This window comes from Microbacterium sp. VKM Ac-2870 (assembly GCF_015350795.1).
In the GTDB taxonomy this organism is placed as follows: Bacteria; Actinomycetota; Actinomycetes; order Actinomycetales; family Microbacteriaceae; genus Microbacterium.
The window spans coordinates 1-112,224 of the sequence record NZ_JADKSH010000005.1; the positions used below are offsets into that span (position 1 = coordinate 1).

A 112,224-nucleotide genomic window follows, 5' to 3' on the forward strand; every position below is an offset into this window, starting at 1 on the left:
TCGATGGTGTTGCGCTGACGGGTTGAGTTCACCAGCGTGTTTTTCGCGAAGGAGCTCGACCGCCCCTGACCGTGATGGTCCGGTTCATCAACGAGTACCGGGATCGTTTCGGGGTCGAGCTCATCTGCCGGGTCCTGCGACCGGCAGTCCAGGGGTTCCTTACCTCCCGCGCTATCGCGCCGCCGTCGGTCGAGGACCCTCGGCCCGCCAGCTGCGCGACGACGTGCTCGTCCCCGAGGTTGCCAGGTTGCATGCGGAGAACTACAGCGTTTACGGGCGCCGGAAGATGCGTGCGCTGATGCGTCGGCAGGGGTGGGACATCGGCCGCGACTAGACCGAGCGCCTCATGCGCCTGGCCGGAGTGGAGGGCGTAAAGAAATCGAAGCGAGTGTTCACGACACGCTCCGACAAGACGACGCTGCCTAGCGATCTCGTGAACCGTCGCTTCACCGCGGCGGCGCATCGTCGGCTGGAACGTCGCGGCCACGCTTCGCGCTGAGATCCTCCCGATGCAAGCCCTCGATATGGCCGCCTGGGGCGCTGGCGACGACCTCACCGGGCTGACGCATCATTCGGATCACGGGTCGAACTACACGGCAATGGTCTACACCGACCGCCTCGTCGAACTCGGCGCCGTCCCCTCGACCGGGACGGTCGGCGACAGCCACGACAACGCCCTCGCCGAGGCGATCAACAACCTCTACAAGACCGAGCTCATCCGCCAGCGCGGCCCCTGGCGAACGGTCGAACAGGTCGAACTCGCGACCCTCGAGTGCGTGTGGTGGTGGAACAACTCCCGCCTCCACGGCGAGCTCGACATGCACACCCCCATCGAAGTCGAGGACGCCTCCTACGCTGACCAAAAATCAGGCCAGCCGGCACCCGCCGGACAAGGCTCCCCATAGGAACGAAAGTCAGGCCGATTCAGTTCCCTCACGTCATCCAACTGCGGCGCGGCCGAGGACCAAGGCCGAGTCGAGCCGCATTCAACTGACAGCGAGGGCACTCGAAAATAGTACGATTGATAGAGTGCTCAGTAAGGCGTATTGAATGATTGATATCCACCAGTAGCGCGGCATGGGAACTCGGTTGAGACGGCTCTCAACTTCGACTTCATGCGAGGTCGAAGGAAAGACAATCTCGCGTCGAAAGCGGACTCGCGATTCTTCCGGTTCCCGAAATCGTCGGATGAGAAGCCAAAATATCGCAAAAACGGCGACGAGAGAAGCACAGACAGTCAACGCCACGGAGAGCGAAGACGGCGAGCGCGGCGCGCATCCGTCTGATAGATAGGTCACGACGCTAATGACCCCGTAGATCGTAGCGCAGACTCCCGCCAGTGCCGCAGACCACGGCACGATCAGTCGAGAATAGAGCCTCTCCGGCCTTGGGCCAGCAGCGTAGTTTCGACGCGCCCACTCCGTTATCCAGTCACCGCAAATGGCTATGCACAGACCCGCCATCAGCACCGTCAAATACGGCCATGCGACCTCGCCGCAAATCGTTGACATAAGCGCCTCAGAACCTAACCGTCAGCATCATTGAAACTTGAAAGTAAACATCAGGGAGCATCCCGCACCTACACCTGCAACAAATCCACTCGTAGTTCCAAAAGCGGTGCCAATGCCCGCCTTATCGGCAGCATATGCTTCCCCTCCGCCAGTGACACCCATCACAAAAGCGGCACTGCACGACAGGTTTATTCCATTGTAGAGGTTCGGTACCGCTCCTTGGGAAGAGCTAGCCGCGAAGGAAAGGGCGTGAGGAACGAATCGGTGACAGCTGATCGTTAGTGCCGGGAGGCGCTGGCGGGGAGGATGTCATCATGCCCGGTCCTTATCCCAGAGAGTTTCGCGAGGACGTTGTCGCGGTCGCTCGTAGCCGTGAGAGCGGCGTCACGATCAAGCAGATCGCGACCGATTTCGGTATCAGCGAAGCGACGCTGCAGAACTGGCTCCGTCAGGCCGATGTCGAGGACGGCAACCGTCCCGGCCAGACCGCGGCCGACGCCGCCGAGGCGCGGGAGTTGAAGAAGCGGATACGGCTCCTCGAGCAGGAGAACGAGGTCCTCCGCCGTGCGGCGGCGTATCTGTCGCAGGCGAACCTGAAACTCGGTGGCTCCCCAAAATGACGTACCCGCTCGTATCTGAGCTCGCCGACGCGGGGATTCCCGTGACGGTGTCGTGTCGGGTCCTCAAGCTCGCTCGCCAGCCCTACTACCGGTGGCGGAACGACCCGGTGCGGGATGCGGACGTGCTCCGCGCGTATCGGATCAACGCGCTGCACGACGCGCACCACGACGATCCGACGTTCGGCTACCGCTACCTCGCTGACGAAGCGCGGCGTGCGGGGTGGCGGATGAGTCGGCGGACGGCGTGGAAGCTGTGCTCGCAGGCCGGGATCCTCTCCTCTGCGCAACGCCGCCGACGCGGGAAGGGCAAGAAGGCCGGCCCGCCGGTGTTCGACGACCACGTCCAGCGCGTGTTCCGCGCCGATGCACCTAACCGACTCTGGCTCACCGACATCACCGAGCACCGCACCACCGCCGAGGGCAAGCTCTACTGCTGTGCGATCAAAGACGTGTTCTCGAACCGGATCGTGGGCTACTCGATCTCGGATCGGATGACCGCGACACTCGCCGTCGACGCGCTCCGCAACGCCGTCGCCCGCCGCGGCGACGTCGCCGGTTGCATCCTGCACGCCGATAGGGGCAGCCAGTTTCGGAGCAGGGCTATGGCCCGCGAGTTGCGCCGTCACGACATGGTCGGATCGATGGGCCGTGTCGGTGCGGCCGGGGACAACGCGGCGATGGAGTCGTTCTGGTCGCTTCTTCAAACGAACGTGCTCAACCAGCAGCGGTGGGCGACGCGGCAAGAGCTGCGCCTGGCCATCGTCGTCTGGATCGAGCGCAAGTATCACCATCAACGAGCCCAAGACACCCTCGGCGGGTTGACGCCCATCGAGTTCGAAGCCAAGCTAACCAAGCCGCTCACACTCGCGGCCTAAACCAAACCTGTCACCAGTTCGATCCTCACGCCCCCCATTCGCCACCCGAGAGTCCGCACCGGCGATGGCGACACCGATTCCTCAGAGCTCGGGCAAGCTCCCCAGTAGCTGCCACCTTTCGCGCTCAGCCGTTCATGCGATAAGAGCAACAAACCGGCGAAGTTCGCGCACGTGCCGTCGATCGTTCGGATCGACACCGCGATCGAGCACTGCGGACACTCGGACACGGGGCAGCTGGAAGCTGATGAATGGCCCCCGAGGAAGATCATCGTCGAGCACGAGCTCGTGATCCTCAAGATCCACTCGGTAGAGCCAGCCTCGGCCTATTCCGGGCATCCGCGTCGTCCAATCGGCCGCGAACGCGGCAGCAAGAGCACGCTCCGTGGTGACATACACGAGGTCTTCCGACGTCATTACGCGCGTGAATCCGGCAGCTTCGGACCTCTCGCGCATGCTCGGCATGCCCGACAGGGACGGCGGAAGAATCCAGCCGCCGGGGCGTAGATCGGGCGCACCACCATGGAAGAGCGACACGCGGCCAGCCCTCACCTGAGAATCAAGCAATCGCAGCTCAGTCGTGTCCACGCGCTCACGCTACGCCGACCGGGCTCGGCTCGGCTCGGCGCAAATCAGGCCAGGAGCAAGTCGCGCACCACGGGTCGCAACCGCGGGTGATCCTTGGCGCGCCCGTCACAAGATGGCCACGCGGCACGTCGGAGGACTGTGCGAAGGTCACCGCCAGCCGGCGAGGAACGGTGTGGCTTGGGTAGGTGATCGACGGCGTTTAGGCGAGTTCGCCGCGAGGATCGCCCACGGCTGCCGCTCCGCGGCGGCTACGAGCCGCAGAGCGGATGGCGGTCCCGCACAGGATGACACCGGTTAGCACGCCGGCAGGTGCGGCGAGCAGGCCGAGGTAGAGGGGCACCGTGCCTAGGAAACCAGCGACGAAGCCGATAGTGAGGGCCCAGTCCCGCGTCATTCCGCCGCGCTGAAGACTCGGCGCGGTCGCTACGGCCACGGCAATGCCGACGAATGCAGCACTCAATGCGCCCACCGCCCACAGGCTCTCCACGTTTGGGATGACGCCGCCGCCATCTCGAAGAGCTGCAAGGTTCAGGGTCGCCAAGGCCGCGAGCGCTGCGAATGCAGACGCGAGCGCCGGCACAACGGTGCGGACGCTCCATCGCCAGTCAGTAGCTGCACGAAGACTCCAGACCGACACACTGAGCAGGAGCGGACCGACGAAGAGCCACAGCGGATTACCTACCGCGTTGTTACCGCCCAACGCAAGGATGTACCCCACCGCGAGCGCAACCGTTCCGAGCGCAGACGCGGCAATCGGGAGGATATGGCGAGTGCGCTCGAAGAGACCAGCAGCTCGCATCGCCGCCCGCTCTTCTTGGCTGAGCTGTGTGGAGTCGGAGTGCTCACAACGCTCCATATGTAAATCAATGAGCGCAGCCCCGTGCGTTTCGCGCCACCTCCGCGGGTACCAGCGAAGCATCCGTTCGACATCGCGCTCGATTGTGCTCATGCCGTGACCGCCTTCCCGTTAACTTCCCGAAGTCGTCGCTGAGCTAGCTGAGCCTGAGCTGCGAGCTGGTCGGCGCGGCGCTTCAGTATCTGCATCCCGTCTGTGGACAGCACGTAGTAACGCCGCGTGCGCTTGTGCACGACTTCCTCACCGTCGGGAAGAATCCAGCCCTTACTCGCCATGGATTCCAGCGCGGCGTAAAGAGTGGCGATGGGGAGAGACTTCTCGAGCTGGTCTTCCGCATCGCGTAAAAGACCGTAGCCATGCCTGCGGCCCGAGGCCAGCGAGGACAACACAGCGAACTGCAGATCAGTGACGCTCATGTCACGCATCGTATCAGACATATATTCCGAGCGCTCAGAATATATGGCGAAGTGAAACTCTGACTGAATTGAGTTACCCCAAGCGGGCTGCCGCCCAGCGCCGAGCCATGGACGGTGGGCGCACCACAACGCGCGCGGGTCAACCGACGCGCACCGATCGAGGAGGATCGTTCGCAATGAAGAGACGACTGCATGCGGGACTGTGCATGACAGCAATTGGAGGGTTGTTGGTTGCCTCGCTTGGCGCAACGGCGGCCGTCGCCGCGGAGAAGCCCGGCGACGATGTCTTGAGCGCCCTCGCCGCAACCGCCCAGACCGACGAAGCTCCCGATGTCCTGTCGAGCACTGCCGACCCTGCCAGTGTCGGTGTTACCGTCCCGGGCAACTCCTCCGACCCCATTGTCATCGCATCGGGTGACGCAGCGATAGAAGTCACTCTTCCCGGCGCTGCAGCTGATGCGGTCACGATCGGGGACGGCCTTGTGGGCTTCGACGGTGGAGATGGGTCGACGTCCGTTCCAGTCGCGAAGATGGACGGTTCAGTGCAGCTGATTTCCGTTATCGACGGCCCCTCTAGCCCCACGGACTATCGATACGAGTTCGACTTGCCCGCTGGAGCTACGCTCAACCGCGTCGAGGATGGCGGCGTGGCGGTGAAAGCTGCAGACGGAAGTGTGCTCTTTGGCGTACTTGCGCCCTGGGCTGTCGACGCCAACGGCGACGCTGTAGCCACCAGTTACACCATCGTCGGCAACGCTCTCGTTCAACACGTCGCTCACGGATCGTCGAGCGCTTACCCGGTCGTTGCAGATCCGTGGCTAGGAGGCACATGGGTCGAGTCGTGGTCCTGGTACAGCGGCGCTACCCGCATCGCGATGACGCCGACTCTGTTCGCGAAGGCGGCGTGCCCGGGCAACGTCGTCTGCGCCGCCACGTGGCAGGGAGTAGCCCAGTCCGAGCTCGCCAACGCGCAGGTAACTAGCGGCAACGAGGCGAAGATCAACCGCGCCACGACCGGCAACCAGATTGGCTGCCACATGGTCGGAGGCGCCTTCAAGTCTCCGTGGAACCTCGAAACTGACGCCGCAGATAAGGGCCTGCTCGGTTTCATCGCGTCCGCCTGCAACTAAACACGACCAGCTCGGTGGCAGCCGGGCGTTCTCTCGGCTGCCACCTTCGCGAGGATGAGCAGACAGCTTTCAGCGCGTCACGTTATCCACCCACCTTCGGCGTCCGCAATCGGTATCACCGGGGTGGGCATCTGACGAGCTAGCTTCGCCGCGAATGCTGGCCACCCGCGACCAAGCCTGACCAGGGGAGCGCTCCTCCAGCCAGTGCTATTCGCCACCCGAGAGTCCGCACCCGCGATGGCGAACCGGTCGTCCGCGTGCAGTGAGCGGGTTTCCGTCGGACGATCGCCTACTCGAGAACCTTCTGCGCCTCTTTGCGTACCCACGTGCGGTCATCGTGGACGAGTCCGCCGAGCACCGAAGCGGGCAACCGCACCTTTCGCTTCCGGAGCGCCGACACGGCGTGCCCATTGACGTCGCGATCCGCCAACAACCCCAACAAGACCTGATTCGCCTCCGGATGCTTCGACTTGGCGAACCCTAACACGATCATCTCCCGTCCCCGCCCGTACCGAACATCCGTGGCCAGTTCGACCAGCTCGTCGAAGTATGCATCGTCCCAAATGATCTCCAGAGCGCTCCCCGTAGCCCACCGTGCTCCCAGATTGGTTGGGGCAGATGCGCGGCGGAAGAACCGAATGAGCGCAGGAATAGCGACCGGCTTCGCCCATGGCACACTCAGTGCCCGGACGATCTCCTGTGCTTTGCGATCATCCGTCTCTCGTTCCAGAGCATCCACCAACACGGGGATGGCGCTCACATATCGGATGCCAGAACGTCGCAAATTTGCGAGCGACGAATATGCGTACCCAAGGTCTAGGAGTTCAGCGAGAACTCGCTCTTGGCCGTGGGGCTGGACACTCACAGCAACGACCTCATTGGGTGGACCACCCACGGATAGACCCACGTCGATCATGTCGCTCGCATGGTCTACATCCATCAGCTCTCGTTGCCGCCGCGAAGTCGGATCTGCACCGCGGGACGGGCCATCCGAACTTGTGCGTCGACGGGCGCGAATACTCCAGTACGCGACTGCGCGCCGACGAGATCACACCTTCCCCGTTTCGTAGGCGAGCCTGCCAGCCTCCTCCTCGATTTGCAGGTAGTCAGCGATTCGAGAAGCGATGCCCTGATTCTCAGCGTCGATCGCCATCAGCTTGGGTATCGCCCATTCGACCCCTCCCCCGATACCGATTACGCGGTTCTGGACATCCGATCGCCGCTCTGCGGAGACGTTCGGGAAAAGCACCCGGAAAACGTAACGCCCTGAAGGTTGTGTCACGCGGCGGAGATTGAACGGACCTTCCGAAGTCGTCTCGGTCTCGACAATGTCTCCGAGCGCGACGTTGTAAAGGAAGAAGGGCACGCAACATACCTCGAATGTGGACTCGGTCAATTGCCGGCACCACAGCTGCTCAAATCTGCCCTTCTCCGGCAGTGACGCGACGATGATGAAGTTGGCGCGCTCTCGCCACAGAGGTTCCGGGTGAGCAGTGTACTGGTTAGTCATTTGGGTCATTGTGGATCTCTCCACCACGAGGGCGGTCACGCGCCCCGATAGTCTGCGGGCGGTGTCACCGGATAGTCACGCCCACCTTTGGATGCGTTGCAATGCGGACAGGTCGTCTGCGCGTTCTCCAATGTTGTGTCGCCTCCCCGCGACCTCGGAACCGAATGGTCGATTTGCGGACTGTCGGTATCCATCCGGCAGTAAACACAAGTACTCGGATTCTCATTCCAGAGCATTCACCAAGACGGGAATAGCGCTCACGTATCGGATCCCGGAGCGTCGCAAATCCGCCAGCGACGAATATGCGTAGCCAAGGTCTAGGAGTTCGGCGAGGACTGACTCTTCGCCGTGGGACTGTTCACTCATGGGGTGGGCGACCATACGGACGAGCCAAGGTCGAGACCCGCGCCAATCGCACAGCTCACACCTTCCGCATGGGTTGCCACACGACGGCTGCCTTACTGGTTTCCTCCGTCCATCAGCTGTCACCACTCTCGATACTTACGCCTCCTAATCCGTCACCGGGTTGCAAGGCCCTGGTCGCCAGCCAAAGCTGCCCGGCAACTCCCCAGTAGACCGACATGTCCGTGAGCTCCAGGTTCGGGACAGTATCCGCCCCTCCGAGGAACAATGGGACTCGATAACCAACGCAGTCATCATGACTGATCGGCAGCGTCGGTCTCGACGCATCCACCCACTCCGAGAAGAAGCCGGATGCAAGAGCCGCGTCTTCGTATCTGTGCAGTGTTGAGTCGTGGAACTCGTCGAACGTCGCGGGGATCGTCAAAACCTCTCCTGTTCCGGGTTCAACGAGAAGCACCGATTTGAAACGTGCATCCTCCGCGAGCGTGACCTCGAAGCCGAACTGACGCCCGAGCCAGTCGAAGGCGAAGGGGCGGATGTCAGTCGCCGGGAACATTTCTGAGATCCGCTGCGCCGCCGCAGGCCCCGACCGGTCGTCATGAACGCGGTAGAGACCCCCGCGGAACGAGGCGCCTGCGAACTCATCCATGAATAACGAGTATCCAGGCACCGTAACCAGCATTTCATCCCGCCAGGGCGCACCTCGGCTCGGGAGGACGTCGCGTCGTGTGCCGAACACCCTTCGGAACTCATCGAACATGGGTCTCCTTGCCTATCAACATATTCCTACCGAGATCACGCACGTGCCCGGCGCAGTGCCTCGCAGTTGGGAGGCTATCTGAGCTCCGAGACTTCGGTTGACTGAAGCGTCTAGGGGGCTGAGATTCGACAGGTGGTTCGAACCGCCCAATTGCAGATCGATGACGTGATCTACGTCGGCACCGGGTGGGACTTCAGCGCCTGAACCTCGGAAGGTCGAGGTTGCGGAAGTGCGCGGCCGTCAGCAACGCATAGTCCTTGCTATCAGCGAGGTTCAACACAACCGGCTCGATAGCTGACCACCTCGCCACGACCCACCCCTTCGAAGTGTTGCGTATGGAGTACCCCTAACGGGACTCGCTGCGGTCACCCTATACGGAACAGCAGACACAGCAAGAGGCGGGCCGCGCCGGCACCACCTGCGGGTGTTCGTTTAGCGATCCCCAAACGAGTATCACCGGCTTGCTAGACGCCCGTGTATCCCAGCAACCCGCCGACACGGATGCCAGGCGACTTGGACGGTGGGGAGGCTGAAGTTCGAGAGAAAGTCAGAGGCGTTCTCGAGGGACCGGCTTCGTGGGTCGCCCCTGCGGTCTGTCGACCCGGCCAGCCGGACCGAGTACAACTGAGCAGTTCGTCACGAGTTTCAGCCCTTCGCATGATTGACACGCAATGGGCACGCGCGTTGAATACGAACCATGACCGGAGCCCCGCGCGCCATGTTTTGGTACTACCTCGCAATTGGCGTGATCGCCGGAGTCATGATCGTTCTCCCGATGTATCTGCCACTGGCGTGGACAGGGCCGATCGCTGTGGGCGGCGCGCTTCTCATTTGGTTGATCGATCGCCTCTTCTTCGGCGGAGCCAGACCGTCGCGGTCTGGTTCCAGGCGTGACCAGCTGCCGTACATGCTGTGTCTTGCTGCACTATTTATCGGCTCCATGGCGCTTTCGTGGACGGTTCTGCGGGCGAACGGCATGTACTGGATTGGCTGGATCCTTGCCGCCATGACAGCAGCACTCATCGTCTTTCTTGGCCCCGTCATTCAGAAACGCGCTCGACCGAGCCTCCAGAACTAGTCCTGAAGGCTCGGCCGATATCGCAACGGATGTCTACACGGTGCAGGAGACGGCCAACCCAACCGCCGCTCCTGAACCCACCGCGACCCACGCGACTGCGGTCTCGGGGGGGTAGATGACCAGCATCAAGCCGCCGTAGATGGCCAGTGCGCACCCCCAGGGGAACGGGGGCACGCTGCTGTAGTAACCCCCGCCGTTGTAGACCAGCGGGTAGTTCGCGACCATGTTCCCGTTGATGTACTTCTGCAAGAAGCTGCCCTTGCAATCGGTAGTTTGCTCCCCGACGTACAAGGACCAGCTGTTCCCATCGGGCATCTGACAGATGTACTCGTACTGGCCGGTATCCATCGGGTGCAAGGTGGTGTCCTTTTGCGCACTGGCTGGTTGCGATGGGGTCGTGGGGGGCGCGGAGCTATGCACTCCGTCGAGAGGGGCTGCATTCGCGGCTGTAGGTGCCAATGCAGAAAGCACCACCACCAGACCCACGATGAGGCTCTTGAGTTTCATCGTCTTCTCCTATCCGAGGGGCGATTCTGTGACGTCTTCGATGGCGTCGTGCCCTCGGCGTGAAGCTAGGTGCTGACCAATCGGTCAGGGAACACGGTGGCATCGACCCGTGAACAACTCGCCAAAAGTCGATGCCCTGACCGGGCGTTCAGTTCCTACGTTGAACGTGGAGGAAGACAGATGCACCGAACGCACGCGAATCTTGCTGATCTGCCCGCTCTCGTCCCTGTAGCTATCTCTGCAGGTCAGGACAACGCGCTACCGGAGATCCTCGACGCTGCGGTGCGTGTGTTTGATGAGCGTGGATACAGCCACGCGAGCATCAGCGAAATCGCCGAACGCGCTGACGTCTCGAAATCCCTGGTGTGCTATTTCTTCCCGTCGAAAGCGTCGATCGCTGTAACGGTGATCAATCTGGCCTACCCAGATGGCGTCTTCATGGGCGTGGAGCGGACCGAGGAGGACCCCCTAGACGCGATCATTTGGTCGGCGCATCATGTCACGACGAACGCGTTTCGCAGCCCTTTGGCGCGTGTGGCGCTTGCCCTTCGGGATCACCCGGATGTGCGAGGGTGGCCTGCACCCCCGAGCTACTGCGGGTGGCTTGGGAGAATCACCGACTACCTCGTCGAAGCGCGTTCCGGGGGTCGCATCGATCCCGCTGCGCCGGCGCGCCGCGAAGCACGACTGATTCTCGGGGCAATAACAGGAATCATCACCCTTGCACGCAGCACTGGAGATGTCGTGAACGTCGTTGCCGACGTGGTCGAAGTCACTCAGGACCGCCTAAACCTCCTGGAGACTCGCGCGCCCCAGCATGCACCTGGTTGAGACCGAGTGTCACACCACGGAAAGTAGTCCTTCGGTGCACCCGGACGCGGCCATCCTGGCGGGATGCCTCTTTCGTGTCATACGCAACCAGCCGTAGGCGATTCTGGCTCTCGACGCATCTTCCGGCCGCGAGGGGTTCCGCCCCCGACGTCGACGAGGCCGGGCAGCTCGTCCGCGTACTGGCGGTCGAGGCGTTCATTAGCGGCCATCGTTATACGACCCTGGGGAGTTGCTCCCGACTCGCGTGTATCGAGCGCTTCGACGCGAGAGCGAACCAGTTGCTGGACGACGTGGCAAGACGTCCCGCTGACGATCCTCAAACGAGCGGCCGGTACGCGTGCTGCCCGCAGCACGCGGGCGGGCAGCCGAAGCGGGGCCGCCCGAAAAGAGCCGCTACGGGTTTCGCGCCGGTTAGGTTTCGGGCGTGAGTTCTGGGCGGCCTCTCATCGGCGCGTCGCCGTCGAGATCGACGTCGACCGAGGCCTCCCAAAAACGATCGTTTTCGGCTGGCTCTCGAATCAGAATTGCGAGAGCTGTTCCATGAACTCGTCGGCCATCGCGACTTGCCTGCTGAGCTTCGCTCGCCGCTCTGCGGTCTCGTCGCGGATCGCGTCGAGCCGCTTCCGAAGGTCAACGTCATTCGGAGATGCGGCGAGGGCGTCGACGACGTCCAGCAGTTCACGCATCTCGTCGAGGGTGAACCCGAGCGGCTTCATCCGACGGATGAGAAGAATGCGCGCGATGTCAGCGTCGGTGTAGAGCCGAAATCCGCCCTCGGTGCGAGCGGATGGTGTGACGAGTCCGATTTCGTCATAGTGCCGCAGGGTCCGGGAGGACAACTCGGTGCGCTCGGTGACCTCCCCAATACGGGCGGTTTCTTCGTGCATCACGACGGCATCCTTTCCGATCGCCGTACTGCGTGACCCTGTTTGCGAGCACCAGAATCGCGGACATGGCGTCAGCGTCTGGGAACGAGTACCGTCGCTCGTCGACCTCAACTGAGACTCGCAGCTCGAGCAAGGGCCACACCTTGCCGTGAGCCGAGCCGGCAGACGCGCGCCATAAGCGCTCGACTTGCTCCGGGTTGCCAATGTCGCCATCGGAGAGATGGTTCCGCACCTCATTTGCCGCGGCCGTGACGAGCGTCAGGTAAGACGGGTCATCGACCTTGACGCCGTAGCTCTCGAGAATCTCGAGGAGACCTAGCCGCTGCTGCTTCAGGGCTTCTTTGCGCTCCGGGTCCACCTCGGCTTTCCGCTGCTCCGCCCAATCAGCGAGAACGAGCGACAAGTGACGACGCAGCACCTCGCGCGAATCACGCGAGGCCATGACCCATACAGCTTGAGACGCGGACTCGAGCGCCGCACGCGCGAGCGTCTGAGCCGGCCGCGCCTCGTGATGCACGGCCGCGTCGGGGTGAAAGGACAGCGGCGCCACGAAATCTGCCCACATGCCCAAGTGCTCGAGCGCTGACGATAAGTACGAGCGACACCACATCTCGCATGACTGCGGCAGATGATCATCGATGGTCCTAAATGGTGACCCATCGATGGCCGGCGGCGTCTCGGATAGTAGGTCGCGCATCAACCGCGCTGACTGCGCCACCTCAACCCACGGGCGCGACTGCTCACGATCGATCGGGATCCGGTTGGGAACATCGTCAGCTTTCACGGCGCGAGCGTAGCGTGACTCTTGTCGGCTGAGCCGAAGGCCCTGAGTTCGAGCTGCTTCGGCGCCTCCACTGCCTCAGACGAGCTCGCTGACGAGCTGCTGGATCCGTGCGCGGATGTCGTCGCGGATGGGACGGACGGCGTCGATGCCCTGGCCGGCGGGGTCGTCGAGCTTCCAGTCCTCGTAGCGCTTCCCGGGGAAGAAGGGGCACGCGTCGCCGCATCCCATCGTGATGACGACGTCCGAGGCCTGCACGGCTTCGGTAGTGAGGACCTTTGGCTGCTCGGCGGTGATGTCGATGCCCAGCTCGGCCATCGCCTGAACAGCGGTGGGGTTGATCTGGTCGGCGGGCATCGACCCCGCGGAGCGGACCTCGATGCGGTCGCCGGCGATGTCGCGAAGGAATCCCGCGGCCATCTGGGAGCGGCCGGCGTTGTGGACGCAGACGAACAGGACGGAGGGCTTGGTGTCAGTCATGGTGGCTCCGGTCAGCGGGTGGTAGTGAGTGTGGCAAGAAGATCGTCGACGCGGCGGGCGATGTCGTCGCGGATCGCTGCGACGCCTTCTGCGGAGGCGAGGGCGGGGTCACCGACGGTCCAGTCCTCGTAGCGGACGCCGGGGATGATCGGGCAGACATCACCGCAACCCATGGTGATGACGACGTCAGCTGCGCGGACTGCGTCATCGGTCAGCGGTTTCGGGAACCGCGGTTCGTCGTCGCCGGGGGTCAGCTCGTCGATGAGGGGCTGCACATGGGGGTGGATCTCAGCGGCCGGGGTCGATCCAGCAGAGCGCGCCACAACGGCGCCGCCCGAGCGCTGATTCACCAGCGCCGCGGCGAGCTGCGATCTACCTGCGTTCGCGACACAGACAAACAGCACCTGCGGCTGTCCCTGCGTGCGGTCACGGGTGATGTCGGTGAGTCGTTGGCGCGCGAAACGTTCGGTGAGCGACAGCAGGTGGTTCTTCACCCGAGCGCTTTTGGCCAAGGCCGTGTACGACTCGCGGACGATCGTCGCCACCAGGCTGCCGTCGAGCTGGGGGTAGTCCTGACTGAGCGCTTCGGCGAGGTGGGTGAGAGCGTCGTCGACGTTCTCGAGCCCCGCGTGCTCAGCGCGGACGGGGGCGACGGCGGCGGGCGCGAACGAGTCCAGCAGCGTCGTCACGGCCGGGCGAAGGGCCGGGGCGATCCGGTACCAGACCCACGTGCCACGCCGCTCGGAGGTGAGTACGCCGGTGTCGCGGAGGACCTTGAGGTGGTGCGACACGGTGGGCTGGGACACCTCGGCCAGTTCCGCGAGGTCGCACACGCACGATTCACCGCGCGCGTCGGTGGCGATCGCGGAAAGCATCCGCAGCCGCAGCGGATCGGATAGCGCCTTCAGCGTGGTGGCGATCGCGGCGGCCGCGTCGTCCCCGATCGCGTGCGTTGGGGACGGGGCGCAAGTATCTTCTGCGGTGGTGATCGTGGCGCTCATCATCGAGTCCTTTCCAGGGCAGGTTCGGGAATCGCGTAGGGGTCGGTGTGGAACCATGCCCGCGCGGCCCACAGTGAGACGTAGACCAGGCCGACGAGCACGGGGACCTCGATCAGTGGCCCGACAACACCGGCGAGGGCTTGCCCGGACGTGGCGCCGAACGTGCCGATCGCGACGGCGATGGCGAGTTCGAAGTTGTTGCCGGCCGCGGTGAACGCGAGCGTCGATGAGCGGGCGTAGCCCAGGCCGAGGGTCTTACCGGTGATGAGGCCGGCGAACCACATGACGGCGAAGTACACCAGCAGCGGGACCGCGATCCGCACGACGTCGAGCGGCCGTGAGGTGACCTGTTCCCCCTGGAGGGCGAACAGCAGCACGATCGTGAACAGCAGGCCGTACAGCGCCCACGGTCCGATCTTGGGCAGGAATGAGCCCTCGTACCAGGCGCGGCCCTTGCGGCGTTCCCCGATGAGACGGGACGCGAACCCGGCGACCAGTGGCACGCCGAGGAAGATGAGCACGTTGAGCGCGATCTGCCACACGGACACGTCCAGGCCTTGGCTGTCGAGGCCGAGCCAGCCGGGGAGGACGGTGAGGTAGAACCAGCCGAGGATCGAGAACGCGATGACCTGGAACACCGAGTTGATCGCAACAAGCACGGCCGCAGCTTCCCGGTCACCGCAAGCGAGGTCGTTCCAGATCACGACCATGGCGATGCAGCGTGCGAGGCCGACGATGATCAGTCCCGTCCGGTACTCGGGCAGGTCCGGCAGGAACACCCACGCCAGGGCGAACATCAATGCAGGGCCCGCGATCCAGTTCAGCGCCAGCGACGAAACGAGGAGCTTCTTGTCGCCGGTCACGGCGGCGACCTTGTCGTATCGGACCTTCGCGAGCACCGGGTACATCATGACCAGCAACCCGAGCGCGATCGGAATCGAGATCCCACCGACCTCAAGGTGTGACAGCAGTTCGGACAGCCCCGGGATGAACCGGCCCAGGAGGATGCCGCTGCCCATCGCCAAGCCGATCCACAGCGGTAGCCACCGGTCGAGGGTCGAGAGGCGGCGAGTAGCGGGTGCTGCGTTGCTCACGCGAAAGCCTCCGCCAGTTCGGGGACCTCGTGCGCGGCGAGGTAGTGCTGCGCGTCCTGTGCTGCCGCGCATCCGGTCCCGGCAGCGGTGATCGCCTGCCGGTAGGTGTGGTCGACGAGGTCGCCGGCGGCGAACACCCCGGTGAGCGAGGTGCGCGTGGACGGGTGCTCCACCAGCACGTAACCATCGGCATCGGTGGTGACCTGGCCGGTGACGAGTTCGGAGCGAGGGTCGTGACCGATAGCAACGAACACGCCCGTCACGGGGAGGTCACGCTCAGCACCGGAGACGGTGTCCCGCAGGCGAACTCCGTGCACCTTCTCTTCCCCCTGCAACGCAGTGATCTCGCTGTTCCACGCGACGTCGATCTTCGGGTGCTCCAGCACCCGCTGTGCCATGATCTTCGACGCTCGGAACGAGCTGCGGCGGTGCACGACGGTCACATTCCGAGCGAACCGGGTCAAGAACAGTGCCTCCTCCATGGCCGAATCACCGCCACCGACCACGACGATGTCCTGGCCCCGGAAGAAAAACCCATCGCACGTCGCACACCACGACACGCCATGACCCGACAGGCGCTCCTCGTCGGGAAGCCCGAGCTTCCGGTACGCCGACCCCATGGTGAGGATCACCGCGCGGGCGTGGAACGTCTCCCCGGCGCCCGTCTCGATGACTTTCGTGTCGGATTCGAGATCGAAGCGGATCGCGTCGTCGAGGAGGATGCGGGCGCCGAAGCGTTCGGCCTGCCGGCGCATCGTGTCCATCAGCTCTGGGCCCTGGATGCCATCGACGAACCCGGGGAAGTTCTCCACCTCCGTAGTCGTCATAAGCGCACCGCCCGCGGTGACAGAACCCGCGATGACGACGGGGGCGAGCCCGGCCCGCGCCGCGTACACCGCCGCCGTGTAGCCCGAGGGGCCCGACCCGACGATGACCAGCTCAACCTCTTGAATCGACATGTATCTATATTGACAGGTGCCTATGCAGGACGCAATCCTGATCATCGACACCGCAACGTACCGAGGAGAGCCGCATGAAACCGACCGTCCTGTTCATCTGTCAGCACAACGCCGGCCGCTCTCAGCTCGGCGCCGCTCTCCTCGAGCACCTTGCAGGGGGCCGCTTCACCGCAGCATCCGCCGGTCTCGCCCCGGCCGAGACGGTGAACCCTGCCATCGCCGCGACCGTTGCCGAGCTGGGAATGGACATCACGGGGCGCGTGCCCCGCGCGGTGACGCCTGCTGACTTGGAGGCTGCCGATGTCGTGGTTCTCATGAAGCCCGGGTTGGCGCTGCCCAGCGCTCCGCGCGGGGAGGTTCTGGAATGGTCCTTCCCCAACCCCGAGTCCTGGGATGCCGACGCTGTCCGTCCGTTGCGCGAAGCGGTGTCCAACAAGATCCAGTCGACTCTCCTTACGCGCTGAGTTGACAGTAAGGGGGCAGGCCGCCGGCCTGCCCCCTCTGCGTTCTCATACCGATGCCGGCGCCCGTCCGATCTGCAATACCGGAGGCGCGCAGCACGCCCCGCCTAGCGACGCCCCGGATGCATCAAACAGCCCTGCGCCGCCGCAAACACCAGTGTCCGGGAGGACGAGCTCGACGCGGCGGGCGGCTTCGCGGTCGCCCGCAACTTCAGCTGCAACGCTCCGGACTTGCTCGTACCCGGTGAGCGCGAGGAATGTCGGCGCACGGCCGTAAGACTTCGCCCCGACGAGGTAGAAGTCAGGTTCGGGCTGGGCGAGGTCGGCGGCGCCGGTCGCGGCGACGGACCCGCAGGAGTGGACGTTCGGATCCACCTCCGCGGCGATCCGAACCGGCGCCTGCAACGTCGGGTCGAGCTCCAACCGCAGCTCGGAGAGGAACGACAGGTCGGGGCGGAAGCCAGTGAGCACCACCACCCGGTCGGCCGTGAGAGTGCGACCGTCCTCCGCGACTAGGACGGGGCGCTCACCGTCACGGGTCACGCGTTCGACCCGGAACCCGGTGACGAGGGATACCAGGCCGGCATCGACGTGCTCTTTCGCTTTGATCCCCAGCGCGCCGCGTGCGGGCAGCTCGTCAGCGTCGCCCCCACCAAAGGTGTTCCCGACGGCCGCACGGCGCAGCGCCCAAGTCACCGTCGTCGACGGGTCCCGGCGAGCCATGCGCGCAAGGGCCAGCACGGCCGTCACGGCCGAGTGCCCCGAACCGATAACAACGGTGTGCTTGCCGGCGAAACCAGCACGGTCACGAAAGTCGGGGATGCGGTACGAGAGCAGGTCCGCGGACGCCGCCTCACCGATGGCGGGGAGCCCGTCAGCTCCCGCCGGGTTGGGGGTCGACCAGGTGCCGGATGCGTCAATCACAGCTCGGGCTTGCACCCGATACTCCTCCCCTTGAGCAGGCGAGACGTGAACGGTAAACGGCTGATCCCCGCGGCCAGCATCAACAAGGCGGTCCCGGCCGAGCCGTGAAACTCCCGTCACCCGGGCGCCGAAGCGAACGCGATCACCCAGGGCCACAGCCAAGGGCGCGAGGTATCTCTCGATCCACTGGGCCCCAGTGGGGTACCCCGTCGTCGGAGCTTGCCACCCCGAGCCGTCCAGGAGACGAGCGCCTGCCGCGTCGATCAGCTCAGGCCACTCGGAAAACAGCCGCACGTGCCCCCATTCCGCAACCGCAGCCGCAGGAGAACTGCCAGCCTCAAGCACCACAACGGGCACACTTCGCTCAAGCAAATGCGCAGCCGCGGCAAGACCCTGAGGACCCGCGCCGATCACAGCCACCGGCAAGACGTCTTCCACAGCAACCTCAATCATCCATTGACGAACATCGATGGGTAGAGCATCATCGATACATCGACGACTGTCAATACGACGTGAGAGGATCGCAGTATGACTGCACAGTTCCCGCTCCTTGCCCCCGCGGGAAGCGAATCGTGCTGCGCTCCGGTGGCCGGGGCGGTGATCTCGCTTGAAGACGCTGAGCGCACCGCTCGAACATTCAAAGCACTCGGCGACCCTACCCGCGTACGCCTGCTGTCCTTGATCGCCGCATCCGCTGACGGGGAGGCGTGCGTCTGCGATCTCACCGAGCCCGTCGGCCTATCGCAGCCGACCGTGTCACACCACATGAAGCAGCTCGTCGACGCCGGTCTCGTTACCCGCGAGCAGCGCGGCCGATGGGCCTACTACCGCGTCATCACCGACGCTCTCGACGCCGCATCCCGCGCCCTCCGCGCATGAGCGACATCGCGGTACGGGCCCTGACCGAGAGGGACTGGCTCGAGGTGGAAACGATCTACCGCGAAGGCATCGCCGCCGGAAACGCGACGTTCGAAAGCGAGCCCCCATCCTGGGCCGGCTTCGACCAAGGAAAGCTCCAGGTTGGCCGACTCGTCGCCACCGATCCCGCCGGCTCAGTCCTCGGCTGGGTTGCCGCATCCCGCGTCTCTGCACGCGAGGTCTACCGCGGAGTCGTAGAACACTCCGTCTATGTTGCCGATCGAGCCCACGGGCGCGGCGTCGGCACGGCACTTCTCACCTCCTTCCTGCGCGCAGCTGACGCCGCTGACATCTGGACGGTGCAAGCAAGCATCTTCCCCGAGAACACCGCCAGCCTGGCCCTTCACGAGCGTGCCGGCTTCCGCCGCATCGGCCACCGCGAACGCATCGCGTACATGACCTACGGCCCCTGGGCTGGCAACTGGCGCGACACGATACTCATCGAGCGCCGCCGCCCCTGAGGCACGTCAAAACCCCCTGCCGAAACCGTTTGTCCCGAAACCGGGTTTCGATACGGCCCTGAGTTTCGGCGGGCTTCCGCGGCGCACGACTCGACCGTCCCAGAAACGATCGTTTTTGGTACGGCTGGAATCGCTAGGGTGGCGCCATGGCGACTATTCTCCGCACCGTTCACTGGACCGTGCTTCCACACGTCGGTGACCCGATCGCGCTAATTCAAGCGGCAGTCGAGCCCACCGACTTCAGCGTGACCTCATCGACACCGACGTCGATCGTGATCGACGTCCCGCGAGCGATGCTGAAAAACCGGTGGGCTGCAACCATCACCGGCATGCTCTCGCCGCGTGGCGGCGGCACTGACATCGAATGGACGATCGACGGGCTCGGCACAAAGCACTACGAGCACATGGTGACGATCGCGGATGGGATGCCAGAGGGGGCACTGGACGACCACGGCATTCCGGAAGCCGTCTCCAAGATCGCTCTCAAACTCTTTGGACGCAAGGAGATTCGCCATCTGGCGAACGTCCTCGATCGGGGCGAATTCGTCTCCGCGGTCGGCGTCGGCAACCTTGGCGGCAAGATGGGAATCGTCGCGCTCACAGACCGCCGGCTGTTGTTCCTGGAAAAGAGCATCGGCAGCGAGAACCTCGTTGAATTCTCTCTTGCTTCGATCGGCGCCCTGTCTCTCGGGAAGAAGATGGGCGGCGAGACGCTGTCCATCACCCACTCCGGAACTTCCGCGACGATCACGACGCTGGGCCACGGTCAAGGTGACGGGATCGTTCGGAAGTTCCGTGAACTGAAAGCTCAGCAAACAGCCGGCCGCCCAGCAGCGGCTCCAGCAGCCGACCCCATCGCCCAGATTGAGCGTTTGGCCGAGCTGCGCGACAAGGGCATTCTCAGCGAAGACGAGTTCCAGGCACAGAAGACCCAACTCCTCTCCAATCTCTGACTACGTCCACGAGATCGCGGCGGTGCGCAAACCCGCGGCGATGATGCAGAACCGATCGGTTGCACCACACGGGGAGGCCGCGACGGGCACCTCGAGCTCCGCAAGTAGTCCCGCGTCCGACGACCGCCCTATCATCCGTGCATGCCAGATGCATCGCTGCGAGCACAGCTGCAAGAACCCCGCACACACCGCAGGGTCCGCGACCGATGTCGCTACTACGGCCTCACCATCGACGAGTTCTTCGATATGTGGGATCAGCAAGGCGGTTGTTGCGCGCTCTGCCAGTGCACGCTCACACTCCGCAACGTGCGCATCGATCACGCCCACGAACCCCAACGCCACGAAGATCGAGAGTTACGTCGCGCAAATGTGCGCGGCCTCTTGTGTAACGGGTGCAACACCGCCCTCGGTCGACTCGAACGCATCGACATCGACGCTGAAAACGAGTGGCTCGCGACCGAGATCCGCGCCGCACGGGACAAAATCGACCAATACGAGAAAGCGATCCCCCTCTTCGTTGATCGAGTTCACCGATACCTAGGAGGAGAGCCGCCACCTCCAGACGAAAGCCCTCAACCCGAGCTGCTCGCTCTCGCGCGCAAGCTCCCCTGGAGGGACACCAGGTGGGCAGAGGACGGCTTCGACATCGGAGCAGGCGTGATGGAGTTTGTCTCCTACCGCGCTGCGGTGGTCACGGCACGATCGCAGACCAGTGAACTCTCTTGTAGCGCACCCGACCAACATGGATCGTGTGAAACGGCACGCCGAGCCACGCAGCAGTGAGTTCGCGGGGTCTGCCGTGTTGTGGAAGACGCCCCATGCGGGGTGATCCGGTGGCACATAAGCCACCCGGCACCCACCCGGGGCCTGCTTGCTGATCACACTGACCAGCGAGAGATAACAGACCCAAAACGACGAGTGCGGTTTCGACTCACCGAGGCGCTCCCCGTTATGGGGGTCCATTTGAGAGCAATATTTGGCCAGCGCCGCTGATGCGGGTTGCCCGAGGCGGAGGACGCTCGTGGTCACACGTGCACCGCCGCGGTTAGTGCGCTCCTCGCGACCAGCTCACGAGGCATGCCCGAAGGCCGTATCGATCGCACCGGCGGCGCCGACGATGATCGGCAATGCGCGCGGGGTCGAGATGTACCCTGCGGTCGTTCTTGCGTCTGCGTGACCAGCCTGGGCCTGGCTGTAGATTCGTCCGACAGCCTCATCGACCACGGTCAGCACAGTGCGCCGCAGTGTGTGGAAGGTGAAGTCATCCAGGTCAATTCCGGCCACTTCGAGAGGTTCTCTGTACTCAAGCTTCAGCGAAGCGAGGCGGGCGCGTATATAAGCCGGAGACTGCTTCGCGCCGCGGAGGCCTTGCAGGAGTGGCGCGTCCGGGCCGCTACGTGTCGCAATGGACCGGCACTCGTCGACGACCGCACGCGCCCACGACGGCAGCTCCAGTATTCGTGCCTGCTCGTCGTCTTTCAGCTCGTTCGCCCGGAAGGTCTTCCCCGCCACGGTGACGATCGTGCCTGTGACCGCCAAACGCAACGAGGGCACGTCAGTGGTTTCATCCATCAGGAATCCGCCTACCTCTCCAATGCGACAGCCCGTTGCCAGCCGAGCTCGATCGCTAGGCGCAACTGCGGGCCTCTCCGCGGCCCCGATTTTCTGCTGTCCTCCCAGTGACGCATACAGTCTCGCAACACGACCACCTGCGCACGAGTGAGGGCCTGTCTCTGCCGCTTTGTTCTTCGAAGGCCTCGGCAGATCCCTCGCCGGATTGAGCGGTATCGCACCCATGCTGGCCGCGAGCCCAAGAGAGTCCCGGAGGGCGCGAAGTATGTGCAGACGGTAGGAAACCGAGTAGCCGATCGCACCCTTGACCCGCCGTGTGCGGTGCGGCGCCTCGCGCATCTCCTTCATGAAGTCGCGCAGTTGAGGCGTGGGGATGTCACCCAGACGCAGCGCGCCGATGCGCGGGACGATCACGCCTCGCGCTGTGCGCGCGTAGGTCTCGACCGACTGCGGCCTCTGCGCATTCCCTTCGTCCGCATCGCCGAGAGTCGCGATCCACCGCTCGATTGCTTCCTCCAGTGTGGTGGCTGGCGACCAGATGTCTCCGAGATACAGGAGCGAGGCTGCTTTCGTCCTGAGCTCTGCCTCTACCTCCTCGCATGTGTCACGCACGGCGACAACGCGCCTCGGCTTGTCCGCAGCGTCGCGCGTTCGCGCGACTCCCCGCACCTTCCCCGGATGGCGCTCATAGTCCCATTCGATTCGGCCGATATTGCCTGGCTTGATTCGCGCCGGCGCCATCAGCTCGCAATCCGATCGGTCGACTGCTCGCAAGCTTCCAGCCATCGCAGGACGGAGACGGCACGGTAACGGGGCTTCTTACCTTCGAGGATGAATGGCGGACCGCCACCATCCTTCCTCCATCGCTGGATCTTGCGGACGTGGAAGCCCGTGCGCGCGGACAGCTCCACCTCGTCCCACATCTCGAACGGGTCGAGATCAACACTCGTATCGCTCATGCCCACCACATGCACGGTGCCGGGCGAGTTGTGTCGGAGAAGCCTGGTTAGGTACAGCGACGTATGCGCGAGGGGTCGCCGAACGCCCTCAAAATGGGCCCTATTCGCCACCCATTCGCCACCCGTAAGCAGCTTTTCCTCCATGAACCGAGGCGTGCACTCCATGACCGATCGCCGTCCTCCCGCATGATTTCGCGGAAGTCAGCTGGTTTGGGTGTCAGATAAAACGGTGCCGGCTACAGGACTTGAACCTGCAACCCCCGTATTACAAGTACGGTGCGCTACCAATTGCGCCAAGCCGGCGGGGTCCGGGTGTTCGGACGACTACGGGAAGCCCCGCGACTAAGAGGGTACGTGATGCCATATGTCGCACGCACATCGACAGGGCTCTTGCTGATGATTCTGCAATGATCACAGTATGCGCAGAACCGGTTTCACCGTCGTCGTCGGAATCGTGGCGATCATCCTGACGGGATGCACGACGGCACAGCCGTCGCCTCGCCCACCGACCGCTTCGCACACGCAGCCGCCGAGCGCATCCGCTCCCATCCCCACACCCACACCCACACCCACACCCACACCCAGCCTTACGTCGAACCGCGCCGCGTTGGTCATCTCGGCGACCGATGTCACGCTGCTTGATGAGAGTGGCGAGGTAGAGGCGCGGCTGAAACTCAAGGGCGAGGATCCCACCCCGTTCGCTGAGGCGATCAACACCGCAGCCGGGGCTGCCGGTGTCGCAGCGACCACGCCCGGCGGACCCGAGGGCGCGAAGTTCACGTCTACCTTCACGTGGGACACCCTGAAGATCAGCACCTTCTTCAGCCCTGACGAGTGCGACGCTGGCTGCCGAGGCACGTTCGTCTACGTCACCGCCCCCAGCGTCGGAACGTTGCCGATCCACACCACATCCGGCATCTTCGTCGGCGAGACCGTCGACGATGCCAAGGAGCGGGGAGCTCAGCCCACGAGCGATCTTCCACTCGCGTCCGACCCCGAGGACCCTTCTCTCATCAACTCAACGACGGAGGCGACTCGAGTCGTCATCCTGGATGCGGATCAGGGAGTGATCACGCACATCCGCGCGGGCGACGGGTACAGCTCACTCGGCGGCATGTGATCCACGTCCGCACGGTCGGCTCGTCCATCGTGACGGACGCCTCAGACCACGCGGCGGCACGGCCTCGCGGGACCTACGGCGCGCGCGTCGGGGTGACGGTGGGCGTCGGGGTCGCCGTCTGCGACTTGTAGTACGCGCCGCTCGCGCTGGTGAGCACGAACTGCGAGAACTCAGCGGCATCCGACATATCGCCCACGTACTGCTGGCCGTTGACGACCACCATCGGCGTCCCGGTGAGCGTCAACCCGTTCGTGCCGGGGATGCCGCTGATCGCGCGCTCGGTGGCACCCTTGACCCACGTCGAGTACGACTCGGTCTCGATGCACTCGCGGAGCTTCTTCGGATCGTCCGACCCATTGGCCTGCGCGAGGTCGGCGAGTTCCTTGTCGGAGAACCCGTCGGAGTCGACGGCCGGCTGTCGGGTGAGCAGTTCGTTGTTGAAGCTGAAGAACTTCGACGGGTCGAGCGTGGCGACGCAGGCAGCCGCGCTCGCGGCGCGCAGCGAGTACTTCGTCCCGTTCGACTTCGCCGTGAGCATCGACACGGGGTGGTACGTGAGCGTGGCCGCACCGTCAGTCACCCACGAGGAGAGCTGCTTGGCATTGGCGAGCTGCCACTGCCGTGCGGCCGGCGACAGGTAGTCGACATACACGTGGATGTTCACGACGGATGCCGATGCGGACGGAGTCGGTGCGGGCGTCGCGGCCGGCGCCTGGGCGGCATCGGTAGGAGCGGGGCTCGACCCGTCGGGGGGCGTTCCCGCCGAGACACCCGTCACGGACGTGACCGCGAAGCCGTCTCCGGTCGCGTCGTCGGGCTGCAGCTGGGGCCGATCCGCGTTGGAGCGGATCGCCCATGACACCGCGACGGCCACCACGACCACCGCGGCAACGACTCCGACGGTCAACGCCGAGCGGCGGATCACGCGCGCACGCGACTGCTTCGCATGCACGAGCTGAGCCTTCTCGCGCACCGCGTCGCGGCGGCCTGCGGGCGTGGGCTCGTTCGGGGTGTCGTCGTGAGACATGGGACCTTCTGACAGAAGCAAATTCGAGGGCGTGCCACCGCGCGTCGGGATTGTCGCGAACGGGGCATGGCGATGGTGTCGATCGTAGCCAGCCCGCCTGTGAAATCCCCAGACGAACCCTCCTCCTCGACCACCGAGATGGTGCCATACTGAGAGCGCGTCCATCGAAGGGCGTGCGGGTCAAGCCCCCGCTCATTCCATCACTACGGATCGTCCGGCACGTACCTGCCGGTGAAGGAGAAGAAAACATGGCGTCCGTCACGTTTGACAACGCAACCCGCCTCTACCCGGGCGGCACCCGCCCCGCGGTCGACAAGCTGAACCTCGAGGTCGCCGACGGCGAGTTCCTGGTTCTGGTCGGCCCCTCCGGTTGCGGTAAGTCCACCTCGCTGCGCATGCTGGCCGGCCTCGAAGAGGTCAACTCGGGCCGCATCCTCATCGGCGACCGCGATGTCACCGACATCCCGCCGAAAGACCGCGACATCGCGATGGTCTTCCAGAACTACGCGCTCTACCCGCACATGACAGTCGCCGAGAACATGGGCTTCGCCCTGAAGATCGCCGGCGTCGGCAAGGAAGAGCGCGCTCAGCGTGTGCTCGAGGCCGCCAAGCTGCTCGACCTCGAGGAGTACCTCACCCGCAAGCCGAAGGCGCTCTCCGGCGGTCAGCGTCAGCGCGTCGCCATGGGTCGTGCCATCGTCCGTCAGCCGCAGGTGTTCCTCATGGACGAGCCGCTGTCGAACCTCGACGCGAAGCTCCGCGTGCAGACGCGCACCCAGATCGCCTCGCTGCAGCGCCGTCTCGGCGTCACCACGGTCTACGTCACCCACGACCAGACCGAAGCCCTCACCATGGGTGACCGCATCGCGGTGCTCAAGGACGGTCTCCTGCAGCAGGTCGGCACGCCGCGCGACCTGTACGAGAAGCCGAACAACGTGTTCGTCGCCGGCTTCATCGGCTCGCCCGCGATGAACCTGTTCCCGGTCGACCTCGCAAGCACCAGCGGCATCCAGTTCGGCACCGCCGTCGTCGACGCCGACATCGATCGCCCGACGAGCGGCACGCAGGTCACCGCGGGTGTGCGCCCCGAGGACATCATCGTGAACCCGGCCGACGGCAAGGGCCTCTCGGTCACCGTCGACCTGGTCGAAGAGCTCGGCGCCGACGGCTACCTCTACGGTCACACCGACGTCGCGGGCAAGCGCACCGACATCGTCGCTCGCGTCGACGGTCGCAGCCACCCGAACGCCGGCGAGACGGTCGTGCTCGCCCCCGTGCCGCACCACGTGCACGCGTTCGACATCGAGTCCGGCGAGCGCCTCACCAAGAAGGCGATCGCCTCGGCCTGATCCCACGAAGACGCGGCGCGGGTGGCCCAGGTTCCCAGCGAACCGGACCCCCGCGCCGCGTCGTCCGTCCCCCCGACGAAAGCGAAGACCGGCGTGGTCCACTCCCTCACGATCACTGCAAGCAGCGTCGACGCCGGGCTCCTCGCCCTGCCCTGGTCAACTCCCCTCGACGAGTGGGGCAAGGACACGATCGTCTCGCTGCCCAAGGGCCTCTCGCGCCACCTCGTCCGCTTCGCAGATCTCTCCGGTCGTGTCGTCGCGGTCAAGGAGACCACTGGCGAGATGGCGCGCCGCGAGTACGACATGCTGGGCGCGCTCGGCCGCCTCGACGTGCCGTGTGTCGAACGCGTCGCCGTGATCGACGGCCGTCGCACCGCCAAGGGTGACCCCCTCCCCGCCGCGCTCGTGACCGCCCACCTCAAGTTCTCACTCCCCTACCGGGCCCTGTTCACGCAGGTGCTACGGCCCGACACCGCCGGCCGCCTGGTCGACGCGCTGGCCGCCCTCCTCGTGCGTCTGCACACGACGGGCTTCTTCTGGGGCGACGTGTCGCTGTCCAACACGCTCTTCCGCCGCGACGCGGGCGCCTTCGCCGCCTACCTCGTCGACGCCGAGACCGGCGAGCTGCACGAGGCCGGACTCACGCGCGGGCAGCGTGAACACGATCTCGACGTCGCCCGCACGAACATCGCCGGCGAGATCATGGATCTCGAAGCCGGCGGCCGTCTCGAGGGCGGAGTGGATGCCGTCGCGGTCGCCGACGGCATCATGTCGTCGTACCACTCACTGTGGGCCGCCCTCACCGACAAGGAGAGCTTCGCGGCGGGCGAGGCGTGGCACATCACCGAGCGGGTGAAGCGCCTCAACGATCTCGGCTTCGACATCGGCGAGATGTCGATCCGCACCACCTCCGACGGCACGACCGTCTCCATCCAGCCGAAGGTCGTCGACGCCGGTCATCACCAGCGCCGCCTCCTCCGGTTGACGGGCCTCGACGTCGAAGAGAACCAGGCTCGCCGCCTGCTCAACGACATGGACGAGTTCCGGGCGCGTGTGTCTCGCCTCGGTTCGGACGAGGAGATGGTCGCGCACGAGTGGCTGACCCGAGTGTTCGAGCCGGTCATCAAGGCAATCCCGTGGGACCTGCGCGCGAAGCTGGAGCCCGCAGAGGTGTTCCACCAGGTGCTCGAGCACCGATGGTACATGTCGCAGGCGCGCGGTCAGTCGGTGCCGATCGCCGAAGTCGTTTCGTCGTACATCGACAACGTGCTGCGGTACCGTCGCGACGAGGCCACGGTCATGGGGCCTCCGACCGAAACGATGGCCATTCCGATCGTGACGTCGGCGATCTCGACGATCGACGACGACGAGGATGACGACGTCGACTGGCGTGACCTGGTCTAGAGCGGTTCGCCTCGCTGCGCTCACTCAACGGCCGGGAGGCTGCACGCGGCCGAAACGCCGCGTGCCGCGTGCCGCGTCAGTATCCGACGGTGAAGCGTTCCCGCGAGTGCTTCGGGTTCTCGATCTCGTCGAGGATGGCGACCGCCAGATCGGCGCCGGAGATGAACGACTCCCCCGCGGCATCCGTCACGATGACGTCGCCGCCGTCACGGTAGATGCCCGTGCGCTCACCCGGGTTGAAGGCGCCGAAGCCACCGGCCGGGTGCACGAAGAACCAGTCGCGCCCGGTCTGCTCGGTCTGCAGGTCTTCGAGCACCCCGATCATCTCGAGCGCTTCGGCCTTGTACTCCTCGGGAAAGCCCATGTCGACCACGCGCGCCCCGCCGGGAGCGACGAGGCTGCCCCCGGCGCCGCCGATAACGCCGAGGCGAACGCTCTCCGGGAGAACCGTGTTGAGTGACTCGAGGTTGGGCCGCACGAGCCCTTCCATCGCGCCGCGCGGAGCAACCGCGCTGATGACGACGTCGACGCCCTCGAGCTGGGTGACCAGACCGGGGATGTCGAGCAGCGTGCCCTCGATGTAGGTGGCGCCCGGCACGCGGTCGGCGGCGACCGAGCGGGCCACCGACAGCACGGTGTGCCCTCGGTCGACGGCTTCGGAGACGATGTGACGGCCGGCGAAGCCGGTTCCGCCCAGTACAGCGATGATGGCCATGTCGGTCAGTCCCTTCGTTCGGTGCTGCGTCACTCGGCGGCGGCGCGGATCGTGGCGACCTGGTACAGCGCGACGGATGCCGCGATGCCGGCGTTGAGCGATTCGGTGGCGGCCGAGATCGGAATCGAGACGATCTGGTCGCACGTCTCGGTGACGAGCCGCGACAGCCCCTTGCCTTCCGAACCGACGACGATGACCACGGGTCGATCGGCGAGTTCGAGCTGCGGAAGCGCAACGTCACCGCCGCCGTCCAGGCCGAGCACGAACACGCCCTGCTTCTTCAGATCCTTCAACGTCGTCGTCAGGTTGGGTGCCATGGCGACCGGCACGCGGGCCGCGGCTCCCGCGCTCGTCTTCCACGCGGCGGAGTTGACGCCGGCAGAACGACGCTGCGGAATGATCAGCCCCTGACCTCCGAATGCCGCGGTCGAGCGGATGATCGCGCCGAGGTTGCGCGGGTCGGTCACGCCATCGAGGGCGACGAGCAGAGGCGTCTGGCCCTTGTCGATGATCTGCTCGAGCAGGTCTTGCGGGTGCGCGTACTCGTACGGCGGCACCTTGAGGGCGACGCCCTGGTGCACACCATCGAAGCCCGCCATGCGGTCGAGCTCAGGGCGGGTCACCTCCATCACGGGGATGCCGCGCTGGGTCGCGATAGACAGCATCTCCTTGACGCGGTCGTCCATCTCCACACGCTGCGCGATGTAGAAGGCGGTGGCGGGAATGCGCGCCCGCAGCGCCTCCAGCACGGAGTTGCGCCCGGTTACGTTCTCGGTCTCGTCACCGGCCTTGGACTTCGGGGCGCGCGATTGCGTCGGCTTCTGCCCGGGCCGCCCCTTGCCGCCCGCCGCGGCGTAGCGCTCGGCCGCAGCCTTGCGCTTGCCGGCGACGTGCCAGGCGCGATCTTCCGCCTTGGGCGTGGGGCCTCGGCCCTCGAGCGCTTTGCGCCCGAGACCGCCCGTGCCCTTGACGGGGCCTTTCTTCTTACCCTTACCCGCAGAGGGGTTGCCCGGCTTAGCCATCGTTCAGACTCCAATGTGTCCCGTCGGGACCGTCTTCGAGGACGACGCCTGCCTCCGCGATCGCATCGCGGAGGCGGTCGGCTGCCGCCCAGTCTTTGTTCGCGCGCGCCTCGGCGCGCTGGGTGATCATCGCCTGCAACAGGCCGTCGAGGGCCCGCGCCTGCGCGTCGTCGGTGTCACCGCGCCAGCGCGGATCGGTGGGGTTCATGCCGAGCACGCCGGTCATCCGGCCGACCTCGACGAGCGCACGAGCGGCACCGTCGCGATCGCCGGCGTCGAGGGCAGCGTTGCCGGCACGCACCGTCTCGTGCACGACCGCGAGGGCCTGGGGCACGCCGAGGTCGTCGTCCATCGCGGCGGCGAACGCGTCGGGGAGGTCGGCGGCCACGAGAGGCGTGCTCGTCCCCAGCGCCCGCGCGGCGCGCTGCTGGAAGGTGCGAATGCGGTCGAGAGCCGCCTCCGCCTCATCGAAGGAGGCGGGCGTGAGATCGAGGTTCGAACGGTAATGGGCCGCAGCGAGGGCGTACCGGATGACGAGCGGGTCGCGCTCGATGAGCACATCCGCGGCCAGGAGGTGATTGCCGAGCGACTTAGACATCTTCTGATCGCCGACGGTCACCAGACCGTTGTGCACCCAATAACGCGCGAAGGCATCGCCGGCTGCGGTCGACTGGGCGAGTTCGTTCTCGTGGTGGGGGAAGCGCAAGTCGATGCCCCCGCCGTGGATGTCGAACGAGCTGCCGAGGTAGCGCCGGCTCATGGCTGAGCACTCGATGTGCCAGCCAGGCCGCCCCGGACCCCACGGGCTCTCCCAGACGGCATCCGCCGGCTCACCCGGCTTGGCGCCCTTCCACAGAGCGAAGTCGCGCGCGTCGCGCTTTCCTCGCGCATCGGCATCGGCTGCGGGCTCCATCGCGTCGATGCTCTGGTGCGTGAGTGCGCCGTAGGCCGGCCACGAGCGCACATCGAAGTACACGTCACCGGCCGCCGCATACGCGTGGCCGCGGGAGATGAGCGTCTGGATCAGCTCCTGCATCTGCGGAATCGACCCCGTGGCGCGCGGTTCGTAGGTCGGCGCGAGAATGCCGATCGCGGCATACGCGCGGCCGAACTCCCGCTCCATGCGGTACGCGAGCGCCCACCACGGCTCGTTCTCCGTGGCGTTCTGCAGCACCTTGTCGTCGATGTCGGTCACGTTGCGAACGAAGGTGACCCGCCCGAAGCGTCGCGCCAGCCACCGCCGCAGCAGATCGAACGCGAGCGCTGCGCGCAGGTGGTGGATGCCGGGGCCCGACTGCACCGTCGGACCGCAGACGTACATGGTGACGTGGCCGGGGCTCTGCGGCGCGAAGTCGCGCAACGCCTGTGCCTGGGTGTCGTAGAGCCGGACTGTCACCGCTCCAGCCTACCGGCGCGCGCAACGCGCGACAGCGGCGGTGACGCGGCGACGACGATCACGCCCGCCCGCCGCGAAGGCGGCCCCCCTTCAGCGGGGGAAGACGACCGCCACCGCGAATGCCGCGACGCCCTCGCCCACGCCGGTGAAGCCCAGACCGTCGGTGGTCGTCGCCGACACCGAGACCGGCGCGCCCAGCGCCGTCGAGAGGACAGACTCGGCCTCGGCGCGGCGCGCGGCGAAACGCGGTCGGCGTGCCTGCACCTGAACCGATACGTTGCCGATCTCGAAGCCGGCGGCCGTGACGAGCTCCCGCGTCCGGGCGAGGAAGACGTCGGCGTGCGCCCCGGCATACTGCACCTCTTCGGTGCCGAAATGCGTGCCGATGTCGCCGAGTCCGGCCGCCGCCAGCACGGCGTCGACGATTGCGTGAGCCACGGCATCCCCGTCCGAGTGACCGTGCAGGGCCCGCTCGCCGGGCCAGGCGACCCCGGCCAGCCAGAGGTCCCCCTCGCCACCGAACGCGTGCACATCGGTGCCGACGCCGACCCGCGGCATCGGCACGCCGCGGCTCGGCGCGGCCGCGCCGAGCACGGCACGCGCTCGATCGAGATCGGCGGGCGTCGTGATCTTGAACCCACGTTCGTCGCCGGGAACCGTCCACACGGCGGTCCCCGCGCTCTGCACGAGGGCCGCATCGTCGGTGTGATCGCGGGATGCCGCGGCGTAGGCGGCATCCAGGATCTTCCGCGAGAAACCCTGCGGGGTCTGCGCCGCCGCGAGCTCGGAGCGGTCGACGGCTTCACGGACGGCGTCGCCGTCGACCCGCTTGACGGTGTCGACGACAGGGAGCACCGGAAGCACCGCGTCTTTGCCGCTTTCGAGGGCGGCGATGACCCGGGCGAACACGTGGGGCGGTGTCAGTGCCCGGGCGGCGTCGTGCACCAGAACCCGCTCGACATCCGGCCACACCGCGCGCAGACCCGCGGCCACCGATTCCTGTCGCGTGGCTCCGCCCGCGACGACCGAGACAAGGTCATGGCGCTCCCCCGCCGCTTCGCGCGCCTCGGTGAGCGCATCGCCGACACGGTCTTCGGGCGCGACGACGATCACCTGGGCGAGCGGCGCGGCGAACACGCCCGCGAGCGCGTGACGCAGCACCGTGTGCGCATCCAACCCGACGAAAGCCTTCGGCGCTCCGGCGCCCAGCCTCTGCCCGGATCCCGCTGCGACGACGATGACGGCGGTGCGCGGAACGGGAACCAGCTCAGAGCTCATACCTCCGACCCTACCGACGCCACGACGGCTGGGCCGCGTGGCCCCTGCGGCGTCCGGCGCAAACCGACGGCAGGAGCGGCCGAAGTCACGCCCCCCTCATGGAGGAGTCAGCGACCGGGCGACCGGATCAGCTGGCGAGGACCTCGTCGAGCACACCCGAAGCATGCTCTTCATCAGCCTTGAGCGCGAGAGCGATCTCGGAGACGAGGATCTGGCGCGCCTTGGCAAGCATGCGCTTTTCCCCGGCCGACAGTCCGCGGTCCTGATCGCGACGCCACAGGTCGCGAACGACCTCGCTCACCTTGATCACATCGCCGGACGCGAGCTTCTCGAGGTTCGCCTTGTACCGGCGCGACCAGTTGGTGGGCTCTTCCGTGAACGGCGCGCGCAGCACGTCGAACACCTTCTCGAGACCGTCCTTGCCGATCACGTCACGAACGCCGACCAAGTCGACGTTGTCTGCAGGGACCTCGATGATGAGGTCTCCCTGCGTGACATTGAGCTTCAGGTACTTCTTGGTCTCGCCCTTGATGATCCGGTCCTTGACCTCGATGATCGTCGCGGCCCCGTGGTGCGGATAGACGACCGTCTCGCCAACCTCAAAAAGCATGCAGTTATGTCCTTTCGGCAAAGTCCAGAATACCACAGCCGGCATACGCTAAGGTTCGCCGACTGACCGATGACCCCCTCGAAGATCAAGGGCGTCCCCGCTCCCGGCATAGAATGGGCACACACCGACTCGTCCAGGAGGATCCGTGAACACGCGCCGTCTCGCGTCCGTCGCTCTCGCCGCCGTTGTGGTCCTCTCCACGGCCGGCTGCAGCATGATCTCGCCGCAGGCCACGACCATCAGCTACTCCGCGGCGGAAGGCGTGAACATCACGCACTCGGCTCCGCTGAAGGTGCGCAACGCACTGTTCGTGGCGAACGAGAAGGGCACCGAAGCCAACTTCCTCGCCGCGATCGTCAACGACACCGACAGCGACGAGACTCTCCTCGTCGGCGTGGACGGATCGACGCAGCGTGTGCGCGTTCCCGCCCGATCCACCGTGAGCCTCGGCTTCGACGGCGCCGACCCGCTCCTGTTCACCGGGCTGTCGTCCAAGCCGGGAACCGATGTGCGCACGTCGTTCCAGTCCGGCACCGGCGAAGCGGTCGAAGATCGCGTTCCCGTCCTCGACGGCACGCTCTCCTACCTCTCCGCGTTCGTTCCGTCGAACTGACCGGCGACACCGCGGACGGCTGAGCCTCTACCGCTCGGCGCGCCGCCCGCGGTTCCCGCTCACGCCTCGAATCGGTAGCCGAGGCCGCGCACGGTCAGTAGCATGACCGGCTCGCTCGGATTGCGCTCGATGCGCGAACGGATGCGTTTGATGTGCACGTCGAGCGTCTTGGTGTCACCGAAATAGTCGCTGCCCCACACGCGGTCGATCAGCTGCCCGCGGGTCAGCACGCGACCCGCATTGCGCATGAGCACCTCGAGCAGCTCGAACTCCTTGAGCGGCATGGGGATCGTCTGACCGTCCACAGCGACCGTGTGCCGATCGATGTCGAGCACCACGCGCCCACCGTCGACGATGCTGTCGTCCAGACCCAGATCGGGTCCCTCACTGCGGCGCAGCACGGCGCGCATGCGCGCCAGTAGTTCGCGCGACGAGTACGGCTTCGTGACGTAGTCATCTGCGCCGAGCTCGAGTCCGACGACGATGTCGACCTCGGAGTCCTTCGCGGTCAGCATGATGATCGGCACCTTCGAGGTCATCCGCACCATGCGGCACACCTCAGTTCCCGGCATCCCGGGCAGCATGAGGTCGAGCAGGATGATGTCGGCGCCGCGCGCGGTGAAGGCGTCGAGGGCGGCGGGCCCGTCTTCAGCGATCTCCACCTCGAACCCTTCGCGGCGCAACAGGTAGGCGAGAGGATCGGCCAGGTCCGGCTCATCCTCGACGATCAGGACGCGTGTCATCGCTTCTTGTCTCCTTTCGCCCGCGCATCATCGCGGGCGGCTTTCTTCTTGCGCTTCTTCTTGACCGGAAGGTCATCGGGCGGGGCGACGGCGGGTAAACGGACGGTGAAGGTCGACCCGCGACCAGGACGCGACCAGACCTCGACCTCGCCGCCGTGGCGCTGCACGGCGTGCTTGACGATCGACAGGCCCAGTCCGGTGCCTCCGGTGCGTCGCGAGCGCGCCTGATCGGCGCGGTAGAACCGCTCGAAGACCCGCTCCTGCTCGTCTTCGGGGATGCCGATGCCGCGATCGGTGACGGCGATCTCGACGACGTCGCCGTCGCTCTTCACACCCACCCCGACCTGGCCGCCCTGCGGTGAGTAGGCGATGGCATTGGCGACGAGGTTCGCGATCGCCTCGGTGAGCACCTGCACGTCGCCGCGCACGTAGGCGTGGCGCGAACCCCCGCGCGCGACCGTGATCGCGGCGGAGTCGGCGGCGACCGACTGCGACTCGATCGCCGCGGCCACCACCTCGTCGACAGAAACGTCGCGCAGCTCTGTGAGGTCATCGGCGGACTGCAACCGCGAGAGGTTCATGATGCGCGACGTCAACTGGCTCAGCCTCGCCGCCTCGGCGCTGAGCCGACTGGCGAAGTGGCGGACCTGGTCGGGGTCGTCGGCGGCGGATTCGACGGCTTCGGCGAGCAGGCTCACCGCGCCGACCGGCGTCTTCAGCTCGTGGCTGGTGTTCGCGACGAAATCGCGGCGCATCTCCTCGACACGCTCTCGTTCGGTGATGTCGCGGACGACGATGAGGATGAGCCGGGGAGTGATCACGCTCGCCCGCGCCGAAACGAGCCGCGGTTCGACGCCCCGCTTCAGGCGCATGGTCTGCGTTTCGGGGGTTTCGGTCCGGCGCACGGTGCGGGCGAGCGCCCGCAATTCGTCACCGGGCAGAGCGAAATCTTCGTGCATGCCGAACAGCGTCGCCGGCGCCGACACGGCGACGATCTGCAGCGAGGTGTCGACGACGACCGCCACCTCGTCCATCCCCTGGAGAACTGCCGCGGTGCCGTCCGGCAGAGCCGTGGATGCCGCAACCCGTGCACGGTCGCGCGCGCGCAGCGCGATGAGCACGAGCGTCGCCACGCCACCGCCGAGAACGAGGCCGAGGATCAGCGCGATCACCGGCTGCAGGGAGTCCATGTTCCCAGCGTAGGGTGGACGGACACCGCAGATTCACGTTGCGGATGCTCACCCGAAACCGGGGCGGCAACGTTCATCGCTGCGGCACCGATCGTTAACCTTGGCCCGCGATGATCACCGGGTCAGCGGATGGCACTGTGCCTCCCCGCGCGAAGAGAGGTCTCCTGATGCGCGAAGTTTTCCACCAGTCGCTCGAAGACGTGCAGGCCCGTCTCGTGGAGATCGCCGAGTTGGTCACCGAGGCGATCGACAAGGCCACGCGCGCGTTCGGCACGAGTGACGTCGCCCTGGCCGAAGAGGTCATCGAGGCCGACCAGATCATCGACGAGAAGGCCGTCGCTCTCGACGAACTCGCGATCCAGATCCTCGCCCGCCAGCAACCCGTCGCCCGCGACCTGCGCATTGTCGTCGCCGCCCTCCGGGTGAGCGCGTCGCTCGAGCGCATGGGCGACATCGCGGAACACATCGCCCAGCTGACGCGCATGCGCTTCCCGGAGCGCGCCATCCCCAAGGGCTTGAAGGGCACGTTCACCAAGATGGGCGAACTCGACGTCGAGGTCGCGAAGACCCTGACCGAGCTGCTGCGCACCGAAGATCTCTCCTTCGTCGAGACGCTCCGTACCCTCGACGACAAGATCGACGACCACCACCTCGCCGTGTTCGAGAAGGTGCTGAGCGAGAACTGGCAGGGCGAGGCGGGAGCCACGGTCGACGCGACCCTCGCCAGCCGCTACCTCGAGCGCTTCGCCGACCACGCCGTGTCGGTCGCCAAGAAGGTCGCCTACCTCGCGACCGGCGACTGGACCCCCGACACCGACACCATCGCCGTCATCATCGCCGAGGGCGAGTCGGTCGACGACGCCCAGTAGGTCATCGCCGCCGCACGCAGAGGTCTGAACGACGAAGAGGGGGATGCCGGTCGGCATCCCCCTCTCGCGTTGTCGTGAACGGCCCGCGTCAGCCCTTGCCCTGGCTTGCGACCGCGGCGGCACCGGCAGCGGCGGCCTCGGGGTCGAGGTACTCTCCCGGCGCGACAGGCATGAGGTCTTCGCCGAGGCGGTACACCAGCGGGATGCCGGTGGGGATGTTGAGCTCGGCGATGTCGGCGTCGCTGATGCCATCGAGGTGCTTGACCAGGCCGCGCAGCGAGTTGCCGTGCGCGGTGACGAGTACCGTCTTGCCGGCCTTCAGGTCGGGGACGATCTCGTCCTCCCAGTACGGGATCAGACGGTCGATGACGATCTTCAGCGACTCGGTGCGGGGCACCTCGCCGTCGATGCCTGCGTAGCGCGGGTCGGCCACCTGGCTGAACGGCGAGTCGTCGGGCAGCAGGGGCGGCGGCACGTCGAACGAGCGGCGCCACAGCATGAACTGCTCCTCGCCGAACTGCTCGAGGGTCTGCGCCTTGTCCTTGCCCTGCAGGTCGCCGTAGTGACGCTCGTTCAGGCGCCACGAGCGCTTGACGGGGATCCAGAGGCGGTCGGCAGTGTCGAGCGCGATGTTCGCGGTCTGGATCGCACGGCTGAGCAGCGAGGTGTGCAGCACGTCGGGCAGGATGCCGGATTCCTTGAGCAGCTCACCGCCGCGCGCGGCTTCGCCGCGACCCTGCTCGGTGAGGCGGACATCCACCCACCCGGTGAACTGGTTGGTCTTGTTCCACTCGCTCTGCCCGTGGCGGAGGAGGATCAGCGTGTAGGGCGCGGTCATACCCGCCATTCTATCGGCGACGGCACTGGCATCATGGGGGGATGCCGCCGGAGAAAGCACCCGCTCGTGGTGTGGTCGGGCAGATCACGCGCGGCACGACCAACACGAACCGCTTGCGTCGCATCGACCGGTGGATCGCGCGGCATCCGGTGCTGCGCCGCGCCGCCGATCCGTTCGTGATCGACCTGGGCTACGGCGCCAGCGCGGTGACCGTGCTCGAACTGGAGCAGCGCCTTCGCCGCGCCCGCCCCGACGTCGAGGTGCACGGCCTGGAGATCGACCCGGCACGGGTCGAGAGGGCACGCACGCAACTCGCCGAAGTGCGCGCGGGCTCGACCTCGTTCGCGCCCGACGCGCACGTCTCCTTCGCGCGCGGCGGGTTCGAAGTGCCCACCCCGACGGGTCGCCGCCCCGCGGTACTGCGGGCGTTCAACGTGCTGCGTCAGTACGACGAGTCGGAGGTGCGCGGCGCGTGGTCGCGGATGTCGGCGCGGTTGGATGCCGACGGCATCCTCGTCGAGGGAACGTGCGATGAGCTGGGACGTGTCTGCACCTGGCTGGAGATCGGCCACGATGCCGAGCCGCGCACCCTGACGATCTCGCTGCGCCTCGCCGGGCTGGCGGCACCCTCGATCGCGGCCGAGCGGCTGCCGAAGGCACTCATCCACCACAACGTGCCCGGCGAACCGGTGCACGCTCTGCTGCGCGCGCTCGACGATGAGTGGACGCGCGCTGTCGGCACGGCATCCTTCGGGCCCGTGCACCGCTGGCGCACGACCCTCGACGCCCTGCACACGGCGGGCTGGCCGGTCGGCGGGCGTTCGCGCTGGCGCCTCGGCGAGCTCACCGTTCCCTGGAGCCTGGTCACCCCCGCACACTGAGCGCGGCCGGACGCAGGCAATCGGCCCGCGGCAGGACGTTCGTTCCCGTCTTCGCCTGTTCTCGGCAGATCGCCTGCTTTCGGGAGGCGACCGGGACCGCTCAGACCCGCGGGATCGCGGCCCGCGCCTCGTCGGCGGGCATGCCGGCCGCGGTCATCAGGTCGACCGCGAGCGGGCGCAGCGCACCGATCAGGGTCTGGTCGACGGCGGAACTGCGACCGGCCAGCACGCTCGGATCGAGCCGTCCGGCGACGGCGCGGATCGCTTCACGGGCCGCCGGTTCGTACGAGATGTCACCCAGCGCGTCGGAGATCAGTCGCGCGCCCGCCGCAAGCTCGCCGAGCAGATCGGCGGCGATCGGCCGAGGATGCCGGTCGTCGCACAGGTACACCACACGGCGGCCGATGACGCGGAGGTTTCGGGTTGCGAGGTCCAGGTGCAGGCGCACGCGCTCCTGACGCTGGAACTCGGGGCGTTGGCGCCGAAGGAACGGGGAGATCCGCGCGATCTCCGAGCCGGACTCCACTCCCGCACGCCACTGGTCGACGAGAGACTGCAGTCCGCGTGCCTTCGCGAGGCCGCGCTCGGCGCGGGCCGGGTCTCCCCGACGGAGCGCCTGAACCAGGGTCGTGATCGCGCTGTCGAACGCGGCCAGCAGCTGGGTGCCCTCGCGGGTCACTGTGCGCAACGGGCTGCGCGGCAACAGCGCCGTCACGAGCAGCGCCGCCACTCCCCCGACGATGCCGTCGATCATGCGGACGAACGGCACGCTGACCGGGATGACCATGACGATCGCCGACTGCACCGCCGCCGCGATGGCGAACGCCGGCTGCGGCGAGAGGAAGCGGGCGACGACGAGCGAGGCAGCGAGGGTGAGTCCCAGCTGCCACCAGCCGATGCCGGCGACGAGGACGATGAGCTCCGCCACGAGGATGCCGACGACCATCCCGATCACGGTCTCGAGCACCCGCCGCGGGCGTGCATCGCGGACGAGCCCCAGGCTGGAGACGGTGACCGTCGCCGCGAGCAGCGGGGCCGCATGCCCGAGCACGTAGTGGGCGAAGGAGAACGACGCGGTGGCCGCCACGACGATCTGCACGATCGCCGGGCCGGATGCGAGGACGCGGTCGATCCCGATGCGCGGATGCCAGCGGGCGCGCCAGCCGGTCACGATCGCCGCCGTCTGCGGCGCGAGGTGCTCAGGGTGATCGGGCGGCGGCGAATCGGCGGCGGACACCGGGCTCAGCGGCGCCGGGAGAGCCGCGGCATCCGCGGGATCGATGCCGTGCGGCCGGCGTCGGGGGCAACGATGACCTCCTGGGCCGCCGAGACGCGCCCATCCTCGACGGCGACCGAGAGGTCGGCCTCGACGGGGGTCGTCCGCTTGACGTACGCCAGCGCGATCGGACCCTCTTCGTGGTGGCGCGCGACCGACGTCACAGCGCCGACCACCTCGTCGCCGAGAAGCACGTCGGCACCGGGTTCGGGTAGCTGTGCGTCACTGCCGTCGAGTTGCAGCGACACGAGGCGGCGGGGCGGATGCCCCAGATTGTGGACCTTTGCCACCGTCTCCTGCCCGCGGTAGCACCCCTTGTCGAGGTGAACGGCGGTGCGCAGCCAATCGGCTTCGTGCGGCAGCGCACGGCCGTCGGCTTCGGTGAGGGCGCGCGGCCGCCACGCGGCGACGCGCAGGGCGTCGACGGCCATCCATCCGGCGACGGGCTGGGTTCCCGATGCAGCAGACGCAGCCAGCCGGGCAGCGTCCTCGACGGTGACGATCGCCTCCGCCCAGTCGTAGGCCTCGCCGGGATGCGGTGACGCCGGGGCGTAGCCCCATCCTCCCGCGCCGACGACCGGCCACGGATCGCGCCAGACCGCGAGCGACGGGAGTTCCGCGACGGCCGCCGCGGTGCCGCCGATGACGCGCAGGCTGTCGGAGAGGTCGTGCGGATCGACACGCAACCGGAACCGCATGCGGACGAGCCAGGTGTGCAGCGCGCTCGCGCGGTCGCGGTCGACGATGAGCCAGGTGCGCTCCCCGTCGTCGATGACGGATGCCGCGTGCTCCACATGCCCCTGCGGATCGAGGACCAGAAGTTCGGTGCTCACACCGGGGGCGAGAGCAGCGAGCGCCTGGGATGTGATCGAGTCCAGCCAGGTGAGGCGATCGACACCGTCCACGGCAAGGACGACCCGGTCATCGAGCGGTGCCAGTGCACGCCCTGCCGCCAGCTCCCGCTGCTCGCGGGCCGGCGCGGCGACGTGAGCGAGCCCGCGCTCGTCGATGACGGCGCCGGCGACGCGGTCGAAGGGATTGCCGATGGGGACGGAGTCGGTCACGGCGTGGTCACTCGACCCGGGCCAGACGTGCGGACGCATGCGAGGCGAGCTCGCCGCCCAGCGCGGCGATGTCCCACGCCCACAACAGGTGCCCGTCGACCAGTCCATACATGCGGGTCGCGGCGGTGTACACCTTCGCGCTGGCCGGGCGCACGACGGCATCCGTCGCGAGATCGATACGCGGGCCGCGCACCTGGCCGACGTACAGTTCGCTGACGCCGTCAGCGTGAACGATCGCGACCTCTAGGTCGAAGCCGCCCTCGCCGTTGCGAAGCGCCTCGACGTCGTCGGCGGTGCGGGGCGCATCGCGCGGAGTGGATGCCGGCAGAAGCCCAGGGCCCGCATCTGCCGCATCGGCGGCGCGGGCCAAACGCCAGTAGCCTGTCTCGGCGACCAGAGGGGTGCGAACGTCTTCGTCGCCGATGAGCCAGGCGTGGGCGGCGTAGTTCACGTAGTCGCCACCGTCGTGGCTGAAGCTGACACGGTGAGCGAACTCCCCGCTGAAGGAGGAGCCATCGGCCTCATAGTCGATGACGCCGGTGCCTTCCCAGACACCCAGCAGCCACGACAGTGGAACGAGATCGGCCGGCAGGTCGGTCGGCAGGTCGAGCATGATGCTCAGCGCTGGCCGCGGTAGAGGTTCTTGATCACGACACCCGACACGAAGACGATCGCGACCGAGGCGAGCGCGAGCAACCCGACGAAGAACAGTTCGAGCGCAACGAGGTCCATGTGCTCACTCTACCCTTCACAGGAACAGGCTGGAGAGACCGAGACCCAGGCCGATCAGACCCATGACGACGAACGCGCCCAGCACGCTGGCGGCCATCCTCCGGAGAAACCCCTGCGAATGTCCCTGCACCAGTTGCACGACGAACGCCAGAATGACGCAGCCGGCCATGCCCACCGGCATCCACGCCGCGCGCCACTCAGCGGGGGCAGCGATGCCGATCACGATGGCGATCACCGCAGCAGAGGCCCAGACCGCCACGATGCCGCCATAACCGGCGCGAGGCGCCAATCCGGGAAGCGTCATGCGTCCATTCTCACCGACGCGGGCGGTGCGCGCACGCACCCCGTGACGGGCGGCGCGCAGAGGGGGTTCGGGCGGGTTCTAAGATGGGGGCACGGTTCGGGCGTCCGCACCGGAAGGGACCCCATTGGCTCAGCTGCTCGTCTTGAGTTCCGCCCCGGGCGGGGGTCCCGTCCTGCCCGCGCTCGAGCTGCTCAGCCATCGGGTTCGCCAGATCCCCGCCGAGCCCGCGCAGTTGGTGAACGCCCCCAGCTGCGACGTCATCTTCGTCGATGCCCGCACCGATCTGGTCGGCGCGAAGTCGCTGTGCAAGATCCTCAACACGACCGGCCTGGACGCACCGCTCGTGCTCGTCGTCACCGAGGGCGGTCTCACCGCCGTATCGACGGACTGGGGCGTCGACGACGTGATCCTGGTCGGCGCGGGACCCGCCGAAGTGGATGCCCGCATCCGCCTTGCGGTCGGACGTCAGTCGGCGGCGCAGGTGTCCAGCCGCATCCAGACCTCCGGCATCACGATCGATGAGTCCTCGTACTCGGCGAAGGTGCACGGCAAGCCGCTGGATCTCACCTACAAGGAGTTCCAGCTTCTGCACTTCTTCGCGACGCACCCGTCCCGGGTGTTCACGCGCGAACAGCTGCTGAGCGAGGTGTGGGGCTACGACTACTTCGGCGGCACCCGCACCGTCGACGTGCACGTGCGGCGACTGCGGGCGAAGCTCGGCGATCTCGAGCAGCTCATCGGCACGGTCCGCAACGTCGGATACCGCTTCAACGTGTACGAGGACGACCAGATCCCGACCTCACGCGAGTCTTCGCAGACGTGAACCCGTACGTCGCGGCTACCGCGCGCAGAGCGGTTAACGCGACGGTCACCTGGCCCTGACATGATGATGGAATGATCGACACCGACGTTCTGGACACCGGGCTGGGCGACGAGGACGACGACGACTTCGACGAGATGGTCGAAGACGGCGACGCCCAGTTGCCCGAGCACCGCTACATGGATCGCGAGCTCAGTTGGCTCGCGTTCAATCAGCGTGTTCTCGAGCTCGCCGAAGACCCGTCGCTGCCGGTTCTGGAACGCGCGAACTTCCTCGCGATCTTCGCCAGCAACCTCGACGAGTTCTTCATGGTGCGCGTGGCCGGCCTCAAGCGCCGTATCCTCACCGGCCTCGCCGTGCCGACGAACGTCGGCCGGTCTCCGCAGGATGTGCTCGCCGACATCTCGGATGCCGCGCACGCCCTGCAGCTGCGCCAAGCGAGCGCCTGGCTCGACATGGTTCAGCCGGCTCTCGCCGATGTCGGCATCGAGATGGTGTCGTGGGACCAGCTGTCGGCCGAAGACCGCGGCGGGCTCTCCGACTACTTCCAGTCACAGGTGTTCCCGGTTCTCATGCCGTTGGCGGTCGACCCGGCTCACCCGTTCCCTTACATCTCGGGCCTTTCGCTCAACCTCGCGATCCGCATCCGCAACGCCAAGACGGGGCGCCAGGAGTTCGCACGCCTGAAAGTGCCCCCGATGCTCCCCCGCTTCGTCGCCGTTCCCGGCGAGCCCGGTCGCACGCGCTACCTGCCGCTGGAGCAGCTCATCGCGAACCACCTGGGCGATCTGTTCCCGGGCATGGAGATCCTCGAACACCACACCTTCCGCCTCACCCGCAACGAAGACGTGGTCGTCGAAGAGGACGAAACGGAGAACCTGATCCAGGCACTCGAAGCCGAGCTGCTCCGCCGCCGGTTCGGCCCGCCCATCCGCCTCGAAGTGACCGAGGACATGGACGACGTCACGCTCGACCTGCTCATCGCCGAGCTCGACATCACCGAGCAGGAGGTCTACCGGCTGCCCGGCCACCTCGACCTGCGCGGCCTGTTCGACCTGGCACGGATCGACCGGCCCGAACTGCGCTTCCCGGCGCACGTGCCGACGACCGCGCCGGCGTTCCAGCCTGCCGAGCAGAACGGACGCGCGGACCTCTTCGCGGCGATCCGCAAGGGCGACGTGCTGGTGCACCACCCGTACGAGTCGTTCACGACCAGCGTCGTGAGCTTCCTCGAGCAGGCCGCCCGCGACCCGCACGTGCTCGCGATCAAGCAGACGCTCTACCGCACGTCGGGTGACAGCCCGATCGTCCAGTCCCTGATCGACGCCGCCGAGCGCGGCAAGCAGGTGCTGGCGCTGGTCGAGGTGAAGGCTCGGTTCGACGAGGCCGCGAACATCGTGTGGGCGCGCAAGCTCGAAAAGGCCGGCGTCCACGTCGTCTACGGTCTGGTCGGATTGAAGACCCACTGCAAGCTGCTACACGTCATCCGCGAGGAAGACGGCATGCTCCGCAGCTACAGCCACATCGGCACCGGCAACTACAACCCGAAGACCAGCCGCATCTACGAGGACTTCGGACTGTTCACGTCCGATGAGCAGGTGGGACGCGACCTCACGCGCCTGTTCAACGAACTCAGCGGCTACGCGATCGAGAAGAAGTTCAAACGTCTGCTCGTGGCCCCCCTGCACCTGCGCAAGGGACTGCTGCGACAGATCGAGAACGAGCGTCATCACGCCCTGGAGGGCAAGCCCGCCCACATCCGCATCAAGGTCAACTCGATGGTCGACGAGCAGATCATCGATGCCCTCTACCGGGCCAGCCAAGCCGGCGTGCGAGTGGATGTCTGGGTGCGCGGGATCTGCTCGCTCAAGGTTGGTCTTCCGGGCGTGAGCGACAACATCACGGTGCGCTCGATCCTCGGTCGCTACCTCGAGCACTCGCGCATCTTCGCGTTCGCCGGTGACGGCAACCCCCAGGTCTTCATCGGCAGCGCCGACATGATGCACCGCAACCTCGACCGTCGCGTCGAGGCGCTCGTGCGGGTCGTGGCGCCCGCGCAGATCAAGGAGCTCGTCGATCTCTTCGATCTCGCGATGAGCGACGAGACCAGTTCGTGGCACCTCGAGGACAGCGGCGAGTGGCAGCGACACAGCCTGGATGCCGCGGGGAAGCCGCTCATCGATCTTCAGGAACGCACGATGACGCAGGTGCAGCGTCGGCGGCGGGCCCGGGCCGCGCGATGACCGACACCGCGGTCTACGCGGCGGGTGGAGTCCTGTGGCGGGTCGTCGACGGCAAGCTCCGAGTGCTGGTGATCCATCGCACGGCCTACGCCGACGTCACCCTTCCCAAGGGCAAGGTGGAGCCGGGCGAGAGCCTCGCCGAAACCGCGGCGCGTGAGATCTTCGAAGAGACCGGAATCCAGGTCGCCCTCGGCATCCCGGTGGGTGTCTCGCGCTACCAGATGCCGAACAAGCGGCAGAAGATCGTGCACTACTGGTCGGCGGAGGCGACGGATGCTGCCATTCGCGCTTCCGCGTTCGTCCCCAACAAGGAGGTCGCCGCCGTCGAGTGGATCTCCCCTCGGAAGGCGCTCACCAAGCTCTCATACCCGGTCGATGTGGAGATCCTGGAGGAGTTCCTGCGCTACGTCGACGACGGCGTACTGAGCACCTTCCCCATCGTCGTTCTGCGGCACGCGAAGGCCCTTGCCCGCGAGGACTGGGACGGCGCCGATGCGGCGCGCCCCCTGACCGCCCGCGGTGCGAAGCAGGCGGCAGCGGCCGTCGGACAGCTACGCGCCTTCGGCGTGCGCAAGATCGTCTCGAGCGACGCGGTGCGCTGCGTCACGACGGTGACGCCGCTGGCCGCGGCTCTCGGCAAGCAGATCCACCGCACCTCGGCGCTCAGCCAGGATGCGTGGGAGGACGGCACGTCGGATGTGCGCGCGGTGATCGGACGACGCGTGCGTTCCCGCAAGCCCGCCGTGCTCTGCAGCCACGGTCCGGTGCTTCCCGGGATCATGGCGGAGCTGGCACTGGCAACGGGCACGCTCCACGGGTCGTATCTGGGCAGTGCTTCCGCACTGGACACCGCCGCCTTCTCCGTCGTGCATCTGTCGGCGACGAACCCGGGGTCGGGCATCATCGCGATCGAGACGCACGAACCGAAGCTGTAGACCGTGGAAGGGCTCCGCCTGGCGTGGGCACCGGTCCCCTCCTCCCGCGATGGCCGGCGGACGGTCGCGTGGGGTCTGCTGCGGGGGCTGCTGGCGGATGCCGGCACGCCGTCCGCGGAGCTGACCAACCCCTGCCCGACGTGTGGTGGCCCGCACGGTCCGGTGCAGGTCGACGACAAGCGGTGGTTCGCCTCGGTGACCTACGCCGGTGCGACGGCGGTCGTCGGCATCCTTCCGCGGGCCGGTACGGCGGGCTTCGCCCTCGACGCCGAACCGCTGCACGATTCCGTGCGAGAAGCGGCGGGCGGTGCGCCCGGCGGGCTGCGGCGGTGGGTACGCGTGGAGGCCGCCCTCAAGACCACCGGTTTCGGCCTGCGGGTGGACCCGGCATCCATCCACGTCGTCGCGCGGGACGACAGCTCTGTGTGGAGCGCCCACGTGCCCGACGAGGCGCGACAGGGGCTCGTCGCCGCCCGCGGTGAAGATCTCTCCGGGCCGCCGGGAATCCTCCTCTGCGCCGCGCGGATCCCCCAGTAGCGGAGCGGGAGCGGAGCGGACCACGACATCGTGCGTCGTGGTCCGCTCCGGCTCACTTTCAGCGCTCGTCTTCCCTGGGACGACGCGCCAGCGTCACCGCGGAGCCGATGGTGAGCACCAGCCCGGCGATCAGTGCGATCGCCGTCGCCGTCAGGAGCCACGGCGACGCGGGCGCACGCGACGCCGACTCGATGCCCAGCGTCACGGCGAGAGCCACGCCGACGAGACAGATCACCGCCCCGACGACCGCGAACAACCGCAACACGGTTGTAGAGAACATGACCGGTCCCCTCACTGACCCCAGCAGCCGACGCCGCCGGTGACGTACACGTTGAGATAGATGGCCTGCTTCTCGCGGCTCGCGGCCTTGCAGATGGCGATGATGCCGGCGCCTGCCGCCACAAGGCCTCCGGCCGCGGCGACGATACCGCCCGCCGGCGCACCCGGACCCGTGGCAGCAGCAATGACGCCACCGACGGCCGCGACCGCGCCGCCCCCGCCCGCGATGGAGGCCATCAGAAGATCTGTATCGCACGAGTCGAGCGCGGTCTGCCAACCCCATCCCCAGAAGCCCGTGTAGCCTCGCGCCCCCGAACACGTCGCCGCGGCAGCAGCGACAGTGCGCGCCTGCGGCGTCGTCTGGGCATCGACCGCCGCCGTCAAGCCGACGACGCCGTTGCCGGCGGCGGTGTACGTCGCCGCGTAGTCTGCGACGTCGGACTCGCCCACCCCGGCCGCGAGAGCCGCTTCGGCGTCGAAGACTCCCGTCGCCCTATCGGTCGCATTCTCCAGCTGGGAAAGCGCCCGCTCTTGGGCAGCGGAGAGCTGCGAGACGGGGCCGTTGAGGGGTTGTTGCTCGGAGGGAGCTGACGCGGGATTCTCGGCAGCCGTCGCGGGGCTCGCCGTCAGGAGACCTCCTGCGACCAGGGCGGCTCCGGCGAGAATCGCCACCGGGCGCAATTGCAGTTTCATGATGACCTTCACTTCCGTATCGATGTTCTTCCGTGTGCCGCCGGGAGCGGTGGCTTCACCGTAGGCGACGCCCTCCCGGCCCTCAAGCGTGCGCTCGGAGCCGACCACACTCAATCACCGGAGCCGGGAAGATCCTTTTCCGCCTCTGATCAGGAGAATCCAGCGAGGCGTCGCGACGCGCGCGCATCCGAGGTCGTAGACGAAGGTCGGTGCTCACGTGGTCGATCGGATGCCCGCGGGCATCCGGGCCGCCCGGGCCGGCGCTACGGGCGCGGAAGCGGGGGCAGCGCGGTTCGGTCGAGCCACGGAGTGAAGACGTCGTCGAGGTCGCGCCCGGCGACGCGGGCGGCCAGAGCGCGGAAGTCGTCGGTCGTCGCGAGGGCGTGCCGGTAGGTCTCGACCCACTCGCGGAGAAGGCGCGAGAAGACGACGTCGCCGACGGCGCATCGCAGGGCATACAGAGTGAGCGCGCCGCGCTTGTAGACGCGGTCGTCGAACATCAGGTCGGGCCCCGGATCGGACAGCAGAAGGTCCTGCGGCAGCTCGTGGAGGCGCGCGTAATGCTTGGCGGCCTTCTGCGCGACGGTCGGCCCGCCCGAGGCCTCGAACCACAGCCACTCCGAGAAGCACGCGAACCCCTCATTGAGCCAGATATCGCTCCAGCGGCCGATACCCACACTGTTGCCGAACCACTGGTGCGCGAGCTCGTGGGCGATGAGACGCTGCTCGTCGGGGACCAGGTGGTTGCGACCGAAGACCGCGAGTCCCTGCGCCTCGAGGGGGATCTCGAGTTCGTCGTCGGTGACGACCAGCGCGCAGTCCTCCTGCGGATACGGTCCGAACGACGCCGCGAACAGCTCCAGCATGCGCGGCACCTCGGCGAATGCCCGCGTCACCTCGCGCCGCAGCGACACCGGAGCGAACACCCGCACCCCGTCGCTGTCGTCGAGAGCCATCTGCTCGTACGCACCGATGTGCACCGCGACGAGGTAGGTCGCGATCGGCACGGACGACTCGGCCGTCACCGTGACCCGCCCGCCGCTCAGCGACGTACCGGTGGGCCTGCCCGTGAGGACGGGGAGGTACCCGGCATCCGTCGTCACCGACAAGCGCAGTGGCGCACGGGCATCGGGGCGGTCGTTGCAGGGGAACCACGTCGGGGCGCCGGTCGGCTGCGACGCGACGAGCGCGCCGTCTTCGAGCTCTTCCCAACCGATGGTGCCCCACCGCGAGCGCCGCGGCGCGGGCGCTCCGGCGTACGCCACGTCGATCGAGAACCGCTCCCCCGCCTGCAGCCGGTGCGGGAGGGTGACGCGCAGCTTGCGTGGACCCTGCGAGAACCGGGTGCGACGGTTGCCGTCGACCCTCACGCGCGTGGCACGCAGGCCGACGAGGTCGATGCTCACCGCCGAGACGGGCACGGTCGCCACCGCGTTGATGATCGTGCGCCCCTCGAGGCGGTTGGTGCGCACACGGTAGTCGATCTCGACGTCGTACGATTCGACGTCGAACGAGGGGTCACCGCTCTCGGGGGTGTACGGGTCGTGACCGCTCACGAGATCGACTGGTAGACGCGCACCTTCACCGCGTGCCAGGGACCGATGGGGTTGCCGCTCCAGCGGGAGCCGACCGGAACCGTCTCGCCACGCATCACGAGCGATGCCGGGCCCACCGTCGCGTGGGCGCCGATACTCGCCGCGGGCAGGATCACACTGTGGGGGCCGAGCGTGGCTCCGGGCTCGAGTTCGACGGTGTCCATGCTCATGATTCGATCATGGAACAGGTGGGTCTGCACAACGCACCCCCGGTTGACGGTGGATCCGTCGCCGAGGGTGACCAGATCGGGCTCGGGCAGCCAGTAGCTGTCGCACCAGACGCCGCGCCCGATCGTCGAGCCGAGCGAGCGCAGCCAGACCGCGAGGGCGGGCGTTCCTGCGGCGGCGCGGGCGAACCACGGCGCGGCGACCATCTCGGTGAAGGTGTCGGACACCTCGGTGCGCCAGACGAAACTCGACCAGAGCGGGTGCTCGCCCGCGCGGATGGGGCCGACGATCAGCCATTTGGCGAGGGTCGAGATGCCGGCTGCCACAGCGCCGGCCAGGAGGAGAACGATGCCGGAGAGAAGGATGGCTCCGGCGAGACCGATGACCTCGATGAGCCCGGCGAGCGTGAAGACGACGACGAGTCCCATCGCACAGGTGACCACCACGGGAACGAACCGACAGAGCTCCCACACCGCCCGCGCCGCCCGCAGCCGCGTCGGCGGCCGATAGGTGCGCGATTCGTCGCCTTCGGCCGAACGCCGGCGCAACCGCACGGCGGGAGAACCCAGCCACGACGACCCGGGCTTCGCTTTGGCGGGGGCGGACGACAACACCGCGACAAGGCCGTCGCGCGGGACCCGATGGCCGGGCGCGGCCATGCCCGAGTTGCCGAGGAACGCCCGCTTGCCGATGCGGACGGGACCGATGCGCATCCATCCGCCGTGCAACTCGTAGGACGCGACCATCGTGTCGTCGGCGAGGAACGCACCGTCCTCGATGCGCGTCAGCGACGGGATGAGCAGCACCGTGGATGCTTCGACGTCACGGCCGACCTCTGCGCCGAGCATGCGCAGCCACACCGGGGTGAACAGGCTCGAGTACAGCGGGAAGAGGATCGTTCGTGCCGAGTCGAGGAGGCGCTCGATGGTCCACGCCTGCCACCCGATACGGCTGCGCACCGGATGGGTGCCCTCGTGCAGCCCGATCGAGAGCAGTCGAACGGTCAGCACGACGACGCCGGCGAACACGACGCCAGCCACGATCACGCCGGGCACCAGCCACGCCAGCGCACCCCCGAGGGCGGCGGCAAGCGTCGGCGCCCCGTCGATCCCGCGTGCCACGACCAGCGCACCGGCGGCGAACGACACGAGCGGCAGCAGCGCGAGCGCCACCGCCGACGCGGCGTACGCCCACAGCCAGCGCGTCGGCGCCGGCGCACGGTCGGAGGGCCACTGGGCCGATTTGCCGCCCACACGAACGGCGGGCGATCCTGCCCACGTCTGGTCTGCTCGCACGCGGCCGAACACCGCCGAGCCGGGGGCGATCTCCGCACGACGCCCGATGCGCGTTCCCGGAGCGAGGGTGCTGCGCGAGCCCACCGTTGCACCGGCGCCGATCCGGATGCCGCCGATGCGAACGACATCGCCGTCGATCCAGTAACCGGAGAGGTCGACCTCGGGTTCGATGGCGGCCCCATCGCCGATGTCGAGCATGCCCGTGATCGGCGGGAGTGCGTGCAGGTCGACGCCGGCGCCGATGCGCGCGCCCAGCGCACGGGCGTAGTAACTCACCCAGGGAGCCCCGGCCAGACCCACGGCATCCACCTGGTCGGCGATCTGCTCGGCCAACCAAAGACGGATATGCACCCAGCCGCCGCGCGGGTAGTCACCCGGGCGCACCCCGGCGAGCAGCAGCCGCGCCGATGCCGCAGCGATCGCCATGCGGCCGAACGGCGTGGAGAAGACCAACAGCCCGACCAGGAGCACCCACAGCGGCGCGTCGGGAAGCACCTCGAAGCCCGGGAACAGCTGCAGGATCGCCGATGCCGTCAGCAGATAGAGCATCCACCGGATGCCGGAGAGGATGAACAACGGCACGGCGAGGATCGTCTGCGCCCACTGCGCCCGACGGGGCGTCGGCTGCGGACGGTGGAAGTCCGTGGCGGCGTCCTCCTGCAAACCGGTGCCGAGGGCTTTGGCCATCGCGCCCAGCCGGGGAACGTCGTAGATGTCGGCGACCGAGAACTCCGGCACCCGCGTGCGGATACGCGACACGAGCTGCGCGGCGGCGAGCGAGCCGCCGCCGAGATCGAAGAAATCGGTCTTGCGATCGGTGACCGGCATGCCGAGCACGGCGTACCACTGCTGGGCGAGCCACGCTTCGCCCGGCGAGAGGTCCGACGCGGGCAGTTCTACATCGGGCAGCGGCCAGGGCAGCGCGGCGCGGTCGACCTTTCCCGACGTACGCACCGGCAGATCGTCCACGACCGCGAGCAGCGGGACCATCGGCGCGGGAAGTCGGGCAGCCAGGTCGGCCCGGGCAGCCAGCCGATCGAAGTCGGGTGCGGCGGCGAGATAGCCGACCAGCACGGGAACGCCGGCTTCGGTGGTGCGCACCGCTGCCGCAGCCCCGTTGACGCCAGGCAGCTCTTGGAGAGCGGCCTCCACTTCACCGAGCTCGATCCGACGACCGCCGACCTTCACCTGGTCGTCGGCGCGCCCCTGGAAGATGAGCCCCTCGGTCTCGAACCGGACGAGGTCGCCGGACCGATAAGCGCGCTCCCAGCCGAGCGTCGGCATGGGGGCATACTTCTCGGCATCCTTCGCCGGGTCGAGGTAACGGGCCAGTCCGACGCCGCCGATGATCAGCTCGCCGACGCCGCCCTCCGCGACCGGGGTGCCTTCCGCATCGACGACGGCCAGCGTCCAGCCATCCAGCGGCAATCCGATGCGCACGGGAACCGAACCGTCCAGCGGCGCGGCGCACGCGACGACTGTCGCCTCGGTGGGGCCATAGGTGTTCCACACTTCGCGGCCGTCACCGACGAGCCGGGCGGCAAGCTCAGGCGGACACGCCTCGCCACCGAAGATCAACAGGCGGACGTTCTCGATCGCGTCGGCGGGCCACATCGCCGCGAGCGTGGGCACCGTGGAGACGACGGTGATCCCCTGGCGCAACAGCCAGGGCGCCAGATCTTCCCCCGAGCGCACGAGCGACCGGGGCGCGGGTACCAGACAGGCGCCGTGGCGCCATGCCAGCCACATCTCCTCGCAGGAGGCGTCGAACGCGACCGACAGCCCTGCCAGAACGCGATCGTGGGCGCCGAGGGGCGCGTGCTGCACGAACAGGCGCGCCTCGGCATCCACGAAGGCGGCCGCCGCGCGGTGATTGACAGCGACACCCTTGGGCACCCCGGTCGAGCCGGACGTGAAGATGATCCATGCGTCGTCGTCGACGGTCGGGGGCGGCACGGCGATGATCGCCTGGGTGGCCGGATGGGGGGCTGTCCCCTGGAACAACGCGGTCGCGGCCGTCACCGACGCATCCGCGCGCGCCGGCTGCTCAGAATCTTCTTCGCCGGATCCGGATGCCGGGGCGAACTCGCCCTCTCCCGTGATGACGCCGCGCACGCGCGCCTCACCGAACACGAGCCGCGCCCGTTCGTCGGGGTCATCCGCGTCGACCGGCACGTATGCGGCCCCCGCGGCGATGATGCCGAGGATCGCGATATAAAGCTCCTTCGAGCCCGACGGCATCCGAACGCCGACACGATCGCCACGCCGCACTCCGGCGTCGTGCAGCCGGGCGGCCGTCGCACCGACGCGCGCCATCAGCTCGCGGTAGCTGAGGGCACCAGAGCCGTCGTCGATCGCGGATGCTTCGGGATGGGCGAGCGTCGTGGCGCGAAGGATGTCGAGCAGCGTGCGCGCGGGCGGGGCGACGGCGGATCTGTCCAGTGCGCTCTGCGCGGATGCCGTCACGTCAGGTCAGCAGCTCGATCAGCTGCGCCTTGGTGAGACGCGAGTAGCCGGTGCGACCATCCTGTCGCGCGCGCTCACGGAGTTGCACCACCGTGAGCGCGGCGAGATCGACGGCGGACTGTGTGACCGCGGCGCTGTCGCTCGCAGTATCGGCAGCCGGCGCGGCATCCTCTGCCGGCGAATCGGTGGTGTCGGCGGGCTCGCCGATCTCCGCCGCGAGCGCCTGTTCAGCGGCGAGCGCTTCCGCCTCGGCGCGGGCTGCGGCCTTCTCGGCCTGTCGCGCCGACTTCTTCAACGACTTCGCCTCGGCCGCCTCGACAGCGGCGCGCTTCGCGGCACGGTCTGCCTCGTCGGCGGCGCGACGGGCCTCGGCGCGAAGACGCGCCTTGCGGTCGGCCGCGGCGATGGCTTTCGCGACCGCACGCTCCAGTCGCTGGATGGCTCGCTCCGCCTCGCGCGTCACCTTGCGCGGCGTGCGTCGGATCTTCTTCTTCGACGCATCCGCGGCATCCCGGGCCTCATCGATGTACTCCTCGAGCCCGGCCGCCAGCTTCTTGGGGAGCCGCTTGGCGGCCTTGGCCGCAGATGTCGCCGCCGCAGCGGCTTCGGTGATCGCCTCGCGGGCGGCGCGTTCTGTCTTGCTCGGGGTGCCCATGAAGCACATCGTAGGCGTGTCAGGTGAACCGATGGGGAACCTGAGCCCCCGGAAATCACGGGATCGCACGCCATCGTTAACCCGTCGTTCACCTCCACAGCGCCCCCCGGTAAGAGTCGCTGTCTACCGTCGGGGCGTGCCCTGCACCGGGCCGCATTCCCACACAACGTGAAGGATTCACAGTGAAGCTCACCCGTATCTCCCAGCTGGGCGCGATCGCGGCCGTCGCCGCCATCGCCCTCACGGGCTGCGCGTCGTCCGGCGGCAACACGCCGGCCTCGAGCGCGAGCCCCTCCGCCACCAGCTCCGACGTCGCCTTCCAGATCGACCCGACCCTGGCCGGCACCATCACCGCGGGCGGCTCGAGCGCTCAGTCGAACGCGCAGGCCGCGTGGACCACCGCCTACAACGCGACCGCCAAGAGCGTCGTCATCAACTACGACAAGTCGCAGGGCTCCGGAGGCGGCGTCACCAACTTCCTGAGCGGTGCGTACGACTTCGCCGGCTCCGACTCGCCGCTCAACGCCGATCAGACCACCCAGTCCAAGGCGCTGTGCACCGAGGGTGGCATCAACATCCCGATCTACCTCGACGGTGTCGCGATCATCTTCAACGTCCCCGGTGTCACCAAGCTTCAGCTGAGCGGCGAGACGATCGCCAAGATCTTCGCTCTGCAGATCACCGACTGGTCCGACCCGGCCATCACGAAGGACAACGGCACGGCCCTGCCCGCCGGCGCGATCACCACGGTGGCGCGCTCGGACGGCTCCGGCACGACGCAGAACTTCACCAACTACCTCGCCGCCACGCAGAAGTCGGTCTGGACCTTCCCCGCGGGTAAGGACTGGCCGGTTGAGGGCAACGTGTCGAAGCAGAAGGGCGGCTCGGGCGTCGTCGAGGCCGTGAAGGCCGGCTCCGGCACCATCGGCTACGCCGACCACTCCGCCATCGGTAGCCTGAACGCTGCCTCGATCGTCACCAACGGCACGGCCGTCGCGTACAGCGGCGACGCTGTCTCGAAGACCTTCGAAGCCGCCGCGGTCGACAACTCGAACGGCGTCCCCGGCGACCTGTCGAAGAAGTTCGACTACACCAAGCTGACGGCGGACTCGTACCCGATCCCGCTGGTCTCCTACGCTGTCGTCTGCTCCACGTTCAAGGACGCCAAGCAGGCCAAGCTCGTGACGTCGTACCTCGGCTTCGTGACCAGCTCGCTCGGCCAGTCGGTCGCCGAGAAGAACGCCGGCTCGGCGCCGCTTCCCGCGTCGGTCCTCGCGGCCGCCGCGAAGACGCTCGCCGCGATCAAGTAATACCCTCGTCCTGGTCCGGTCTGCGCAGCGTGAGCCGCGTAGACCGGACCTGGCTGAGCAGGGTCGTCGATTTTCGGATCGACGATCCCGCTGAGCCGGACATCAGCCCGGACTCTGCGATCTTCCCGACCCGAGGAGAACACATGACCCTGCCCGACCTGGGGGTTCGTCGTGGCTGACGTCGCCACCGCACCCGCGCAGAAGCCGGCATCCAACATCGTCGGCAAGCGTCGCGCCGGCGATTCCGTGTTCCTCGGCTTGTCGACCACGGCTGCCGTGTCGATCATGATCATCCTCGCCGGCGTCGCCATCTTCCTGATACTCAAGGGCCTGCCCGCCATCACCGCGAACTGGGGCGAGGGCGACCTGGCCGGCTACCAGAACAAGAACTGGTCGAGCTTCTGGGACTACGTCGCCCCGCTGCTGTGGGGAAGCATCTGGGCCGCGCTCATCGCGATGGTGCTCGGCACTCCGGTGGCGATCGGTATCGCGCTGTTCATCTCGCACTACGCGCCGCGGCGCATCGCCGGCTTCCTCGGGTACATCATCGATCTGCTGGCCGCGGTGCCCTCCATCGTGTTCGGGCTCTGGGGCATCATCGTCATGCGCCCGCTGCTGCTGCCGCTCGCGGACTTCCTCAACGAGTATTTCGGCTGGATCCCCCTGTTCCAGGGTCCGGTGTCGAGCACCGGGTCGACCATGCTCGCCGGTGGTGTCGTGCTCGCCGTGATGATCCTGCCGATCGTCACCTCCATCACCCGGGAGATCTTCCTGCAGACCCCGCGCCTGCATGAAGAGGCAGCCCTTGCGCTCGGCGCGACGCGGTGGGAGATGGTACGTCTGGCCGTCATCCCCTACGCCCGCAACGGCATGGTGTCGGCCACGCTGCTCGGACTGGGTCGCGCCCTCGGCGAGACGATGGCGATCGCCCTCATCATCTCCCCCAGCCTGATCTTCTCGGTCGCACTGCTCACCGACGGCTACAACTCGCAGACGATCGCCGCCAACATCGCCCTGAACTTCCCGATCGCCACTGACCTGCAGCGCTCCGCCCTCATCGGCACGGGCCTCATGCTGTTCGTCGTCTCGCTCGCCGTGAACATGCTCGCCCGGTACATCATCGGAGCGACTGGTCCCGGAGCGAAGGGCCGCAAGAGAGGAAAGCGCTCGTGACCGAGCTGACCACGCCCTCGGCCGCTGTGTCGACGCCTCCCCTCTCGCTCACGAGCGGACAGCTGCCGCGGTTCATCGAACCCATCGTGCTGGCCGTCTCGCTCGTCGTTATCGCCGCACTGCAGCTCGTTCTCGGCGGCTTCAACGTCGCGACCTGGCTCGTCTTCAGCGCCGCGGTCTACCTGATCGCGATCGGCGTGTTCTCTGCCATCGTCGAGGGTCGCCGTAAGTCGACAGACCGCGTGATCCGCGGCCTCGTGACCACCGCGTTCATTCTCGCGGTCGCCCCGCTCGTCTCGACTCTGTGGACCGTGTTCTCCAAGGGCATGGGCGTCATGTCGTGGGACTTCCTCACCAAGGTCGGCGGCACCACCTTCGATCCCAACACGCTCGCCGTGGTGTCGACCCCCGGCGCCCTCCAGGCGGTCGTCGGCACCCTGATCATCACCGGTATCGCGGCGCTCATCTCGGTGCCGATCGGCATCCTGGCGGCGGTTTACCTGGTCGAGTACGCCCAGCCGAACAACCCACTCCGACGGGCCATCACATTCCTGGTCGACGTGATGACCGGCATCCCGTCGATCGTTGCCGGTCTGTTCGCGTTCTCACTGTTCGCACTGATCGTCGGGCCCAAGGCGTTCAGCGGCTTCTCGGCATCCATCGCCCTCTGCGTGCTGATGATCCCGATCGTCATCCGCTCCACCGAGGAGATGCTGCGCCTGGTGCCCGAAGACCTGCGCGAAGCGTCGTTCGCCCTGGGCGTGCCTCGGTCGATCACGATCATCAAGGTCGTGCTGCGCACCGCGGCGAGCGGCATCATCACCGGCGTCGTGCTGGCCGTCGCCCGCGTCATCGGCGAGACCGCCCCGATCTTCATCGCGGCGAGCTTCACCGACAACTTCAACTCCGACCCGTTCAGCGGCCCCATGCAGACCCTCCCCGTCATGGCCTACACGGCCTACAGCTTCCCGGGGCAGGACATCGACGCGTCGCAGGCCCAGGCCTGGGGTGCCGCGCTGCTGCTGGTCATCCTCGTCGTCATCTTCAACCTGATCGCCCGGATCGTCGCGATGGTTTTCGCGCCGAAGGCACGCTAAGCAAGGAAGGCACCAGTGTCCAAGCGCATCGAAGTCGAAAACCTCAACGTCTACTACAGCGATTTCCTCGCCGTCGAAGGCGTCTCCATGGAGATCGAGCCGCGCGCCGTCACGGCGTTCATCGGCCCCTCCGGCTGCGGGAAGTCCACGTTCCTGCGCACGCTCAACCGCATGCACGAAGTGATTCCGGGAGCGCGCGTCGAGGGCAAGGTCCTGGTCGACGGCGATGACCTGTACGGCCCCGGGGTCGACCCGGTGCTCGTGCGCCGTCACGTCGGTATGGTCTTCCAGCGGCCCAACCCGTTCCCCACGATGTCGATCAAGGAGAACGTGCTGGCGGGCGTCAAGCTGAACAACAAGCGCATCTCCAAGAGCGACGCCGACGCCCTGGTCGAGCGTTCGCTGCAGGGTGCCAACCTCTGGAACGAGGTCAAGGACCGCCTCGACAAGCCGGGCGCCGGCCTGTCGGGTGGACAGCAGCAGCGTCTGTGCATCGCCCGCGCCATCGCGGTGTCGCCCGATGTTCTGCTGATGGACGAGCCGTGCTCCGCGCTCGACCCGATCTCGACGTTCGCGATCGAGGAGCTCATCCAGGAGTTGAAGACGGAGTACACGATCGTCATCGTGACCCACAACATGCAGCAGGCATCGCGTGTGTCTGACAAGACGGCGTTCTTCAACATCGCCGGCACCGGCAAGCCCGGAAAGCTCATCGAGTACAACAACACCGACACGATTTTCACCGCACCATCGGTGCAGGCCACCGAAGACTACGTCTCTGGCCGCTTCGGGTAAGCCGCGGCGCCGCAAGAGCCAGCACCCGAACTGCAAGGGTTTCTTGGCGACACGCCGTTGGCCGCGGCAAACTCAGCGTGTGTCGCCGCAGGCGCCTTGTCGTTCTGTTCGTGCCCGTGAACGGCGTCGGCTCCTGCACAGCCGGCGCGGAAAAGACCCTGTCCACGGATGCCGCCGCACGCGCCGCCTGCGATCTCCGCGGCGTTCAGGGTATCGGCATGTGCGATGGACCTCCGGCCGTGTTCACGACGGCGCAACTACTCGGCACCGGGATGTCGCGAGCGCAACTGCGCACTCAGCTGACGGCGGGCGTCCTGGAGCGTCGACGCCGCGGCGTGTATACGGGCGCGGGCTCGTGCCCGGACGCCTCAGCCGTTGCCGCGCACGGCGGGCGGCTCGCCTGCGTTTCGGCTGCACGGCACCTGGGCCTGTGGGTACTGACCGCCGACGTGCGCACCCACGTCTGGCTCTGCGATGGCCAGCGGACCTATCATCCGGACGCCTGCGAGTGCGTCGAACACTGGGATGACGGACCGCTCGGAGCACCCGGGACGACCCCCTCGATGCCCCGCCTCCTCCTCCAGATCGCGCGGTGCCAGGGCATCGAAGAGTTCTTCGTGGTGCTGGAGTCGGCGATGCGACGGGGAATGCTCGACGAACAGGGCCGACGTTGGTTGTCTCGACGCGGCAATGCCGACGTGCACGAGGCATTGTCGCTCGCTCGCGACGATGCCGACAGCGGACTCGAGTCACTGCTGCGCTGGCGGCTCCGTCACCTTCGACTGCCGGTGAGAACACAGCAGCGCGTGGTGGGCGTCGGAACCGTCGACGCACTCATCGGTGATCGGCTTCTCATCGAGACCGATGGAGTCGACAATCACGATGGCGCCTCCCATCGCCACAAGGACCTCGTCCGCGATGCGAACGCCGCGATCTGGGGCTTCGTCACACTCCGCTTCGACTACGCGATGATCGTGCACGACTGGCCCCTCGTGGAGGCGGCGATCCGCGGCGCGCTCGCCACGCTCGCGCAGACGACGGGGCGCGGGCTCGCACCGAACCGCAAGCCCCCGCGGGCGACGCGCCGGTGAGAGGCCGCTGGGCGCGGCGTGTCGCGGTCGATCCCTTGCAGTTCGGTTCCGACGGGGTGGGCAGAAGTCGCCCGGAGCCGAAGCGCTCAGTCGCGCGGGCTGAGCAGATAGTCGTTGATGGATGCCGTGAACGCGGCATCCATCGGCATGTCCACATCGTCGATCGCAGTGATCGGCGCTGCCAGGCGCACGCTCGAGACGAGCCACGCGGCATCCGCGGCAGTCAGCTCCTCGACGCCGATGGTCACGTACCCGGTGTCGAAGCCGCGCGCCGCGAGGTGCTCGAACAGACTCGACTGCGTGGTGCCGTGCAGGATGCCGGCGTTCGGCGCAGGGGTGACGAACACGTCACCGCGACGCAGGATGAGCGAGGCGGTGGGCGCCTCCAGGACGAAGCCGTCGCTCGTGGTGAAGATGGCATCGTCGGCGCCACGGCGATGTGCTTCGCGCAGCGCCGCCATGTTGACGGCGTAGGAGAGCGTCTTGGCGCCGAGCAGCAGCCACGGCGCCCGCGCGGGGATGTCGAGCGCGTAGCCACGGTCGAGGGTGACCACCCGGATGCCGCGCGTGCGCGCCGTCGAGAAGTCAGCGGCCGGTGCGGCCGTGACCCACGCGGTCGGGGTGGGACCGTGCTCGATGCCGCGGCTGAGGATCAGCTTGATGACGCACTCCCCCGCGCCGCATGCGGCGGCGGCGAGCGCGACGGCCTGGCGCCACTGTTCGGCGTGGGGCTCGGGCAGATCGCAGAGGTACGCAGAATGGGCCAGCCGAGCGAGATGAGCCTCGACCTCCTGCGCGTGTCCATCGACGACGCCGATGGACTCGAAGATGCCGTCGCCGCGCTGCGTACTCAGCTCGCCGACGGTGAGCGCCGGCGCCGCCGGGTCGACCTCGGTGAAGGTGGCAGCGAAGTCGGAGCGGCCGTCGGCGGAGTCGGCGGGATCGATCATCAGTGCGAAGTGCCAGGCCATGCACCGAGCCTAGACCCGCGGGAATAGCCCGCAGAGGCGGTCCGTTACACTGGTCGAGTCGGGCCGCAGTAACCCCGGGCTCCAATATTTGCCGCTCCGAGCGGCCTTCCGCCGAGAGGCGTTTCTGCGGCCCGGCACTTCTCTTTTCTGGGCCACCCCGCTCGGGGAGCGAGCGCAGCACATCGAAACGCGCCGCATCACAGGTCAGGTCAGCGCTTCGCGCCGCCACAGTCCCGCACACGCCGTGAGGTCTCCGGCGTACGTGTCCAGACGCAGGGCCCGCGTGGTGAACGTGCTCGCCCGCTCCGGCTCTGTCGCGTCGTAATCGTCCGCGAGATCGGCGGCCCCCGCGGCTTCCACACGGCAGAACGAGGCCGCACGGTCGAGCGCAACGGCGAAGTCTCCGGTGAAGACGCCACGCAGGATCTCGTCGACGAGCGTCATCAGCTCATCCGGCCCGGCCGGAGTGGGCGCGCCGGCCACGACATCGTCGACCGACTGCAGCACCGCGCGACCGCGCTGGTACAGCAACGCCGCCGTGGCGGCATCGTCGCGCACCATCAGCTGCAGCAGATAGAGGCGCCACAAAGTTCCGGGCAGAGACCGTGCGGGCGAATGAGACCACAACTCGGCGACCGTCTCGAGGCCGTGCGCATCGGTGAAGGTGACGAGGCGCTCGACGACGGCATCCGTCGGCTCATTGCGCACGCGCATAAGCAGGGCGGATGCCGTGGCGTGGGCGATGCGTGAGACGTCGGCCGGGTCGGTGGACCCGTAGCGACGGTCGAACGCGTCCGCGGGTCGACGGACAGGGCGATGGTAGTCCCGGGGGTCGTCGCTCATCGTTCCAGGCTACCGGTGGCTCTCACCCGCCGGGCCGGCGGTGAGGGGCGCAGACGGGGGCTGTCAGGCGGTGGGGATTGCGATCACGGGCTTGGTCGTGGGCTGACCGTCCGGAGAGCCACCGGCCTGCTCGATCGTGACCGCGATCGTGTCACCGGGTTTCATCGTTCCGCTCAGCTCGGCCGTCGTCTTGGCGCCGGAGGCATCGAACGTCCCCGCCGCGATCGGCTGGTCGCCGCGCACGAACCACAGCTCATATGTGCGGTCGTTGGGGATGTCGGGCAAGCCTTCCGCCACCAGGACGACCTTGCCCACGCTCTGCGACCAGTGCGCCGTTGCGGCGCCGCCCTGGAAGTCGACCTGGGCGGACGACGCGTCGGGGGCGGACTGGATCTGCTCGAGCGCGGTGACCGCCGCGGGCGTGCGCCAGAGGTTGCTGACAGCGCCGGTGCCCCATCCGATGCCGACGAGCAGCACGATCGAGGCGACGAGGGCGAACAGCCCGCGGCTCCATGCACGCCGCTGCACTGTCTGCACCACATCGGTGGGCGGCGCGACGTCTGCGGCGTTGTCGGGGACGTCGGCGGTGTCGGTGGTGTCGGGAACGTCGGCGTCGGCCTCGATGGCTCGCATCAGCCGTGAGCGCAGATCGACCGGCGGAGCGACGGGTGCGATTGCGTCGGCCAGGATGTCGACCGCTGCCGCGTCGAGAGCGACGAGGTCGTGCCATTCGGGGTGGTTCGCGAGGGCATGGCGATAGGCGCGCTCGTCGTCAGGTGACAACGCGTTCATCGCGTGTCCTGCCGACAACTCGGCGAACTCGTCCGCGCCGATCTCTCGGAACTCGTGGTCGCTCATGACGTCACCCCCATCTCCTGCCTCAGGCGCGACAAACCGTCACGCATTCTCGTTTTGATCGTCCCCAGAGGCGATCCGACCAGTGCGGCGATCTCGCTCTGAGAATATCCGCCGACGTAAGCCAGAAGCAGAGCTTCGCGCTGAGCATCCGGAAGGGCATCCATCGCTCTCGCCACGCGCCTGCTCTCGATGCGCAGGGCAACCTGTTCGTCGACGCTGTCCTGGCCCGTATTCAGTTCACGCAGACCCGCTTTCTCGTCGCGTTCTGTGCTGGCGCGTGTCGACCGTACGCGGTCGACCGCACGTCGATGAGCAATCGTGAGGACCCAGGACCGTCCCTGACCCTTGTTCGGAACGAACCCCGAAGCGGATTGCCACACTTCCAAGAAAACGTCCTGGAGCACTTCTTCGCTGAGAGCGCGGTTGACGAGCACACGCAGGATGAGACCGAACGCCCGCGGAGCGAGCATGTCGTAGAGCTGACCGAAGGCGGCGCGGTCACCCGCGGCGGTGCGCACGAGCAACTCACCGGCATGATCTCGCGCCGGTGAGTCCTCGGGTACGTCCACACCGTCGATGACCATCCCTCTCAGCATGCCTCATCCCCGTCGCTCCTGCGTGCAGCGCGGCCGTCGGCCGTGGACACCGGATCGCGGCCCTGAGGCGACGCGACTCGACATTTCGCATATAAGGGGGAGGCGATCGGGCGGGCAGAGAGCAGTTCGGACTTTTTCCCATCCGATGTCGACGGGGCTCCGAAGGACCTGTCGAGACCGCACCTGGCGGCTCGGCAGGACTACCACCGCACATGGAGGACATCATGCTCAGCAGCACGAAGAAGATCACCGCAGCCCTCACGCTCGCCCTCGCCGGCGCATTCGCTCTGTCGGCGTGTTCGTCGGGAGCGTCGACGCCCGCCGCGACCACGCCGCCCGCCATGAGCCAGGAGACCAAGACGGCGTCGCCCACCGCCATGGACCCGGCCGCGAACCTCGTCGGTGCCGGTTGCGCCGACTACGCGAAGTCGGTTCCGTCGGGCGCGGGTTCGGTCGCGGGCATGTCGAAGGATCCCGTGGCCGTGGCCGCGTCGAACAACCCGCTGCTGACGACCCTCACCGCCGCGGTGAGCGGCAAGCTCAACCCCGACGTCAACCTGGTCGACACCCTGAACGGCAGCCAGTTCACCGTCTTCGCTCCCGTCGACTCGGCGTTCGGCAAGATCGACGCGGCGACCATCGACTCCCTGAAGACTGACAGCGCCACACTGACCAAGATCCTCACGTACCACGTGGTCCCCGGCCAGCTCGCCCCGTCGCAGATCGACGGCACGCACAAGACGGTCCAGGGCGGCGACGTCACCGTCACCGGCTCGGGAGACAACATCATGGTCAACGGTGCCAAGGTCATCTGCGGTGGCGTCCAGACGGCGAACGCGACCGTCTACCTCATCGACACCGTTCTGATGCCCACCAACTGATCGCTTTCCCAGACCCCCCGGGCGAGACCGCCGGCGCTTTCCGCGCCGGCGGTCTCGTCGCGTGCGGGCAGTGTCGTCGGGGACGCTACGCTGGAGAGACAGGGGCCTCTAGCTCAGTCGGTAGAGCATCGGACTTTTAATCCGCGGGTCGTGGGTTCGAGCCCCACGGGGCCCACCGCATCAGCGGCAAACGTCACTCGTGTGCTCACCCGCAGCACGGAGGAACTCTCGGCCGCAACGGGATCTCACGGCCCGATTCCGCGTTCGCCAGCGAGCGTCGGGCCTATCCTGCACGAGTGGGGTTCTCACCGTGGGGCGCGGCCGTCGCTGCGTCGATGCTCGCGCCGAGCCTGCTCCTCTGGCCATGGCCACCGCGCACATCGATGCCCCCGTCGCGCGTACCTCGCACGCTGCTCTGGCTCGAACGGATCGGGCAGTTTCTGTGCGTGACTGTTGCGGCGCTCGTGTTGCCCGGGCCTCTCATCGCGGGATGGGCAGCGCCTCTGTTGCTCGCGGCGGCGGCCTACTACGCGCTGTGGGCGCGATACCTGTTCGGCGGGCGAACCACCGCGCTGCTGTTCGAACGCTGGTGGATCGTTCCGATTCCACTGGCCGTGTTCCCAGTCGCGGTGTTCCTCAGCGCGGCGGCGTGGCTCAGCAACCCCTGGCTGGCCGTCAGCGCGATCGTCCTCGCCGCCGGACACCTGCCTGCGTCCGCACTCCGCGCGCGTGCGGATCGAATGCGCGGCTAGCTGCCCTGCACGTTCTGCAGAACCGCCTGCATCACCTGGGAGACCACCGAGGTGATCAGCCAGATCGAAGCGACGAAGCTCAGGGCCGTCGCCGCAATCCACGTCCACAGCGGCGCCGATCCGCCCGCGACCGTCCGTCGACGCAAGACGACGGCGCGTCCGATCATGTAGACGGCCGCCCCCGGGCTGAGAAGCACGAAGAACGACCAGGCCCAGCTGAACGGCGCCACCACTCCGCGACGCTTCAGCTCCCGCCAATCGAGCCAGCTGAAGAGAACGAACGCCGCGTAGAAGAGCCAGGCGACGAGCGCGATCACCCACGTATGCGCCTGCCAGGACAGCAGTTCGCCCACCGCACGCGACCCACGCGACATCGCCGTCACGGCAGAGACATAGCCGTTCCAGTCGATGAGGAAAATCGAGAGCATCGGAAGCACGGATGCCGCGACAGCGAGCCACACCCAGACGGTGGTCGTCGACACGTCGACCACCGGCGGAGTCGCCGACGGACCGGCGTAAGCCGGAGCCGAGGGGTAGGCGGATTGCACGGGCGTCGCAGGCACGGCGACCGGTGCGACCGGTGCGACAGCGGGGGCGTTGGCGGATGTCGGAGCGTATTCGCCGAAGCGCGGGGCGGCGACCGTCTGAGCCGTCCACTGCGTGCCGTCCCACCAGCGGCGGGCCGCGGCGTCCGCGGGGTCCGGGTACCAGCCGGCGGGGGCGCTCACGACGCCGCCCCCACGAGCTCGGCACCCGCGTGTGCGAGTTCGGCGAGCGCGGCATCCGAGGATTCGGGGGCGACGCCAGCGACGAGTTCGGTCAGCACGCGCACGTGCAGGCCGTGCTCGATGGCGTCGAGCGCCGATGCGCGCACGCAGTAGTCGGTCGCGAGGCCGGCGACGTCGACCTCCGTCACACCGTGGGCGCTCAACAGGGCCGACACCTTCTCCCCCGCATCCGTCGTGCCTTCGAACAGCGAATAGGCGGGCATGCCCTGTCCTTTCTTCACGTGGTGGGTCACGGCATCCGTGACGAGTTCGGGGTCGTACTCGGCACCGTCCGTTCCCGCGACGCAGTGCGCGGGCCAGGTGTCGACGAAGTCGGGCTCGGCGTCGGTGGCGAAATGCCCACCGTTGTCCGTGTGTCCCTCGTGCCAGTCGCGCGACGCGACGATCATCGCGTAGTCGTCGGCGTGTGCAGCAAGGTGCACACTGATGGCCGAGGCGACCGCGTCACCGCCCTCGACGGCGAGCGCACCGCCCTCGGTGAAGTCGTTCTGGACGTCGACGATGAACAGTGCTCTGGTCATACCCCGAGGCTACCCCTCGACGTTTCGACCGCGCGCTCACAACTCCGGAGAATCGGCCCGTTCGGCCCGCCGCGACCGGCGTGTCGCGGGTGCGGTGACCGGATGGGAGGAGTTGTGAACGGAGTCGGCCGATGCCCGCGACAGACTCGACGGCCACCAGATGACCCTCCCGAGGTCGTATGCGGCGGCGGGCACGAGCAGCGAGCGCACCACGAAGGTATCCAGCAGCACGCCGAACGCGACGATGAAGGCGAGTTGAGCCAGGAACAGGATCGGAATCACTCCGAGAGCGGCGAACGTGGCCGCCAGCACGAGCCCCGCCGAGGTGATGACGCCGCCGGTCGCCACGAGCCCGCGGAGGATGCCGGGACGCGTGCCGTGCCGCTTCGATTCCTCGCGCACGCGCGACATCAGGAAGATGTTGTAGTCGACGCCGAGGGCCACGAGGAAGACGAAGCCGTACAGCGGCACGGCGGGATCGGCCCCCGGGAAGTGGAAGACGTTGTCGAACACCAGTGCGCTCACACCGAGCGCCGCACCGTAGGAAAGGATGACGCTGAGGATCAGCAGCACGGGCGCGATCACGGCGCGCAGCAGCAGCATGAGGATCAGCAGAATCACCGCGAGGATCACCGGGATGATGAGCGTGCGATCGCGGATCGAGGTGTCGTTGGTGTCGAGATCGATTGCGGTCGGTCCCCCCACGAGCGCGACCCCCTCACCGAGGTCGGAGGCGAACGTCGCACGCAACTCGCGAACCGTCTGCTCGGCCGCCAGAGAGTCGGCCTTGTCGGAGAGCGTCGCCACCAGCAGCACATCGCCGTCGACCACCGTGGGCTGCGGCGGCGTGGAACTCGGCGGCCCCGCGAGCGTGTAGACCGGAGCGCCGTTCTGCACGGACACGCCGATCTGGCCCGAGGGAGTGTCCTTCGCCGTCGCCGCGACCGACTCGATCCCGGTGTCGGCGGCAAGCGCGGTCACGGCCTGCGCGACCCGGCTCTCCGGGACGACGACATACGCCGGACTGCCCGACCCGGCTGCGAAATGCTGGGCGAGCACGTCCTGTCCCTCGCGCGCCTGCGACGCTCCGAGGACGAGATCGCTCTGCGGCACACCGTCCGCTTTCAGCTGCAAGACCCCCACGGATGCCGCGAGCAGCACGACGGTCGTGACGATCCAGACCGGTCGTGCGTGTCGGGCCACCAACCGCGCCTGGCGGGCCCAGAAGCCGCGCACCGGCGTCGAAGGGTCGCTGACCAGACGCTCGGCGTTGTCGCCCGGGTCGCCGTCGGATGCGTGCGGGATGAACGGCCAGAAGGCCGTGCGGCCGAAGAGTGCGAGCAAGGCAGGCAGGAAGGTGAGCGCGGACAGCACCGCGAACGCGATGCCGATCGAGGCGATCGGACCGAGCGCACGATTGCTCGCCAGGTCGCTCAACAGCAGGCACAGCAGGCCCGCGATGACGGTACCGCCCGACGCGAGGATCGGCTCGAAAGCACCGCGCCAGGCGGTGACCGTGGCATCCCATCGCTTCTTCCCCGTCCCGATGGCCTCGCGGAAGCGAGCGACATACAGCAGCGCATAGTCGGTCGCGGCGCCGATCACCAGAATGAACAGGATGCCCTGAACCTGACCGTTCAGCACGAAAATGCCGGCCTTGGCCAGCCACCAGACCGTCAGCAGGGCGACGCACAGCGCGAAGGTGGAGGTCAAGAGGACGAGCACGGGAAGCAGGGGCGATCGGTACACGATCACGAGGATGATGAAGACGGCGCCGAGCGCGACGGCCAGGAGAAGACCGTCGATGCCCAGGAATCCGGCGACGAGGTCGGCGGTGAACCCTGCAGGGCCGGTGACCCAGGCGTGCAGATCCGCCGGGAGAGCGGCGTCGATCGCGCTCCGCACGGCGGCGACCGTGTCGGCGACGTTGCCCGTCGTCGAGATCGGGACGAAGAGCTGCACGGCGGCGCCGTCATCGGACGGCAGCGCGGGCGAAAGCTGCCCGACCCCCTCGACACCTTCGACGGTCTTCGTCAGAGTGGTGATCTCGGTGAGCTGGCTTGCCGTGAGCTTTCCCTCTCCGGTCACGACGACGACCGCGGGAATGCTCTCTCCCCCGGTGAACTCCGCGAGGCGCTGCTGCACCTGCGTCGATTCGGCCGACGACGGCAGGAACGATGACTGGTCGTTGGTGGCGACCTCATCGACCTTGCCGAAATACGGTCCGCCGATCGAGCCGCCGACGAGCCAGATCAGCACCAGCAGAACAGGGATGCCGATGCGCAGCCAGCGCGTGGGCATGTCGATTCGACTCCTCATGTCGCTAGCTTATCTAGTGATAGCCTGCGACGCCATCATCCGCGCAGGAAGTACAGCACCCAGCCTGCGACGAGGCTGAGGACGCCGAGCGCGAGCATCCCGGCGGCCGACCACACGAGCGCGCGCAGGCCGGGAGACCGTCGCACCAAACGCATTCGCCCGCGCCAGCCATGGCGATACCAGATCGCTGCGGTCTCGGCATCGGCGAGCGCCGCGGCGTCGGCCGGTGTCAGCGGCGCACTGTTCGCGTCACCGTCGGCGTCGAACCAGCGCACGACAGGATGCTCTCCGTCCCGGTCGACGATGGCCGATGCCGGCAGCCACGTCCCCTCGGCCGCCCAGACGCCGAGCGCGACGACGGCGAGCACCACGAAGGCGCCGAGTCCGATCCAGGTGAACACCTCGACCACTGCGTCGATCGCGTGATCCATGGTTCTCCCTGCGGAAGGAGGAAATGGAGCCGCCTAAGGGAATCGAACCCTTGACCTATTCATTACGAGTGAATCGCTCTGCCGTCTGAGCTAAGGCGGCGCAGGGAGCCGGAGCGCCATGCACGATGTCCGATCTTACAGGGTCGTGGGCTCGGCCGCGAACCGGACGCGTGTGGGATACCCGGGGCGGTGTCGCCGTGTTACGAGCCGATTCCACCTCGCGTCTACCGTGTGCCTACCGTCGATGAGGCACCGCGATGAGGCGAGCGCGGACAGCCGACGATCCGGCCTCCCCGTTCAGCGCGGTGCCCCGACACACAAGGAGCACCACCATGTCCAGAAAGTCCCTGGCCGCAGCATTGGCCATCCCGCTCGTCTTGCTGTTGAGCGCCTGCGCCTCCGGCGCGGCGTCGCCGTCGGCCGGTACCGGCGACGCATCCGCGCCCGTGCGCATCGGCGTCGTCGGGGCCGGAGACCCCTACTGGGAGACGTACAAGGAGGCCGCGGCCGCCGCGGGCATCACCGTCGACATCGTCAACTTCGATGCCTACGATCAGCCCAACCCGGCACTGTCGGCAGGCGAGCTCGACCTCAACCAGTTCCAGCACATCATCTACCTCGCGACCTACAACGTGAAGGCCGGCGACGACCTCGTCCCGGTCGGCGCCACCGCGATCTACCCCCTGGGGCTGTACTCGACGAAATACGCGAAGGTCGCCGACATCCCCGCCGGCGAGACGATCGCCGTGCCCAACGACGAGTCCAACCAGGCACGCGCCCTGTTGGTGCTGCAGTCGGCCGGACTCATCACGCTCAAGGACGGCGGCTCGATCTTCTCGGCCGTGGCCGACATCGAACCGGGCTCCAAGGTCAAGGTCGAAGCGGTGGCCGCCGACTTCACCGCGTCGTCCCTGCCCGATTTCGCCGGCGCCGTCGTGAACAACGACTTCGTCAAGAAGTCCGGACTCACCAAAGACCAGTTGCTCGCCCAGGACGACCCGACAAACGCGTCGGCCTTCCCCTACGTCAACATCTTCGCCGCCAAGGCGAAGGATGCCGACAACCCCACATACGCGAAGCTCGTGCAGATCTACCAGCAGACCAAGGCCGTGCAAGACGGCGTCAAAGAGGCATCCGGCGACACCGCCGTGCTCGTCACGACCCCTGTCAGCGACCTGGTCGCCTCGCTGAAGAAGACCGAAGACGATATCCGCACCCAGCAGTGACGCCGATGCGGGCGGCCCGTCCTGATCGATGGACCGCCCGCATCTGCCCGCTGCCGTCACCTCCACGACCGGAATCCCATGAGCCTCATCCGATTGACATCGGTCACGAAGACCTTCCCACCGCCTTCCCCCGGCACTCCCGCCGTGGTCGCCGTCGACGACGTCTCCCTCGACATCGAAGCCGGAGAGATCTGCGGCATCATCGGCTACTCCGGCGCGGGAAAATCGACCGTGCTGCGCCTGATCAACGCCCTCGAGACCGCCACATCGGGCTCGGTCGAGATCGACGGCGCCGACATCACGCGCTTCGGAGAGCGGGAGCTGCGTCGACTACGCAGTGACATCGGCATGATCTTCCAGCAGTTCAACCTCTTCGACTCCCGCACGGTCGCCGGCAACGTCGCGTATCCGCTGGAGGTCGCCGGCCGGCCGCGCGCCGAGGTTCGGGCACGTGTGAGCGAGCTTCTCGAGTTCGTCGGGCTGGCCGACAAGGCGCGTAGCTATCCCGAACAGCTCTCCGGCGGCCAGAAGCAGCGGGTCGGCATCGCGCGCGCGCTGGCGACCACCCCGCGCATCCTCCTCGCCGACGAGGCCACGAGCGCGCTCGATCCCGATACGACGCAGGAGGTGCTGTCGCTGCTGCGGCGCGCGAACGCCGAACTCGGCATCACGATCGTGGTGATCACCCACGAGATGGACGTCATCCGCACCCTCGCCGACCGCGTGGTGGTGATGGAGCACGGCCGCGTCATCGAAAGCGGCAGCGTCTTCGACATCCTCTCGGCTCCGCAACAGCCCGCCACGGCCCGATTCGTGGCGAGCATCATCGAGGATGTCCCCGCCGCCGAGGCGCTCCGCGTGCTGCGCAGCCGGCATCCCGGACGCCTGATCACGATCGACGTGCGTGAAGGGCGCGCCGCACAGGCCGACGTCTTCGCGACCCTGGCGGCCCACGGCGTGCGCTTCGAAGTCGTCCACGGCGGCATCAACGACATCGGCGGCCGCGTCTTCGGGCACCTGACGCTCGCGGTCAGCGGCGAGGCGGATGCCGTGGATCGCGCGATCGTCGCGGCATCCGCCTTCGCCGCACTCACCGAGGAGGACCCCCGTGGATAGGCTCATCACCCTGCTGCCCCAGCTGTGGGAGGCCACGCTGGAGACACTCTATGTCGCCAGCGCGGGGCTCATCCTCGGTGGACTTTCCGGGCTCATCATGGGCATGGCCTTGTACGCCACACGCGCCGGCAGCCTCTTCCCGAATCGTGCCGTGTTCGGCGTCCTGAACGTGATCGTCAACACGTTCCGGCCGATCCCGTTCATCATCCTGCTGGCCGCGGTGCAGCCGCTCGCCCGCGGCGTGGGGCTGCCGGGCATCGGGGCGCCGTTCGCGATCTTCGCGATCACGATCGCTTCACTGTTCGCGATCAGCCGCATCGTCGAGCAGAATCTCCTGACTGTCCGCCCGGGGGTGATCGAGGCGGCGCGCGCCGCGGGTGCGAGCCGCTCGAGGATCCTGTTCCGCCTGGTTCCCCGCGAGGCCCTCGGCCCCCTGGTCCTCGGCTACACGTTCGTCGTCGTCGCGCTCGTCGACATGACGGCGATGGCCGGCGCCGTCGCGGCCGGCGGCCTCGGCGAGTTCGCCATCAACTACGGCTTCAAGCAGTTCAACCCGTGGGTGACGTGGTCTGCGGTGCTCGTCATCGTGGTCATCGTGCAGCTCGTGCAGTTCGTCGGCAATGGGCTCGCACGACGGATTCTGCGCCGCTGACTCAGCAGGTGAGACCGTTCTGAGGCACCGTGCCGTTCACGAAGTAGTCGTCCACGGCGCTGTCTACGCACGTATTGCCCTTGTTGTAACCGGTGTGACCCTCGCCCTGGCGGGTGATCAGCACCCCCGACGACAGCTGCTGCGCCAGCGACACCGACCACGCGTAGGGCGTCGCCGGGTCGTTCGTCGTGCCGACCACGACGATCGGCGCGGCGCCGTCTGCCGTGATCTTCTCGCGCACACCGGTGGGCGGGTACGGCCACACTTCGCAGACGTCCACACCCTGCCAGTACGGGGCGATGGTCGGAGCCTTCTGCTTCACGAGCGCGTCCGCGGCATCCTTGTCGGCCTGTGAGGTGTCGAGCGGATAGTCCATGCAGTTGTAGGCGCGGAAAGCCTCCGTCGAGTTGTCCTCGTACGTGCCGTCGGAGCGGGCGTAGTAGAAGTCCGCGAGCCGCAATGCCGTGTCGGCGTCGCCTGCCAGCGCATCCGTGAGCGCCTGGCTGAGGTACGACCAGCTGTCCTGGGAGTACAGCGCCGCGATGATCGCGGTCATGAGCGTGTCCGCACCGAGTTTGCGACCATCAGAGCCGGTCAGGGGCACGCGGTCGACGCTGGCCAGGAGCGTGCCGAGCGATGCCATCCCCTCATCGACACCTCCGGAGAAGGGGCACGCACTCCCCTGGAGGCAGTCGGCCATGTACGCGCGCAGCGCGGACTCGAAGCCCACCGCTTGCGTCGTGCTGACGTCGAGGCCCGACACCGACGGATCGATCGCGCCGTCGAGCACCACCCGGCCCACGCGGTCGGGGAACAGCTTCGCGTAGGTTGCGCCGAGGAACGTGCCGTAGGAGTACCCCAGGTAGTTGAGCTTCTTGTCGCCGAGCACCGCGCGCAGCAGATCCATGTCGCGGGCCGCGTTGTCGGTGGTGATGTAGGGCAGGATGCCGCGACTGTTCGCCTCGCACGCGTTCACGAAGTCGTGGTTGCGCTTCGTGAGCTCGTCGGTCCAGCCTTGGCTTCCCCGCGGATCGGCGGGGATGTCGAAGAGGTAGGCATCCATTGCGGAGGGATCGAAGCACCGTACCGCGGTCGAACGGCCGACGCCGCGCGGGTCGAAACCGATCACGTCGTAGGCATCGGACAGAGCGGAACCGACGGCGAACGACGACGACTGCGCGATGAGGTTGTAGCCACTGGCACCCGGGCCGCCCGGGTTGGTGAGCAACGACCCGATCGCGTTGCCGTCGGTTGCCGCCCGGCGGATGACGGCGAGATCGATCGTGCCGACCGAGGGATCGGTCCAATCCAGGGGCGCGGTGACCGTCGTGCAGTCGTAGCTGCCGGCATCCGTCCCGCTGCACGAGGCCCAGTCGAGCTTCTGCTGGTACAGCTGCTCGAAGCCGGCGGGCGCGCCGTCGAGATCAGGCTCACGACTCGGGGCTGGCGTGGCGACGCTCTCCGGAGGGATAGCGGCGTACAGGCACCCGGTCAGCATGGTCGTCGCTGCGGCGAGCGCCGCGATCGCGACCACCACACGGCGGACGAACGGTCGACGGGAACGGTGGGATGTCTCGGTCACAGGGTCCTCCCGCTCGCGACAGTCACGAGCATGCTCTCCAGGGCCAGGGTGGGGGCAGCGTTGCCCTCCAGGTTGGTTCGGGTCTGTGCGATCGCGTCGAGCACGACGAGCGTGCGCGGGGGCGCCCACGCGTCGGCCAGTGCGGTCAGATCGGCGGCGAGCTCACGGTTGATCAGATCGTCTCGACGACCGAACTGGATCATCAGCACGTCGCGGAACAGCGATTCCAGGTCGGTGAGCACGCGATCGATGCCGTCGCGCAGACTGCGGGTGGCGCGGCGCTTCTGGTCGTCTTCCAGCGCGGACAACTGGCCGCGCACCGCCGGAGGGGTCGCGGCGCCCGGCGCGATGCCGAGGGTGCGCAGCAACGCCTCGCGCTCCGCCTCGTCGCGCTCGGCGGTGAGGGCTTTCGCATCGTCGGTGGCCAGCTGGACGATGCGGGCAGCTGTCTCGACCGCTCCCCCGACACCGCGCACGGACAGCACGGCGCGGAGCGTCTCGTCGCGCCGCTCGCGTGCCGACTCGTCGGTGGCGAGGCGCACCGCCATGCCGATATGCCGTTGGGAAAGGCGGGCCGCCTGCTCGGCGGTGACGTCGTCGACACCGGTGCGGGCGACGATCAGACGCGCGACATCGGCGACATCGGGCTCGCGAAGGCGCAGCGTGCGCACACGGGAGCGGATGGTGGGCAGAAGGTCTGCCTCGCTCGGGGCGCAGAGAATCCAGACGGTGCGCTCGGGCGGCTCTTCCAGGGCCTTCAGGAGCACGTTGCTGGTGCGCTCGACCATGCGGTCGGCGTCTTCCATCACCATCACCCGGTAGCGGCCGAGCGATGGCGAGAAGTATGAGCGCTCGACAAGGGCGCGGGCGTCTTTGATCGAGATGATCACGCCCTCGGTGCGCAGAGCGGTCAGATCGGGATGGGTGCCCGCCAACACCTGCCGCATCGCCGCATCGTCGCCCGGCTCGGCGATGAGCGCGGCGGCGAAAGCGTAGGCGAGGGTGGAGCGCCCGGATCCGGCCGGCCCGGTGATCAACCATGCGTGGGCGAGTTGGGCGGGATCGGATGCCGCGGCCTGCAGCTGAGCGAGCGCGTCGTGCTGCCCCCACACCTCTGCCCACGGCAGTTGCTGCCCCACAACCTCGCCGTCTGAGGTCGGGGCGGCGGCGGTCATGCGCACCAGCCTACGATGCGCCACCCCCACCCGCTCGCGCACCGCACCCTTTCGCCCGTGCCGTCACGATTCGACGCGACGGATCACTCCGGTTAGGACGATGCGTCGCAGCTCGCGAAGAAGGCGGCGACGCGGTTACGCACAGCGGCGGCGAGAGTGTCGGCCGGTTGCGCAGCGTCGAGCACCAGGAAGCGCGCGGGATCGGCGGCGGCCAGGGCGAGAAACGCCGTGCGCACACGCTCGTGGAACTCGCTCTTCTCAGCCTCGAGCCGGTCGAAAGGCTTGTCCGCGGCATCCAAGCGCCGACGAGCGTCGGCCGGGTCGAGATCGAGCAGCACGGTGATGTCGGGCAATGCGCCCTCCGCGGCCCAGAGCGACAGCTCGCGCACCTCACCGGCATCCAGCACACGCCCGGCCCCTTGGTAGGCGACCGACGAGTCGAGGTAGCGGTCCTGGATCACGACCTCACCACGTTCGCGCGCGGGTCGCACGACGGTCGCGACGTGCTGAGCACGGTCGGCGGCGTAGAGCAGTGCCTCGGCGCGCGGCGCCACCTCGCCCCGGTGATGCAGCACGATGTCGCGGATCAAGACCCCGACCTCCGTGCCGCCGGGCTCACGCGTGCGGATGACCGTTCGCCCCTGCTCGCCCAACCAGGTCTCGAGCAGAGTGGCCTGCGTGGTCTTGCCCGTGCCGTCACCGCCCTCGAAGGTGATCCAGAGCCCCTCGGTCATTTCTTCTTGGCGGCCGGCTTGCGCGTGGTGGTGGCGCGCCGCGTCGTGCGCTTGGGGGCGGGACCCTTGGCGCGCTTGTCGGCGAGCATCTGCACCGCGACCTCGAAAGTGATGTCGTCGGGAGTCTGCCCCTTGGGGATCGTCACGTTGGTCGCGCCGTCGGTCACGTACGCGCCGAAGCGGCCGTCCTTGATGCGGATCGGCTTGCCCGAAACCGGGTCTGCCTCGAACTCCTTGAGAGAGCTCGCGGCGCGGTTGGCGTACTTCGGCTGCGCGTAGATCTCCAGCGCCTGCTCGAGAGTGATGTCGAAGATCTGGTCTTCGCCCGTCAGCGAGCGCGAATCCGTGCCCTTCTTCAGGTACGGACCGTACGGGCCGTTCTGCGCGGTGATGGGTGTCTCGGTCTCGGGGTCGACGCCGACGGTGCGCGGCAGAGAGAAGAGCTTGAGCGCCGTGTCGAGGTCGATCGTCTCGGGCGACATGCTCTTGAACAGCGACGCCCGGCGCGGCTTGGGTGCTTCCACCTTCTTCTTCGCCACGCGCTTCTTCGGCGCCGTCTCGGCGGCGTCGACCACGGGGGTGGGCTCGGGTTCAGGTTCGGCCGGAAGCACCTCTTCGAGGTAGGGGCCGAAGCGACCGTCCTTGACCACGATGTCGCGACCGTTGTCGGGGTTCTGCCCGAGCACGCGGTCACCGGCGATGGGCGCGTCGATCAGCTCGCGGGCCTTCTCGGGCGTCAGCTCGTCGGGTGCCAGATCGCTCGGGACGTTGACGATGCGCGTCGTGCCGTCGCCGTTCGGCACATCGAGGTAGGGGCCGTAGCGGCCGAACCGGAGGGTCGCGACCTCACCGATCTTGGTGGAGTTGATCTCGCGGGCGTCGATCTCACCGAGGTTGTCGAGGATGTGGCGGAGGCCCACGTGGTTCTCGGAACCGAAGTAGAACTCCTTGAGCCACGCCACCCGCTGCTGCTCGCCGCGCGCGATGGCGTCGAGGTCGTCTTCGAGCGCCGCGGTGAAGTCGTAGTCGACGAGGTCGGCGAAGTGTTCCTCCAGCAGACGCACCACGCTGAAGGCCAGCCAGCTCGGCACGAGCGCCTGACCTCGCTTGCTGACGTAGTCGCGGTTGATGATGACGTCGATGATGCTGGCGAACGTAGAGGGGCGGCCGATGCCCTTCTCCTCGAGCGCCTTGACCAGCGAAGCCTCGGTGTAGCGGGGCTTCGGGCTGGTCGCGTGACCCTTGGGCTCGACATCGCGCAGGTCCAGCACATCGCCGACGGCGAGGGACGGAAGCGACTGGTCGTCGGCCTTGTCGGCGTCGCCCCGCTTCTCGTCGCGGCCCTCTTCGTAGGCCTCGAGGAAGCCCTTGAAGGTGTACACGGTGCCGGATGCCGTGAACGACGCGGTCGTGCCCGCGGCATCCACCTCGAGCGTGACAGTCGTCGTCTCGTACTTGGCGTCGGACATCTGCGAGGCGACGGTGCGCTTCCAGATGAGGTCGTAGAGGCGCAGCTCGTCGCGGTCGAGGGCGGCCGAGACCGATGCCGGGGTGCGGAAAGCGTCACCCGAGGGGCGGATCGCTTCGTGCGCTTCCTGCGCATTCTTGCTGTTGTTGCGGTAGCTGCGCGGGTTCGCCGGCACCGCCTTGTCACCGTAAAGCGCGACAGCCTGGGTGCGCGCCGCCGTGACCGCCTGCGTCGACAGAGCGGTCGAGTCGGTGCGCATATAGGTGATGTAGCCCTTCTCGTAGAGCCGCTGCGCGACGCCCATGGCGTGCTTCGCGCTCATCGACAGCTTTCGACCGGCCTCCTGCTGGAGGGTCGAGGTCGTGAAGGGGGGCTTGGGGCTGCGTGTGCCCGGCTTGGCTTCGACGGCGGTGACCGTCGCCTCGCCGCGCGCCTCGATCGCGGCGGCGAGTTCACGCGCCTGCGACTCGAGCAACACGACCACAGCTTTTTTGAGTTCACCGGCATCATCGAAGTCGGTGCCGCGGGCGAGAGGCGCGCCGTCGAGGCGTGCCAGACGCGTCGCGAACGACTCGGCACCGGCGGCGGCGAGCGCTTCGACGTCCCAGTAGGAGGCCGACACGAACGCCATGCGCTCGCGCTCGCGATCGACCACCAGTCGGGTGGCTGCGGACTGCACGCGGCCCGCGGATGTGCCCTGACCGACCTTGCGGCGGGTCACGTCGGAAACGTCCCAGCCGTACAGGCGGTCGAGGATGCGGCGGGTCTCCTGCGCGTCGACGAGAGCGAGATCGAGCTCGCGGGTGTTGTCGACGGCAGCGCGGATGGCGTCTTTGGTGATCTCGTGGAAGACCATGCGCTTGACCGGGACCTTGGGCTTGAGCGCCTCGAGCAGGTGCCACGCGATGGCTTCGCCTTCGCGGTCCTCATCCGTGGCGAGCAGGAGTTCGTCGGCGTTCTTCAGAGCGCGCTTGAGCTCGGCGACGGTCTTCTTGCCGCGCTCGCTCTCCACATATAGAGGAGTGAATCCGTTCTCGATGTCGATGGAGTACTTGCCCACCGACGTCTTCTTCAGTTCGGCGGGGATGTCCTTCTTGTCCGCGAGGTCACGAATGTGACCGACCGAGCTGAGGACCTCGTATCCATCGCCCAGGTATCCCTGGATCGACTTCATCTTCGTCGGCGACTCGACGATGACGAGCTTCTTGCCCCCAGAACTCTTGACAGCAGCCACGTGCGTCCTTTCTCCGATGCACACCATACACACCGCCCGGCGTAGAGGACGCTGGGAGCGAGGTGCCCGCGCGCCACTCACCCGCCGGCCGAGTCGGCCGGCCCGGCCCGCGCCCGGGCCTCGGCGACGAGCAGTCCGGCGCCGAGGCGCACCCGCACGGTGGCTGTCACATCGGTGAGGGTGCACGCCGCGAGTTCGGCACCGCCGGATGCCGCGACCTCACCCGCCCTCTCGCACGGAACGCCCGATACGGCCCCCGTCGCGGCGTCGGCGGCCGCCAGCGCCGCGCCGTCGGCGATGCCGGCCGCGCGTGCCGCGTGGAAGGATGCCGTCCCCACCGCGCCTATGCCGATGGCCATCGTCGACGCCACCACCAGCGCGCCGACAGCGGATGCCGTCCCCGCCATCAGGGCGCTCCCCTCGCGTGCGACATCGCCTCCACCGCGACGCTCACCGCCCGCCGTCGAGCGCGCATGATCGGGCGTGCAGGTCGGGTAGCGGCACGGCGATGCTCACCGACGCCGACGCGGCCACGCAGACGAGGTCGCCGTCCGCACCGACGCCGTCGACGCGGCCGCCGGAGATCGCATCCACGATCTGCGCCGCCCGGTCGGGCTCGCCGCGCGCCGCGAGGCGAGCAGCTTGGGCGACCGCCTGCTCGAGCCTGACCTGACGGCCGAGGGCTCCCAACGCCCCGACGGTCAGCGCGATGAGCAGCACGACGGCGGGCACGATGACGGCGAACTCCGCGGTCGCCGATCCGCCGTCATCGCGCCAGCGCATCACGCAACCGTCAGCGCACGACGCACGAGATCGGTCAGAATGCCGCGCACCTCGTCGCTGCGCATGATCACGACCAACAGGCCCGCGAACGCGACCGCCGCCATTGTGGCCACGGCGTACTCGGCCGTCGCTGCGCCGGTTTCGTCGGCGTAGAGGCTGCGAACACGGCGCCGCGTCAGCGGCGGAAGGGGCGGTGCCGCGGAACGCGAGTGCACGAGCGGGGAAGAGTGAGACATGGGAACTCCTTTGATCGGCGATGGATGAGTGGGCACATCAGACGGCCGACCCCGTCGCGGATAGACCGAAGATCGACATCGACGGGGGCTCGGCAAGGGCGGGAACCGCACCGCTGAGCACCGAGAGCAGCATGGGCGCGACGCCCAGCAGCAAGAAGGCGGGCAGGGTGCACAATCCCATCGGCAGCAGAAGCTTGGCGCCCAGGCGGGCAGCGCGCAGACGTCCCTCCGTGCGTGCGTGGCGGCGCTCCTCCGCGGCGCTTGCCCGCAGCAACTCGACGGCGGGAGCGCCGGCGCGCTGCGAGAGATCGAGCACCCCTCGGATGCCGGGGGTCGGCTCACCCCCGCCGGCATCCGTCATGGCAGAGATCGCGCGCTCCACCGACACGCCTCCCGACAGGGCGATCGCGACGATGTCGCTCTGCACCCCCGCGAGGCGAGCGCCCGGCTGTGCCCGAGCAACGAGCCGCGCCGTCCACCCACGCGCCGCGAGCATCAGCCCGAGCCCGGCGAGCAGGCACGCCACACCCGCGGGTTGGGTGATGACAGCGCCGATATCGAACCCGAGCAGCAGAGCCAGGGCGATCGCCACCAGCGGAAGCCACGCGACGAGGCGTGCGGTCGCTGTCGGATCGGCCAGCGCGACGGCGACATCGTCGCGCGTCTCCTCGGCATCGCGGAGAGCGTCGGCGAAGCGTCGCAGACTCGAGGCCAGAGGCGCTCCCACAGTTTCGGCGACCTGCCACGCAGCGGCGACATCCGACCACGGACCCCCCTCGGCACGGAGGGCCGACGCGGTCCCCATACCCACCGACACGGGGACGACCCGCTCGGCGACCGGGTCTCCGTCCTCGGCAAGGAGCTGCCACGCATGCGACGGCGCCACCCCCGCCTCCAGCAGCACCGCGATCTTGCGCACGGTCATGGCGGCTCCGAGCACGGGAGCGTTCCGCGTGCGCCTCATGTCAGTGCCTCCATCCGAAGGCGGCCGCCATCGTCGAGCTGCGGTCGAGCGAACCCTGCGATGCGCCGGATCCCGTCACCTCCGCGCTCGACATGCACGACGACGCCGATCGCACTGACCACCTGACGCGCGATGGCATGGTCACTCATGCCCGCGAGCGCACCCAATGCCTCAAGACGGGCGGGCAGGTCTCTGATGCTGCCGGCGTGCACGGTTCCCGCCCCACCGTCGTGCCCGGTGTTCAAGGCGGTGAGCAGCTCACGCACCTCCTCGCCTCGACACTCGCCGACGACGAGGCGATCCGGTCGCATGCGAAGTGCCTCCCGCACGAGCCGCGCGAGCGGCACGGCGCCGGCTCCCTCCAGGTTGGGCTGTCGAGCTTCCAAACGCACGTGATGGGGATGACCGACACGCAGTTCGGCGACGTCTTCGATCGTCACGATGCGCTCGTGGGCGGGCACGCGGCCGAGTAGCGCCGACAGGAGCGTCGTCTTGCCGGCGCCGGTCGCACCCGACACGAGGATGTTCTCCCGGGCGGCCACCAAGGCTTCCAGCCGCTGCAGCGTCACCACGTCGCACAGCCCCCGGTCGGCGAGCTCACCCAGATCGGGGACATCGACCTGCGGCAACCGGATCGAGATCGCCGCTCCCGAGCAGGCCACTGGCGGCAAGACCGCATGCACGCGCGCGCCGTGCTCCCAGCGCACATCCACGAGCGGAGAGCCGTCGTCGAGATGCCGCCCTCCGACCCCGATGAGGGCGACGGCGAGCGCGCGCAGTTCGTCCGCGGCGGCGTGCCATTCAGGCACATGCACGACGCCGTGCCCGCGATCGACGAAGAGGCCGTCGCTGCCGTTGATGAACACGTCGGTGACAGTCGGGTCGCTCAGCACGTCGCGCAACGGGTCGAGGGCCGGATGATCCGGCAGAAGACGCGGCGCCGATCGCACCCCTGGCGGCGACGCCGCGACGTCGATGGCCGCAGCGACCGACGTGCGGCGGGACCCAACCGGCGACGCCGACACCGTCTCGTCAGCCAAACCCACCCGGCGCACGGCTTCGGGAACGCTGCGCGGTTCACGGCGGCGGACGACGAACGATTCGGGCATGCCCCGACGCTAGAAGCGCCCGGCATCGCGAGCGCCGGCCAGACCGGCATCCGTGGAGAGGCCCGACCGCGGGCCGGATGGGGAGGAAGCGGTGTGGGCATCGCTGCCCACACCGCTTGCACGTCGCAAGACGTCACGTGTGAGGGCGGCATCCCATCGGGGGAACGGGATGCCGCCACGCAACTTCCGGAATCGGGGGTGGTCGGAAGTTGCGCCGCCTGAATCGAAGTTCGGCCGCACTCAGCATACGCAGGCGAGCCGCCACGCTCCAATCGAAAACGCTCGAAACGGCTGATATATCGGTGAAACCACCACCCCCACTTCCGGAGGTGGTGAATCACCGGTCGCCGTCGCTAGATTTCGGGAATCGTCCGGGACGCTGTCCCGTTCCCGCCGCAAAGGAGCGCGCAGATGAGCAGCCAGATCGACCACCTGCTGACCGAGACCCGCAGATTCGCCCCGTCCGCCGAGTTCACCGCGAACGCCATCGCCGACGCCGAGCTCTACGCCCAGGCTGACGCAGATCGGGAGGGCTTCTGGGCGGAGCAGGCCCGAGCGCTGCACTGGCACTCGCCGTTCACTGAGGTACTGGACTGGACCAACCCGCCGTTCGCGCGCTGGTTCGCCGACGGCGAGCTCAACGTGGCCTACAACTGCCTCGACCGTCATATCGAGGCCGGCAACGGCGACCGCATCGCACTGCTGTGGGAAGGCGAGCCCGGCGACGAGCGACGGATCAGCTACGCCGAACTGACCGAAGAGGTCAAGCGCGCAGCGAACGTGCTGCTCGATCTCGGGGTCGGACCCGGCGACCGCGTGGCGATCTACCTGCCGATGATCCCCGAGGCCATCGCCGCGATGCTCGCCGTGGCGCGGATCGGCGCCATCCATTCCGTGATCTTCGGCGGCTTCTCGGCCGACAGCCTGCGCTCACGCATCGACGACGCGGGCGCCAAGCTCGTCATCACCGCCGACGGCGGGTACCGCAAGGGTCGCATCTCCCCCTTGAAACCCGCCGTCGACCAGGCACTCGGCGATCGAGGGAACGGCCCTCAGGAGACGGTCGAGCATGTGCTCGTCGTCCGTCGCACCGACAACGAGGTGACATGGACCGAAGGCCGCGACGTCTGGTGGCATGATGCGGTGCCCGCGGCATCCGCCGATCACGAGGCGACGCCGTTTCCGTCCGAGAACCCGCTCTTCATCCTCTACACATCCGGAACGACGGGAAAGCCCAAGGGCATTCTGCACACCTCCGGTGGCTACCTCACCCAAGCGGCGTTCACGAACCGCGTCGTCCACGACATCCACCCGGAGACCGATGTCTTCTGGTGCACGGCCGACATCGGCTGGATCACCGGCCACTCGTACGTGACGTACGGACCGCTGGCCAACGGGGCGACCCAGGTGCTCTACGAGGGAACGCCGGACACCCCGCACCCGGGTCGCTGGTGGGAGCTCGTGGAGAAGTACGGCGTCACGATCCTCTACACCGCACCGACCGCGATCCGCTCGTTCATGAAGCTCGGTCGCGAGATCCCACAGAAGTTCGACCTGTCGTCGCTACGCCTGCTGGGCTCGGTGGGCGAGCCGATCAACCCGGAGGCGTGGATGTGGTACCGCTCGATCATCGGCCACGACACGGCGCCGATCGTCGACACGTGGTGGCAGACCGAGACCGGGGCGATCATGGTGTCGGCGCTGCCCGGCGTGACCGAGACCAAGCCCGGATCGGCGCAAGTGCCCCTGCCCGGCATCGGGGTCGACGTCGTCGATGACGAGGGCAATCATGTCGGTAGTGGAAACGGTGGGCTGCTGGTCGTCACGAAGCCGTGGCCGTCGATGCTGCGCGGCATCTGGGGCGATCCGGAGCGTTTCGTGGAGATCTACTGGGAGAAGTTCCAGGACAAGGGGTTCTACTTCGCGGGCGACGGCGCACGGCTGGATGAGGACGGTGACGTCTGGTTCTTGGGCCGCGTCGACGATGTCATGAACGTGTCGGGGCACCGACTGTCGACGACCGAGATCGAGTCGGCCCTGGTCGGCAACGACGCCGTCGCCGAGTCGGCCGTGGTGGGCGCGTCCGATGAAACAACCGGCCAAGCGGTCGTCGCCTTCTGCGTCCTGAAGGAGTCGTTCCTCAAGTCGCACGATGTCGAAGGCATCGTAGACACGCTTCGCCGGTGGGTCGGCGAGCAGATCGGCCCCATCGCGCGCCCGCGCGATGTCTACATCGTGACCGAGCTGCCCAAGACCCGCTCCGGCAAGATCATGCGACGGCTGCTCCGCGACGTCGCCGAGGGCCGCGAGGTGGGTGACACGACGACGCTGGCCGACACCATGGTCATGTCCACGATCCAGTCGAAGATCAGGAAGAAGTAGGGCGCCAGCTGTGACGGCGGCGCGGGCTCAGCTCGCGCCGCCCTCCTGTGCCGCACGACGTCGGCGGATCTCCGCTTCCAGCCGCGCTGCGTGCTCTTCGCGCTCCAAGTCCGCCAACTGCTGCTCGGTCGTCCGGGTGTCAACGGGGCGGGATGCCGGTGCGGACTCCTCCGACTCCTTCGACCACCGGCGCGGGTCGCCGAAGCTCATGGCCTCGGGAGCGCCGCCCCACTCGCGCCCGAGCGCGAACCAGAGGACCGAGCCGACGAGCGGGAGCAGGACGATGAAGATGATCCACGCGAACTTCGGCAGAAAGCGCACCTGATCGTCGCGACGCGTGATCGCGTCGATCAGGGCGAGGACCATGACCGCGAATACCAGCAGAGCGAAGATCGGCACCATCCCACTCTGTCGGCCGGCTCCGATCGGCGCAACGCCCCGGTTCTCTCCCACGCTCACGGAATCACGCGAGGTCGCACGCTCGCTCGGTGATCACACGAACGAGAAGACGACCTCGACCTCGACCGGGCTGTCCAACGGAAGCACCGGCACTCCGACCGCCGAGCGGGCGTGGCGCCCGGCCTCGCCGAAAATCTCGCCCAGCACCTCGCTGGCGCCGTTGATGACACCCGGTTGGCCGGTGAACTCGGGTACCGAGGCGACGAAACCGGTGACCTTCACCACCCCGGTGAGACGCTCGAGATCGCCGACGACCGCCGCCGCTGCCGCGAGCGCGTTGAGTGCGCTCTGCCGGGCGTAGCCCTTCGCGGCGGATGCCGCAACGAGCGGCTCCGCGTCACCGACCTTTCCCACGGCGGGCAGCACACCGCCGACCATGGGGAGCTGTCCGGAGGTGTAGACGAGGTCGCCGTGCACCACGGCCGGCACATACGCCGCCACCGGCGGCACGACAGAGGGCAGCTCGATGCCGAGCTCGGCGAGGCGGGCCGCGAGGCTCATGCGTCTTCCCCGAACTGCTGGGCGGCGACCGCGGCGGCACCCAACCCGGCGTTGGCGGCACCGCCGCCGGTGGGACGCTTGAAGTAGGCGACGAGGCCACCCTCCGGTCCAGGAACGACCTGAACGAGCTCCCAGCCCTGCTTTCCCCAGTTGTTGAGGATCGCGGCGGTGTTGTGTATCAGCAGGGGGGTCGTGAGGTATTCCCACGTGGTCATTCGAACTCCCGGAATCGGCGCGGCATGCGGGGGCGCGCCCCGGTGCACCGAGGGATCCCCCAGGGTTCTCCCTTACCATCAACCCTATGCCCCAACTCAAACGGACGGCCACCGGTGTGCTCGGCGGCCTTGCGGGACTCGTCGGTCTGAGCGCCGTGGCCGGCATCCTCATCACCGCCACCGTGACCCCCGCTATCGCTGTCTCCGGCTATGCCGCGACAAGTGCGCTCGACACGTTCGAGAACATGCCGGGCTTCCTCCAGATCGACCCGCTCATGCTGCCGACGGAGATGTACCGCAAGGACGCCAGCGGCAATGACGTCGTGATGGCCGAGTTCTACGACCAGAACCGCATCCCCGTGACGTTCGACCAGGTCAACCCGGTGATGTACGACGCGATCATCTCCAGCGAAGACAAGAACTTCTACACCCACGGCGGTGTCGATCTGCTGGGCACGGTAAGCGCTCTGGTGGGCAACGCATCGAACGGCTCCAACCGTGGTGGCTCCTCGATCACTCAGCAGTACGTGAAGAACGTGCTGCAGCAGAACTGCGAGAGCAAGGCCACCAACGACGACGAAGTGGCCGCCTGCTTCTCGTCGACCACCGCCAACGAAGGTGCGGAGGGATACCAGCGCAAGCTTCAGGAGATGCGCTACGCGATCCAGCTCGAGAAGCAGTACTCCAAGGACGAGATCCTCATCGGGTACCTCAACATCACGAACTTCGGCGGGCTCGTCTACGGCATCGGCGCCGCAGCCCAGCACTACTTCGGTGTCGCGGCATCCGATCTCACCATCGCGCAGGCGGCCACGATCGCCGGTATGGTGCAGGCGCCGAACGTCTACCGCATCGACAAGCCGGAGGGTTCGACCACCGATAAGGCCGGCAACGCGATCAACAGCGCTGCCGATGGATACTCTCTGACGCTCGATCGTCGCAACTACGTGCTCGGGCGCATGCTCGACAACGGCAAGATCTCGCGGGAAGAGTACGACGCCGCGATGGCGACGCCGATCACGCCCAACATCACCAACCGCAGCCAGGGCTGCCAGAACGCGACCGGCGCGGAGTTCTACTGCGAGTACGTGCGCACGGTTCTTCTGAAGGACCCGGCCTTCGGCGCCGACGATGACACGCGCGCGGCGAACCTTCGACGCGGTGGCATGAAGATCTACACCACGCTCGACCCGACGCTGCAGGACGAGGGGCTCAAGGCGATCTCGATCGTGCCGGCCCACGTGGACTACATGAACCTCGGCGCCTCCGCGGTGCAGGTGGAGGTCGGCACCGGCCGCATCCTCTCGATGGTCCAGAACCGTCCGTTCTCGACCGATGATGCCGCTGTGAATGCCCCCACCACCCAGGTGAATTACAACGTGCGCCAAGAGAACGGCGGCGGCGGCGGCCACTCCGCGGGCTCGACGTACAAGATCTTCAGCCTGCTGAACTGGCTCGAACAGGGCCACTCGGTCAACGAGACGCTCAACGCTCGCATCGGCCCCAAGAAGGTGGACCAGTGCGATGGCACGATCCAGAACGTGGTCGCCGGCAACAACGGCAACGGACAGATCGGAAACTTCGAGAACAATCCGGGCTACGTCGGCACGGTGTACAACTTCACGCGCGACTCGCTGAACTCCGGCTTCCTCACGATGGCGGAGAAGATCTCCGTCTGCACGACGAACCGGCTCGCGATGAAGATGGGCGTGATGACGGGCAGCGGCGGACCGCTCGACACGACGAACTTCGCGTACAACGTGCTCGGCGATCAGGCCGTCGCTCCGATCGACATGGCACAGGTCTACGCCTCCGTCGCCGCGAAGGGGTCGCTGTGCCCCTCGAAGGCGATCGACAAGGCAATCGACGCTCAGGGCAAGGACATCACCCCGCAGATCACCTGCCAGCCCGCGATGAGCGAAGCCGTCGCGGCGACGGCCGCGTACACGCTGCAGGGCGTCATGACCGGTACCGGTTCGGGTGCGCAGATCGGCGATGGCGTGCCCGTCTTCGGCAAGACCGGTATCCACGAGTACCTGCACACCTGGATGGACGGTTCGTCGACGAAGGTCGCCACCGTCGTCTGGGTCGGCAACGTCGAGGGCACCGACCTGCTGAGCGACCACTCCGAGAACGGATATGTCCTGTCGAGGATCCGCAACTCGATCTGGCCGGCGATGCAGGGGGCCGCGAACGCCAAGTACGGCGGCGACCGCTTCCCCGATCCTGATGCCGCCCTCACCAAGCGCCAGCTCACCGACCTCCCGTCGGTGATCGGAATGACCGTCGACCAGGCGCAGCAGACGCTGAGCACTGCCGGGTTCTCGGTGACCGTCGGCGACGCCGTCGACGGCACCGAGGCGGTGGGCACGGTCATCCAGCAGGATCCCGGCGCGGGCAAGGTCGCTGGCGGAACCACGGTGACGATCCGTCCCAGCAACGGTCAGGGCATCGCGGTCCCGGGCGTCAGCGGCAGACCCGCGGAAGCCGTGGCGACCCTCAAGTCGAAGGGCTTCACGAACGTCGGCCAGCAATGCACCGCGTCGCCGACGGCCTCGGATGACGGCGACGCGGTGACGGGAACCAACCCCGCCGCCGGCACCATCGTCAACCGCGCGACGCAGATCACCGTGCAGTACCAGGCAAAGAACTGCGGCGGACGCCCGTGACGCCCGGTCGTACCGCCCTCGCTGCCGTCTCGGCGGCGGGGGCGGTCGCCGTCGGTGCCACCGTCTGGGGCACCTGCATCGAGCGTTTCCTGTTCACCGTGCGCCGGCATGAGCTCGCGATTCTGCCGGCGGGTTCCCCCTCGGTGACCGTGCTGCACCTCTCCGACGCGCACATGGCGCCGTGGCAGCGCCGTAAACAGGAGTGGATCGCTCAGCTGGCAGAGCAGACCCAGCCCGATCTGGTGATCAACACCGGCGACAACCTCGGCCACGTCGATGGCCTCCTCGGCATCCGCGCCGCCTTCGACCCGCTGCGAGGCGTACCGGGGCTCTTCGTCCACGGATCGAACGACGTGTGGGGGCCGTCGGCGCGCAACCCGCTCCGGTATTTTCGCGGGCCGTCTCACGGTGCACACAGCGCCGAGCGGCTGGACACACCCGCCATGGACTCCTACTTCACCGATGATCTCGGCTGGACGAACCTGAACAACGCCGCCGCGATCGTCGACGCGGCAGGACTGCGCATCGAGGCGTTCGGCGTCAGCGACGCGCATCGCGGCTGGGATGATCTTGCGGTGCTGCCGTCCGCGATCGAGGCTGCCCGGCACCCCCGTCCCTTCCGGTCCGCTCCCGAGGCCGACCTCGTGCTCGGCGTGACACATGCGCCCTACCAGTACGTGCTGGATCGATTCGTCGAGCTCGGAGCCGATGCGATCTTCGCCGGCCACACGCACGGCGGCCAGGTGCGCATCCCGTTCTCGCCGTCGGCTCTGGTCGCCAACTGCGACATTCCCCTCGACCAAGCGCGGGGGCTCAGTTCCTGGTCCGTCGACGGCCGACGTGTCCCGTTGAACGTATCGGCCGGCCTCGGCCATTCGATCTACGCACCCGTGCGATTCGGATGCCGGCCCGAGGCGTCCGTGCTGACGCTACACGCCCGAAACTGATGAGGCGGAAGCCGCGCCTCGATTCGCTGCAATCGGCCTCGACGGGGTAGACTCGGGGGGTTGCCACGGGGTGTGGCGCAGCTTGGTAGCGCGCGTCGTTCGGGACGACGAGGCCGCAGGTTCAAATCCTGTCACCCCGACAGCAGAGAGGCTCTGCCTGGACAATCCGGGTAGGGCCTCTCTTGGCTTACTCACCGGATGGGAGCACCCGATGACCACCCCCCGCCTGATCGCTTTCGATCTCGACGACACCCTCGCGCCGTCCAAGAGCGCGATCGATCCTCGCATCGGTGAGCTGCTGCTCGAACTGGCCGCGCGGGTCGAGGTGGCCATCATCTCCGGTGGACAGTTGCAGCAGTTCCAGAGCCAGGTCGTCGATCGGCTTCCGTCTGCGGATGCCGAGACGCTCTCCCGTTTCCACCTCATGCCCACGTGCGGGACGCAGTACTACCGGCTCGAGGCCGACGGCGTCCGCACCGTCTACGCGCACGCGTTGACCGACGACGAGAAGTCGCGCGCGTTGGCCGCCGTCGAGGAAGAGGCACGCCGCCTAGGCGTGTGGGAAGCCGAGCCGTGGGGCGACATCCTCGAAGACCGTGGCTCGCAGATCACCTTCTCGGCACTCGGCCAGAGCGCGCCGCTCGAGGCGAAGATGGCGTGGGATCCCACCGGCGAGAAGAAGAACGCTCTGCGCGACGCCGTCGCCGCGCGCATCCCCGACCTCGAGGTGCGCTCGGGAGGGTCGACGTCGGTCGACATCACCCACCGCGGCATCGACAAGGCCTACGGCATGCGCAAGCTCGCCGAGGTCACCGGCATCCCGCTCGATGACATGCTCTTCGTCGGCGACCGGCTCGACGAGCACGGCAACGACTACCCCGTGCTCGCCATGGGAGTCACGTGCCAGGCGGTGGAGGGTTGGGAGCACACGGCCACGTACCTCGCCGAGCTCATCCCCACCCTGCCCGCTCGCTGAGCGCGCCCGCCCGGCTCACGCCCCAGCGATGACCGCCGTCGACGGCGCAGGCATCCCTGCGTCGGCGTAGTAGGCCGTGATGTGCGCGCGCACGAGCTCTCGCGCCCGCGCGGCGTCGCCCGCGTCGATCGCGGCGAGGATGTCGCCGTGCTCGCGGTGCAGGCGCGTCACGGTCGCGTCCCAGTCGTCGATGCGGCTGGCGCCCGTGCGGATGTAGTTCTCGATGGTGGTGCGCAAACCGGCCATCGTCGCGGCGACGACCACATTGCCGGCCGCGTCGGTGAGGCGCAGGTGGAACTGGGCATCGAGAGCCAGAAAGTCGTCGGCGCTCAGAGCGGCGTCATCCATCGCCGCGAGCGTCATGCGCGCCTCCGCGAGGTCGGGTTCGTCGAGACCCGCCAGATGGGCCACCGCCCACTCCTCCAACAGCAGCCGCGTCTCGTACACGTCGGGGATAGGGAAGCCGTGCGCGGCGACCTGCAACCGCAGCAACTGCGCCAGCCCGCCATGCGGCGTCGCCGTGACGATGGCACCGGCCGTCGGCCCTGAGCCGGTGGCGGTGCGAATGAGACCCATCACCTCGAGCACCCGCAGTGCTTCGCGAACGCTCGATCGGCCCACGCCGAGCGTGGCGGCCAATTCCCGCTCCGGCTGCAGCCGGTCGCCCGGGCCGAGCGCCCCGCTCAGCAGATCTGCTTCGATCTTCTCGAGGACCACGCGCCATGCCCGCGCCGGAGTGTTTTCCGTCGTCACTGTCCCGTCCCTGATACGCCTATATGGTCAGGCCACACTACCGCACCCCGCTCGGACCGGCAAAAACACGCCGCGCTGGGCGCTCGCCGGCTCTAGTGTCAGATCATGGATCCACTTCTGATCGTCATCGCCACCGCGGCGCTCGCGAGCGCGTTCTGCTGGGTAGCCTCGCTCATCACGAAGGACACGTCGTGGGTGGACAGGCTCTGGTCGATCGTTCCCGTCGTGTACGTCTGGATCTTCGCCGGCGCCGCGCTGGCGGAAGGGCAGGATGCTACCCGCCTCGTCCTGATGGCCGTGCTCGTGACCGCATGGGGAGCACGCCTGACCTTCAACTTCGCCCGCAAGGGCGGCTACTCGGGTATGGAGGACTACCGCTGGGCGATCCTGCGCCGACGGATGTCGCCGACGCTCTTCCCTCTCTTCAACCTGTTCTTCATCGTCGTGTACCAGATGACGCTGCTCGTGCTCATCACTCTGCCCGCTGCGGTCGCCGCGGCGCATCCGTCGGCACTGACAGCCGCCGACATCGTTCTCGCGACCCTCTTCGCCGCCTTCCTCATCGGCGAGACGGTCGCCGACCAGCAGCAGTGGCGCTTCCACGAGGCCAAGGCACGTGGGGATGCCGAGGGCTTTCTGTCCACCGGGCTTTTCGCATACAGCCGGCATCCGAACTTCTTCTTCGAACAAGCTCAGTGGTGGGCCCTCTACGCGATCGGCGCGACCGCGGCGGTGACCGGAGGCCGTGGGTTCTGGGGCGGCGCGCTGAACCCGACGATCATCGGACCGGCGCTACTCACTCTGCTGTTCGTCGGGTCCACGGTGTTCACCGAATCGATCTCGGCGAGCAAATACCCCGCCTACGCCGACTATCGCAAGACGACGTCGATGCTGATCCCGCTCCCCCGCTCGCGGACACGCCGCGCGGTCAGTTGAGGCGTCCGCCCGACTCGCGCAGGTAGCACTCTGCGCACATCGACTCGTACGTCACCTTCTCGTGCGATAGCTCATCGATGGCGACCTGGTCGCCGTCGAAGACGAACCGCCCGCCGACCAGACGCGCGTTGAACAGAGCCTTACGCCCGCACCGGCAGATGGTCTTGAGCTCTTCGAGGCTGTGGGCGAGTTCGAGCAGGCGGGCAGAGCCCGGGAACGCGCGCGTCTGGAAGTCGGTGCGAATGCCGTAGGCCAGCACCGGGATGTCGTCATCGACGACGATCCGCAACAGGTCGTCGACCTGGTCGGGGGTCAAGAACTGCGCCTCATCGATGAGGAGGCACGCCACCGCGCCGTCGTAGCGGGCCGCGTGTTCCGCGACGAGCGCTCGCAGATCGGCATCCGGAGCGATGAGGAAGTCGACCAGACGCTCCACCCCGAGACGGCTGGCGATCTTGTCGGCGCCTTTGGTGTCGATCTCAGGCTTTGCCAGCAACACGTGCTGGCCGCGTTCCTCGTAGTTGTAGGCGGCTTGAAGCAGTGCCGTCGACTTGCCGGAGTTCATCGCTCCGTAGCGGAAGTAGAGCTTGGCCATGCGGATACCGGCGCCGACTCAGCGGTTGATGCCGAGCACGCGCGCCGTCTCCGACAGCGAGGCGTCGGCGACGGCCGGGTCGCCGTTGAGCGTGGAGCCGTAGCTGGGCACGAGGCGGCGCAGCTCGGGCTCCCACTCGGCGATGCGATCGGGGAAGCAGGTCTTAACGAGGCCCAGCATGATGGATGCCGCGGTCGACGCCCCCGGTGAGGCCCCCAGGAGGCCAGCGATCGAGCCGTCGGCGGAGGTGACGACCTCGGTGCCGAACTGGAGTACGCCGCCCTTTTTCGGGTCTTTCTTCATGACCTGCGCGCGCTGGCCGGCCTGCAGCAGCTCCCAGTCTTCGTCCTTCGCCGTGGGCATGAACTCGCGGAGCGAGTCGACCTTCTTCTTGTGGTTCTTCAGCAGTTCGGTGACGAGGTATTTGATGAGACCCGGGTTGTCGACCGCGACCTTGAGCATGGGGCCGATGTTGCCGAGGCGCACCTGCGCGACGATGTCGGTGATGCGACCGTTCTTGAGGAACTTGGGGCTGAAGGTCGCGAATGGGCCGAACAGCAGCGACGCCTCGCCGTCGACGACACGCGTGTCGAGGTGCGGCACCGACATGGGCGGAGCACCCACCGAGGCCTGCGAGTAGACCTTCGCCTTGTGCTGCGCGACGATCGCGGGGTTCGAGGTCTTCAGCCACTGCCCACCGATCGGGAAGACGCCGTAGCCGGAGATCTCGGGGATGCGCGAGGACTGCAGCAGCTTGATCGCCCAGCCCCCCGCGCCGACGAACACGAAGCGCGCCGTGAGGGTGCCGGGAGTGCGGCCGAGCGCGTGCCGATAAGACACCTTCCAGGTGCCGTCGGCATTCTTGCGGAGCTTACGCACCTCGCGGTTGGTCAGCACCTCGACATCGCGCTCTTGCAGGTGTGCGAACAGCTGGCGGGTGAGCGCGCCGAAGTCGACATCGGTGCCCGCGGGAACGCGCGTGGCCGCGAAAGGCTCGTCGGACTTCTTGCGCTTCTGCATGAGCAGCGGCGCCCACTGGTTGATGACGCGCGAGTCCTCGGAGTACTCGATGCCCTCGAACAGCGGCTGCGTGCGCAGCACCTCGTAGCGCTTCTTGAGGTACGCGACGTCCTTCTCCCCCCGCACGAAGGTCATGTGAGGAGTGGCGTTGATGAAGGTCGAGGGGGCATCGAGGATGCCGCGCTCGATGAAGCTGGACCACAGCTGTCGGCTCTGCTGGAACTGCTCGTTGATCGCGACGGCCTTCGCAGGGTCGACAGAACCGTCCGCCCCCTCGGGCATGTAGTTCAACTCGCAGAGTGCCGCGTGGCCGGTGCCGGCGTTGTTCCACGCGTTGGAGGATTCCTCGGCGACCTCGCTGAGGCGCTCGAGCACGACGATCTTCCAGTCCGGCTGCAACTGCTTCAGCAGGGCTCCAAGGGTGGCACTCATGATGCCACCGCCGATCAGGACGACGTCGACGGGTTCACTCACAATGGTCCAGTCTAGGCGCGGTTTTCTCCGGCTTCCGCGACTCGCGGCATCCGCCCGCCGTCAACTCTCGCGGTTCTTTCGCCCCCGATAACGCCGAGACACGACCTGGCGCTCCGGACGACGGTGCGTCTCGGGCGCCAGGTCGTGTCTCGGCGAGGAGGGCGCGGGAGTCACACGGTCGCGGCCGGTGCGCTCAGGCGCGCAGCGACGAGTTCGGCGATCTGCACCGCGTTCAGCGCCGCACCCTTGCGGAGGTTGTCGTTGCTGATGAACAGCACGAGACCCTTGCCTTCGGGAGCGGACTGGTCGGCGCGGATGCGGCCGACGTAGCTCGGGTCGTTGCCAGCGGCCTGCAGCGGCGTCGGAACCTCTTCGAGCACGACACCGGGAGCGGATGCCAGGATCTCGCGCGCCCGCTCGGGCGTGATGTCGTCGCGGAACTCGGCGTGGATCGACAGCGAGTGCCCCGTGAAGACGGGCACGCGCACGCACGTGCCGGCGACGCGGAGGTCGGGCAGCTCGAGGATCTTGCGGCTCTCGTTGCGGAGCTTCTTCTCTTCGTCGGTCTCGTTGTCACCGTCGTCGACGAGGTTGCCGGCGAACGGGATGACGTCGAACGCGATCGGGGCGATGTACTTCTCCGGCTGCGGGAAGTCCACCGCCGAGCCATCGTGCACAAGGTCGAGCGTATTGCCCTGCGCGAGCACGCCCTCGACCTGACCGAGAAGCTCCTGCGCGCCGGCCAGACCCGAGCCCGACACCGCCTGGTAGGTGCTCACGATGAGGCGCTCGAGGCCCGCCGCGCTGTCCAGGGGCTTGAGCACGGGCATGGCTGCCATCGTGGTGCAGTTCGGGTTGGCGATGATGCCCTTGGGGGGATTCACGGTCGCGTGCGGGTTGACCTCGCTCACGACGAGCGGAACCTCGGGGTCCATGCGCCAGGCGCTGGAGTTGTCGATGACGACCGCGCCGGCCTCCGCAAAGCGCGGTGCGTGCGCGCGTGAGCCGGTCGCACCCGCGCTGAACAGCGCGATGTCGATGCCGGTCGGGTCGGCGGTGGCGACGTCTTCGATGATGATCGTCTCGCCGCCGAACTCGACGGCGGTGCCTGCGGAGCGAGCGGTGGCGAACAGGCGCAGTTCGCGAATGGGGAACGACCGCTCGGCGAGAATCTCGCGCATGACCGTGCCGACCTGTCCGGTGGCGCCGACGACGGCGACGTTCAGTCCTGAGTCAGAGATGCGGGTCATGAGGGATCCTTGCCGGTGAGTGGGGTTGAGTGATTCTATCGTCGGCCGAACACAGGCGAACGGCCGACGTCAGGAAGATGCCTGCCATATCTGCCTTCCCCGGGCAGTTCGCCTGCGCTCGGCAACGCCGGCGCCGGCGCAATGAGGAAGAGATGGCGGATGCCGCGCCGGCGATGGCTGCGGCTCAGCGGCCGGAGCCGGCGTAGACCGTCGCTTCAGTGTCGCTGTCGAGTCCGAAGGCGGTGTGCACGACCCGGGCCGCCTGGGCGAGTTCGTCGCCGCGGAGCACCACCGAGATGCGGATCTCGGACGTCGAGATCATCTCGATGTTCACGCCCGCGGTCGACAGCGCCTCGAAGAGGGTCGCCGAGACACCCGAGTGGGTGCGCATGCCGGCGCCGACCACCGAGAGTTTGCCGATCTGGTCGTCGTGCACGAGGCTCTCGAAACCGATGCCCGCCTGCGCGCCGGCGAGGGCACGCAGGGCCGTCGCGGCATCCGACTTGGGCAGCGTGAACGAGATGTCCGTGCGACCGGTGGCGGCTGCCGACACGTTCTGGACGATCATGTCGACGTTGGCACCCGACTTCGCGATCACCGTGAAGATCTCGGCGGCCTTGCCCGGCACATCGGGCACGCCGATGACGGTGATCTTGGCCTGGCCGAGATCGGTGGCGACACCGGCAACGATGGGCTCTTCCATGGTGGACTCCTCTGGGCTGTCGGGAGCGAGGCTCTCGGGAACCGTCATGCCGGGGCCGAGCACGAACGTGCCGCGGCCGGAACTGAAGGTGGAGCGGGCGTTGATCATGACACCGTGGCGCCGAGCGTATTCGACCGCCCGGATGTACAGCACCTTCGCGCCGTTTGCGGCGAGCTCCAGCATCTCCTCCGCGGAGACGACCTCGAGCTTGCGGGCCTTGGGCACCACGCGCGGGTCTGCGGTGAAGATGCCGTCGACGTCGCTGTAGATCTCGCACACATCGGCGTCGAGGGCGGCCGCCAGGGCGACGGCGGTCGTGTCGGAGCCGCCGCGGCCGAGCGTCGTGATGTCGCGGGTGTCGCGGTTGAAGCCCTGGAAGCCGGCGACGATGACGATCGCGCCCTCGTCGAGTGCTTCGCGGAGGCGCACAGGGGTGACGTCGACGATGCGCGCCGAGCCGTGATCGGCGGTCGTGATCATGCCGGCCTGACTGCCGGTGAACGAACGCGCCTCGAAGCCCATCGAGTGGATGGCCATCGCCAGCAGCGCCATCGAGATGCGCTCGCCCGAGCTGAGAAGGATGTCGAGCTCTCGGGGCGCGGGGATCGGCGCCACCTGCGCGGCCAGGTCGATGAGCTCATCGGTGGTGTCACCCATCGCACTCACCGCCACGACGACGTCGTGGCCCGCGCGACGGGCGTCGACGATGCGCTTGGCGACTCGCTTGATGCTCTCGGCGTCGGCGACGGACGAGCCGCCGTACTTCTGGACGATCAGCGCCACGTGGGGAACTCCTGAAGACAAAATCGACGGGCACTCGGATGCCGCGCCCCGCTTCCCATCCTAGGGATCGGCGCATGCTTCCCGAGCCATGTGACGGGCGGTCGGATCAGCGCCCCGCTGCAGGGCTGGCACGGGCCGCACCGTCGGTCCACCCGTCAGCCGGACGCCGATGCGCCGGCTACGGCATAGCGGTTCGCGGTGGCGGCGACATCGTCGACGTACGTGTCGAGGTGGTTGTACGCGAACACGGCGGCGCGCCAGCCCGCGGCATCCGTCATCGCGGCTGCCCCGCAGAGGTAGCGCGCCGTCGCGAGCGCTGCGTCGTCGATCTGGTTCGGGTCGGCGACACCGTCGCCGTTGCCGTCGGCACCCCACCGCGCCCAGGTGTCGGGAATGAACTGCATCGGTCCGACCGCGCGGTCCCAGATCGTGTCGCCGTCCCCGCGCCCGCCGTCGGTGTCCGCGACGGCGGCGACGCCATCACCGTCCAGGGCCGGACCGCGAATCGCCGGGCTGGGATAGCCGGTCTCGCTCAGAACCGCTCCCCCGTGCCGCCCGTGATCGGACTCGATCGACCCGATCGCGGCGACGGTGTTCCAGCCGATGCCGCACGACGGCTGTTCGGCCATGACTGTCAGCTGGGCGCCCGCATAGGCCCGGAGGGCGCGCGGCGGGATGCCGGTCGCCCTGGAGACACGCGCGAGCCAGGCGGCATCGGGCGTCGTGAGCGCGGTCCGACCAGCGGCGTCCTCGGGCGTCCGTTCTTCGGCCGCGGCCGCGGCCGCGGGGCCGGAGCCGCGGATGTCGACCGCGATCGGGGTGGGCGCCGACGCGGACGATAGTCGGACACCTTCCGTCTGCGCATCACAGATCTGAAAGCACCACGCTGCGGCCCCGACGATCCCGGCCCCGACGATGACCAGTGCCGCGCGGTCGAGCAGGTTCACCCGAAGCGGCCGTTGACGTAGTCGAAGGTGCGCGGATCTATCGGTGACGCGAACATGGCGTCGGTATCGCCGTGCTCGACGATGTGCCCCGGCTGCCCCTGCGAGGCGAGGAAGAACGCGCACTGCTGCGAGACGCGCTGAGCCTGCTGCATGTTGTGCGTGACGATGACGATCGTCACCTCCCGTGCGAGCTCGCTCATGGTCTCCTCGATGACCCGTGTGGACGTGGGGTCGAGGGCCGAGCAGGGCTCGTCCATGAGGAGAACGCGCGGCTTCACGGCGAGGGAACGTGCGATGCAGAGACGCTGCTGCTGACCGCCGGACAGGCCACCGCCGGGCGCGCGCAGGCGGTCCTTGAGTTCGCGCCAGAGCCCCGCTTTGGTGAGGCAGGTCTCGACGAGGACGTCCTTCTCACTGCGGCTCGCCCGGATTCCGGCAAGCGTGAGCCCTGCGACGACGTTGTCGTAGATCGACATCGCCGGGAACGGGTTCGGCTTCTGGAACACCATGCCGATCTTCTTGCGGGCATCCACGAGACGATGCCCGGCGTCGTAGATGTCATCGTCGTCGAGCCGGACCTCTCCGGCGAGGGATGCCGAGGGCACAAGCTCGTGCATGCGGTTGAGAATGCGCAGAAAGGTCGACTTTCCGCACCCCGACGGGCCGATCAGCGCGGTCACCTGACCGGCAGGCATCTGGAGGGAGACATCGTGGAGTACCTGGTGGTCGCCGAACCAGGCGGAGATCGAACGGGCCTCCAGCTGCGACGGAGGGATGAGCGTGGCCGCACGGGGCTGTGCGTCCGCGAACCGCTCCGCGGTTGCAGCGGCGCCTCCGAGCACAGAGACCGACGAAGCGCCGACAGAGTCAGCAGAGACCGTGTAGCTCGCGCTGCTGAGCGGCGACGGCGTGACCGTCGGCTGGGGGTCGCGGCCGGCCTTGCGACCCAGAAATCGCGACGCCTGCCCGCGCTGCGCTCGGTGCGCGGCGCGCGCGGGGACCACCGGCTCGGTGGCGGACGGTTCGACGTCTTCAGACATGAATGCTCCGAGTCACAGCAGATTGGGGAGAAGGCGAACGAGCTGATCGCACACGAAGATGCACGCCAGGATCAGGACGGGGGCGAACACGATCCAGGTCTTCTGGGGACCGACCGTTCGGAACGCCCACACGGCCGCGACCTCCGCGACGACGAGGAACTGCAGGGCGAACACGAGCGCCCAGACGGTCGAGGTGTCGGTCGCGAGCGGCTGATTCGATGCGGCCAGGGTGATCGGCGTGGTCTGACGGGCGCCGGCCGGCTGTCCTTTGTCGACCAATCGCGCGTCGATGTAGGCGATGCCCGACGGCGCGAACGGCGCGCCGCGGGCAGTCATCAGGATGAGGCGGCTCTCGCCGCGCGCCGGCGCCGGCGGCGTAGGGTCACCGGCATAGCGCACGCCGAGAACCTCGAACGTGCTCAGACCTTGTCGAGCAGACGGATGCCCCGCGCGAACGCCTCCGGGGAGGTGACGGAGGCTCGCTCCGACGGGTCGAACATGATGTTCGCCGGGCTGACGTCGCGGTGCACGACGCCCGACGCATGGACGGCGGTGAGCGCGTCGAGAACCGTTCGTCCGAGGACCACGGCGTCCGCGAGGTCGAGGGCACCGCGTTCTCGAACGTGGTCGGCGAGACTCACACCCGGCACCAGCTCCATCGCGATCCACACGACGGGTGGATCGCGGCTGTCGACTCCGGCGTCGTAAATCTGCGCGAGGTTCGGGTGCACGATCGCCTGTGCCGCACGCACCTCTTCGAAGAACGCGTCCACGGCCTCGGGACCGTGTGCCAGATGCGCGTGCAGCAGTTTGAGAGCGACCGTGCCCCCGGTGTGCACGTCGTCGGCTTCGAACACCGACGCCGTTCCTCCGCTGCCGAGCAGGCGGCGCAGGTGGAACCGTCCAGCGACGAGTCCGGCGGTCATAGAAGGATGAGCGGGTCGTGTGGCTCCCTCAGCACGGGCACCGGCCCGGCGGAAAGATCACGCATCAGGCGCACGGCCAATTCCGCCGCGCTTTCCGCCGCGGATCGTTTCTCGTAGCGACGTGCCCCCATCATCAGGAGCTGATCGCCCGCGCTGACGAACCACCCGGTGCTGCGCAATCGCGGCGCCGGACTGGTGTGGATCTCGAACGCGTCCGTCATGCGCAACAGCGCCTTCAGGTCTGACTTCGCCGACGCCTCGTCCCCGAATACGCGGCATCCGCGGGCGATCTCGCGACGATTCTCGCTGACCAGGCGCCATGCCAGGGCCGGTGCGGATGCTGTCAGGCGTTCCTGATTGGTGCGAAGTGCGGTGCCGAGGCTGCTGTTCTCCGCGATCTCCGCCACAACGCGCATCCACTCGAGCGCGATCTTGTGTCCGGCAGAGGGAAAGTGCGCGTAGAGAAGCCGCGCGGACATGATTCTCCCTTTCGCGAGACCGGAGTTCGTGCGCACGGCCGCGATCGAAGAGTGTCGGCCCTGAACGACGCTCTCCCGTCGCGCGGATGAACGCACGGCATCGATCTCTCGGACGAGAGGTTGCCAGCGTGCCGTGTCGCTACAGCGCGACCGGCGGCAGCGGCTCGTCGCTGCGGTGCCGTGGGCGCAGGCGTCCCCCGCTGGCCGCGAACCAGCAGCCGATGATCACGAGCGGAAAGCCGAGGAGCAACCCGGGCGACAGGGGCTCGCCCAGCAGAAGGACGCCCAGAAGGATCGCGACGATCGGGTTCACGTAGGTGAACAGCGGGGCACGCACCGGGCCGACCTCGCCGATGAGAGCGAAGAAACCGAGGAACGCCAGTGCCGTGCACAGGATGCCGAGCGCAACGAGCGACAGGCCGCTGCGCACCGTCGGCAGCTCGTGCTGGGTCAGCAGAGCGAACGGGAGGTAGGCCACGCCCACGGCGAGAAGAGAAAGCGTGATCGTGCCGAGCGACGGCACGTGGGCGAGTTTGGTGGCGATGATGAACGGCGCTGTGGCGTACAGCACGGCCACGAGCAGCACCTGACCGATGGCACCCAGCGCCGGGGCCGGCTCGGCGACGGCGAGCCCCGGCCCGGCGACGATCACCACGAGACCGGCGAAACCCACGACGAGACCGATCGCTCGCGCGGGCGAGAGGACCGACCGATCGCCGCGCACGAGAGCGATGCCCGTCGCGAAGAGCGGCACCGTCGCGACGAGCAGTCCAGTGAGACCGGACGGCAGGGTCTGCTCCGCGTGCCCGAGTAGCAGGAATGGGCCCGCCATCTCGATCGCTCCGAACGCAAGCACCCACGGCCAGACAGCGAGAGCCGGGCGCAGGGCGCGGCGGTGCAGTGCGATCGGCAGCAGGATCGCGGCGCCCAGGAGGGTCCGCCCCGCGACGATCGCGGCGGGTGACAGCGAGTCGACCGCCCCTTTGATGAACAGGTACGGAATGCCCCACAGCACTGCCATCAGCCCGTAGGGGGCCCACGCGCGGCCGGAAACGGCCGCTGACATCAGATGCTCCGACGCCCCTCGAACGCCCGACCCAGTGTGACCTCGTCCGCGTATTCGAGATCGCCACCCACGGGAAGGCCCGACGCGAGGCGGGTGACGCTGATCTCGAGGGTGTGCAGCAAGCGGCTGAGGTAGGTCGCGGTTGCTTCCCCCTCGAGGTTCGGGTTGGTGGCGAGGATCACTTCCTGCACGGTGCCGTCGGCCAGACGCTGCATGAGTTGCGTGATGCGCAGATCGTCGGGGCCGATGCCCGCGATGGGACTGATCGCTCCACCGAGCACGTGATACAGACCGCGGAACTCGCGGGTGCGCTCGATCGCGGAGACGTCTTTCGCGTCTTCGACGACGCAGATGAACGTGGGATCGCGGCGCGGGTCACGGCAGATCGCGCACCGCTCCTGCTCGCTCACGTTGCCGCAGATCTCGCAGAAGCGCACGCGTGCACGCAGTTCACCGAGCAGCTGCGACAGACGCGCGACGTCGAAGGTGGGCGTCTGCAGGATGTGGAAGGCGATGCGCTGCGCCGACTTCGGGCCGATGCCGGGGAGGCGCCCGAACTCGTCGATCAGGTCTTGGACGATGCCGTCATACATGGATCAGTTGAACCTCGTCGGGGGCGCGTAGGGCTCTTCGCGCACGAACGTCGCACCCAGCACCTGGCGCACCACGGCTTCGCCGACCCGCTCGATACCTCCGGCGCGCGGGGCGCGGGGGGGCGCGGTGCGCTCGACGGCGACCGGCGCCCGCGGTGGGATCGGGGCGTCCTCGATCGGTGGCGGGAACTCGTCGTCGTCGGGCGCGTCGTCGTCGGTGTAGGCATACGCCGACGGAGCGGGCGATTCCACCTCCTCGCGCGGCATGGTGAGCGTGCGGACGGGGGCAGGGGCGGCGGAGACGTCTTCGGGTTCATCGTCGACCGCGAGCCCGACCGCCATCGTCGCCGCGGAGGCGGCGGGGTCAGTGGGGTCGGTGGGAATGGGGGCGACGGCCCACTCGGTGACGGGAGCTGCCGACGCCGACGCCACCGAGGGCGCCGCAGCGCCGCGCCCGACGGATCCGCTCGGTCGACCAGAGGAGCCGCCCGACGGTGAGGCCGGGGGCGCGGAGGGGGGCGCGGACGGCGCGGGCTCGCCACCCTCGACGGGTGCCGAGGGGCCGACGGGTGGGTCGGCGTCGAAGCGGGCGACATACTTCACACGGATGCCGAGGACCTCACGGATCGCGCCGCGCAGGTCTTCGCTGGGGCCCTTCCCCGCGGCGAGTTTCTTGAACGCGGCGACGTCCGCCTGGGTGCGGAAGCTCAGGGTGAGCACCTCATCGGCATACGCCACCGCAGTAGCGTCGGTGGCGATCATCCACGACGAGCGGCTCACCGGCTCGAGCCGCTGCAGAATTTCAGGCCAGGCGTCGCTGATCTGCGCGAGCGTGACCGGCCCGGAGGGCGTCACCGGCGCTGGCGCCTCGACCGCGGGCGGGACCTGGGGCTCGGGCTCGGGACGTTTCGACTCGGTCGCTGCGCTCTCTCGCTCAACGACCGGGGCGGGAGGAGCCGGGGTCGAGGCGGAGGCGGGCGCGACGGCCGGAGCGGGCGACGTCGCGGTGGCGCCGGTGTGGGCGAGGACGCGGGCGACGAGCAGCTCGAGCTGCAGGCGCGGCGACGTGGCACCGCTCATGTCGTCGAGAGCACCGACGACGAGATCGGCGATGCGCGAGAGCCGGTCGGTACCGAACGCAGACGCCTGGCGCCCCATCCGCTCCAGTTCGTCGGCCGGGATGCCGCGGAGCACGGCTCCCGCCCCCTCCCCCGTGGCGGCCACGATGATGAGGTCGCGGAGGCGTTCGAGAAGGTCGTCGACGAAACGGCGGGGATCCTGCCCTGTCTGAACCACGCGATCGATCGCCGCGAACGCCGCACCGGCGTCGTGGGCGGAGAACGCCGTGACGACCTCGTCGAGCAGAGCGGCGTGCGTGTATCCCAACAGCGACACGGCGCGCTCGTACCGCACGATCGCCGTATCGGAACCCTCGACAGGGTCGGAACCGGCGATGAGCTGATCGAGCAAAGACAGGGTGTCGCGAGGCGAGCCGCCGCCGGCGCGAACGACGAGCGGAAGCACACCGGCCTCGGTCTGCACACCTTCCTGCGCGCACAACTGCTCGACGTATTCGAGCATGGCGGCAGGGGCGACGAGCCGGAACGGATAGTGGTGGGTGCGCGAGCGGATCGTACCGATGACCTTCTCGGGCTCCGTCGTGGCGAAGATGAACTTGACATGCTCGGGCGGCTCTTCGACGAGCTTGAGCAGCGCATTGAATCCCTGAGCGGTGACCATGTGCGCTTCGTCGAGGATGAAGATCTTGAACCGGTCGCGCGCTGGGGCGAAGATCGCGCGTTCGCGCAGGTCACGGGCGTCGTCGACGCCGTTGTGGGATGCCGCGTCGATCTCGACGACGTCGAGTGATCCGCTGCCGCCGCGGCTGAGCTCGACGCAGCTGTCACAGACGCCGCACGGGGTGTCGGTGGGGCCGGCCGCGCAGTTCAAGCACCGCGCCAAGATGCGGGCCGACGTCGTCTTTCCACATCCGCGCGGCCCGCTGAACAGGTAGGCGTGTCCGACGCGATCACCGCGCAGCGCCGTCATCAACGGATCGGTGACCTGCGCCTGCCCGATCATCTCGCCGAACGTCTCCGGACGGTAGCGGCGGTACAGGGCGGTGGTCACCCCAACAGACTACGGCGTGGCACCGACACGGGGGCACGGGAACATCCGCACCGCCCGGGCGTTGTGCTGAGCATGACCAGCGTTCTGCCCGCCCGTGCGGTGGACGTCGTCGTCATCGGCGCCGGGCAGGCCGGACTCTCGGCCGCCTATCACCTGCGGCGGCGGGGCTTCGTGCCCTCACCCGGCGACGGGACGGCCCCGACCTTCGTGGTGCTCGACGCCGACACCGCGCCGGGCGGCGCCTGGCAGCACCGCTGGCGCTCGCTGCGCATGGCGACGGTCAACGGCATCCACGAGCTGCCCGGCGCGCCGGTGCCGCCGGCCGATCCTGCGGCGGCCAGCCGGGATGTCCTTCCGGCCTACTTCGCCGACTACGAGCGGCGCTTCGACCTGCGGGTCCACCGCCCCGTCGTCGTCAGGGCGGTGCGCCGCGTCGACGACGATCCCCACGGTCTTCTCGAAGTCGACACCGACCAGGGCATGTGGTGGGCGGGTCACGTCATCAACGCGACAGGGACCTGGCGACGTCCGTTCTGGCCGCACTACCCCGGCCAGGACGACTTCGCCGGTCGCCAACTGCACGTGCACGACTACGCGACATCCGACGAGTTCGTCGGGCGTCGCGTCATCATCGTGGGCGCGGGCGTGTCGGCCGTGCAGCTGCTCGAGGAGATCTCCCGCGTCGCCGACACGTTCTGGGTGACGCGGCGCGAGGTGCGGTGGGATGCCGCCGAATTCGACACGGCCGCACGCGTGGCGGCGATCGCGGGGGTCGAGGAGCGCGTGCGCCGCGGCGAAGCGCCGGGCAGCGTGATCTCGGTGACCGGTCAGCACTGGACGCCCTGGGCACGGGCGGCGAACGAGCGGGGTGTGCTGGTGCGGCATCCGATGTTCACGCGCATCGAAGAGCACGGCGTGCGCATGCCGGATGGGACGTTCGAACCCGCCGACGTGATCCTTTGGGCCACCGGCTTTCGCGCCGACATCGCCCACCTGGCCCCGCTGGGGCTGCGCACGGCGGCCGGAGGAGTCCGCGTCGCGAACGGACGCGCGCTCGATGAGCCCCGACTATTCCTCATCGGCTACGGCCCGTCGCAGTCGACGGTGGGCGCCAACCGCGCCGGCCGCGACGCGGTGCGGGCGATCGTCGCCGACCGTGCGGCCGCCGTCGCGGAGTCGGAGACCGTCACGCCCGTCGGTCGGTGACGACAGCTCAGGACGTCGAAGGCACCGCCGCCGCGAGCGCCATGATCGCTGCCGATGACGCCATGGCGAGGTACTGCGCGCGATCGAGCCTCGAGCGGGCGCGGGTGGCGACGACGACCGAGCCGATCACATAGGCGAACGTCAGCGTCACCCCGACGGCGGGCAGACCCGCGATCGACGCTCCGTGATGGTGACCGCCCGCGACCGCCGCACCGTCGCCCACCATCGCGAGCAGGAGCGTCGCCATCACGATGAGTCCGCTTCCCGTGTGCACGCCCATGACGGCACCGGTCGCGGATCCCGTGAGCGACGCCGGGCCGTGCGCGCCCCCGCCGGGCAGGGGCATCGCACGCGGCGAGCGGGCTCGGCCGCGCAGCACGGCCAGGATCAGCGCGGTGGCGAGCAGCACAGCGGACCACCACACGGTCGGCACGAGCCGACCGAACGCCGTGTCCGCCATCGCGGCCATCATGATGACGGCGGCTGCGAATTCGAGGGCGCGGGCCCGCCGCCGATCGGCTGCGAGACAGCACAGGCCGAAGGCGGCGGGCACGAGCGAGAGCAGATGCAGGCTCACAACGTCAGCCGTGGTGGTCGTGCCCGTGGTGGTCATGCCCGTGACCGCCATGCCCGTGACCGGGCGCGCAGTGCGCGGACACGGGCGCCGGCACGTGCAGCGCGGGGTTGCGCTCGAAGAAGTTGTACGGCTTGAGCGTGAACTTGGCGTAGTCCATCGGCATGACCGGCCAGTCCTCGTTGCGCGGAAAATGCGTGAGCCCGAACGTGTGCCACAGCACCAGGTCTTCGCCCACGAGCGGCTCATCGCCCGCGATGAAGGCCGGGATGCCGGCGCCGCCCGGGTGCTGGTTGACGAAGTCGCCCGCGGCGTAGCGCTCATCGGGGTCGTACTTCGTCACGAAGAGGTTCTTCGTCGCGAACGTCGCACGGGCGGCGATCGACGATGCATCGTCGGCCAGCAGCACGGGCGTCTCCGTCGGGAACAGCACGTACGACGTCGGCTGGCCGAGCGACGTGGTGTGCTCGGTCGAGGCGATCTGCCACACGCGGTTCACGGCACCGTCCGCGACGCGTCCGGAGACCATTTCCGAGGTGATCGGGGTGACCTTCTTCGTGAAGGCGTTGCCTGCGGCGTTCGTCGCAGAGATCGGCACACGGACGGCGTCGATCTCGTTCACGACGTTCGCCAGTCCATCCACGGTCATGTCCAGTCGCGCCGAGAAGAGGTGCTGATGATAGGGCGCGCCCAATCCGGGCGCGACCTGCGATGCGAACGGGTAGTCCTCCCCCGGGTAGGCGGACGTGAAGAGGATGCCGGTGAGCTTCGCCTCGCACTCGATAGTGCCGTCGAGGTACAGGTACCAGAAAAAGCCGTAGTCGTAGTTGCCGACGGTGGTGAAGAACGAGATGACGAGCCGGCGCTGGCGGCGCACTTCACTCGATCCGGTGAAGATGTCGGTGTGCTTCCAGAGCGAACCGAAGTCCTCCTCGTGCATGCACACGGCATTGCGGACGGTGCGGGGCGCCCCCAGCTCGTCGGAGAGCACGGCGTCTACGTACGTGATGTCACCGACGCAGTCGCAGCCCAGCTCGAGTTCGTTCGTATACCGGCCGAAGAGGTACTCACCGGTGTCGAAGTAGTTCTGCCAGAAGCGGTTGGGAGCCGGGTCGGCGTAAGGGACGACCATCTCGCTGATCGATCCGCGGTACATGACCGGCCTCCCTTGGAAACTCAGCTGACGAAGGATCAGGCCCTCGCGAGTGTCGAAACCGATGCGGAGGTCCCAGTCACCCCAGGTGACGTGCTCGTGCTGCACGGTGAAGCTGGCGCCCTCGGGCTGGGTGATCACAATGGGCTTCAGCCCCTCCAACGGCGCGCCCTGCAACTCGGGGTCGTCGAAGTTGCCGCTGGTCTCGGGAACGGCGAAACCGGGGGTATCGACGATCTCGATGACGCGACGAGCGGCGACGTCGATGTACGCGGTGAGCCCGTCCACGGGGTGCGCCCAGGGGTGATCGGCAGGGTGGTCCTGCCGGAAGGCGAAAGTGCGCAGGATGCGCCTTCCCTCCTCGGCCGGGTAGCCGTAGTGGCCGGCGGAGAGCGGAACCAGGACGACCTCATCGACGCTGAGACCTCGGGCGGCGAGCGCCGCCAGCCATCCGTCGTCCGCATTGGCGATCAGTCCCACCTCCTCGAACTCTGCATCGAGGATCGGCAACTGGCCGCCGGTGCCGTCGAGCACGGTTTCACGAACCACGGCCCCGCTGGCGAGCGAGATCAGCAGATCGGTGGAACGCGTGGAACTCATGTCGAGCACCTGCACACGCGCCCGCCGTTCGGGAAGCAGCCCGCCCGCCTCCCAGGCGAGGATCGCGTCCTTCGCGGGCTCTTCGAGCCCGACATATGCGAATCGCAGCCGATCGGTGGTGGTGGGAAGGGCGAGCACGACCGCGCGCACCGCCTCGATCTCTGCCGCGGTCAGGGAAGACAGCGGGTGCGCGGGAGCGGCGGGGGCGGTGAACCCGCTCGCGGTGACGTCGGTGAGGGTCATGAGAGATCTCCTTGATCGTTCGGGTCAGGCTGCGATGGCATCGGTGAGCTTGGTGTAGGCGGCGGGGCGGCGCGCGCGGATCCAGGCCGCTTGGGCGTACCCCGCGAGCGGGAAGACGACGACCAATGCCAAGAGGAACCAGCTGAGGCCGCCGAAGCCGGGCGCACCGTCGGCATCCACGTCGCCGACCATGATCGGGAAGTAAGCGACGATCAGCACCGCCGACAGCACGAGCCCGACGAACCCGAGAGCGGGAGCGACCATCGTGTTCCACAGGCGGCGATCGATGCGGGTACGCGTGAAGTACGCGATCACGGCGACCGAGGTCACAGCCATCAGGATCGCGATCGCGAGCGTGGCCACACCGGCGAACCAGGTGAACACCTGAAGCACCGGATCCAGCTGAAACAGGGCGAACACGACGACCAGGACGGCGGCCGTGGCGCTCTGGACGAGAGACGAGACGTGCGGCGACAGGTGACGGTGGTGCACGCCCGACAGCCGCTCGGGCAGCACGCCGGCCGTGGCCATGGAGTGCTGATAGCGCGTGATCACGTTGTGAAACGACAGCACGCACGCGAACATCGACGTGATCAGCAGCACGTTCGTGATGATCTCCCCCGCGTTTCCGAGGTAGGTGGCCATGGTCCGCAGGATGAGGCTGCCGGGATCAGCCGCTGCCGCGTCGACGACGCCGCTCGGTCCCCATGCCATCACCAGCCCCCATGAGGCCACCGTGTAGAAGACGCCGATGCCGATGACTGCCATGTAGGTCGCACGCGGGATCGTCTTGTGAGGATCGCGAGCCTCGTCGCGGAAGATGGCCGTCGCCTCGAATCCGATGAACGCCGCGATGGCGAACATCAGACCGACGCCGGGTGAGCCGCTTGCGATCGCTGTCGGGGCGAAAGGTGCGAGGCTCAAGCCCTCCGGCGCACGGAAGAGGACGACCACGACCAGCACCACGACCACTCCCACCTCGGCGATGAGCAGGACTGCGAGCACCTTGCTCGACAGATCGATGTGGCGATAGCCCAGGACGCCGGCGACACCGATCACGAGGAGCGAGAACAGCCACCACGGCAGCGAAACGCCGGTGTAGGTGGCGAGCGTGTAGGAGAGGATGTAGCCGATGTAGCCGTAGACCGATACCTGGATCGCCGTGTACGTCAGCATGGCGATCCATGCGGCGGCCAACCCCGTCGAGCGACCGAGTCCGTATCCGACGTAGGTGAAGAACGCTCCCGGCCGCGGGATGTGACGCGACATGGCCGCCAATCCGACTGAGAACAGCAGCAGTATCACTGCACTGACGGCATACAGCGCCGGGAACCCGACGCCGTTTCCGAGAAGGATGCCGAGTGGCGCCGCCCCTCCGACGACCGTCAGCGGTGAGGCTGCGGCTACCACCATGAAGACGATGGCGGTGGCACCGAGCGAGCCGGACAGAGCCCGCGGCGAGCCGGCGGCGGCTTCGGCGGGCGAATCGAGTGTGGTCATTGAGCTCTCCTGAGTCGGGCCGGGAAAAAGCGATGAGCCGATACTCGCCTCGTCCGATCACGCGGCTGTCTCGGCTGCGCGAAACTCTGGGCACGCGAAACGGGACCGGGCGCTCCCGCTGTCTCATTCGGGAGAAACGGTCAGGAAACACGGCAGACCTGCCGCGGCAACGACGCCGCCCTACTATCGGCGGTCGAGGAGGGTCCATGACCGCACTGGAGCGCGCGATCCGCAGTCCCGTGCCCGTTCGGGACTTCGGCGGCCGATCACCGTTGCACGGCCTCGATCGCCGCAGCGTCGGTTTCGTCGATGTGATGGCGCAATCGGTCTCCGCCGTCGCACCGGCTGCTGCCGCGACGACCGTCACCGTTCTGGTGGCGGGTGTCTCCCCGGGCGGGGTGATCGTGTCGATCCTCCTCGCAGGTGTGCTCAGTCTGCTCGTCGCCTCGACGGTCGGGCAGTTCGCGCATCGGCTCGCAGCATCCGGCGCGCTGTACACGTACTCAGCGCGCGGGCTCGGCCCGGTGGGCGGACTCGCGACGGGGGCGGCGGCCGTTGTCGGCTACGGCGCGGTCGCGATGTTCGCGCTCCTCGGCGGCGCGTATTACACGGCGCTGATGCTGAGACCTCTGTGGCCGAGCGTCGACGGCCCGCTCGGCATCGGCTCGATTCTGCTTGCGGAGGCGGGGCTGCTGGCGCTCGTGCTCGTGCGCGGCATCCGCATCTCCGCACGCGTGGCCCTGCTCGTCGAGGTCGCTTCCGTGCTGCTCATCGTCGCGTTGCTCGTGGTGCTCCTGACACGCATGGGTTCCATCGACCTCGGGGCGCTGCTGCCGTCGCACAACGAGGACTCACCGCTCGGCGTGGGCGCGGGAGCGCTCATCGCGCTGACGGCCTACGTCGGCTTCGAGAGCGCGGCAACGCTTGGCGTCGAGGCGCGCGCACCGCTGCGGTCGATCCCCCGCGCGGTGCGGGCCACCGTCGTGATGTCGCTCCTGCTCTACCTCCTGGCGGCAATCGCGCAGGTCGCCGGCTTCGCCGCGCTCGGCCGCGACTTCGCGGCGAGCGCTTCTCCTCTGAACGAGCTCGCGGACGCCTTCGGTGTCGGGGGGTGGGCGAGCATCGCTGATCTCGGCATTGCCGCATCCTTCCTCGCCTGCGCCATCGGTTCGACGACGGCGCTCGCCCGCGTCCTGTTCGCGATGGGACGCGATGGGGTCGTGCCCCGCGTCGTCGGGCGCACGCACGCGCGCTTCGGGACGCCGATCGGCGCGATCGGCGTCGCACTGCCCGTCGTGGTCGGCGTTCCGCTGAGCCTCGTCGGATGCGGGGTGGAACTGCGCGACGCGATGCATCTCACGATCGCCGTGGGCGGCATCGGTTACATCGTGTCGTACGTGTTCGCCTGCGTCGCGGCACCGCTGTTCCTCCGCCGCATCGGCGAACTCACTCCCACCGTCGCGGTGATCGCCGTGTGCGCCGCCGCCGCCCTCACGGGTGCGGTGATCGGTTTCGCGGCGGCGGATATGGCGGCTGGAAGCGTGTCGGTGTGGGTCGCCGCCGGCATCGGGGCTGTCTCGACGGTGCTGATCGCGTGGCGTCTGCGACGCCCTCTCGGTCCTCTGGGGGCGTACGACGTACCCGTCGCCGCCGCCGTTCTCGGCGGTGTCGCGCGGGATCAGCGGGATGGCTGAGACACGGGCGGGCCGCGCCGAGCCGGCGCTCTCTGCGCGACAGCCGCGCGCCATCCATACCGCGCTCACGGTGTTGGAGGCAGTCGCGGAGCTCGGCGCCGGAGTCACAGCCAAGGAACTCTCCGCCCGGCTCACTCTTCCTCGCGCGACGACCTACCGCCTGCTCAATCTGCTGGTGCAGGACGAGTACCTCGTCCGCACGCCCGACCTCTCTGGATTCGCGCTGGGCGCGAAGGTTGCTCAGCTGGCGGCGGCGGCCGTCCCCCGGCGTCTCCCCACGCTCGCGCGCGATATCGTCGCCGACGTGCGCGGGGAGATGCGTGGCGGCATCCACGTCGCTGCCTACGACGACCGTCGCCTACAGCTTCTGGACGAAGACCCGGACTTCCCGTTCAGCGACCCCGTGCGGCTCGCACGTGAGCCGGAGCGTTACGCCCTGGGGGCGCTCATGCTCCTCGCGGCGGGCGATGACGGATCTGTCGCCGCTGCCGCGCGCATCGAGCTCTCGCACATCGGCGGCGTGCGTCGCGTCGATGCCACTGTCGTCGGCTACGGCTGCCTCGCCGTGCCCCTGCACCGCTCCGACGGCGGCATCGCGGGAGCAATCGCCTTCGCCGGGCCGCGGCACCGAGTCGTGGATGCCGACGACGTTCTCGCCCGCCTCGCTCCCGTTGCAGAACGCCTCGCTCCCTACATCGCGTGAGCGCCGGTCGACGACATGGACGGCACGGGAAAGCTCGGTGTCCCAGTTGGTCGCGACGAGGCGTCGCGGGCCTCAGACCGTGACGTGCATCGCCGCACACTCGCGCAGGTGCGCGCCGCCCTCCTAGGAGTCGATACCGAGGTTCGCGTCGTCGCCGAGCAACCCGCTCACCACCGGCACGTTGCCCGTGATGACGGGAATGCTCGTGGTCATGGTGGGTACCGATGCCGACAGCAGCGTGCCGTCTTCGCGCAGCGCATCGCCGATGTCGCTGATCGTCGGGCGCCCCGACAGCATCGGGCCCTGACCTCGCAGCGGCACGGTGAGTGAAGCCCCGGGCTCGATCACCAGCGGCTCACCGCGCACCGAGAACGAGACGGGCTGGCCCTGGCCGGCCTCGACGCGCATCCGGTCGGCGGTGACCTCCACCGTCAGCGGCGTGCCCTGCCACTGCAACCGGAAAGACAGCGACGGCCAGTCCTTCGGAAGGCGCGGGTCGAAGCTCAGCTCACCGTAGTGGTCGCGCATGCCACCGAAGCCGGCCACGAGCGCCGTCCACACGCCACCCGCCGATGCGACGTGAACGCCGTCTGCGGCGTTGTGATGGAGGTCGCCGAGGTCGACGAAGATCGACTGCGAGAAGTACTCCAGCGCGAGGTCCTGATACCCGACTTCGGCAGCCAGGATGGCCTGCACCACCGCAGACAGTGTCGAATCGCCGGTCGTGAGCGGGTCGTAGTACTCGAAGTCGGCGAGTTTCTCGTCGTCGGTGAAGTGGTTGCCCTGCAGATACAGCGCGAGCACGACGTCGGCCTGCTTCAGCACCTGGTAGCGGTAGATCACCAGGGGGTGGAAGTGCAGCAGCAGCGGACGCTGCTCGGGCGGTGTGTTCTCCAGATCCCATACCTCGCGCTCGAGGAAGACCTCGTCTTGAGGGTGGATGCCGAGTCCCTCGCTGTACGGGATGTGCATCGCCTCGGCGGCGGCATCCCACGCGTCTGCCTCGGCCGGGTCGAACGAGAGCCGCTGCACCATCTGCGCGTACTCTTCGGGTGCCCTCTCCGCGATCTCGCGCACCACCCGTGCGGCGAACCGCAGGTTGAATCGCGCCATGACGTTCGTGAAGAGGTTGTCGTTGACGACCGTCGTGTACTCGTCGGGTCCGGTGACACCGTGGATGTGGAACACCTCGGGCTGGCCGTCTTCGGTGTAGCGCCAGAAGCCGAGTGTCGCCCACAGCCGCGCCGTCTCCACGGCGATGTCCACACCCTCGCGGTAAAGGAACTCGTCGTCTCCGGTCGCGCGCACGTACTTGGCAAGAGCAAAGCTGACGTCGGCGTTGATGTGGTACTGCGCGGTGCCGGCAGCGTAATAGGCCGAGGCCTCCTCGCCGCTGATGGTGCGCCAGGGGAACAGGGCGCCGGCCTCGTTCAGCTGAGCGGCCCGACGCCGGGCGGCCGGAAGCATGAGGTAGCGCATCCGCAGTGCGTTGCGTGCCCACAGCGGGGTCGTGTACATCAGGAACGGGAGCACGTAGATCTCGGTGTCCCAGAAGTAGTGACCGCTGTATCCCGAACCCGACACACCCTTGGCGGGAACCCCCTGCCCGTCCGCACGCGCCGCGGCCTGCGCGAGCTGGAACAGGCACCACCGGGTGGCCTGCTGCAGATCGTCGCGGCCGCCGATGACGACGTCGGAGCGATCCCAGAACGCGCTCATCCACTCGCGCTGGCGTTCGAACTGCCGCTCGACGCCCTCGGCGCCGACCCGGTCGAGGGCACGGCGCCCACGATCGACCAATTCCCGTGCGGGGACACCGCGCGAGGTGTGATAACTGACCAGCTTCGTGACCGTCACCGGCACGCCGGCCTTGGCCTGCACGCGGTAGACGTTCTTCGCGATGTCGGGCTCGACGAGAGTGCGCGACGAGTACTCGTTGTCGGTCTCGATGAGATGGTCGGCGACGACCGCGATCGTCATCCCGGACGCCGTGACGCGATACGCGAGCGCCGCGCGGTCACCCGACTGCCAGTACTCCTCGGGCTGCAGAACCCGGTCTTCGATTTTCTCGGCCTTGCGCGGATCGAACCCCTTGGCGCGCCCGTTTCCCGGAGCCGCACCGCCGTAGACGTCCTCACCGTCTTGGCGGTTGATGAGATGGCAGGTCACGGTGACGGGTGCGTCGCTGTTGAGCACGGTGACGGTCACTCGCATGATCGCGAGATGGCGCTCTTCGAACGACACCATGCGCTCGAAATCGACCACGACGTCCTTGCCGCTGGGCGTCATCCACCGCACGTGGCGGGTCATCACACCCTGCCGCATATCGAGCGCGCGCTCGTACTCCCGGATGTCGGAGACATCGAACGACAGCGGCTCATCGTCGACGTAGACGCGCATGACCTTGGCATCCGGCGCGTTGATGATCGTCTGGCCGACCTCGGCGAAACCGTAGGCCTGCTCGGCGTGCCGGATCGGGAAGATCTCGTGGAAGCCGTTGATGAAGGTACCGTGCTCGTGCGCGTACCGCCCCTCCGGCTGGTTGCCGCGCAACCCGAGATACCCGTTGCCGAGCGCGAACAGCGTCTCGGTGACACCGACGTCGTCGAGCGAGAAGCGCTTTTCGACCAGACGCCACGGGTCGACCGGGAAACGATCGCGATCCAAAGTGTGCATCCCTTCGTGGTTCCGGGCGGTCATGGGGTGACGAATGCCGAGAGGTCGTCGACGACGAGCGTCGCGCCGAGGTCGAGGAGAGCCTGCGCGCCCGCACCGCGATCGACGCCCACGACTAGGCCGAAACCGGCGGCGACCGCCGAGGCCACACCCGAGTGCGCGTCTTCGATCGCGGCGCTGCGCGCAGGGTCGACGCCCAGTGCCCGGGCACCGGCGGCGAACATGTCGGGGGCGGGCTTGGAGCGCAGGCCGTCGCGAGCGGAGACGACGCCGTCGACCACGATCGCGAAGAAGTCGCGGATGCCGGCGACGGCGAGGACCTCTTCGGCGTTCTTCGAGCTCGACACGACGCCGATCGGCGTGCCGGCCGCGCGCAACTGCTCGATGAGCGCCAGCGATCCGGGATACGGCGCGATCCCCTCGGTGCGCAGTACGCGGGCGAAGAACTCGTTCTTGCGGTTGCCGATGCCGCAGACGGTGTCGGCGGTCGGCGGGTCGCTGGGGTCGCCCCACGGCACCTCGAGGTCACGCGAACGCAACAGGCTCGCGACGCCGTCGTAGCGCTGCATGCCGTCGAGGTGGCGGTAGTAGTCCGCCTCTGTGTACGGGGGTTCGATCCCCCACGCGACGAAGAGGTCGGTGAACATCGTCTGCCAGGCGTGCATGTGCACCTCGGCGGTCGGCGTCAAGACGCCGTCGAGGTCGAACAGAACACCG

At 67.8% G+C, this 112,224-nt stretch carries 112 protein-coding genes and 4 tRNA genes (1 of these 116 only partly in view); 41 read left to right on the plus strand and 75 right to left on the minus strand.

The annotated features are described in order from the left end of the window. Positions 1-223 precede the first annotated feature (223 nt). The 3 genes from ITJ43_RS15430 to ITJ43_RS12030 all read left to right on the plus strand — a co-directional run bounded on the left by ITJ43_RS15430 (position 224) and on the right by ITJ43_RS12030 (position 3,006). Complete coding sequence (locus tag ITJ43_RS15430) at positions 224-334, plus strand: IS3 family transposase (RefSeq protein WP_416361074.1); 111 nt, start codon at positions 224-226, stop codon at positions 332-334. Between the two features lie 175 nt (positions 335-509). Then, positions 510-905, plus strand: a complete 396-nt coding sequence (locus tag ITJ43_RS12025; protein WP_194584098.1) for an integrase core domain-containing protein — start codon at positions 510-512, stop codon at positions 903-905. A 920-nt stretch (positions 906-1,825) separates the two neighbouring features. Then, positions 1,826-3,006, plus strand: a protein-coding gene (locus tag ITJ43_RS12030; RefSeq protein WP_416361075.1) for an IS3 family transposase whose coding sequence is annotated in 2 segments (ribosomal slippage) — positions 1,826-2,092 and positions 2,095-3,006 — 1,179 coding nt in all. Because the reading frame shifts where the segments join, the coding sequence is not laid out codon by codon here. Positions 3,007-3,138: 132 nt separating this feature from the next. Here ITJ43_RS12030 and ITJ43_RS12035 read toward each other — a convergent pair. The 3 genes from ITJ43_RS12035 to ITJ43_RS12045 form a co-directional block, all read right to left on the minus strand. Beyond that, positions 3,139-3,591 carry a hypothetical protein gene (locus tag ITJ43_RS12035; protein WP_194584099.1) on the minus strand — a complete coding sequence of 151 codons (453 nt, stop codon included), beginning with the start codon at positions 3,589-3,591 and terminating at the stop codon, positions 3,139-3,141. Between the two features lie 199 nt (positions 3,592-3,790). Continuing rightward, positions 3,791-4,540 carry a hypothetical protein gene (locus tag ITJ43_RS12040; RefSeq protein ID WP_194584100.1) on the minus strand — a complete coding sequence of 250 codons (750 nt, stop codon included), beginning with the start codon at positions 4,538-4,540 and terminating at the stop codon, positions 3,791-3,793. Continuing rightward, entirely contained in the window at positions 4,537-4,863 is a 327-nt protein-coding gene (locus tag ITJ43_RS12045) for a PadR family transcriptional regulator (RefSeq protein WP_039411848.1), read from the minus strand. Before ITJ43_RS12045 ends, ITJ43_RS12040 begins: the two co-directional genes overlap by 4 nt. A 176-nt stretch (positions 4,864-5,039) precedes the next feature. On the opposite strand from ITJ43_RS12045, the gene ITJ43_RS12050 reads away from it, so the two are divergent. Continuing rightward, positions 5,040-5,993 carry a hypothetical protein gene (locus ITJ43_RS12050; protein WP_194584101.1) on the plus strand — a complete coding sequence of 318 codons (954 nt, stop codon included), beginning with the start codon at positions 5,040-5,042 and terminating at the stop codon, positions 5,991-5,993. Positions 5,994-6,282: 289 nt separating this feature from the next. Here the strand turns inward: ITJ43_RS12050 and ITJ43_RS12055 are convergent, their stop codons facing one another. The 4 genes from ITJ43_RS12055 to ITJ43_RS12070 all read right to left on the minus strand — a co-directional run bounded on the left by ITJ43_RS12055 (position 6,283) and on the right by ITJ43_RS12070 (position 8,626). Continuing rightward, entirely contained in the window at positions 6,283-6,753 is a 471-nt protein-coding gene (locus ITJ43_RS12055) for a hypothetical protein (protein WP_194584102.1), read from the minus strand. Between the two features lie 288 nt (positions 6,754-7,041). Beyond that, a complete protein-coding gene (locus tag ITJ43_RS12060) occupies positions 7,042-7,503 on the minus strand; it encodes a DUF4265 domain-containing protein (RefSeq protein ID WP_194584103.1) in 462 nt (153 codons plus the stop codon). A gap of 35 nt (positions 7,504-7,538) precedes the next feature. After that, entirely contained in the window at positions 7,539-7,739 is a 201-nt protein-coding gene (locus ITJ43_RS15435; RefSeq protein WP_194584104.1) for an HNH endonuclease, read from the minus strand. A gap of 242 nt (positions 7,740-7,981) precedes the next feature. Beyond that, entirely contained in the window at positions 7,982-8,626 is a 645-nt protein-coding gene (locus ITJ43_RS12070; RefSeq protein WP_194584105.1) for a T6SS immunity protein Tdi1 domain-containing protein, read from the minus strand. Positions 8,627-9,323: 697 nt separating this feature from the next. On the opposite strand from ITJ43_RS12070, the gene ITJ43_RS12075 reads away from it, so the two are divergent. Continuing rightward, entirely contained in the window at positions 9,324-9,704 is a 381-nt protein-coding gene (locus ITJ43_RS12075) for a hypothetical protein (RefSeq protein WP_194584106.1), read from the plus strand. A gap of 33 nt (positions 9,705-9,737) precedes the next feature. Here ITJ43_RS12075 and ITJ43_RS12080 read toward each other — a convergent pair whose 3' ends face one another. Then, on the minus strand, positions 9,738-10,061 hold the full coding sequence (locus ITJ43_RS12080) for a hypothetical protein (protein ID WP_194584107.1): 324 nt from the start codon (positions 10,059-10,061) through the stop codon (positions 9,738-9,740). Positions 10,062-10,391: 330 nt separating this feature from the next. Between ITJ43_RS12080 and ITJ43_RS12085 the strand changes: the two genes are divergently transcribed. Then, a complete protein-coding gene (locus ITJ43_RS12085) occupies positions 10,392-11,042 on the plus strand; it encodes a TetR/AcrR family transcriptional regulator (protein WP_194584108.1) in 651 nt (216 codons plus the stop codon). A gap of 518 nt (positions 11,043-11,560) precedes the next feature. Here ITJ43_RS12085 and ITJ43_RS12090 read toward each other — a convergent pair. The 6 genes from ITJ43_RS12090 to trxB all read right to left on the minus strand — a co-directional run bounded on the left by ITJ43_RS12090 (position 11,561) and on the right by trxB (position 16,244). After that, positions 11,561-11,929, minus strand: a complete 369-nt coding sequence (locus ITJ43_RS12090; protein WP_194584109.1) for a MerR family transcriptional regulator — start codon at positions 11,927-11,929, stop codon at positions 11,561-11,563. Next, on the minus strand, positions 11,853-12,713 hold the full coding sequence (locus ITJ43_RS12095) for a hypothetical protein (protein WP_194584110.1): 861 nt from the start codon (positions 12,711-12,713) through the stop codon (positions 11,853-11,855). Before ITJ43_RS12095 ends, ITJ43_RS12090 begins: the two co-directional genes overlap by 77 nt. A gap of 75 nt (positions 12,714-12,788) precedes the next feature. Then, complete coding sequence (locus tag ITJ43_RS12100) at positions 12,789-13,190, minus strand: arsenate reductase ArsC (RefSeq protein ID WP_194584111.1); 402 nt, start codon at positions 13,188-13,190, stop codon at positions 12,789-12,791. An 11-nt stretch (positions 13,191-13,201) separates the two neighbouring features. After that, the gene (locus ITJ43_RS12105) at positions 13,202-14,191 is read right to left on the minus strand and encodes a metalloregulator ArsR/SmtB family transcription factor (RefSeq protein WP_060915510.1); all 990 of its coding nucleotides are present in this window, start codon (positions 14,189-14,191) and stop codon (positions 13,202-13,204) included. Next, positions 14,191-15,285: an ACR3 family arsenite efflux transporter gene (gene arsB / locus ITJ43_RS12110; protein WP_060915509.1), complete on the minus strand. Its 1,095-nt coding sequence runs from the start codon at positions 15,283-15,285 to the stop codon at positions 14,191-14,193. The genes ITJ43_RS12105 and arsB overlap by 1 nt, the downstream gene beginning before the upstream one ends. Then, the gene (gene trxB / locus ITJ43_RS12115) at positions 15,282-16,244 is read right to left on the minus strand and encodes a thioredoxin-disulfide reductase (RefSeq protein WP_194584112.1); all 963 of its coding nucleotides are present in this window, start codon (positions 16,242-16,244) and stop codon (positions 15,282-15,284) included. The genes arsB and trxB overlap by 4 nt, the downstream gene beginning before the upstream one ends. 74 nt (positions 16,245-16,318) lie before the next feature. Between trxB and ITJ43_RS12120 the strand changes: the two genes are divergently transcribed. Continuing rightward, positions 16,319-16,708, plus strand: coding sequence for a low molecular weight phosphatase family protein (locus ITJ43_RS12120; RefSeq protein ID WP_194584113.1), 390 nt, complete (start codon positions 16,319-16,321; stop codon positions 16,706-16,708). A gap of 45 nt (positions 16,709-16,753) precedes the next feature. Here ITJ43_RS12120 and ITJ43_RS12125 read toward each other — a convergent pair whose 3' ends face one another. After that, positions 16,754-18,067, minus strand: coding sequence for an FAD-dependent oxidoreductase (locus ITJ43_RS12125; RefSeq protein WP_194584331.1), 1,314 nt, complete (start codon positions 18,065-18,067; stop codon positions 16,754-16,756). A gap of 90 nt (positions 18,068-18,157) precedes the next feature. Here ITJ43_RS12125 and ITJ43_RS12130 point away from each other — a divergent pair, with 90 nt between their 5' ends. From ITJ43_RS12130 to ITJ43_RS12145, 4 genes are all read left to right on the plus strand, one after another. Next, positions 18,158-18,508: an ArsR/SmtB family transcription factor gene (locus tag ITJ43_RS12130; protein ID WP_228495856.1), complete on the plus strand. Its 351-nt coding sequence runs from the start codon at positions 18,158-18,160 to the stop codon at positions 18,506-18,508. Then, positions 18,505-19,008: a GNAT family N-acetyltransferase gene (locus tag ITJ43_RS12135; RefSeq protein ID WP_060915506.1), complete on the plus strand. Its 504-nt coding sequence runs from the start codon at positions 18,505-18,507 to the stop codon at positions 19,006-19,008. The genes ITJ43_RS12130 and ITJ43_RS12135 overlap by 4 nt, the downstream gene beginning before the upstream one ends. A 146-nt stretch (positions 19,009-19,154) precedes the next feature. Beyond that, entirely contained in the window at positions 19,155-19,961 is an 807-nt protein-coding gene (locus ITJ43_RS12140; protein ID WP_194584332.1) for an SHOCT domain-containing protein, read from the plus strand. 141 nt (positions 19,962-20,102) lie between these two features. Then, entirely contained in the window at positions 20,103-20,744 is a 642-nt protein-coding gene (locus tag ITJ43_RS12145; RefSeq protein ID WP_194584114.1) for an endonuclease domain-containing protein, read from the plus strand. Positions 20,745-21,029: 285 nt separating this feature from the next. Here the strand turns inward: ITJ43_RS12145 and ITJ43_RS12150 are convergent, their stop codons facing one another. The 3 genes from ITJ43_RS12150 to ITJ43_RS12160 all read right to left on the minus strand — a co-directional run bounded on the left by ITJ43_RS12150 (position 21,030) and on the right by ITJ43_RS12160 (position 22,795). Next, on the minus strand, positions 21,030-22,274 hold the full coding sequence (locus tag ITJ43_RS12150; protein WP_194584115.1) for a tyrosine-type recombinase/integrase: 1,245 nt from the start codon (positions 22,272-22,274) through the stop codon (positions 21,030-21,032). Next, positions 22,274-22,636 carry a helix-turn-helix transcriptional regulator gene (locus ITJ43_RS12155; protein WP_194584116.1) on the minus strand — a complete coding sequence of 121 codons (363 nt, stop codon included), beginning with the start codon at positions 22,634-22,636 and terminating at the stop codon, positions 22,274-22,276. The genes ITJ43_RS12150 and ITJ43_RS12155 overlap by 1 nt, the downstream gene beginning before the upstream one ends. Before the next feature lie 86 nt (positions 22,637-22,722). Continuing rightward, a tRNA-Thr gene (locus ITJ43_RS12160) sits at positions 22,723-22,795 on the minus strand. Between the two features lie 115 nt (positions 22,796-22,910). Between ITJ43_RS12160 and ITJ43_RS12165 the strand changes: the two genes are divergently transcribed. Continuing rightward, positions 22,911-23,612: a hypothetical protein gene (locus tag ITJ43_RS12165; RefSeq protein WP_194584117.1), complete on the plus strand. Its 702-nt coding sequence runs from the start codon at positions 22,911-22,913 to the stop codon at positions 23,610-23,612. A gap of 73 nt (positions 23,613-23,685) precedes the next feature. Here the strand turns inward: ITJ43_RS12165 and ITJ43_RS12170 are convergent, their stop codons facing one another. Next, positions 23,686-24,639 carry a DsbA family protein gene (locus ITJ43_RS12170; protein ID WP_194584118.1) on the minus strand — a complete coding sequence of 318 codons (954 nt, stop codon included), beginning with the start codon at positions 24,637-24,639 and terminating at the stop codon, positions 23,686-23,688. 248 nt (positions 24,640-24,887) lie between these two features. Here ITJ43_RS12170 and ITJ43_RS12175 point away from each other — a divergent pair, with 248 nt between their 5' ends. Continuing rightward, a complete protein-coding gene (locus tag ITJ43_RS12175) occupies positions 24,888-25,988 on the plus strand; it encodes an ABC transporter ATP-binding protein (RefSeq protein ID WP_194584119.1) in 1,101 nt (366 codons plus the stop codon). A gap of 93 nt (positions 25,989-26,081) precedes the next feature. Beyond that, a complete protein-coding gene (locus ITJ43_RS12180) occupies positions 26,082-27,392 on the plus strand; it encodes a DUF4032 domain-containing protein (RefSeq protein ID WP_194584120.1) in 1,311 nt (436 codons plus the stop codon). A gap of 76 nt (positions 27,393-27,468) precedes the next feature. Here the strand turns inward: ITJ43_RS12180 and ITJ43_RS12185 are convergent, their stop codons facing one another. The 5 genes from ITJ43_RS12185 to ITJ43_RS12205 all read right to left on the minus strand — a co-directional run bounded on the left by ITJ43_RS12185 (position 27,469) and on the right by ITJ43_RS12205 (position 32,413). After that, a complete protein-coding gene (locus ITJ43_RS12185) occupies positions 27,469-28,107 on the minus strand; it encodes an NAD(P)-dependent oxidoreductase (protein ID WP_194584121.1) in 639 nt (212 codons plus the stop codon). Between the two features lie 29 nt (positions 28,108-28,136). Further along, positions 28,137-29,129 carry a 23S rRNA (guanosine(2251)-2'-O)-methyltransferase RlmB gene (rlmB, locus tag ITJ43_RS12190; RefSeq protein WP_194584122.1) on the minus strand — a complete coding sequence of 331 codons (993 nt, stop codon included), beginning with the start codon at positions 29,127-29,129 and terminating at the stop codon, positions 28,137-28,139. Then, positions 29,122-30,525 carry a cysteine--tRNA ligase gene (gene cysS / locus ITJ43_RS12195; RefSeq protein WP_194584123.1) on the minus strand — a complete coding sequence of 468 codons (1,404 nt, stop codon included), beginning with the start codon at positions 30,523-30,525 and terminating at the stop codon, positions 29,122-29,124. The genes rlmB and cysS overlap by 8 nt, the downstream gene beginning before the upstream one ends. Positions 30,526-30,615: 90 nt before the next feature. Continuing rightward, positions 30,616-31,803, minus strand: a complete 1,188-nt coding sequence (gene ispD / locus ITJ43_RS12200) for a 2-C-methyl-D-erythritol 4-phosphate cytidylyltransferase (RefSeq protein WP_194584124.1) — start codon at positions 31,801-31,803, stop codon at positions 30,616-30,618. Between the two features lie 127 nt (positions 31,804-31,930). After that, positions 31,931-32,413 (minus strand): CarD family transcriptional regulator, encoded by a 483-nt coding sequence (locus ITJ43_RS12205; protein WP_194584125.1) that lies wholly within the window; start codon positions 32,411-32,413, stop codon positions 31,931-31,933. Between the two features lie 145 nt (positions 32,414-32,558). Between ITJ43_RS12205 and ITJ43_RS12210 the strand changes: the two genes are divergently transcribed. Continuing rightward, the gene (locus ITJ43_RS12210; protein WP_194584126.1) at positions 32,559-33,026 is read left to right on the plus strand and encodes a DNA modification methylase; all 468 of its coding nucleotides are present in this window, start codon (positions 32,559-32,561) and stop codon (positions 33,024-33,026) included. Between the two features lie 59 nt (positions 33,027-33,085). On the opposite strand, the gene ITJ43_RS12215 is transcribed toward ITJ43_RS12210, so the two are convergent. Continuing rightward, a complete protein-coding gene (locus ITJ43_RS12215; RefSeq protein ID WP_194584127.1) occupies positions 33,086-33,769 on the minus strand; it encodes a response regulator transcription factor in 684 nt (227 codons plus the stop codon). Beyond that, a complete protein-coding gene (locus tag ITJ43_RS12220) occupies positions 33,766-34,959 on the minus strand; it encodes a sensor histidine kinase (protein ID WP_194584128.1) in 1,194 nt (397 codons plus the stop codon). The genes ITJ43_RS12215 and ITJ43_RS12220 overlap by 4 nt, the downstream gene beginning before the upstream one ends. Positions 34,960-35,126: 167 nt before the next feature. On the opposite strand from ITJ43_RS12220, the gene phoU reads away from it, so the two are divergent. Beyond that, complete coding sequence (phoU, locus tag ITJ43_RS12225) at positions 35,127-35,828, plus strand: phosphate signaling complex protein PhoU (RefSeq protein ID WP_194584129.1); 702 nt, start codon at positions 35,127-35,129, stop codon at positions 35,826-35,828. Between the two features lie 88 nt (positions 35,829-35,916). On the opposite strand, the gene ITJ43_RS12230 is transcribed toward phoU, so the two are convergent. After that, the gene (locus ITJ43_RS12230; RefSeq protein WP_194584130.1) at positions 35,917-36,666 is read right to left on the minus strand and encodes a phosphoglyceromutase; all 750 of its coding nucleotides are present in this window, start codon (positions 36,664-36,666) and stop codon (positions 35,917-35,919) included. A 41-nt stretch (positions 36,667-36,707) separates the two neighbouring features. Between ITJ43_RS12230 and ITJ43_RS12235 the strand changes: the two genes are divergently transcribed. Further along, positions 36,708-37,547, plus strand: a complete 840-nt coding sequence (locus tag ITJ43_RS12235; protein WP_194584131.1) for a class I SAM-dependent methyltransferase — start codon at positions 36,708-36,710, stop codon at positions 37,545-37,547. A gap of 100 nt (positions 37,548-37,647) precedes the next feature. Here ITJ43_RS12235 and ITJ43_RS12240 read toward each other — a convergent pair whose 3' ends face one another. The 4 genes from ITJ43_RS12240 to ITJ43_RS12255 form a co-directional block, all read right to left on the minus strand. Further along, positions 37,648-38,784, minus strand: a complete 1,137-nt coding sequence (locus tag ITJ43_RS12240; RefSeq protein WP_194584132.1) for an FUSC family protein — start codon at positions 38,782-38,784, stop codon at positions 37,648-37,650. Positions 38,785-38,789: 5 nt separating this feature from the next. Then, positions 38,790-39,887 carry a YgfZ/GcvT domain-containing protein gene (locus ITJ43_RS12245; RefSeq protein ID WP_323741221.1) on the minus strand — a complete coding sequence of 366 codons (1,098 nt, stop codon included), beginning with the start codon at positions 39,885-39,887 and terminating at the stop codon, positions 38,790-38,792. A gap of 7 nt (positions 39,888-39,894) precedes the next feature. Further along, positions 39,895-40,500, minus strand: a complete 606-nt coding sequence (locus tag ITJ43_RS12250) for an FABP family protein (RefSeq protein WP_194584134.1) — start codon at positions 40,498-40,500, stop codon at positions 39,895-39,897. A gap of 135 nt (positions 40,501-40,635) precedes the next feature. Beyond that, the gene (locus tag ITJ43_RS12255) at positions 40,636-40,923 is read right to left on the minus strand and encodes a hypothetical protein (RefSeq protein ID WP_194584135.1); all 288 of its coding nucleotides are present in this window, start codon (positions 40,921-40,923) and stop codon (positions 40,636-40,638) included. A gap of 124 nt (positions 40,924-41,047) precedes the next feature. Between ITJ43_RS12255 and ITJ43_RS12260 the strand changes: the two genes are divergently transcribed. The 4 genes from ITJ43_RS12260 to ITJ43_RS12275 all read left to right on the plus strand — a co-directional run bounded on the left by ITJ43_RS12260 (position 41,048) and on the right by ITJ43_RS12275 (position 45,458). Continuing rightward, on the plus strand, positions 41,048-41,746 hold the full coding sequence (locus ITJ43_RS12260; RefSeq protein ID WP_194584136.1) for a response regulator transcription factor: 699 nt from the start codon (positions 41,048-41,050) through the stop codon (positions 41,744-41,746). A 71-nt stretch (positions 41,747-41,817) separates the two neighbouring features. Next, positions 41,818-43,986: an RNA degradosome polyphosphate kinase gene (locus ITJ43_RS12265; RefSeq protein ID WP_194584137.1), complete on the plus strand. Its 2,169-nt coding sequence runs from the start codon at positions 41,818-41,820 to the stop codon at positions 43,984-43,986. Next, entirely contained in the window at positions 43,983-44,921 is a 939-nt protein-coding gene (locus tag ITJ43_RS12270) for an NUDIX hydrolase (protein WP_194584138.1), read from the plus strand. Before ITJ43_RS12265 ends, ITJ43_RS12270 begins: the two co-directional genes overlap by 4 nt. A 3-nt stretch (positions 44,922-44,924) precedes the next feature. Next, positions 44,925-45,458, plus strand: a complete 534-nt coding sequence (locus ITJ43_RS12275; protein ID WP_194584139.1) for a chemotaxis protein CheY — start codon at positions 44,925-44,927, stop codon at positions 45,456-45,458. Between the two features lie 58 nt (positions 45,459-45,516). Here the strand turns inward: ITJ43_RS12275 and ITJ43_RS12280 are convergent, their stop codons facing one another. The 5 genes from ITJ43_RS12280 to ITJ43_RS12300 form a co-directional block, all read right to left on the minus strand. After that, the gene (locus ITJ43_RS12280; protein ID WP_194584140.1) at positions 45,517-45,738 is read right to left on the minus strand and encodes a hypothetical protein; all 222 of its coding nucleotides are present in this window, start codon (positions 45,736-45,738) and stop codon (positions 45,517-45,519) included. Positions 45,739-45,749: 11 nt separating this feature from the next. Continuing rightward, complete coding sequence (locus ITJ43_RS12285; protein ID WP_194584141.1) at positions 45,750-46,538, minus strand: hypothetical protein; 789 nt, start codon at positions 46,536-46,538, stop codon at positions 45,750-45,752. A 155-nt stretch (positions 46,539-46,693) separates the two neighbouring features. Then, complete coding sequence (locus tag ITJ43_RS12290; RefSeq protein WP_194584142.1) at positions 46,694-47,986, minus strand: M1 family metallopeptidase; 1,293 nt, start codon at positions 47,984-47,986, stop codon at positions 46,694-46,696. Beyond that, positions 47,983-51,954 (minus strand): Pls/PosA family non-ribosomal peptide synthetase, encoded by a 3,972-nt coding sequence (locus ITJ43_RS12295; RefSeq protein WP_194584143.1) that lies wholly within the window; start codon positions 51,952-51,954, stop codon positions 47,983-47,985. The genes ITJ43_RS12290 and ITJ43_RS12295 overlap by 4 nt, the downstream gene beginning before the upstream one ends. 1 nt (position 51,955) lies before the next feature. Beyond that, on the minus strand, positions 51,956-52,609 hold the full coding sequence (locus tag ITJ43_RS12300) for a hypothetical protein (RefSeq protein WP_228495857.1): 654 nt from the start codon (positions 52,607-52,609) through the stop codon (positions 51,956-51,958). Positions 52,610-52,791: 182 nt separating this feature from the next. Here ITJ43_RS12300 and ITJ43_RS12305 point away from each other — a divergent pair, with 182 nt between their 5' ends. The 5 genes from ITJ43_RS12305 (at position 52,792) to ITJ43_RS12325 (ending at position 58,075) form a co-directional block, all read left to right on the plus strand. Beyond that, positions 52,792-53,919, plus strand: a complete 1,128-nt coding sequence (locus ITJ43_RS12305) for a phosphate ABC transporter substrate-binding protein PstS (RefSeq protein WP_194584145.1) — start codon at positions 52,792-52,794, stop codon at positions 53,917-53,919. A 171-nt stretch (positions 53,920-54,090) separates the two neighbouring features. Beyond that, positions 54,091-55,092, plus strand: coding sequence for a phosphate ABC transporter permease subunit PstC (gene pstC / locus ITJ43_RS12310; protein ID WP_194584146.1), 1,002 nt, complete (start codon positions 54,091-54,093; stop codon positions 55,090-55,092). Continuing rightward, a complete protein-coding gene (pstA, locus tag ITJ43_RS12315; protein ID WP_194584147.1) occupies positions 55,089-56,189 on the plus strand; it encodes a phosphate ABC transporter permease PstA in 1,101 nt (366 codons plus the stop codon). The genes pstC and pstA overlap by 4 nt, the downstream gene beginning before the upstream one ends. A 15-nt stretch (positions 56,190-56,204) precedes the next feature. Then, the gene (gene pstB / locus ITJ43_RS12320; protein ID WP_194584148.1) at positions 56,205-56,984 is read left to right on the plus strand and encodes a phosphate ABC transporter ATP-binding protein PstB; all 780 of its coding nucleotides are present in this window, start codon (positions 56,205-56,207) and stop codon (positions 56,982-56,984) included. Positions 56,985-57,094: 110 nt separating this feature from the next. Further along, positions 57,095-58,075, plus strand: a complete 981-nt coding sequence (locus ITJ43_RS12325; protein ID WP_323741222.1) for a type IV toxin-antitoxin system AbiEi family antitoxin domain-containing protein — start codon at positions 57,095-57,097, stop codon at positions 58,073-58,075. Positions 58,076-58,161: 86 nt separating this feature from the next. Here ITJ43_RS12325 and ITJ43_RS12330 read toward each other — a convergent pair whose 3' ends face one another. The 4 genes from ITJ43_RS12330 to sigK all read right to left on the minus strand — a co-directional run bounded on the left by ITJ43_RS12330 (position 58,162) and on the right by sigK (position 61,343). After that, complete coding sequence (locus ITJ43_RS12330) at positions 58,162-59,046, minus strand: aminodeoxychorismate lyase (protein ID WP_194584149.1); 885 nt, start codon at positions 59,044-59,046, stop codon at positions 58,162-58,164. 204 nt (positions 59,047-59,250) lie between these two features. After that, complete coding sequence (locus ITJ43_RS12335; RefSeq protein ID WP_194584150.1) at positions 59,251-59,889, minus strand: DNA-directed RNA polymerase subunit beta; 639 nt, start codon at positions 59,887-59,889, stop codon at positions 59,251-59,253. A 63-nt stretch (positions 59,890-59,952) separates the two neighbouring features. Continuing rightward, entirely contained in the window at positions 59,953-60,747 is a 795-nt protein-coding gene (locus tag ITJ43_RS12340) for an anti-sigma factor domain-containing protein (RefSeq protein ID WP_194584151.1), read from the minus strand. After that, complete coding sequence (gene sigK, locus ITJ43_RS12345) at positions 60,744-61,343, minus strand: ECF RNA polymerase sigma factor SigK (protein WP_194584152.1); 600 nt, start codon at positions 61,341-61,343, stop codon at positions 60,744-60,746. The genes ITJ43_RS12340 and sigK overlap by 4 nt, the downstream gene beginning before the upstream one ends. Positions 61,344-61,567: 224 nt before the next feature. Here sigK and ITJ43_RS12350 point away from each other — a divergent pair, with 224 nt between their 5' ends. From ITJ43_RS12350 to ITJ43_RS12360, 3 genes are all read left to right on the plus strand, one after another. Then, complete coding sequence (locus ITJ43_RS12350) at positions 61,568-62,224, plus strand: fasciclin domain-containing protein (protein ID WP_194584153.1); 657 nt, start codon at positions 61,568-61,570, stop codon at positions 62,222-62,224. 102 nt (positions 62,225-62,326) lie between these two features. Continuing rightward, positions 62,327-62,399, plus strand: a tRNA-Lys gene (locus tag ITJ43_RS12355). A gap of 121 nt (positions 62,400-62,520) precedes the next feature. Further along, positions 62,521-62,976 (plus strand): hypothetical protein, encoded by a 456-nt coding sequence (locus ITJ43_RS12360; protein ID WP_194584154.1) that lies wholly within the window; start codon positions 62,521-62,523, stop codon positions 62,974-62,976. On the opposite strand, the gene ITJ43_RS12365 is transcribed toward ITJ43_RS12360, so the two are convergent. The 5 genes from ITJ43_RS12365 to ITJ43_RS12385 form a co-directional block, all read right to left on the minus strand. After that, positions 62,973-63,704: a DUF2510 domain-containing protein gene (locus ITJ43_RS12365; protein WP_194584155.1), complete on the minus strand. Its 732-nt coding sequence runs from the start codon at positions 63,702-63,704 to the stop codon at positions 62,973-62,975. The two genes, ITJ43_RS12360 and ITJ43_RS12365, sit on opposite strands and share 4 nt — an antisense overlap. Then, positions 63,701-64,285: an isochorismatase family protein gene (locus tag ITJ43_RS12370; protein WP_194584156.1), complete on the minus strand. Its 585-nt coding sequence runs from the start codon at positions 64,283-64,285 to the stop codon at positions 63,701-63,703. The genes ITJ43_RS12365 and ITJ43_RS12370 overlap by 4 nt, the downstream gene beginning before the upstream one ends. A gap of 36 nt (positions 64,286-64,321) precedes the next feature. Continuing rightward, positions 64,322-66,604 (minus strand): MMPL family transporter, encoded by a 2,283-nt coding sequence (locus ITJ43_RS12375; protein ID WP_194584157.1) that lies wholly within the window; start codon positions 66,602-66,604, stop codon positions 64,322-64,324. A 35-nt stretch (positions 66,605-66,639) separates the two neighbouring features. Continuing rightward, positions 66,640-67,035, minus strand: coding sequence for a hypothetical protein (locus tag ITJ43_RS12380; protein WP_194584158.1), 396 nt, complete (start codon positions 67,033-67,035; stop codon positions 66,640-66,642). Between the two features lie 24 nt (positions 67,036-67,059). Continuing rightward, positions 67,060-67,135 (minus strand) — tRNA-Thr (locus ITJ43_RS12385). Between the two features lie 232 nt (positions 67,136-67,367). Between ITJ43_RS12385 and ITJ43_RS12390 the strand changes: the two genes are divergently transcribed. The 3 genes from ITJ43_RS12390 to ITJ43_RS12400 all read left to right on the plus strand — a co-directional run bounded on the left by ITJ43_RS12390 (position 67,368) and on the right by ITJ43_RS12400 (position 70,029). After that, positions 67,368-68,261, plus strand: a complete 894-nt coding sequence (locus ITJ43_RS12390; protein WP_194584159.1) for a MetQ/NlpA family ABC transporter substrate-binding protein — start codon at positions 67,368-67,370, stop codon at positions 68,259-68,261. Positions 68,262-68,339: 78 nt separating this feature from the next. Then, positions 68,340-69,377 carry a methionine ABC transporter ATP-binding protein gene (locus ITJ43_RS12395; RefSeq protein ID WP_194584160.1) on the plus strand — a complete coding sequence of 346 codons (1,038 nt, stop codon included), beginning with the start codon at positions 68,340-68,342 and terminating at the stop codon, positions 69,375-69,377. Beyond that, positions 69,370-70,029: an ABC transporter permease subunit gene (locus ITJ43_RS12400; RefSeq protein WP_194584161.1), complete on the plus strand. Its 660-nt coding sequence runs from the start codon at positions 69,370-69,372 to the stop codon at positions 70,027-70,029. Before ITJ43_RS12395 ends, ITJ43_RS12400 begins: the two co-directional genes overlap by 8 nt. Before the next feature lies 1 nt (position 70,030). On the opposite strand, the gene ITJ43_RS12405 is transcribed toward ITJ43_RS12400, so the two are convergent. The 9 genes from ITJ43_RS12405 to ITJ43_RS12445 form a co-directional block, all read right to left on the minus strand. Then, on the minus strand, positions 70,031-71,611 hold the full coding sequence (locus ITJ43_RS12405; protein WP_194584162.1) for an alpha/beta hydrolase: 1,581 nt from the start codon (positions 71,609-71,611) through the stop codon (positions 70,031-70,033). After that, positions 71,608-72,786: a DNA polymerase III subunit delta' gene (locus ITJ43_RS12410; RefSeq protein WP_194584163.1), complete on the minus strand. Its 1,179-nt coding sequence runs from the start codon at positions 72,784-72,786 to the stop codon at positions 71,608-71,610. The genes ITJ43_RS12405 and ITJ43_RS12410 overlap by 4 nt, the downstream gene beginning before the upstream one ends. Positions 72,787-72,878: 92 nt before the next feature. Continuing rightward, positions 72,879-73,520: a dTMP kinase gene (gene tmk / locus ITJ43_RS12415; protein WP_194584164.1), complete on the minus strand. Its 642-nt coding sequence runs from the start codon at positions 73,518-73,520 to the stop codon at positions 72,879-72,881. Then, positions 73,517-76,162 carry a type I DNA topoisomerase gene (gene topA / locus ITJ43_RS12420; protein WP_228495881.1) on the minus strand — a complete coding sequence of 882 codons (2,646 nt, stop codon included), beginning with the start codon at positions 76,160-76,162 and terminating at the stop codon, positions 73,517-73,519. The genes tmk and topA overlap by 4 nt, the downstream gene beginning before the upstream one ends. A gap of 137 nt (positions 76,163-76,299) precedes the next feature. After that, the gene (locus ITJ43_RS12425) at positions 76,300-76,629 is read right to left on the minus strand and encodes an Rv3654c family TadE-like protein (protein ID WP_194584166.1); all 330 of its coding nucleotides are present in this window, start codon (positions 76,627-76,629) and stop codon (positions 76,300-76,302) included. Positions 76,630-76,672: 43 nt separating this feature from the next. Next, positions 76,673-77,005 (minus strand): TadE family type IV pilus minor pilin, encoded by a 333-nt coding sequence (locus ITJ43_RS12430; protein WP_228495858.1) that lies wholly within the window; start codon positions 77,003-77,005, stop codon positions 76,673-76,675. Further along, entirely contained in the window at positions 77,005-77,241 is a 237-nt protein-coding gene (locus ITJ43_RS12435; protein ID WP_194584168.1) for a DUF4244 domain-containing protein, read from the minus strand. Before ITJ43_RS12435 ends, ITJ43_RS12430 begins: the two co-directional genes overlap by 1 nt. A 37-nt stretch (positions 77,242-77,278) precedes the next feature. After that, positions 77,279-78,205 (minus strand): type II secretion system F family protein, encoded by a 927-nt coding sequence (locus ITJ43_RS12440; protein WP_194584169.1) that lies wholly within the window; start codon positions 78,203-78,205, stop codon positions 77,279-77,281. Further along, positions 78,202-79,314 carry a TadA family conjugal transfer-associated ATPase gene (locus tag ITJ43_RS12445; protein WP_194584170.1) on the minus strand — a complete coding sequence of 371 codons (1,113 nt, stop codon included), beginning with the start codon at positions 79,312-79,314 and terminating at the stop codon, positions 78,202-78,204. Before ITJ43_RS12445 ends, ITJ43_RS12440 begins: the two co-directional genes overlap by 4 nt. Before the next feature lie 411 nt (positions 79,315-79,725). On the opposite strand from ITJ43_RS12445, the gene acs reads away from it, so the two are divergent. Continuing rightward, complete coding sequence (acs, locus tag ITJ43_RS12450) at positions 79,726-81,696, plus strand: acetate--CoA ligase (RefSeq protein ID WP_194584171.1); 1,971 nt, start codon at positions 79,726-79,728, stop codon at positions 81,694-81,696. Positions 81,697-81,723: 27 nt separating this feature from the next. On the opposite strand, the gene ITJ43_RS12455 is transcribed toward acs, so the two are convergent. The 3 genes from ITJ43_RS12455 to ITJ43_RS12465 form a co-directional block, all read right to left on the minus strand. After that, the gene (locus ITJ43_RS12455; protein WP_228495882.1) at positions 81,724-82,098 is read right to left on the minus strand and encodes a PLD nuclease N-terminal domain-containing protein; all 375 of its coding nucleotides are present in this window, start codon (positions 82,096-82,098) and stop codon (positions 81,724-81,726) included. 90 nt (positions 82,099-82,188) lie between these two features. Beyond that, the gene (locus ITJ43_RS12460; protein ID WP_194584173.1) at positions 82,189-82,656 is read right to left on the minus strand and encodes a RidA family protein; all 468 of its coding nucleotides are present in this window, start codon (positions 82,654-82,656) and stop codon (positions 82,189-82,191) included. Next, positions 82,653-82,871, minus strand: coding sequence for a DUF4177 domain-containing protein (locus ITJ43_RS12465; RefSeq protein ID WP_194584174.1), 219 nt, complete (start codon positions 82,869-82,871; stop codon positions 82,653-82,655). Before ITJ43_RS12465 ends, ITJ43_RS12460 begins: the two co-directional genes overlap by 4 nt. Before the next feature lie 86 nt (positions 82,872-82,957). Here ITJ43_RS12465 and ITJ43_RS12470 point away from each other — a divergent pair, with 86 nt between their 5' ends. From ITJ43_RS12470 to ITJ43_RS12485, 4 genes are all read left to right on the plus strand, one after another. Continuing rightward, positions 82,958-85,540, plus strand: a complete 2,583-nt coding sequence (locus ITJ43_RS12470) for a transglycosylase domain-containing protein (protein ID WP_194584175.1) — start codon at positions 82,958-82,960, stop codon at positions 85,538-85,540. Beyond that, entirely contained in the window at positions 85,537-86,487 is a 951-nt protein-coding gene (locus ITJ43_RS12475; protein ID WP_194584176.1) for a metallophosphoesterase, read from the plus strand. Before ITJ43_RS12470 ends, ITJ43_RS12475 begins: the two co-directional genes overlap by 4 nt. Before the next feature lie 66 nt (positions 86,488-86,553). Continuing rightward, positions 86,554-86,627: transfer RNA gene (locus ITJ43_RS12480), tRNA-Pro, on the plus strand. A 71-nt stretch (positions 86,628-86,698) separates the two neighbouring features. Then, entirely contained in the window at positions 86,699-87,463 is a 765-nt protein-coding gene (locus ITJ43_RS12485) for an HAD-IIB family hydrolase (protein ID WP_194584177.1), read from the plus strand. A gap of 15 nt (positions 87,464-87,478) precedes the next feature. Here ITJ43_RS12485 and ITJ43_RS12490 read toward each other — a convergent pair whose 3' ends face one another. Continuing rightward, entirely contained in the window at positions 87,479-88,216 is a 738-nt protein-coding gene (locus ITJ43_RS12490; protein ID WP_194584178.1) for a FadR/GntR family transcriptional regulator, read from the minus strand. A 105-nt stretch (positions 88,217-88,321) separates the two neighbouring features. On the opposite strand from ITJ43_RS12490, the gene ITJ43_RS12495 reads away from it, so the two are divergent. Continuing rightward, on the plus strand, positions 88,322-89,152 hold the full coding sequence (locus tag ITJ43_RS12495; protein WP_194584179.1) for a DUF1295 domain-containing protein: 831 nt from the start codon (positions 88,322-88,324) through the stop codon (positions 89,150-89,152). Here the strand turns inward: ITJ43_RS12495 and ITJ43_RS12500 are convergent. From ITJ43_RS12500 to ITJ43_RS12555, 12 genes are all read right to left on the minus strand, one after another. Continuing rightward, entirely contained in the window at positions 89,145-89,747 is a 603-nt protein-coding gene (locus ITJ43_RS12500) for a thymidine kinase (protein WP_194584180.1), read from the minus strand. The two genes, ITJ43_RS12495 and ITJ43_RS12500, sit on opposite strands and share 8 nt — an antisense overlap. Before the next feature lie 18 nt (positions 89,748-89,765). Beyond that, a complete protein-coding gene (gene mqo / locus ITJ43_RS12505; RefSeq protein ID WP_267238051.1) occupies positions 89,766-91,199 on the minus strand; it encodes a malate dehydrogenase (quinone) in 1,434 nt (477 codons plus the stop codon). 212 nt (positions 91,200-91,411) lie between these two features. After that, entirely contained in the window at positions 91,412-92,491 is a 1,080-nt protein-coding gene (locus tag ITJ43_RS12510) for an aspartate-semialdehyde dehydrogenase (RefSeq protein ID WP_194584182.1), read from the minus strand. 184 nt (positions 92,492-92,675) lie between these two features. Beyond that, positions 92,676-93,977 carry an aspartate kinase gene (locus tag ITJ43_RS12515; protein WP_194584183.1) on the minus strand — a complete coding sequence of 434 codons (1,302 nt, stop codon included), beginning with the start codon at positions 93,975-93,977 and terminating at the stop codon, positions 92,676-92,678. Positions 93,978-94,132: 155 nt separating this feature from the next. Next, entirely contained in the window at positions 94,133-94,924 is a 792-nt protein-coding gene (locus tag ITJ43_RS12520; RefSeq protein ID WP_194584184.1) for a lytic transglycosylase domain-containing protein, read from the minus strand. After that, complete coding sequence (locus ITJ43_RS12525) at positions 94,921-95,700, minus strand: phosphate ABC transporter ATP-binding protein (RefSeq protein ID WP_416361078.1); 780 nt, start codon at positions 95,698-95,700, stop codon at positions 94,921-94,923. The genes ITJ43_RS12520 and ITJ43_RS12525 overlap by 4 nt, the downstream gene beginning before the upstream one ends. A 276-nt stretch (positions 95,701-95,976) precedes the next feature. Further along, positions 95,977-96,300 carry a hypothetical protein gene (locus tag ITJ43_RS12530; protein WP_228495860.1) on the minus strand — a complete coding sequence of 108 codons (324 nt, stop codon included), beginning with the start codon at positions 96,298-96,300 and terminating at the stop codon, positions 95,977-95,979. A gap of 83 nt (positions 96,301-96,383) precedes the next feature. After that, positions 96,384-96,890 carry a serine/threonine-protein kinase gene (locus tag ITJ43_RS12535; protein WP_194584185.1) on the minus strand — a complete coding sequence of 169 codons (507 nt, stop codon included), beginning with the start codon at positions 96,888-96,890 and terminating at the stop codon, positions 96,384-96,386. Continuing rightward, positions 96,887-97,297, minus strand: coding sequence for a hypothetical protein (locus ITJ43_RS12540; RefSeq protein WP_194584186.1), 411 nt, complete (start codon positions 97,295-97,297; stop codon positions 96,887-96,889). The genes ITJ43_RS12535 and ITJ43_RS12540 overlap by 4 nt, the downstream gene beginning before the upstream one ends. A gap of 211 nt (positions 97,298-97,508) precedes the next feature. After that, the gene (locus ITJ43_RS12545) at positions 97,509-98,435 is read right to left on the minus strand and encodes a DMT family transporter (protein ID WP_194584187.1); all 927 of its coding nucleotides are present in this window, start codon (positions 98,433-98,435) and stop codon (positions 97,509-97,511) included. Beyond that, entirely contained in the window at positions 98,435-99,028 is a 594-nt protein-coding gene (recR, locus tag ITJ43_RS12550; RefSeq protein ID WP_194584188.1) for a recombination mediator RecR, read from the minus strand. Before recR ends, ITJ43_RS12545 begins: the two co-directional genes overlap by 1 nt. Positions 99,029-99,031: 3 nt before the next feature. Then, positions 99,032-101,158, minus strand: coding sequence for a DNA polymerase III subunit gamma and tau (locus ITJ43_RS12555; protein WP_194584189.1), 2,127 nt, complete (start codon positions 101,156-101,158; stop codon positions 99,032-99,034). 72 nt (positions 101,159-101,230) lie between these two features. Between ITJ43_RS12555 and ITJ43_RS12560 the strand changes: the two genes are divergently transcribed. Continuing rightward, a complete protein-coding gene (locus ITJ43_RS12560; protein ID WP_194584190.1) occupies positions 101,231-102,364 on the plus strand; it encodes an NAD(P)-binding domain-containing protein in 1,134 nt (377 codons plus the stop codon). A 7-nt stretch (positions 102,365-102,371) separates the two neighbouring features. On the opposite strand, the gene ITJ43_RS12565 is transcribed toward ITJ43_RS12560, so the two are convergent. From ITJ43_RS12565 to ITJ43_RS12575, 3 genes are read right to left on the minus strand one after another with little or no spacing between them, the layout of a single operon-like run. Beyond that, positions 102,372-102,977, minus strand: coding sequence for a hypothetical protein (locus tag ITJ43_RS12565; protein WP_194584191.1), 606 nt, complete (start codon positions 102,975-102,977; stop codon positions 102,372-102,374). After that, a complete protein-coding gene (locus ITJ43_RS12570) occupies positions 102,946-104,934 on the minus strand; it encodes a primary-amine oxidase (protein ID WP_194584192.1) in 1,989 nt (662 codons plus the stop codon). The genes ITJ43_RS12565 and ITJ43_RS12570 overlap by 32 nt, the downstream gene beginning before the upstream one ends. Before the next feature lie 24 nt (positions 104,935-104,958). Continuing rightward, entirely contained in the window at positions 104,959-106,434 is a 1,476-nt protein-coding gene (locus tag ITJ43_RS12575; protein ID WP_194584193.1) for an APC family permease, read from the minus strand. A 206-nt stretch (positions 106,435-106,640) separates the two neighbouring features. Here ITJ43_RS12575 and ITJ43_RS12580 point away from each other — a divergent pair, with 206 nt between their 5' ends. Together ITJ43_RS12580 and ITJ43_RS12585 are read left to right on the plus strand one after the other, a co-directional pair. After that, entirely contained in the window at positions 106,641-108,128 is a 1,488-nt protein-coding gene (locus ITJ43_RS12580) for an APC family permease (protein ID WP_194584194.1), read from the plus strand. Beyond that, positions 108,121-108,831 carry a helix-turn-helix domain-containing protein gene (locus tag ITJ43_RS12585; protein ID WP_194584195.1) on the plus strand — a complete coding sequence of 237 codons (711 nt, stop codon included), beginning with the start codon at positions 108,121-108,123 and terminating at the stop codon, positions 108,829-108,831. Before ITJ43_RS12580 ends, ITJ43_RS12585 begins: the two co-directional genes overlap by 8 nt. Before the next feature lie 123 nt (positions 108,832-108,954). On the opposite strand, the gene ITJ43_RS12590 is transcribed toward ITJ43_RS12585, so the two are convergent. Together ITJ43_RS12590 and ITJ43_RS12595 are read right to left on the minus strand one after the other, a co-directional pair. Next, complete coding sequence (locus ITJ43_RS12590; protein WP_194584196.1) at positions 108,955-111,507, minus strand: glycoside hydrolase family 65 protein; 2,553 nt, start codon at positions 111,505-111,507, stop codon at positions 108,955-108,957. Between the two features lie 20 nt (positions 111,508-111,527). After that, positions 111,528-112,224 carry the 3' portion of an HAD family hydrolase gene (locus tag ITJ43_RS12595; RefSeq protein ID WP_194584197.1) on the minus strand. It continues 35 nt past the right edge of the window, so only the last 697 of its 732 coding nucleotides appear in the window; its start codon lies off the right edge, out of view; it ends in the stop codon at positions 111,528-111,530.

What these genes read in the sequence shown, in the direction of transcription:
- ITJ43_RS12090 (WP_194584109.1), bottom strand. Translation starts at nt 11,929, where the DNA reads ATGCACGAAGAAACCGCCCGTATTGGGGAGGTCACCGAGCGCACCGAG.
- ITJ43_RS12535 (WP_194584185.1), bottom strand. Translation starts at nt 96,890, where the DNA reads ATGACCGCCGGACTCGTCGCTGGACGGTTCCACCTGCGCCGCCTGCTC.
- ITJ43_RS12205 (WP_194584125.1), bottom strand. Translation starts at nt 32,413, where the DNA reads ATGCTTTTTGAGGTTGGCGAGACGGTCGTCTATCCGCACCACGGGGCC.
- ITJ43_RS12120 (WP_194584113.1), top strand. Translation starts at nt 16,319, where the DNA reads ATGAAACCGACCGTCCTGTTCATCTGTCAGCACAACGCCGGCCGCTCT.
- ITJ43_RS12335 (WP_194584150.1), bottom strand. Translation starts at nt 59,889, where the DNA reads ATGAGCGACGACCCCCGGGACTACCATCGCCCTGTCCGTCGACCCGCG.
- ITJ43_RS12280 (WP_194584140.1), bottom strand. Translation starts at nt 45,738, where the DNA reads ATGTTCTCTACAACCGTGTTGCGGTTGTTCGCGGTCGTCGGGGCGGTG.
- ITJ43_RS12575 (WP_194584193.1), bottom strand. Translation starts at nt 106,434, where the DNA reads ATGACCACACTCGATTCGCCCGCCGAAGCCGCCGCCGGCTCGCCGCGG.
- ITJ43_RS12270 (WP_194584138.1), top strand. Translation starts at nt 43,983, where the DNA reads ATGACCGACACCGCGGTCTACGCGGCGGGTGGAGTCCTGTGGCGGGTC.
- ITJ43_RS12185 (WP_194584121.1), bottom strand. Translation starts at nt 28,107, where the DNA reads ATGGCCATCATCGCTGTACTGGGCGGAACCGGCTTCGCCGGCCGTCAC.
- ispD (WP_194584124.1), bottom strand. Translation starts at nt 31,803, where the DNA reads ATGAGCTCTGAGCTGGTTCCCGTTCCGCGCACCGCCGTCATCGTCGTC.
- ITJ43_RS12495 (WP_194584179.1), top strand. Translation starts at nt 88,322, where the DNA reads ATGGATCCACTTCTGATCGTCATCGCCACCGCGGCGCTCGCGAGCGCG.
- ITJ43_RS12130 (WP_228495856.1), top strand. Translation starts at nt 18,158, where the DNA reads ATGACTGCACAGTTCCCGCTCCTTGCCCCCGCGGGAAGCGAATCGTGC.
- ITJ43_RS12255 (WP_194584135.1), bottom strand. Translation starts at nt 40,923, where the DNA reads ATGACGCTTCCCGGATTGGCGCCTCGCGCCGGTTATGGCGGCATCGTG.
- ITJ43_RS12375 (WP_194584157.1), bottom strand. Translation starts at nt 66,604, where the DNA reads ATGAGGAGTCGAATCGACATGCCCACGCGCTGGCTGCGCATCGGCATC.
- ITJ43_RS12390 (WP_194584159.1), top strand. Translation starts at nt 67,368, where the DNA reads ATGTCCAGAAAGTCCCTGGCCGCAGCATTGGCCATCCCGCTCGTCTTG.
- ITJ43_RS12085 (WP_194584108.1), top strand. Translation starts at nt 10,392, where the DNA reads ATGCACCGAACGCACGCGAATCTTGCTGATCTGCCCGCTCTCGTCCCT.
- ITJ43_RS12045 (WP_039411848.1), bottom strand. Translation starts at nt 4,863, where the DNA reads ATGAGCGTCACTGATCTGCAGTTCGCTGTGTTGTCCTCGCTGGCCTCG.
- ITJ43_RS12350 (WP_194584153.1), top strand. Translation starts at nt 61,568, where the DNA reads ATGCTCAGCAGCACGAAGAAGATCACCGCAGCCCTCACGCTCGCCCTC.
- ITJ43_RS12025 (WP_194584098.1), top strand. Translation starts at nt 510, where the DNA reads ATGCAAGCCCTCGATATGGCCGCCTGGGGCGCTGGCGACGACCTCACC.
- ITJ43_RS12545 (WP_194584187.1), bottom strand. Translation starts at nt 98,435, where the DNA reads ATGTCAGCGGCCGTTTCCGGCCGCGCGTGGGCCCCCTACGGGCTGATG.
- ITJ43_RS15435 (WP_194584104.1), bottom strand. Translation starts at nt 7,739, where the DNA reads ATGCTCTGGAATGAGAATCCGAGTACTTGTGTTTACTGCCGGATGGAT.
- rlmB (WP_194584122.1), bottom strand. Translation starts at nt 29,129, where the DNA reads ATGGCTAAGCCGGGCAACCCCTCTGCGGGTAAGGGTAAGAAGAAAGGC.
- ITJ43_RS12265 (WP_194584137.1), top strand. Translation starts at nt 41,818, where the DNA reads ATGATCGACACCGACGTTCTGGACACCGGGCTGGGCGACGAGGACGAC.
- phoU (WP_194584129.1), top strand. Translation starts at nt 35,127, where the DNA reads ATGCGCGAAGTTTTCCACCAGTCGCTCGAAGACGTGCAGGCCCGTCTC.
- ITJ43_RS12445 (WP_194584170.1), bottom strand. Translation starts at nt 79,314, where the DNA reads ATGCCCGAATCGTTCGTCGTCCGCCGCCGTGAACCGCGCAGCGTTCCC.
- trxB (WP_194584112.1), bottom strand. Translation starts at nt 16,244, where the DNA reads ATGTCGATTCAAGAGGTTGAGCTGGTCATCGTCGGGTCGGGCCCCTCG.
- ITJ43_RS12510 (WP_194584182.1), bottom strand. Translation starts at nt 92,491, where the DNA reads ATGACCCGCATCTCTGACTCAGGACTGAACGTCGCCGTCGTCGGCGCC.
- ITJ43_RS12220 (WP_194584128.1), bottom strand. Translation starts at nt 34,959, where the DNA reads ATGGACTCCCTGCAGCCGGTGATCGCGCTGATCCTCGGCCTCGTTCTC.
- acs (WP_194584171.1), top strand. Translation starts at nt 79,726, where the DNA reads ATGAGCAGCCAGATCGACCACCTGCTGACCGAGACCCGCAGATTCGCC.
- ITJ43_RS12040 (WP_194584100.1), bottom strand. Translation starts at nt 4,540, where the DNA reads ATGAGCACAATCGAGCGCGATGTCGAACGGATGCTTCGCTGGTACCCG.
- ITJ43_RS12050 (WP_194584101.1), top strand. Translation starts at nt 5,040, where the DNA reads ATGAAGAGACGACTGCATGCGGGACTGTGCATGACAGCAATTGGAGGG.
- ITJ43_RS12380 (WP_194584158.1), bottom strand. Translation starts at nt 67,035, where the DNA reads ATGGATCACGCGATCGACGCAGTGGTCGAGGTGTTCACCTGGATCGGA.
- ITJ43_RS12455 (WP_228495882.1), bottom strand. Translation starts at nt 82,098, where the DNA reads ATGGTGCCGATCTTCGCTCTGCTGGTATTCGCGGTCATGGTCCTCGCC.
- topA (WP_228495881.1), bottom strand. Translation starts at nt 76,162, where the DNA reads ATGAAGTCGATCCAGGGATACCTGGGCGATGGATACGAGGTCCTCAGC.
- ITJ43_RS12155 (WP_194584116.1), bottom strand. Translation starts at nt 22,636, where the DNA reads ATGGAGGAAAAGCTGCTTACGGGTGGCGAATGGGTGGCGAATAGGGCC.
- ITJ43_RS12300 (WP_228495857.1), bottom strand. Translation starts at nt 52,609, where the DNA reads ATGGGCACCCCGAGCAAGACAGAACGCGCCGCCCGCGAGGCGATCACC.
- ITJ43_RS12465 (WP_194584174.1), bottom strand. Translation starts at nt 82,871, where the DNA reads ATGACCACGTGGGAATACCTCACGACCCCCCTGCTGATACACAACACC.
- ITJ43_RS12500 (WP_194584180.1), bottom strand. Translation starts at nt 89,747, where the DNA reads ATGGCCAAGCTCTACTTCCGCTACGGAGCGATGAACTCCGGCAAGTCG.
- ITJ43_RS12565 (WP_194584191.1), bottom strand. Translation starts at nt 102,977, where the DNA reads ATGACCACCACGGGCACGACCACCACGGCTGACGTTGTGAGCCTGCAT.
- ITJ43_RS12230 (WP_194584130.1), bottom strand. Translation starts at nt 36,666, where the DNA reads ATGACCGCGCCCTACACGCTGATCCTCCTCCGCCACGGGCAGAGCGAG.
- ITJ43_RS12165 (WP_194584117.1), top strand. Translation starts at nt 22,911, where the DNA reads ATGCGCAGAACCGGTTTCACCGTCGTCGTCGGAATCGTGGCGATCATC.
- ITJ43_RS12470 (WP_194584175.1), top strand. Translation starts at nt 82,958, where the DNA reads ATGCCCCAACTCAAACGGACGGCCACCGGTGTGCTCGGCGGCCTTGCG.
- ITJ43_RS12530 (WP_228495860.1), bottom strand. Translation starts at nt 96,300, where the DNA reads ATGACTGCCCGCGGCGCGCCGTTCGCGCCGTCGGGCATCGCCTACATC.
- ITJ43_RS12215 (WP_194584127.1), bottom strand. Translation starts at nt 33,769, where the DNA reads ATGACACGCGTCCTGATCGTCGAGGATGAGCCGGACCTGGCCGATCCT.
- ITJ43_RS12460 (WP_194584173.1), bottom strand. Translation starts at nt 82,656, where the DNA reads ATGAGCCTCGCGGCCCGCCTCGCCGAGCTCGGCATCGAGCTGCCCTCT.
- ITJ43_RS12590 (WP_194584196.1), bottom strand. Translation starts at nt 111,507, where the DNA reads ATGCACACTTTGGATCGCGATCGTTTCCCGGTCGACCCGTGGCGTCTG.
- ITJ43_RS12425 (WP_194584166.1), bottom strand. Translation starts at nt 76,629, where the DNA reads ATGGCGGGGACGGCATCCGCTGTCGGCGCGCTGGTGGTGGCGTCGACG.
- ITJ43_RS12135 (WP_060915506.1), top strand. Translation starts at nt 18,505, where the DNA reads ATGAGCGACATCGCGGTACGGGCCCTGACCGAGAGGGACTGGCTCGAG.
- ITJ43_RS12395 (WP_194584160.1), top strand. Translation starts at nt 68,340, where the DNA reads ATGAGCCTCATCCGATTGACATCGGTCACGAAGACCTTCCCACCGCCT.
- ITJ43_RS12145 (WP_194584114.1), top strand. Translation starts at nt 20,103, where the DNA reads ATGCCAGATGCATCGCTGCGAGCACAGCTGCAAGAACCCCGCACACAC.
- ITJ43_RS12075 (WP_194584106.1), top strand. Translation starts at nt 9,324, where the DNA reads ATGACCGGAGCCCCGCGCGCCATGTTTTGGTACTACCTCGCAATTGGC.
- ITJ43_RS12150 (WP_194584115.1), bottom strand. Translation starts at nt 22,274, where the DNA reads ATGGCGCCGGCGCGAATCAAGCCAGGCAATATCGGCCGAATCGAATGG.
- ITJ43_RS12060 (WP_194584103.1), bottom strand. Translation starts at nt 7,503, where the DNA reads ATGACTAACCAGTACACTGCTCACCCGGAACCTCTGTGGCGAGAGCGC.
- ITJ43_RS12070 (WP_194584105.1), bottom strand. Translation starts at nt 8,626, where the DNA reads ATGTTCGATGAGTTCCGAAGGGTGTTCGGCACACGACGCGACGTCCTC.
- ITJ43_RS12585 (WP_194584195.1), top strand. Translation starts at nt 108,121, where the DNA reads ATGGCTGAGACACGGGCGGGCCGCGCCGAGCCGGCGCTCTCTGCGCGA.
- sigK (WP_194584152.1), bottom strand. Translation starts at nt 61,343, where the DNA reads ATGCTGAGAGGGATGGTCATCGACGGTGTGGACGTACCCGAGGACTCA.
- ITJ43_RS12580 (WP_194584194.1), top strand. Translation starts at nt 106,641, where the DNA reads ATGACCGCACTGGAGCGCGCGATCCGCAGTCCCGTGCCCGTTCGGGAC.
- ITJ43_RS12100 (WP_194584111.1), bottom strand. Translation starts at nt 13,190, where the DNA reads ATGACTGACACCAAGCCCTCCGTCCTGTTCGTCTGCGTCCACAACGCC.
- ITJ43_RS12235 (WP_194584131.1), top strand. Translation starts at nt 36,708, where the DNA reads ATGCCGCCGGAGAAAGCACCCGCTCGTGGTGTGGTCGGGCAGATCACG.
- ITJ43_RS12370 (WP_194584156.1), bottom strand. Translation starts at nt 64,285, where the DNA reads ATGACCAGAGCACTGTTCATCGTCGACGTCCAGAACGACTTCACCGAG.
- ITJ43_RS12560 (WP_194584190.1), top strand. Translation starts at nt 101,231, where the DNA reads ATGACCAGCGTTCTGCCCGCCCGTGCGGTGGACGTCGTCGTCATCGGC.
- tmk (WP_194584164.1), bottom strand. Translation starts at nt 73,520, where the DNA reads ATGACCGAGGGGCTCTGGATCACCTTCGAGGGCGGTGACGGCACGGGC.
- ITJ43_RS12410 (WP_194584163.1), bottom strand. Translation starts at nt 72,786, where the DNA reads ATGACCGCCGCCGCCCCGACCTCAGACGGCGAGGTTGTGGGGCAGCAA.
- ITJ43_RS12430 (WP_228495858.1), bottom strand. Translation starts at nt 77,005, where the DNA reads ATGCGCTGGCGCGATGACGGCGGATCGGCGACCGCGGAGTTCGCCGTC.
- ITJ43_RS12175 (WP_194584119.1), top strand. Translation starts at nt 24,888, where the DNA reads ATGGCGTCCGTCACGTTTGACAACGCAACCCGCCTCTACCCGGGCGGC.
- ITJ43_RS12440 (WP_194584169.1), bottom strand. Translation starts at nt 78,205, where the DNA reads ATGAGGCGCACGCGGAACGCTCCCGTGCTCGGAGCCGCCATGACCGTG.
- recR (WP_194584188.1), bottom strand. Translation starts at nt 99,028, where the DNA reads ATGTATGACGGCATCGTCCAAGACCTGATCGACGAGTTCGGGCGCCTC.
- ITJ43_RS12250 (WP_194584134.1), bottom strand. Translation starts at nt 40,500, where the DNA reads ATGCTCGACCTGCCGACCGACCTGCCGGCCGATCTCGTTCCACTGTCG.
- ITJ43_RS12170 (WP_194584118.1), bottom strand. Translation starts at nt 24,639, where the DNA reads ATGTCTCACGACGACACCCCGAACGAGCCCACGCCCGCAGGCCGCCGC.
- ITJ43_RS12485 (WP_194584177.1), top strand. Translation starts at nt 86,699, where the DNA reads ATGACCACCCCCCGCCTGATCGCTTTCGATCTCGACGACACCCTCGCG.
- mqo (WP_267238051.1), bottom strand. Translation starts at nt 91,199, where the DNA reads ATGAGTGCCACCCTTGGAGCCCTGCTGAAGCAGTTGCAGCCGGACTGG.
- ITJ43_RS12340 (WP_194584151.1), bottom strand. Translation starts at nt 60,747, where the DNA reads ATGAGCGACCACGAGTTCCGAGAGATCGGCGCGGACGAGTTCGCCGAG.
- ITJ43_RS12330 (WP_194584149.1), bottom strand. Translation starts at nt 59,046, where the DNA reads ATGGCCTGGCACTTCGCACTGATGATCGATCCCGCCGACTCCGCCGAC.
- ITJ43_RS12435 (WP_194584168.1), bottom strand. Translation starts at nt 77,241, where the DNA reads ATGTCTCACTCTTCCCCGCTCGTGCACTCGCGTTCCGCGGCACCGCCC.
- ITJ43_RS12570 (WP_194584192.1), bottom strand. Translation starts at nt 104,934, where the DNA reads ATGACCCTCACCGACGTCACCGCGAGCGGGTTCACCGCCCCCGCCGCT.
- ITJ43_RS12105 (WP_060915510.1), bottom strand. Translation starts at nt 14,191, where the DNA reads ATGAGCGCCACGATCACCACCGCAGAAGATACTTGCGCCCCGTCCCCA.
- ITJ43_RS12140 (WP_194584332.1), top strand. Translation starts at nt 19,155, where the DNA reads ATGGCGACTATTCTCCGCACCGTTCACTGGACCGTGCTTCCACACGTC.